Origin of the sequence: Ideonella aquatica, assembly GCF_018069755.1 — a bacterium.
GTDB classification, from domain to species: domain Bacteria; phylum Pseudomonadota; class Gammaproteobacteria; order Burkholderiales; family Burkholderiaceae_C; genus Ideonella; species Ideonella aquatica.
Genome location: NZ_JAGQDE010000002.1, coordinates 1 through 113,446, shown reverse-complemented (window position 1 = coordinate 113,446; position 113,446 = coordinate 1). Strand labels below are relative to the sequence as shown.

94 protein-coding genes and 1 pseudogene (1 of these 95 cut by a window edge) are annotated in these 113,446 nt (G+C 70.5%); 46 read left to right on the top strand and 49 right to left on the bottom strand.

All coding sequences use genetic code 11. The features are described 5' to 3' along the window. Positions 1 to 862 carry the 3' portion of a signal recognition particle protein gene (gene ffh, locus KAK06_RS02670; RefSeq protein ID WP_210800256.1) on the top strand. 527 nt of this gene lie to the left of the window's left edge, so the window shows 862 of its 1,389 coding nt (coding positions 528–1,389); its start codon lies off the left edge, out of view; its stop codon occupies positions 860 to 862. A 333-nt stretch (positions 863 to 1,195) separates the two neighbouring features. Here the strand turns inward: ffh and KAK06_RS02665 are convergent, their stop codons facing one another. Beyond that, the gene (locus KAK06_RS02665; RefSeq protein ID WP_210800255.1) at positions 1,196 to 2,476 is read right to left on the bottom strand and encodes a solute carrier family 23 protein; all 1,281 of its coding nucleotides are present in this window, start codon (positions 2,474 to 2,476) and stop codon (positions 1,196 to 1,198) included. 126 nt (positions 2,477 to 2,602) lie between these two features. Here KAK06_RS02665 and KAK06_RS02660 point away from each other — a divergent pair, with 126 nt between their 5' ends. After that, positions 2,603 to 4,735 carry an ATP-binding protein gene (locus tag KAK06_RS02660; protein WP_210800254.1) on the top strand — a complete coding sequence of 711 codons (2,133 nt, stop codon included), beginning with the start codon at positions 2,603 to 2,605 and terminating at the stop codon, positions 4,733 to 4,735. Here the strand turns inward: KAK06_RS02660 and KAK06_RS02655 are convergent. From KAK06_RS02655 to KAK06_RS02645, 3 genes are read right to left on the bottom strand one after another with little or no spacing between them, the layout of a single operon-like run. Beyond that, positions 4,723 to 6,420 carry an ABC transporter ATP-binding protein gene (locus KAK06_RS02655; RefSeq protein WP_210800253.1) on the bottom strand — a complete coding sequence of 566 codons (1,698 nt, stop codon included), beginning with the start codon at positions 6,418 to 6,420 and terminating at the stop codon, positions 4,723 to 4,725. The two genes, KAK06_RS02660 and KAK06_RS02655, sit on opposite strands and share 13 nt — an antisense overlap. Further along, the gene (locus tag KAK06_RS02650) at positions 6,417 to 7,454 is read right to left on the bottom strand and encodes an ABC transporter permease (RefSeq protein ID WP_210800252.1); all 1,038 of its coding nucleotides are present in this window, start codon (positions 7,452 to 7,454) and stop codon (positions 6,417 to 6,419) included. The genes KAK06_RS02655 and KAK06_RS02650 overlap by 4 nt, the downstream gene beginning before the upstream one ends. Beyond that, positions 7,451 to 8,389 (bottom strand): ABC transporter permease, encoded by a 939-nt coding sequence (locus KAK06_RS02645; protein ID WP_210800251.1) that lies wholly within the window; start codon positions 8,387 to 8,389, stop codon positions 7,451 to 7,453. Before KAK06_RS02645 ends, KAK06_RS02650 begins: the two co-directional genes overlap by 4 nt. Before the next feature lie 115 nt (positions 8,390 to 8,504). On the opposite strand from KAK06_RS02645, the gene KAK06_RS02640 reads away from it, so the two are divergent. From KAK06_RS02640 to KAK06_RS02630, 3 genes are read left to right on the top strand one after another with little or no spacing between them, the layout of a single operon-like run. Then, the gene (locus tag KAK06_RS02640; RefSeq protein ID WP_210800250.1) at positions 8,505 to 10,307 is read left to right on the top strand and encodes an ABC transporter substrate-binding protein; all 1,803 of its coding nucleotides are present in this window, start codon (positions 8,505 to 8,507) and stop codon (positions 10,305 to 10,307) included. Positions 10,308 to 10,310: 3 nt separating this feature from the next. Continuing rightward, positions 10,311 to 12,116, top strand: coding sequence for an ABC transporter substrate-binding protein (locus tag KAK06_RS02635; RefSeq protein ID WP_210800249.1), 1,806 nt, complete (start codon positions 10,311 to 10,313; stop codon positions 12,114 to 12,116). Continuing rightward, complete coding sequence (locus KAK06_RS02630) at positions 12,117 to 13,925, top strand: ABC transporter substrate-binding protein (RefSeq protein ID WP_210800248.1); 1,809 nt, start codon at positions 12,117 to 12,119, stop codon at positions 13,923 to 13,925. Between the two features lie 6 nt (positions 13,926 to 13,931). Here KAK06_RS02630 and KAK06_RS02625 read toward each other — a convergent pair whose 3' ends face one another. Continuing rightward, complete coding sequence (locus KAK06_RS02625; protein WP_210800247.1) at positions 13,932 to 14,834, bottom strand: LysR substrate-binding domain-containing protein; 903 nt, start codon at positions 14,832 to 14,834, stop codon at positions 13,932 to 13,934. 126 nt (positions 14,835 to 14,960) lie between these two features. Here KAK06_RS02625 and KAK06_RS02620 point away from each other — a divergent pair, with 126 nt between their 5' ends. Then, the gene (locus KAK06_RS02620) at positions 14,961 to 16,025 is read left to right on the top strand and encodes a tartrate dehydrogenase (RefSeq protein ID WP_210800246.1); all 1,065 of its coding nucleotides are present in this window, start codon (positions 14,961 to 14,963) and stop codon (positions 16,023 to 16,025) included. Positions 16,026 to 16,193: 168 nt separating this feature from the next. Here the strand turns inward: KAK06_RS02620 and KAK06_RS02615 are convergent, their stop codons facing one another. The 3 genes from KAK06_RS02615 to KAK06_RS02605 all read right to left on the bottom strand — a co-directional run bounded on the left by KAK06_RS02615 (position 16,194) and on the right by KAK06_RS02605 (position 18,038). Further along, a complete protein-coding gene (locus KAK06_RS02615; protein ID WP_210800245.1) occupies positions 16,194 to 16,877 on the bottom strand; it encodes a Bax inhibitor-1/YccA family protein in 684 nt (227 codons plus the stop codon). A 38-nt stretch (positions 16,878 to 16,915) separates the two neighbouring features. Next, positions 16,916 to 17,257, bottom strand: coding sequence for an HPF/RaiA family ribosome-associated protein (locus KAK06_RS02610; RefSeq protein ID WP_210800244.1), 342 nt, complete (start codon positions 17,255 to 17,257; stop codon positions 16,916 to 16,918). Positions 17,258 to 17,360: 103 nt separating this feature from the next. Beyond that, a complete protein-coding gene (locus KAK06_RS02605; protein ID WP_247652611.1) occupies positions 17,361 to 18,038 on the bottom strand; it encodes a hypothetical protein in 678 nt (225 codons plus the stop codon). 142 nt (positions 18,039 to 18,180) lie between these two features. Here KAK06_RS02605 and KAK06_RS02600 point away from each other — a divergent pair, with 142 nt between their 5' ends. Next, positions 18,181 to 18,597 carry a TerB family tellurite resistance protein gene (locus tag KAK06_RS02600; RefSeq protein WP_210800243.1) on the top strand — a complete coding sequence of 139 codons (417 nt, stop codon included), beginning with the start codon at positions 18,181 to 18,183 and terminating at the stop codon, positions 18,595 to 18,597. 13 nt (positions 18,598 to 18,610) lie between these two features. Here KAK06_RS02600 and KAK06_RS02595 read toward each other — a convergent pair whose 3' ends face one another. The 9 genes from KAK06_RS02595 to KAK06_RS02555 all read right to left on the bottom strand — a co-directional run bounded on the left by KAK06_RS02595 (position 18,611) and on the right by KAK06_RS02555 (position 26,954). After that, the gene (locus KAK06_RS02595) at positions 18,611 to 19,495 is read right to left on the bottom strand and encodes a LysR family transcriptional regulator (protein WP_210800242.1); all 885 of its coding nucleotides are present in this window, start codon (positions 19,493 to 19,495) and stop codon (positions 18,611 to 18,613) included. A gap of 69 nt (positions 19,496 to 19,564) precedes the next feature. Continuing rightward, the gene (locus KAK06_RS02590) at positions 19,565 to 20,305 is read right to left on the bottom strand and encodes an amino acid ABC transporter ATP-binding protein (RefSeq protein WP_247652610.1); all 741 of its coding nucleotides are present in this window, start codon (positions 20,303 to 20,305) and stop codon (positions 19,565 to 19,567) included. Beyond that, positions 20,295 to 20,945 (bottom strand): amino acid ABC transporter permease, encoded by a 651-nt coding sequence (locus tag KAK06_RS02585; RefSeq protein WP_210800241.1) that lies wholly within the window; start codon positions 20,943 to 20,945, stop codon positions 20,295 to 20,297. The genes KAK06_RS02590 and KAK06_RS02585 overlap by 11 nt, the downstream gene beginning before the upstream one ends. A gap of 13 nt (positions 20,946 to 20,958) precedes the next feature. Next, positions 20,959 to 21,645, bottom strand: coding sequence for an amino acid ABC transporter permease (locus KAK06_RS02580; protein WP_210800240.1), 687 nt, complete (start codon positions 21,643 to 21,645; stop codon positions 20,959 to 20,961). Between the two features lie 31 nt (positions 21,646 to 21,676). Next, positions 21,677 to 22,462, bottom strand: a complete 786-nt coding sequence (locus tag KAK06_RS02575) for a transporter substrate-binding domain-containing protein (protein WP_210800239.1) — start codon at positions 22,460 to 22,462, stop codon at positions 21,677 to 21,679. 4 nt (positions 22,463 to 22,466) lie between these two features. Further along, positions 22,467 to 23,312, bottom strand: a complete 846-nt coding sequence (locus KAK06_RS02570) for a GntR family transcriptional regulator (RefSeq protein ID WP_210800238.1) — start codon at positions 23,310 to 23,312, stop codon at positions 22,467 to 22,469. A 184-nt stretch (positions 23,313 to 23,496) separates the two neighbouring features. Continuing rightward, a complete protein-coding gene (locus tag KAK06_RS02565; protein WP_210800237.1) occupies positions 23,497 to 25,455 on the bottom strand; it encodes a hypothetical protein in 1,959 nt (652 codons plus the stop codon). Continuing rightward, on the bottom strand, positions 25,452 to 26,162 hold the full coding sequence (locus tag KAK06_RS02560; protein ID WP_210800236.1) for a toll/interleukin-1 receptor domain-containing protein: 711 nt from the start codon (positions 26,160 to 26,162) through the stop codon (positions 25,452 to 25,454). The genes KAK06_RS02565 and KAK06_RS02560 overlap by 4 nt, the downstream gene beginning before the upstream one ends. A gap of 249 nt (positions 26,163 to 26,411) precedes the next feature. Then, complete coding sequence (locus KAK06_RS02555) at positions 26,412 to 26,954, bottom strand: DUF1697 domain-containing protein (RefSeq protein ID WP_210800235.1); 543 nt, start codon at positions 26,952 to 26,954, stop codon at positions 26,412 to 26,414. Between the two features lie 73 nt (positions 26,955 to 27,027). On the opposite strand from KAK06_RS02555, the gene KAK06_RS02550 reads away from it, so the two are divergent. Continuing rightward, positions 27,028 to 29,052 (top strand): acetoacetate--CoA ligase, encoded by a 2,025-nt coding sequence (locus KAK06_RS02550; protein WP_210800234.1) that lies wholly within the window; start codon positions 27,028 to 27,030, stop codon positions 29,050 to 29,052. Here the strand turns inward: KAK06_RS02550 and KAK06_RS02545 are convergent, their stop codons facing one another. The 7 genes from KAK06_RS02545 to KAK06_RS02515 all read right to left on the bottom strand — a co-directional run bounded on the left by KAK06_RS02545 (position 29,053) and on the right by KAK06_RS02515 (position 35,570). Further along, on the bottom strand, positions 29,053 to 29,940 hold the full coding sequence (locus KAK06_RS02545) for a formate dehydrogenase accessory sulfurtransferase FdhD (protein ID WP_210800233.1): 888 nt from the start codon (positions 29,938 to 29,940) through the stop codon (positions 29,053 to 29,055). A 26-nt stretch (positions 29,941 to 29,966) separates the two neighbouring features. Then, positions 29,967 to 30,320: a hypothetical protein gene (locus KAK06_RS02540; protein ID WP_210800232.1), complete on the bottom strand. Its 354-nt coding sequence runs from the start codon at positions 30,318 to 30,320 to the stop codon at positions 29,967 to 29,969. A gap of 19 nt (positions 30,321 to 30,339) precedes the next feature. After that, the gene (locus KAK06_RS02535) at positions 30,340 to 31,425 is read right to left on the bottom strand and encodes a formate dehydrogenase subunit gamma (RefSeq protein ID WP_210800231.1); all 1,086 of its coding nucleotides are present in this window, start codon (positions 31,423 to 31,425) and stop codon (positions 30,340 to 30,342) included. After that, a complete protein-coding gene (locus KAK06_RS02530) occupies positions 31,422 to 31,673 on the bottom strand; it encodes a hypothetical protein (protein WP_210800230.1) in 252 nt (83 codons plus the stop codon). The genes KAK06_RS02535 and KAK06_RS02530 overlap by 4 nt, the downstream gene beginning before the upstream one ends. Position 31,674: 1 nt before the next feature. Next, positions 31,675 to 32,289, bottom strand: coding sequence for a formate dehydrogenase FDH3 subunit beta (fdh3B, locus tag KAK06_RS02525; protein ID WP_210800229.1), 615 nt, complete (start codon positions 32,287 to 32,289; stop codon positions 31,675 to 31,677). Positions 32,290 to 32,310: 21 nt separating this feature from the next. Beyond that, a complete protein-coding gene (locus tag KAK06_RS02520; protein ID WP_210800228.1) occupies positions 32,311 to 35,289 on the bottom strand; it encodes a formate dehydrogenase subunit alpha in 2,979 nt (992 codons plus the stop codon). Positions 35,290 to 35,357: 68 nt separating this feature from the next. Then, a complete protein-coding gene (locus KAK06_RS02515; protein WP_210800227.1) occupies positions 35,358 to 35,570 on the bottom strand; it encodes a formate dehydrogenase in 213 nt (70 codons plus the stop codon). Positions 35,571 to 35,785: 215 nt separating this feature from the next. Between KAK06_RS02515 and KAK06_RS02510 the strand changes: the two genes are divergently transcribed. Continuing rightward, positions 35,786 to 37,174: a sigma-54-dependent transcriptional regulator gene (locus KAK06_RS02510; protein ID WP_310741018.1), complete on the top strand. Its 1,389-nt coding sequence runs from the start codon at positions 35,786 to 35,788 to the stop codon at positions 37,172 to 37,174. A gap of 1 nt (position 37,175) precedes the next feature. Next, positions 37,176 to 39,164: a cache domain-containing protein gene (locus KAK06_RS02505; RefSeq protein WP_210800226.1), complete on the top strand. Its 1,989-nt coding sequence runs from the start codon at positions 37,176 to 37,178 to the stop codon at positions 39,162 to 39,164. On the opposite strand, the gene KAK06_RS02500 is transcribed toward KAK06_RS02505, so the two are convergent. Continuing rightward, positions 39,151 to 39,381, bottom strand: coding sequence for a DUF1653 domain-containing protein (locus KAK06_RS02500; RefSeq protein ID WP_210800225.1), 231 nt, complete (start codon positions 39,379 to 39,381; stop codon positions 39,151 to 39,153). The two genes, KAK06_RS02505 and KAK06_RS02500, sit on opposite strands and share 14 nt — an antisense overlap. Positions 39,382 to 39,493: 112 nt before the next feature. Between KAK06_RS02500 and KAK06_RS02495 the strand changes: the two genes are divergently transcribed. From KAK06_RS02495 to mobA, 6 genes are all read left to right on the top strand, one after another. Continuing rightward, a complete protein-coding gene (locus tag KAK06_RS02495; protein WP_210800224.1) occupies positions 39,494 to 39,853 on the top strand; it encodes a carboxymuconolactone decarboxylase family protein in 360 nt (119 codons plus the stop codon). Between the two features lie 61 nt (positions 39,854 to 39,914). Next, the gene (locus KAK06_RS02490; RefSeq protein ID WP_210800223.1) at positions 39,915 to 40,421 is read left to right on the top strand and encodes a DUF3305 domain-containing protein; all 507 of its coding nucleotides are present in this window, start codon (positions 39,915 to 39,917) and stop codon (positions 40,419 to 40,421) included. Between the two features lie 6 nt (positions 40,422 to 40,427). Beyond that, the gene (locus KAK06_RS02485) at positions 40,428 to 41,021 is read left to right on the top strand and encodes a DUF3306 domain-containing protein (RefSeq protein WP_210800222.1); all 594 of its coding nucleotides are present in this window, start codon (positions 40,428 to 40,430) and stop codon (positions 41,019 to 41,021) included. Beyond that, entirely contained in the window at positions 40,927 to 43,089 is a 2,163-nt protein-coding gene (locus KAK06_RS02480) for a 4Fe-4S dicluster domain-containing protein (protein WP_247652609.1), read from the top strand. The genes KAK06_RS02485 and KAK06_RS02480 overlap by 95 nt, the downstream gene beginning before the upstream one ends. Next, positions 43,086 to 43,715 carry a TorD/DmsD family molecular chaperone gene (locus KAK06_RS02475; RefSeq protein ID WP_210800221.1) on the top strand — a complete coding sequence of 210 codons (630 nt, stop codon included), beginning with the start codon at positions 43,086 to 43,088 and terminating at the stop codon, positions 43,713 to 43,715. Before KAK06_RS02480 ends, KAK06_RS02475 begins: the two co-directional genes overlap by 4 nt. A 4-nt stretch (positions 43,716 to 43,719) precedes the next feature. Further along, positions 43,720 to 44,322 carry a molybdenum cofactor guanylyltransferase MobA gene (mobA, locus tag KAK06_RS02470; protein ID WP_210800220.1) on the top strand — a complete coding sequence of 201 codons (603 nt, stop codon included), beginning with the start codon at positions 43,720 to 43,722 and terminating at the stop codon, positions 44,320 to 44,322. 19 nt (positions 44,323 to 44,341) lie between these two features. Here the strand turns inward: mobA and KAK06_RS02465 are convergent, their stop codons facing one another. Next, positions 44,342 to 44,962, bottom strand: a complete 621-nt coding sequence (locus tag KAK06_RS02465) for a hypothetical protein (protein ID WP_210800219.1) — start codon at positions 44,960 to 44,962, stop codon at positions 44,342 to 44,344. 369 nt (positions 44,963 to 45,331) lie between these two features. On the opposite strand from KAK06_RS02465, the gene KAK06_RS02460 reads away from it, so the two are divergent. Genes KAK06_RS02460 through KAK06_RS02450 form a run of 3 tightly spaced genes read left to right on the top strand, consistent with a single transcriptional unit; the run spans position 45,332 to position 48,861 of the window. Then, the gene (locus tag KAK06_RS02460) at positions 45,332 to 46,450 is read left to right on the top strand and encodes a DNA cytosine methyltransferase (RefSeq protein WP_210800218.1); all 1,119 of its coding nucleotides are present in this window, start codon (positions 45,332 to 45,334) and stop codon (positions 46,448 to 46,450) included. 36 nt (positions 46,451 to 46,486) lie between these two features. Next, positions 46,487 to 47,830: an ATP-binding protein gene (locus tag KAK06_RS02455; protein ID WP_210800217.1), complete on the top strand. Its 1,344-nt coding sequence runs from the start codon at positions 46,487 to 46,489 to the stop codon at positions 47,828 to 47,830. Then, entirely contained in the window at positions 47,827 to 48,861 is a 1,035-nt protein-coding gene (locus KAK06_RS02450) for an O-methyltransferase (RefSeq protein WP_210800216.1), read from the top strand. Before KAK06_RS02455 ends, KAK06_RS02450 begins: the two co-directional genes overlap by 4 nt. 148 nt (positions 48,862 to 49,009) lie before the next feature. Here KAK06_RS02450 and KAK06_RS02445 read toward each other — a convergent pair whose 3' ends face one another. Beyond that, a complete protein-coding gene (locus KAK06_RS02445) occupies positions 49,010 to 49,888 on the bottom strand; it encodes a LysR substrate-binding domain-containing protein (RefSeq protein ID WP_210800215.1) in 879 nt (292 codons plus the stop codon). A gap of 240 nt (positions 49,889 to 50,128) precedes the next feature. Here KAK06_RS02445 and KAK06_RS02440 point away from each other — a divergent pair, with 240 nt between their 5' ends. Then, the gene (locus KAK06_RS02440; protein ID WP_210800214.1) at positions 50,129 to 50,500 is read left to right on the top strand and encodes a Rieske (2Fe-2S) protein; all 372 of its coding nucleotides are present in this window, start codon (positions 50,129 to 50,131) and stop codon (positions 50,498 to 50,500) included. Between the two features lie 198 nt (positions 50,501 to 50,698). On the opposite strand, the gene cadR is transcribed toward KAK06_RS02440, so the two are convergent. Then, positions 50,699 to 51,130 carry a Cd(II)/Pb(II)-responsive transcriptional regulator gene (gene cadR, locus KAK06_RS02435; protein ID WP_210800213.1) on the bottom strand — a complete coding sequence of 144 codons (432 nt, stop codon included), beginning with the start codon at positions 51,128 to 51,130 and terminating at the stop codon, positions 50,699 to 50,701. Positions 51,131 to 51,204: 74 nt separating this feature from the next. On the opposite strand from cadR, the gene KAK06_RS02430 reads away from it, so the two are divergent. The 6 genes from KAK06_RS02430 (at position 51,205) to KAK06_RS02405 (ending at position 56,668) form a co-directional block, all read left to right on the top strand. Then, complete coding sequence (locus KAK06_RS02430) at positions 51,205 to 51,837, top strand: cation efflux transmembrane domain-containing protein (RefSeq protein ID WP_210800212.1); 633 nt, start codon at positions 51,205 to 51,207, stop codon at positions 51,835 to 51,837. A 54-nt stretch (positions 51,838 to 51,891) separates the two neighbouring features. Continuing rightward, positions 51,892 to 52,467, top strand: a complete 576-nt coding sequence (locus KAK06_RS02425) for a TetR/AcrR family transcriptional regulator (RefSeq protein WP_210800211.1) — start codon at positions 51,892 to 51,894, stop codon at positions 52,465 to 52,467. Positions 52,468 to 52,538: 71 nt separating this feature from the next. Continuing rightward, a complete protein-coding gene (locus tag KAK06_RS02420) occupies positions 52,539 to 53,243 on the top strand; it encodes an SDR family oxidoreductase (RefSeq protein WP_210800210.1) in 705 nt (234 codons plus the stop codon). A gap of 2 nt (positions 53,244 to 53,245) precedes the next feature. Then, complete coding sequence (locus tag KAK06_RS02415) at positions 53,246 to 54,652, top strand: MFS transporter (protein WP_310741017.1); 1,407 nt, start codon at positions 53,246 to 53,248, stop codon at positions 54,650 to 54,652. Between the two features lie 240 nt (positions 54,653 to 54,892). After that, positions 54,893 to 55,048, top strand: a complete 156-nt coding sequence (locus tag KAK06_RS02410; protein ID WP_210800209.1) for a hotdog fold domain-containing protein — start codon at positions 54,893 to 54,895, stop codon at positions 55,046 to 55,048. A gap of 132 nt (positions 55,049 to 55,180) precedes the next feature. Then, complete coding sequence (locus tag KAK06_RS02405; RefSeq protein ID WP_210800208.1) at positions 55,181 to 56,668, top strand: hypothetical protein; 1,488 nt, start codon at positions 55,181 to 55,183, stop codon at positions 56,666 to 56,668. A 27-nt stretch (positions 56,669 to 56,695) separates the two neighbouring features. Here the strand turns inward: KAK06_RS02405 and KAK06_RS02400 are convergent, their stop codons facing one another. The 6 genes from KAK06_RS02400 to KAK06_RS02375 form a co-directional block, all read right to left on the bottom strand. Further along, positions 56,696 to 57,934, bottom strand: coding sequence for a hypothetical protein (locus KAK06_RS02400; RefSeq protein WP_210800207.1), 1,239 nt, complete (start codon positions 57,932 to 57,934; stop codon positions 56,696 to 56,698). 103 nt (positions 57,935 to 58,037) lie between these two features. After that, on the bottom strand, positions 58,038 to 58,850 hold the full coding sequence (locus tag KAK06_RS02395) for a mechanosensitive ion channel family protein (protein WP_210800206.1): 813 nt from the start codon (positions 58,848 to 58,850) through the stop codon (positions 58,038 to 58,040). Positions 58,851 to 58,977: 127 nt separating this feature from the next. Beyond that, positions 58,978 to 59,838: an ion transporter gene (locus tag KAK06_RS02390; RefSeq protein ID WP_210800205.1), complete on the bottom strand. Its 861-nt coding sequence runs from the start codon at positions 59,836 to 59,838 to the stop codon at positions 58,978 to 58,980. Between the two features lie 28 nt (positions 59,839 to 59,866). Then, complete coding sequence (locus KAK06_RS02385; protein WP_210800204.1) at positions 59,867 to 61,753, bottom strand: potassium transporter Kup; 1,887 nt, start codon at positions 61,751 to 61,753, stop codon at positions 59,867 to 59,869. Between the two features lie 50 nt (positions 61,754 to 61,803). Beyond that, positions 61,804 to 62,496, bottom strand: a complete 693-nt coding sequence (locus KAK06_RS02380) for a response regulator (protein ID WP_210800203.1) — start codon at positions 62,494 to 62,496, stop codon at positions 61,804 to 61,806. Further along, positions 62,493 to 64,061: a sensor histidine kinase gene (locus KAK06_RS02375; RefSeq protein WP_210800202.1), complete on the bottom strand. Its 1,569-nt coding sequence runs from the start codon at positions 64,059 to 64,061 to the stop codon at positions 62,493 to 62,495. Before KAK06_RS02375 ends, KAK06_RS02380 begins: the two co-directional genes overlap by 4 nt. 64 nt (positions 64,062 to 64,125) lie before the next feature. On the opposite strand from KAK06_RS02375, the gene KAK06_RS02370 reads away from it, so the two are divergent. After that, the gene (locus KAK06_RS02370; RefSeq protein ID WP_210800201.1) at positions 64,126 to 64,626 is read left to right on the top strand and encodes a DUF2478 domain-containing protein; all 501 of its coding nucleotides are present in this window, start codon (positions 64,126 to 64,128) and stop codon (positions 64,624 to 64,626) included. Positions 64,627 to 64,629: 3 nt separating this feature from the next. Here KAK06_RS02370 and KAK06_RS02365 read toward each other — a convergent pair whose 3' ends face one another. The 3 genes from KAK06_RS02365 to KAK06_RS02355 form a co-directional block, all read right to left on the bottom strand. Beyond that, a complete protein-coding gene (locus KAK06_RS02365; RefSeq protein WP_210800200.1) occupies positions 64,630 to 66,369 on the bottom strand; it encodes a methyl-accepting chemotaxis protein in 1,740 nt (579 codons plus the stop codon). 186 nt (positions 66,370 to 66,555) lie between these two features. After that, complete coding sequence (locus tag KAK06_RS02360; RefSeq protein WP_210800199.1) at positions 66,556 to 67,029, bottom strand: cyanophycin metabolism-associated DUF1854 family protein; 474 nt, start codon at positions 67,027 to 67,029, stop codon at positions 66,556 to 66,558. Positions 67,030 to 67,045: 16 nt separating this feature from the next. After that, the gene (locus tag KAK06_RS02355) at positions 67,046 to 69,352 is read right to left on the bottom strand and encodes a cyanophycin metabolism-associated ABC transporter (protein WP_210800198.1); all 2,307 of its coding nucleotides are present in this window, start codon (positions 69,350 to 69,352) and stop codon (positions 67,046 to 67,048) included. A 152-nt stretch (positions 69,353 to 69,504) separates the two neighbouring features. Here KAK06_RS02355 and KAK06_RS02350 point away from each other — a divergent pair, with 152 nt between their 5' ends. Beyond that, positions 69,505 to 71,706 (top strand): cyanophycin synthetase, encoded by a 2,202-nt coding sequence (locus KAK06_RS02350; RefSeq protein ID WP_210800197.1) that lies wholly within the window; start codon positions 69,505 to 69,507, stop codon positions 71,704 to 71,706. Between the two features lie 32 nt (positions 71,707 to 71,738). Continuing rightward, the gene (gene cphA / locus KAK06_RS02345) at positions 71,739 to 74,303 is read left to right on the top strand and encodes a cyanophycin synthetase (protein WP_210800196.1); all 2,565 of its coding nucleotides are present in this window, start codon (positions 71,739 to 71,741) and stop codon (positions 74,301 to 74,303) included. Between the two features lie 73 nt (positions 74,304 to 74,376). Here the strand turns inward: cphA and KAK06_RS02340 are convergent, their stop codons facing one another. Then, a complete protein-coding gene (locus tag KAK06_RS02340; RefSeq protein ID WP_210800195.1) occupies positions 74,377 to 74,883 on the bottom strand; it encodes a hypothetical protein in 507 nt (168 codons plus the stop codon). Positions 74,884 to 75,161: 278 nt separating this feature from the next. Here KAK06_RS02340 and KAK06_RS02335 point away from each other — a divergent pair, with 278 nt between their 5' ends. Further along, positions 75,162 to 76,943 (top strand): CocE/NonD family hydrolase, encoded by a 1,782-nt coding sequence (locus tag KAK06_RS02335; protein WP_210800194.1) that lies wholly within the window; start codon positions 75,162 to 75,164, stop codon positions 76,941 to 76,943. Between the two features lie 83 nt (positions 76,944 to 77,026). On the opposite strand, the gene KAK06_RS02330 is transcribed toward KAK06_RS02335, so the two are convergent. Then, positions 77,027 to 77,524: a hypothetical protein gene (locus KAK06_RS02330; RefSeq protein WP_210800193.1), complete on the bottom strand. Its 498-nt coding sequence runs from the start codon at positions 77,522 to 77,524 to the stop codon at positions 77,027 to 77,029. Between the two features lie 211 nt (positions 77,525 to 77,735). Between KAK06_RS02330 and KAK06_RS02325 the strand changes: the two genes are divergently transcribed. Further along, the gene (locus KAK06_RS02325) at positions 77,736 to 81,692 is read left to right on the top strand and encodes a beta strand repeat-containing protein (protein ID WP_210800192.1); all 3,957 of its coding nucleotides are present in this window, start codon (positions 77,736 to 77,738) and stop codon (positions 81,690 to 81,692) included. Positions 81,693 to 81,705: 13 nt separating this feature from the next. Here the strand turns inward: KAK06_RS02325 and ahpF are convergent, their stop codons facing one another. Together ahpF and ahpC are read right to left on the bottom strand one after the other, a co-directional pair. Further along, a complete protein-coding gene (gene ahpF, locus KAK06_RS02320; protein ID WP_210800191.1) occupies positions 81,706 to 83,274 on the bottom strand; it encodes an alkyl hydroperoxide reductase subunit F in 1,569 nt (522 codons plus the stop codon). 162 nt (positions 83,275 to 83,436) lie between these two features. Continuing rightward, positions 83,437 to 84,012: an alkyl hydroperoxide reductase subunit C gene (ahpC, locus tag KAK06_RS02315; protein WP_210800190.1), complete on the bottom strand. Its 576-nt coding sequence runs from the start codon at positions 84,010 to 84,012 to the stop codon at positions 83,437 to 83,439. 140 nt (positions 84,013 to 84,152) lie between these two features. Between ahpC and KAK06_RS02310 the strand changes: the two genes are divergently transcribed. Further along, positions 84,153 to 84,398 carry a cysteine-rich CWC family protein gene (locus tag KAK06_RS02310; protein ID WP_210800189.1) on the top strand — a complete coding sequence of 82 codons (246 nt, stop codon included), beginning with the start codon at positions 84,153 to 84,155 and terminating at the stop codon, positions 84,396 to 84,398. On the opposite strand, the gene KAK06_RS02305 is transcribed toward KAK06_RS02310, so the two are convergent. From KAK06_RS02305 to KAK06_RS02295, 3 genes are all read right to left on the bottom strand, one after another. Beyond that, positions 84,377 to 86,458: a TolB family protein gene (locus KAK06_RS02305; protein WP_210800188.1), complete on the bottom strand. Its 2,082-nt coding sequence runs from the start codon at positions 86,456 to 86,458 to the stop codon at positions 84,377 to 84,379. The two genes, KAK06_RS02310 and KAK06_RS02305, sit on opposite strands and share 22 nt — an antisense overlap. 115 nt (positions 86,459 to 86,573) lie before the next feature. After that, positions 86,574 to 89,483 (bottom strand): adenosylcobalamin-dependent ribonucleoside-diphosphate reductase, encoded by a 2,910-nt coding sequence (locus KAK06_RS02300; protein ID WP_210800187.1) that lies wholly within the window; start codon positions 89,481 to 89,483, stop codon positions 86,574 to 86,576. 37 nt (positions 89,484 to 89,520) lie between these two features. Further along, complete coding sequence (locus KAK06_RS02295; protein WP_210800186.1) at positions 89,521 to 89,766, bottom strand: hypothetical protein; 246 nt, start codon at positions 89,764 to 89,766, stop codon at positions 89,521 to 89,523. Between KAK06_RS02295 and KAK06_RS02290 the strand changes: the two genes are divergently transcribed. Continuing rightward, positions 89,765 to 91,225: a methyl-accepting chemotaxis protein gene (locus KAK06_RS02290; RefSeq protein ID WP_210800185.1), complete on the top strand. Its 1,461-nt coding sequence runs from the start codon at positions 89,765 to 89,767 to the stop codon at positions 91,223 to 91,225. The genes KAK06_RS02295 and KAK06_RS02290 overlap by 2 nt on opposite strands. A 14-nt stretch (positions 91,226 to 91,239) precedes the next feature. On the opposite strand, the gene KAK06_RS24475 is transcribed toward KAK06_RS02290, so the two are convergent. Further along, on the bottom strand, positions 91,240 to 92,391 hold the full coding sequence (locus KAK06_RS24475) for a GGDEF domain-containing protein (protein WP_210800184.1): 1,152 nt from the start codon (positions 92,389 to 92,391) through the stop codon (positions 91,240 to 91,242). 326 nt (positions 92,392 to 92,717) lie between these two features. Between KAK06_RS24475 and KAK06_RS02280 the strand changes: the two genes are divergently transcribed. The 9 genes from KAK06_RS02280 (at position 92,718) to KAK06_RS02240 (ending at position 102,991) form a co-directional block, all read left to right on the top strand. Beyond that, positions 92,718 to 93,101, top strand: coding sequence for a hypothetical protein (locus tag KAK06_RS02280; protein ID WP_210800183.1), 384 nt, complete (start codon positions 92,718 to 92,720; stop codon positions 93,099 to 93,101). 80 nt (positions 93,102 to 93,181) lie between these two features. Continuing rightward, positions 93,182 to 95,098 (top strand): CHASE domain-containing protein, encoded by a 1,917-nt coding sequence (locus KAK06_RS02275; protein ID WP_210800182.1) that lies wholly within the window; start codon positions 93,182 to 93,184, stop codon positions 95,096 to 95,098. Positions 95,099 to 95,110: 12 nt separating this feature from the next. Continuing rightward, entirely contained in the window at positions 95,111 to 96,880 is a 1,770-nt protein-coding gene (locus KAK06_RS02270; protein ID WP_210800181.1) for an NAD(P)H-dependent oxidoreductase subunit E, read from the top strand. Between the two features lie 8 nt (positions 96,881 to 96,888). Then, positions 96,889 to 97,560, top strand: a complete 672-nt coding sequence (locus tag KAK06_RS02265) for a 2Fe-2S iron-sulfur cluster-binding protein (protein WP_210800180.1) — start codon at positions 96,889 to 96,891, stop codon at positions 97,558 to 97,560. Next, positions 97,557 to 98,096 (top strand): NADH-quinone oxidoreductase subunit B family protein, encoded by a 540-nt coding sequence (locus KAK06_RS02260; protein ID WP_210800179.1) that lies wholly within the window; start codon positions 97,557 to 97,559, stop codon positions 98,094 to 98,096. The genes KAK06_RS02265 and KAK06_RS02260 overlap by 4 nt, the downstream gene beginning before the upstream one ends. Before the next feature lie 22 nt (positions 98,097 to 98,118). Further along, the gene (locus tag KAK06_RS02255; protein ID WP_247652608.1) at positions 98,119 to 99,594 is read left to right on the top strand and encodes a Ni/Fe hydrogenase subunit alpha; all 1,476 of its coding nucleotides are present in this window, start codon (positions 98,119 to 98,121) and stop codon (positions 99,592 to 99,594) included. Further along, positions 99,591 to 100,037, top strand: a complete 447-nt coding sequence (locus KAK06_RS02250) for a hydrogenase maturation protease (RefSeq protein WP_210800177.1) — start codon at positions 99,591 to 99,593, stop codon at positions 100,035 to 100,037. Before KAK06_RS02255 ends, KAK06_RS02250 begins: the two co-directional genes overlap by 4 nt. Positions 100,038 to 100,079: 42 nt before the next feature. Further along, positions 100,080 to 101,780 (top strand): NAD(P)/FAD-dependent oxidoreductase, encoded by a 1,701-nt coding sequence (locus KAK06_RS02245; RefSeq protein WP_210800176.1) that lies wholly within the window; start codon positions 100,080 to 100,082, stop codon positions 101,778 to 101,780. Positions 101,781 to 101,854: 74 nt separating this feature from the next. Beyond that, positions 101,855 to 102,991, top strand: a complete 1,137-nt coding sequence (locus KAK06_RS02240) for a GGDEF domain-containing protein (protein WP_210800175.1) — start codon at positions 101,855 to 101,857, stop codon at positions 102,989 to 102,991. A gap of 8 nt (positions 102,992 to 102,999) precedes the next feature. Here KAK06_RS02240 and KAK06_RS02235 read toward each other — a convergent pair whose 3' ends face one another. After that, positions 103,000 to 103,887 carry a sigma-70 family RNA polymerase sigma factor gene (locus tag KAK06_RS02235; RefSeq protein WP_210800174.1) on the bottom strand — a complete coding sequence of 296 codons (888 nt, stop codon included), beginning with the start codon at positions 103,885 to 103,887 and terminating at the stop codon, positions 103,000 to 103,002. 185 nt (positions 103,888 to 104,072) lie between these two features. Between KAK06_RS02235 and KAK06_RS02230 the strand changes: the two genes are divergently transcribed. After that, the gene (locus tag KAK06_RS02230) at positions 104,073 to 105,260 is read left to right on the top strand and encodes an acetyl-CoA C-acyltransferase family protein (protein ID WP_210800173.1); all 1,188 of its coding nucleotides are present in this window, start codon (positions 104,073 to 104,075) and stop codon (positions 105,258 to 105,260) included. Between the two features lie 233 nt (positions 105,261 to 105,493). Here the strand turns inward: KAK06_RS02230 and KAK06_RS02225 are convergent, their stop codons facing one another. Then, positions 105,494 to 107,323, bottom strand: coding sequence for a GGDEF domain-containing protein (locus KAK06_RS02225; RefSeq protein WP_210800172.1), 1,830 nt, complete (start codon positions 107,321 to 107,323; stop codon positions 105,494 to 105,496). Between the two features lie 2 nt (positions 107,324 to 107,325). After that, positions 107,326 to 108,186 (bottom strand): M14 family zinc carboxypeptidase, encoded by an 861-nt coding sequence (locus tag KAK06_RS02220; protein WP_210800171.1) that lies wholly within the window; start codon positions 108,184 to 108,186, stop codon positions 107,326 to 107,328. Between the two features lie 442 nt (positions 108,187 to 108,628). Here KAK06_RS02220 and KAK06_RS02215 point away from each other — a divergent pair, with 442 nt between their 5' ends. Beyond that, a complete protein-coding gene (locus KAK06_RS02215; RefSeq protein ID WP_210800170.1) occupies positions 108,629 to 110,098 on the top strand; it encodes an AMP nucleosidase in 1,470 nt (489 codons plus the stop codon). Between the two features lies 1 nt (position 110,099). On the opposite strand, the gene KAK06_RS02210 is transcribed toward KAK06_RS02215, so the two are convergent. Next, positions 110,100 to 110,588, bottom strand: coding sequence for a discoidin domain-containing protein (locus KAK06_RS02210; protein ID WP_210800169.1), 489 nt, complete (start codon positions 110,586 to 110,588; stop codon positions 110,100 to 110,102). Between the two features lie 254 nt (positions 110,589 to 110,842). Here KAK06_RS02210 and fusA point away from each other — a divergent pair, with 254 nt between their 5' ends. Next, entirely contained in the window at positions 110,843 to 112,903 is a 2,061-nt protein-coding gene (fusA, locus tag KAK06_RS02205; protein WP_210800168.1) for an elongation factor G, read from the top strand. A gap of 167 nt (positions 112,904 to 113,070) precedes the next feature. Continuing rightward, a pseudogene (locus tag KAK06_RS02200) lies at positions 113,071 to 113,446 on the top strand (energy transducer TonB); the annotation flags it as partial.

Below are 113,446 nucleotides of genomic sequence, written 5' to 3'. Positions count from 1 at the left end.
GGACCACGCCAAGCGCCATTACTTCGACGTGCTGCTGGTCGACACCGCCGGCCGGCTGGCGATCGACGAGGCCCTGATGGCCGAGATCCGCGAGCTGCACGCCACGCTGAACCCGGTGGAAACGCTGTTCGTGGTCGACGCGATGCAGGGCCAGGACGCGGTCAACACCGCCCGCGCCTTCAAGGAGGCGCTGCCGCTGACCGGTGTGGTGCTGACCAAGCTCGATGGCGATTCACGCGGCGGCGCCGCGCTGTCGGTGCGCCAGGTCACCGGCGCGCCGATCAAGTTCGCCGGTGTCTCCGAGAAGATCGACGGCCTGGAGGTCTTCGACGCCGAACGCCACGCCGGCCGCGTGCTGGGCATGGGCGACATCGTCGCGCTGGTCGAAGAGGTGACCAAGGGCGTCGACATCGCCGCCGCCCAGAAGCTGGCCGAGAAGGTCAAGTCTGGCAGTGGCTTCGACCTGAACGACTTCCTGGCCCAGATCAGCCAGATGAAGAAAATGGGCGGCCTGGGCAACCTGATGGACAAGCTGCCCACCCAGATGGCCGCCAAGGCCGGTCAGGCCGACCTGGACCGCGCCGAGCGCGACATGAAGCGCATGGAAGGCATCCTCAACGCGATGACCGCCAAGGAGCGCCGCCAGCCCGCGCTGCTGATGGACGGCAAGTCCAAGGCCAGCCGCAAACGCCGCATCGCCGCCGGTGCCGGCGTGCAGATCCAGGACGTCAACCGCCTGCTCAACCAGTTCGACCAGATGCAGGGGATGATGAAGAAGATGAAGGGCGGCGGTCTGATGAAGATGATGAAGAAGCTCGGCGGCATGAAGGGCATGATGCCGCCGGGGTTCCCGGGCGCCTGACGTGCTCCGACCGTTGCAAGGGGTCTGACTGCAGAGGTTGGCGCACAGCCAAGGACTGAGCGGCCTGGGTCTGTCGTCGCAGACGGTGGCGGTCGGCTGCGCCGACTCCCCTCGGGTGCTCGCCACCCCGGGGTGGTCGCCAAACTCCCTGCGCTCGCCTGCGGCTCGCTGCGGTCAAACAGTGTCGACCAAGTCAGTTCACGAAGCGCGCCTGCGGCGCGCCCCCGGGGCGACTGCACTCCTCGGCGCCCCCGACAGCGCCGCCAGCCCCAGTCCACTCAGCCCTTGGCTGAATCCACCGTCGGCGTGCTGCAGCGGTCAAGGCCTTGGCAGTCAGCCCCGCTTCTTCAGCAGCAGGTGCAGCAGGATCGCGCCGAAGGTGGCGGTACCGATGCCGCCCAGCGCGAAGCCGCCGAACTTCAGCGTGTAGTCGCCGGTGCCCAGCACCAGCGTGACGGCGGCGACGATCAGGTTGGTGTTGTCGCTGAAGTCGACCCTGTTGTCGACCCAGATCTTGGCGCCGGCCACGGCGATCAGGCCGAAGACGACGATCGAGACGCCGCCCATCACCGCCAGCGGGATGGCCTGGATCAGCGCGCCGAACTTGGGGCTGAAGCCCAGCACGATGGCGATCAGCGCGGCCACCACGAACATCGCGGTGGAGTAGATCTTGGTGGCGGCCATCACGCCGATGTTCTCGGCGTAGGTGGTCACGCCGGTGCCGCCGGCGCTGCCCGAGACCATCGTGGCGATGCCGTCGCCCAGGAAGGCGCGGCCCATGTAGCGGTCCAGGTCCTGGCCGGTCATCGCGCTGACGGCCTTCACGTGGCCCAGGTTCTCGGCCACCAGGATGATGGCCACCGGGGCGATCAGCAGCATCGCGTTGGCATCGAACACCGGCGACGCAAAGGCCGGGGCACCAAACCACGCGGCGCTGGCGATGCCGCTGAAGTCCATCGGCTTGCCCAGGCCCAGGCCGTTGGTCAGCAGCGCATAGACCACGCTGGCGATGATCAGGCCCACCAGGATCAGCAGGCGCTGCAGCATGCCGCTGGTGCGCACCGCCACCAGGCCCACGCACAGGAAGGTGATGGCCTGCATCCACTTGTCGAAGTCGGTGGGGGCCATGTTCTTGATCGGCACGCCCGCCAGGTTCAGGCCGATCACGGCCACCACCGCGCCGGTCACCACCGGCGGCATCAGCGACTCGATCCACTTCGTGCCGATCACCTGCACCAGCCCGCCGATCAGCGCGTACACCGCGCCGCAGGCGATGATGCCGCCCAGCGCCACGCCGATGTTGGCGTTGGCGCCCGAGCCGCCGTAGCCGCTGGCGGCGATCACCACGCCGATGAAGGCGAAGCTGGATCCCAGGTAGCTGGGCACCCGGCCGCCCACCACGGCGAAGAAGATCAGCGTGCCGATGCCCGACATCAGGATCGCCACGTTCGGATTGAAGCCCATCAGCAGCGGCGCCAGCACCGTGGCGCCAAACATCGCGATCACGTGCTGCACGCCCATCGCGGCGGTGGCCGGCCAGGGCAGGCGTTCATCGGGGGCCACAACGCGACCGGCTTCGGCCGGGACTTCGCGCCAGGTGGGGATCAGGCTCATCGGGACTCCTCGGGTAGGGATGTTCTATGGGCGCCGCCATCGACCAGGGTAGCGGGAGAGCGGGCGGGCGTAGTGTAGGGGGGCGCTCTTGGTGTCCGCAGGGCAGTATGAGACGATCTTGATCTGATGTCCCCTCGCCCGCCCTCGCCAGGCGCCATCGCGGACCTGGCCGACCCCACCGCGCTGTTCGAGCGGCTGTCGCGTGCGCAGACAGAGCAGTTGGGCGTGCGCGTGATGCGGGCCGTGGTGCTGACGATCGCGCTGGTGGTGGCGATCGGCGCGGTGCTGACGCTGCTGGTCGGCAACCCCTTCGGCCTGGCCGCGCCGCGCCTGGGCATGGGGCTGGTGCTGCTGGGCTTTGCTGGCGTGGCCGAGTGGCTGAACCGTCGTCGGCAAGCGCGCTGGGCCGCCTGGGTACTGGCACTGGGGGCGTCGGTGGCGCTGGAGGGCGCCGGTTTTGCCACCCGCCTGGGCCTGGGCTCGGTGGCGGTGGCGGGCATGGCGCTGCTGATCACACTGATCGGCGCAGTGCTGACCCTGCGCAGCGCGATCGTGCTGGCCTCGATCCACCTGGTCGCGCTGGGCACGATGACCTGGCTGCACGCCCGGGGTCTGTGGCTGCTCGACCTGGGTCCACGCGCCCCCTCGGATGTGCTGCTCTCGCACCTGCTGCTGACCGCCGCCAGTGTGGCTGGCGCGGCGATCGCCTCGCGCCTGGTGGCCGGCACGCTGGGCCGCTCGATCAGCGAGACCCGCCGCCTGGCCGAGCTGCTGCGCATCAGCGCCGACTGGACCTACATGATGGACGCACAGGGTCGGCTGGTGGAGATCTCGTCGAGCTTCCCGCAGCACACCGGCATGCCGGCCGAGGGCTTTCTGCACCTGGGCGAGCCGGGCCGCCCGTGGCTGCGCGATGACGCCGGCGCCCGCCAACTGCGCGCAGCGTTGAAGGCGCAGCAGAGCTTCCGCAATGTGCGTCTGGTGTTCGACCTGCCCGAGGGTGGATGGCTGGCGGTGCAGGGCAATGGCGAGCCCTTGCATGACGAACTGGGCCGCTTCATCGGCTGGTGGGGAGCGTCGCGCAATGTCACGCCGCAGGTCGAAGTGGAGGCCGCCCTGGCCGACGCCCGCCACCGCGCCGAAGCCGCCAATGAGGCCAAGAGCGCCTTCCTGGCCACGATGAGCCACGAGATCCGCACCCCGATCAACGGCGTGCTGGGCCTGGCCCGCCTGATTCGACGCCTGCCGCCCGAGCAAACGGCACGACGCGAGGAGCTGCTGGACCTGCTGTCTGGCGCCGCCACCGAGCTGTCCGACCTGGTGACCGACGTGCTGGACCTGTCGCGCCTGGAGGCCGGCAAGCTCAGCCTGCGGGTCACGACGATCGACCTGCACCGGCTGGCGCAATCGTGCTTTCGTGCGCCCGCGGCGCTGGGCCGGGAGCGTGGCCTGGTCATGCAGCTGCAGATCGACGACGCGGTGCCGCAGCTGGTGCAGGCCGACCCGCTGCGGCTGCGCCAGGTGCTGGACAACCTGCTGGGCAATGCGCTGAAGTTCACGCACGGCGGCGAGGTTCGGCTGCAGCTGTCCCGGCCCACGCCCGATCAACTGCGCCTGGAGGTGTGCGACACCGGCATCGGCATCCCCGCCGAGATGCGGCCGCGGCTGTTTCAGCCCTTTGAGCAGGCCGACGTCTCGCGCCGACGCCGCCACGGCGGCAGCGGCCTGGGTCTGTCGATCTGCGCCGAGCTGGCGCGCCTGATGGGCGGCCGGATCGAGCACCTCGACCGCGAGGGCGGCGGCAGCCGCTTCATCCTCGAGCTGCCGCTGGTGCGACCGGTCGAGGCGCTCAGCGGACTCCCTGAGCCTGAGCAGCGCGAGCCGCTGCTCGGCCTGCGCGTGCTGCTGGTCGAGGACAACGCGGTCAACATGATGGTCGCCTCGGCCCTGCTGGGCGAGCTGGGCGCCACGGTCTGGGAAGCCGCCGACGGCCATCAGGCCCTGGCGCTGGCGCGCGAGCATGCCCAGGCGATCGACGCAGTGCTGATGGACCTGCACATGCCCGGCATGGACGGCTTTGAAACCACCGACGCACTGCGCACCCTGCCCGGCGCACCCCCCTGGCCGGTGCTGGCGCTGTCGGCCAGTGTGCTGTCGGCCGAACGCGAGCGCGCCCGCGCGCACGGCATGGTCGACTTCCTCGTCAAGCCGATCGAGCCCGACGAGCTGGTACGCGCCCTGAGACGCTACGTCGCCTGAGCCTGCCAGCCCTTGGGCACCGCACCGATCAGCCGGCGCGTGTACTCCTCGCGCGGCGCGCGCAGGATCTGCTCGACATGGTCGTGCTCAACCACCCGACCGTCCTTCATCACCATCACCTCGTCGCTGATGAAACGCACCACCGCCAGGTCGTGGCTGATGAAGACATAGGCCAGACCCAGCTCGTCCTGCAGGTCCTTCAGCAGGTTCAGCACCTGGGCCTGCACCGACACGTCCAGCGCGCTGACCGCCTCGTCGAGCACCAGCACCTCGGGCTCCAGCGTGAGGCAGCGCGCGATGGCGATGCGCTGGCGCTGGCCGCCTGAAAACTCATGCGGGTACTTGCCAAAGGCCTCGGCACCCAGGCCCACCTTGCTCAGCAGCGCCAGCGCACGGGCCTGACGCTCAGCGTCGTTGGTGCCCATGCCGTGGATGGCCATCGGCTCGACCAGCGCCTGGCCCACGGTGAAGCGCGGATTCAGCGAGGCGTACGGGTTCTGGAAGACGATCTGGATGCGCCGACGCATCGCCAGGCGCTCGGCGTCGCTCAGCGTCAGCAGGTTGCGGCCGTCGAAGATCACCTCGCCGGCGGTGGGCTCGTGCAGGCGCAGCAGCGTCAGGCCCATCGTCGTCTTGCCCGAGCCGGACTCGCCCACCACCCCCAGCGTGTGGCCGCGGCGCAGCTGGAAGTTGACGTCCTGCACCGCCCTGAACTCGCGCCGGCCGAACAGGCCCTGGCGCAGGTAGAAGCTCTTGGCCAGCGCACTGACCTGCAGCACCACCGGGGCCGCCGGGTCCTTGGCCTGGCCCTGCTGGCGCGGCTGGCGGCCGGCGATGTGGTCGTCGATCACCGGCAGGCGCGCGGCGTTGGCGTCCAGGCTGGGGCGGCAGGCCAGCAGCGCGCGGGTGTAGGCGTCCTGTGGGTCACCGAACAGTTGCCGCGCCGTGCCGCGCTCGCGCACCGTGCCGTGACGCATCACCACCACCTCGTCGGCGATCTCGCCGACCAGTCCCAGGTCGTGGCTGATGAAGAGCATCGCCAGGCCGTGCTGGGCCTTCAGGCGCGCCAGCAGCTCGATGATCTGGCGCTGCACCGTCACGTCCAGCGCGGTGGTGGGCTCGTCGGCGATCAGCAGGCGCGGCTCGCAGGCCAGCGCCATGGCGATCATCACCCGCTGCTGCTGGCCACCCGACAACTCATGCGGATAGGCCGACAGGCGGCGCCGGGGCTCGGGGATGCCCACCTCGGCCAGCAGCTCCTCGGCCCGCGCCAGCGCGGCGCGGCGCGACAGGCCCAGGTGCTGGCGCAAGGGCTCGCAGAGCTGGTCACCGATCGTGAAGACCGGGTTCAGCGAGCTCATCGGGTCCTGGAAGACACAGGCCACCTCGCGGCCGCGCAGCGCGCGCAACCGCGCGGGCGTGGCCTGCAGCAGATCCTCACCCTGCCACAGCACGCGGCCGCTGCACTCGGCGTTGTCGGGCAGCAGGCGCACGATCGACATCGCCGTGACGCTCTTGCCCGAGCCCGACTCGCCCACCAGCGCCACCGTGCGGTGCGCCGGCACATCGAAGCTCACCGTCTGGCCGTCGCGGCCCACGGCGAGCGCGTGGCGCGCCACGCCGCCTTCCTGGCCCATGCGAAAACGCACGGTCAGATCCTGCACACTCAGCAGTGGCGCGCTCATTCCAGTCCCCTCAGCTTCGGGTCCAGCGCATCGCGCCAGGCGTCGGCCATCAGCGAGAAGGCGGTGACGAAGACCGCCATGAAGGCGGTGGCCGCGGCCAGCTGCCACCAGAAGCCCAGGATCAGCTCGCTTTGCGCGTCGGCCAGCATCGTGCCCCAGCTGACCTGGTCCACCGGCACGCCCAGGCCCAGGTAGCTCAGGATCACCTCGCTCTTGATGAAGCCCACCACCAGCAGGCTCATGCGCACCAGCACCACATGGCTGATGTTGGGCAGGATATGGCGGAACATGCGCACCCGGTGGCTGGCGCCAATGGCCTCGGCAGCGCGCACGTACTCGCGGCTGCGGTGCTTCATGAATTCGGCGCGCACCTGGCGGTACAGCCCGGTCCAGCCCACCAGGCCCAGGATCAGCACCACGGTGCCGATGCCGCGCCCGAACACCGCGGCAAAGGCAAAGATCAGCAGGATGTCGGGGATGGCGGTGAAGACGTTGTAGACCCACTCCAGGAAGTCGCCCACCTTGCCGCCGAAGTAGCCCGACAGGGCCCCCAGCAGGGTGCCGATCAAGGTGGCCAGCAGCGCCGCCAGCACGCCCACGAAGACCGAGATCTCGGTGCCCTTGACCGCCTTGGCCAGCACGTCGCGGCCCAGGCGGTCGCCGCCCAGCGGCAGGGTCTCGGCCCGCACGGTCTCGCTGCTGCGGTAGCTCTTGGCGCGCTCGGCCCACTCGGCGTAGCGCGGCGCCAGCGGGTCGATGTCGCTGAGGTCGACATTCGGCCCCTTGGGCTGCTCGACACTGCCCGCCACCTGGGCCGGACGCGGCCCCAGGAAGCTCGGCGGTGCATTGGGCACACCCACTTCGGTCTGCCAGTCGGCGGCCACCAGCCGCAGTGCGGCAGCCGCAATCAGCAGCAGGAAGGCCAGCACCACGATCATCGAGACCAGGCCCACCCGGTCGGCCTTGAAGCGCCGCCAGCCCGCCTGCCAGACGCCCTCGGAGCGGGGCAGCGCACTCAACACGGCGCTGCTCATTTCAGCACCACCCGCGGGTCCACCGCCTTGTAGAGCAGGTCGGTGCCCAGGTTGATCAGCATGGTCAGCATCGCCAGGTAGACGGTGACCGCCTGGATCACCGGGTAGTCGCTGCGGTTGACGGCCAACAGCACCTCGCGGCCCAGGCCGGGAATCGAGAAGAAGACCTCGATCAGGAAGGAGCCCACGAAGATGCCCGGCAGCGCCAGACCCACATTGGTGAGGATGGGGATCATCGCGTTGCGCAGCACATGCCTGAACAGCACGCGGCGCTCGCCCAGGCCCTTGGCGCGGGCGGTGCGCACATAGTCCTGGCCCAGTTCATCCAGGAAGAAACTGCGGTACAGCCGCGTCTGCGGCGCCACGCCCACCATCACCGCCAGCAGCACCGGCAGCGGCGCGTAGCGCAGCAGGTTGGTCAGCGTCGAGTCGCTCCAGCCCTGCACCGGGAACCAGCCCAGCTGGAAGGCAAAGACATACTGGCCGACGATCACGTAGACCAGAAAGGAGATCGACAACGCCACCGTGGTGATCACCATCAGCGCGCGGTCGGTCAGCGAGCCCCGCACATAGGCCACGCCCAGGGCGATGGGCACCGCCAGCAGGGTGTCAATCAGCAGGATCGGGCCCATCACCGTCAGCGTGGCCGGCAGACGGGTGGCAAACAGGTGGGCCACCGACTCCTGCGTGGCCCAGCTGCGGCCCCAGTCGAAGGTGGCGATCTGCTTGAGGAAGATGCCCAGCTGCACCCACCAAGGCTGGTTCAGGCCCAGTTGCTCGCGGATCGCCTCGACCTGCTCAGGCGTGGCGTTCAGCCCGCCCAGGATCTCGGCCGGGTCGCCGCCAAAGAACTTGAACAGCACGAAGACCAGGGTCACCACGCCCAGCAGCGTGGGCACCATCTGCCACAGTCGTCTCAACAGGTAGGCGGCCATGAACTCCTCTTGCGCCAGCCAGGGGATCGCCACAGTGTAGTGGCGCCCAGGCCGACACCAAGGCCATGGCTAACCCGACCGGACGCGGCGCACGGGCATCGGCACAATCAGGCCGATGCGCAGTTTGTCTGTCCTCGCCGTGCTCCTGTGCTGGGCCCTGCTGGCCGGCCCGGCCGCGGCCGCTGAACCACCGCGCGTGCTGCGCTACGCCTTCCCGGTCGCCGAAACCGGCTTTGACCCGGCACAGGTCTCCGACCTGTACTCGCGCACCGTGGTGGCCAACATCTTCGAGTCGCCGCTGACCTACGACCTCCTGGCCCGCCCGGCCCGGCTGAAGCCGCAGACGGCCGAGGCACTGCCGGTGCCCAGCGACAATTACCGCACCTGGACCCTGCGCCTGCGCCCCGGCATTTACTTCGCCGATGACCCGGCCTTCAAGGGCCAGCGGCGCGAGCTGGTGGCCGAGGACTACGTCTACACGGTCAAGCGCCTGTATGACCCGGCGTTGAAGAGCCCGGTGGTCTCGCAGCTTGAGAACGCCCGCCTGCTTGGCCTGTCCGAGCTCAAGCGTGCCGCGATCAAGGACAAGGCGCCCTTCCCCTATGAGCGCGAGGTCGAGGGCGTGCGCGCGCTGGACCGCTACACCCTGCAGTTCCGCCTGGCTGCGCCCGCTCCGCGCTTCGACTACGTGCTGGCCGACAGCGCCATGATTGGCGCGGTGGCGCGCGAGGTGGTCGAGCACTACGGCCCGCAGATCATGGCGCACCCGGTGGGCACCGGGCCGTTCCGCCTGGCAGCCTGGAAGCGCTCGTCGAAGATCGTGCTCGAACGCAACCCCGGCTTTCGTGAGCAACACTACGACGAGCGCCCCGAGCCGGGCGACGCCGAGGGCGAAGCCATCGCCCGCCGCCTGGCCGGCCGGCGCCTGCCGATGCTCGACCGGGTGGAGATCTCGATCGTCGAGGAGTCGCAGCCGCGGCTGCTGGGGTTTCTGAACGCCGAGCACGACTACCTGGACCGGCTGCCGCCCGAACTCTCGCCGATGGCCGTGCCGGGCGGCCAGTTGGCGCCCCACCTGGCGAAGAAGGGCGTGCAGCTGCAGCGCGTGCTGGGCGCCGACATCGGTTTCAGCTATTTCGCGATGGAGAACCCTGTCGTCGGTGGCTATGCGCCCGCCCAGGTGGCCCTGCGCCGGGCCATCGCGCTGGCCTACGACACCCAGGCCGAGAACGTTCAAGCACGCAAAGGCCAGTCCGTGGCCGCCCAGTCCATCGTGCCGCCCCACACCACCGGCTACGACCCACGCTTCAAGAGCGAGATGAGCGACCAGGACCTGGCCCGCGCCCAGGCCCTGCTCGACCTGCACGGCTGGGTCGACCGCAACGGCGATGGCTGGCGCGACCAGCCCGATGGCCAGCCGCTGCTGATCGAGTACGCCACCCAGCCCGACCAGGCCTCGCGCGTGCTCACCGAGATCTGGCAGCGCGCCTTCAATGTGCTGCGCATCCGCGTGCAGTTCAAGCCCGCCAAGTGGCCCGAGAACCTCAAGGCCTCGCGCGCCGGCAAGCTGATGATGTGGGGTGTGGCCTGGAGCGCCACCACGCCGGACGTCAGCTACATGCTGGATCTGCTGTACGGCCCCAGCAAGGGCCAGGCCAACCATGCGCGTTTCAACCTGCCCGAGATGAACGAGCTCTTCGAGCGCCAGGCCGTGCTGCCCGACGGCCCCGAGCGCCTGGCCCTGATCGAGCGCATCAAGCGCCTGGGCGTGGCCTTCATGCCCTACAAGATCAACAACCACCGCCTGCTGACCGACCTGCTGCACCCCTGGGTGGATGGCTACCGGCGCCACCCGTTCATGCGCGAAACCTGGCGCTACATGGACGTCGACCCGGCCCGCCAGGCTGCGGCCCACTGAGCCATGGGCACCCGCCGCGACCTGATCCGTGCCGGCGCCGCATGGGGCCTGCTGCCCGCTCTGGCGCCAGCGCAGCCCCTGACCACCGGTGAGCGCGTGCTGCGCTACGCCTTTCGCACCGCCGAGACCGTCATGGACCCGGTGCGTGTCAATGACCTCTACTCGCGCACCCTGACCGCCCACCTGTTCGAGGGCCTGTACACCTACGACCACCTGGCTCGGCCGGTGAAGTTCCGGCCGCTGACCGCCGCCGCCTTGCCCGAGGTCAGCGACAACCACCGCACCTGGACAATCCGCCTGCGCCCCGGCATCTACTTTGCGGACGACCCGGCCTTCGGCGGCCGGCGGCGCGAGCTGGTGGCCGAGGACTACGTCTACTCGATCAAGCGCTACGCCGACCCGCTGCTCAAGAGCCCCAACTGGGGCTATGTCGACAGCTACCAATTGCTGGGCCTGGCCGCGCAGCGCCAGCGCGCCCAGGGTGGCCGGCCCTTCGACTACGACGCGCCGGTCGAGGGCCTGCGCGCCCTGGACCGCTACACGCTGCAGATCCGCCTGAGCGAGCCGCGGCCGCGCTTCATCGAGTTCCTGGCCGTGGGCGACCTGCTGGGCGCCATGGCGCGCGAGGTGGTCGAGCACTATGGCGAGCGCACGCCCGAGCACCCGGTGGGCACCGGCCCCTTCGTGCTGCAGCAGTGGCGCCGGGCCTCGCGCATCGTGCTGGCGCGCAACCCGCAGTACCGCGAGCGCCTCTATGAGGCCGAACCGGCCGCCGATGACGCCGAAGGCCAGGCCCTGCTGGCGCGCTTCAAGGGACGGCGTCTGCCGATGGTCGACCGGGTGGAAATCTCCATCGTCGAGGAATCACAGCCGCGCTGGCTGGCCTTTCTCAATGGCCAGCACAACTTCATCGAGCAGGTGCCGGCCGACTTCGTCGAGCAGGCCCTGCCCGGCGGCGAGTTGGCGCCCTACCTGGCCCAGCAGGGCGTCAAGGCCTGGCGCAGACTGCGATCCGACGCGTCGATGGTCTTCTTCAACCTCGACGACCCGGTGGTCGGCGGCTACACGCCCGAGCAGGTGGCGCTGCGCCGCGCCATCGGCCTGGGGCTGGACGTGGGTCGCGAGATCCGCGTGGTGCATCGCGGCCAGGCGCGCGTGGCGAACGCGCCGATCGTGCCCAACACAACGTCCTTCGATCCCTCGCTGCAGACCGAGATGGGCCAATACGACCCGGCGCGTGCCCGAGCGCTGCTGGACCTCTACGGCTGGACCGACCGCAACGGCGACGGCTGGCGCGAGCGCCCTGACGGCAGCCCGCTGACCCTGGTCTGGAACATCGAGGACAACCAGCGCGCGCGCCAACTCTCGGAGCTGTGGCTGCGCGACCTGCGCGCGCTGGGCCTGCGCGTCGAGTTCAAGACCGGCAAGTGGCCCGAGCTGCTCAAGGCCGCGCGCGCCGGCGCCTTCCAGATGTGGCACGTCGGCAACCTGGCGGCCGCGCCCGACAGCCAGGGCGCGCTGCAGCGCTACGACGGCAACCAGGTGGGCGGCCAGAACATGGCGCGCTTCCGTCGCCCCGAGTTCGACGCGATCTACAAACGCCTGTCGGCCCTGCCCGACGGACCCGAGCGCGAGACCCTGTTCCGCGAGGCGGTGCGCCTGAGCGTGGCCTGGATGCCCTACAAGGTGCGCTGGCACAGCCTGGTCACCGACCTGGCCCATGCGCCGGTGCACGGCTACCGCCGCCCGCTGTTCTGGCAGGACTGGTGGCACATGGTGGACGTCGAGCCCGAAGCGCCCAAGACCTGAATGACCGCCGACGCGCTGCCCCCCGGACCCAACCGCCGCCAGTGGCTGCAGACCGCCGCCGGTCTGGGCCTGGCCCCGGGCTGGGCGGCCGGCGCCGAGAGCGAGAAGGTGCTGCGCATCGCCTTCGCCACCGCCGAGACCGGCTTCGACCCCACGCAGGTCAACGACATCTACTCGCGCAGCGTCACCGCCCACATCTTCGAGGCGCTGTACGCCTTCGACCACCTGGCCCGGCCCGCACGCATCAAGCCCTTGACCGCCGACGGCATGCCGCAGGTGTCCGACGATTTCCGCAGCTGGACCTTCCGCGTGCGCCCGGGCATCTTCTTCGCCGACGACGCGGCCTTCGGCGGCCGCCGCCGCGAGCTGGTGGCCGAGGACTATGTCTATGCCATCAAGCGCTACGCCGACCCGAAGCTCAAGAGCCCGCTGTGGGGCTACACCGAGAGCTACGGCCTGCTGGGTCTGGCCGAGGCGCGCCAGCGCGCGATCGACGGCAAACGGCCCTTCGACTACGACAGCCCGGTCGAGGGACTGCGCGCGCTGGACCGCTACACGCTGCAGATCCGGCTGCGCGAGCCGCGCCCGCGCTTCCTGGACTTCATCGCCGCCTCTGACCTCTACGGCGCCTTGGCCCGCGAGGTGGTCGAGCACTATGGCGAACAGGTCAGCGAGCACCCGGTGGGCACCGGCCCCTTCCTGCTGGCGCAGTGGCGCCGCGCCTCGCGCATCGTGCTGGTGCGCAACCCGCAGTACCGTGAGCGCGTCTACGACGCCGAGCCCGCTGCCGACGACGCCGAAGGTCAGGCCCTGCTGGCGCGCTTCAAGGGCCGGCGCCTGCCGATGGTCGACCGCGTCGAGATCGACATCGTCGAGGAGGCGCAGCCGCGCTGGCTGGCCTTTCTGAACGGCGAGCACGACCACATCGACCGCGTGCCGCCCGAGTTCATCAGCCAGGCGGTGGTGGGCAACGACCTGGCGCCCCACCTGGTCAAGCGCGGCGTACAGGGGCGGCGCACGCTGCGGGCCGACTACTACGCCAGCTTCTTCAACATGGACGACCCGCTGGTCGGCGGCTACACGCCCGACAAGGTGGCGCTGCGACGGGCCATCTCGCTGGGCATGGACATCGAGCGCGAAATCCGCGTGGTCCACCGCGGCCAGGGCCTGGCCTGCCAGTCGCCCTACTGCCCGCACAGCACCGCCTGGCGGCCCGACTACAAGAGCGAGATGGGCGACTTCGACCCCGCCCGCGCCCAGGCCCTGCTCGACCTGTACGGCTACGTCGACCGCGACGGCGACGGCTGGCGCGAGCAGCCCGACGGCAGCCCGCTGCGCATGGTCTGGTCGATCGAGTCCAACCAGCGCGCGCGGCAGCTCTCGGAGCAGTACCTGCGCGACATGACCCGCCTGGGCCTGCGCCTGGAGTTCAAGGTGGGCAAGTGGCCCGAGCTGGTCAAGGCCGCGCGCGCCGGCCAGTTCCAGGTCTGGCACATCGGCAACCAGGCGGCCACGCCCGACAGCCTGGGCCAGCTCACCCGCTATGACAGCCGGCAGCTCGGCTCGCAGAACTTCGCCCGTTTCAAGCGCCCCGAGATGGACGTGCTGTTCGACCGCCTGGCGCGCCTGCCCGACGGGCCTGAGCGCCTGGCCGGTTTCGCCGAGGCCGCCCGCATCGCCGCGGTGTGGATGCCCTACCGGGTGCGCTTCCACACCATCCAGACCTGGCTGGCGCATGCACCGGTGATCGGCTACCGCCCGCCGCCGTTCTGGCAGGAGTGGTGGCACATGGTGGACGTGGTGCGCTGAACGCCGTCAGCGTGGCCCGGCCAGCCACTGCTGCAGAAACTGCACGGCCACCTGCACCTTCGCCGACTGGGTGGGCCGCTGCGGCGTCACCGCCCAGACCGCGGCCGGCTGCTGCCAGGCCGGCAGCACCAGCTGCAGGCGCCCGGCGGACAGCTCATCGGCCACATCCCAGCGCGAGCGCAGCACCACGCCGCGGCCCTCCAGCGCCCACTGCAACGCCACCTCGCCGTGGTTGGTAGACAGCGGCCCGGTGACCTTGACGCTGGCGGTGGCGCCACCCGGTCCCTGCAGGCGCCACACCCCGAAGGGATGGTCGCGCTCCTTGATCACCAGGCAGTCGTGCTGCGCCAGGTCCTGCGGCGTGCGCGGCTGGCCGGCGCGGGCCAGGTAGGCGGGCGCGGCGCACAGCAGGCGGTGGTTGGGCTGCAGGCGGTGGGCCACCAGGTGCGGCGCGATCTCGTCGCCGATGCGCACGTCCAGGTCAAAGCCCTCGGCGGCCGGGTCGACCAGACGATCAACCACCTCGAAGCGCACCGACAGGCCCGGGTGGCGCTCGACCAGCGCCGACAACGCTGGCGCCACCACGCGCCGCCCAAAGCCCAGGCTGGAGCACACCCGCAGCAGGCCGCGCGGCTCGCGCCGGCTGCTGCCCGCCGCCTGCACCAGCTGGTCCATGGCCTCCAGCACCTCCAGCGCGTGGCGGTAGACCGCCTCGCCCGCCTCGGTCACGGTCACGCGCCGCGTGGTGCGGCTCAGCAGCGGCGTGCCCAGCGCCTGCTCCAGCACACGGATGCGCTTGCTGACATAGGCGGGCGAGGCGCCCAGCTCCTGGGCGGCGGCGCTGAAACTGGCGCGGCGCGCGACCACGGTGAAGACGCGCAGATCGTCCTGAGAAGGCGTGGCAGACATGGCGCTGGGCGAGGGACAGAAGGCCCAGACTATGCACGAACTGTGGACGATCAATCCACGAAACGCGTATTGATCCTGATTCGTGCACGAAGACAATGGCGCCATCCGCTGCCACAGAGAACCCCCATGACCCGCACCCACCGCATCGCCGTGATCCCCGGAGACGGCATTGGCCAGGAAGTGATGCCCGAGGCGCTGCGCACGCTGCACGCCGCTGCCGATCGCTTCGGCTTCGCGCTCGACCTGCTGGAGATCCCCTGGGCCAGCTGCGACTGGTACCAGGCGCACGGCGAGATGATGCCCGCCGACTGGAAGGCGCAGCTGCAGGGCGTGGACGCCATCCTCTTCGGCGCGGTGGGCTGGCCGGCCACGGTGCCTGACCACATCTCGCTGTGGGGCTCGCTGCTGAAGTTCCGCCGTGAGTTCGACCAATACATCAACCTGCGCCCGGCGCGCCTGTTCGACGGCGTGCCCTGCCCGCTCGCGAACCGCCGGCCCGGCGACATCGACATGCTGATCGTGCGCGAGAACACCGAGGGCGAGTACACCAAGCTCGGCGGCATCATGTTCGAGGGCACCGAGCGCGAGATCGTGATCCAGGAATCGGTGTTCAGCCGTGTGGGCAGCGAGCGCGTGCTGCGCTACGCCTTCGAGCAGGCCATGCGCCGGCCGCGTCGCCACCTGACCGTGGCCACCAAGAGCAATGGCATCGCGATCAGCATGCCCTGGTGGGATGCGCTGGCCGACCGCATCGGCGCCGAGTACCCGCAGGTCACGGTGGACAAGCAGCACATCGACATCCTCAGCGCCCGCTTCGTGCTGCAGCCGCAGCGCTTCGATGTGGTGGTGGCCACCAACCTGTTCGGCGACATCCTCTCTGACCTGGGCCCGGCCTGCACCGGCACGATCGGCCTGGCGCCGTCGGCCAACCTGAACCCCGAGCGGCGCTTTCCCAGCCTGTTCGAGCCGGTGCACGGCTCGGCGCCGGACATCTTCGGCCGCAACATCGCCAACCCGATCGCGATGGTCTGGTCGGCGGCGCTGATGCTGGATGTCCTGGGCGAGCGCGCCGCCCATGACGCCATCGTCGGCGCGATCGAGGCGGTGCTGCGCGACGGGCCGCGCACGCCCGACCTGGGCGGCGCGGCCAGCACCACGGCGCTGGGCGAGGCGATCGCCGCAGCGCTGTGAGGCTTACGGCGACGCTGAACAAGTCCCTCGCGGCATGCGCATCCCTGCTTCGGGCGGTCTGCGGCGTTGCACATCCTCGCCATAGCCCCGGCTATGGCTGTGGTGTGCGCCTGGCAGCCCATCCCGAATCAGGGCGCGCCCATCCGCGGCGACTTGTTCAGCGTCGCCTTACTCCTGCGAACCACCGAAGCCGAACAGGCTCAGCAGGCTGGTGAACAGGTTGAACAGCGAGACATACAGGCCCACCGTGGCCATCACATAGTTGGTCTCGCCGCCGTGCACGATGCGGCTGGTCTCGAACAGGATCAAGCCGGCCGACAGCAGCGCCACCATGGCCGACACCGCCAGGCCCAGCGCCGGGATCTGCAGGAACACCGCGGCCAGACCGGCCAGCAGCGCGATCACCATGCCGGCGAACAGGAAGCCGCCCATCGCGCTGAAGTCGCGCTTGCTGCTCAGTGCCCAGGCCGACATGGCCAGGAAGGTGACCCCTGTGGCGCCCAGCGCCAGCATCACCACCTGGGCGCCGCCCGGCAACGACAGCGAACGCGCCAGCAAGGGGCCCAGCGTGTAGCCCATGAAGCCGGTCAGCGCGAACACCGCTGGCAAGGCCCAGCCGCTGTTGCGCAGCTTGTGCACCGCGAACAGCAGGCCGAAGTAGCCCACCAGGGTCAGCAGGATGCCGGGCGCAGGCCATTGGAAGGCCACGCCCAGCCCCGCCACCGCGGCGCTGAACAGCAGCGTCATCGACAGCAGCGCATAGGTGTTGCGCAGCACGCGGCGGCGTTCGGCCGGCAGGCCGGCGGCGCCCGCACCGGCCACGGGCAGGCGGGAGGTGGTGGCGGAACTCATCGAGTCCATGGTGTCGGCTCCTTGGGGGTGGGGGTGGATCACAGCGACAGTTCGGCGGCAGCGCGCGGCAGGCGGCGCGGTGCCGCACCGCGGCTGCGCAGGCGCAGCAGAAAACGGGCGGCGCGGGCCAGGGCCAGGTCCAGCGCAGTGCGCCAGTCCTGGGCGACCGAGGTCACCACGACTGGGCCCTGGCCGTCGGTGCGCAGCTCGATCTGGCAGCGCTTGTCAACGCCGCCGCGCGGCCCGTTCAGGTCCGAGAACTGCACATCGGCACGCGGCACCAGCCAGGCCAGCCGGCGCAGCACGAAGCGCACGCGCCGCTCGGCCAGCTCGCGCAGCGCCTGGGCCTGGGGATGACGGGATCGGAACAGCACTTGCATGGCAGGTCTCCTTGAGATGGACCCAGTCTGAGGCCGGGTCCTTGTCTGAAAAAGAAGCATCAGCGTGAACGAAGCTTCGTTAAAACCGAAGTGAGATGCCGCCTCAGTCCGGCGACCGGGGAGGCTCGTCGCCGTACTGGCGGCGCAGCCGCGCCAGCCCCTGGCGGAAGGCCTCGGCGTCGCCGTGCTCAAAGAAGCGCGGGTAGCGCTCGTGGGCACCGCGGATACGCCGGGCGTGTTTGATCGGGCACCAGTACTGCTCGGTGCGCGCCGCCACCTCGCGGGTGTAGGCGGCCACGCCATTGCCGTAGGAGCAGTAGAAGCAGTTGAACTTCTCGATCGCGTTCAGGTAGGGCAGGTCCTCGCGGTCGAAGACCAGGTAGTCCGAGCGCCGCACCTTGGGGATGCGGTAGACCGGAAAGCAGATCGCCTGGTAGACGGTGACGAACAGGTCCATCAGCAGGAAGGGGATCCAGCCCAGGTAGATCACCGGCGCGGTCAGGATGGCCAGCAGGCTCGAGCGGCGCAGGAAGCGCCACAGCCCCACCTTGTAGCGGCGCTGCTGGGAGGCCCACTCGCCAGCCAGTTGCGCGCGCCGGGCCTGCCAGTCCTCGCGCTGCTGGCGGTATTCCTCTTCGACGTCTTCCTGCAGCGTTCGGATGCGGTCCAGCAGGTCGTCGAGGTGCTTGCTCATGTCGTCGGCTCCCGGTGGTGAACGGTCGGTGGCCGGGCAGATCAGTGCCGGCTGGCGGATTTCAAGCGCCGCCTCCGGGTCAGCCATGATTCGGTTTTCTCTGAATGAATATCTGCAAAACGCTGCTTTGACCGATGGATGTCACCCCCCACATTGCCCTTCATCGCGCTGAGCGTGCTGCGGCCTATTTCGGGCCGCACGCCCACCGCGACCCTTCTGGAGTGACACCATGCGCAGCTACCCCCGCAACAGCCCCGAAGCCGCCGCGCGCATCGTCGCGCTGGTCCTGATCGCCGACGGCCACGTCTGCCGCTCCGAGATCGACACCCTGCAGCGCCTGCAGATCGAGCCCACGCTGGGTCTGGCGCCCGGCCAGTTCGCGCAGGTGGTGCACACGATGTGCGAGGACCTGCTGGCCGGCGCCTACGCCGGCGGCTCGATGATGTGCAGCGTGGATGAGCCGACGCTGGCCTCGCTGCTGGCCGAGGTGGACGATCCGACACTGCAGTCCGCCACGCTGCACCTGGCCGCCGCCGCGGCCGAGGCCGACCAGCACCTGGCCGATGCCGAGGCCATGCTGGTGTCCGCGGCGCGGCGCCAGTGGCGGCTGTCGGAACAGCCGGTGCCGCTGCTGATGGCGGCCTGAGCCGCCGCCGGCCTCAGCGCGCCCGCGCCGCCGTCAGGATCTTCTGCACCAGCGGATGGTGCTGGCCGCGGCGCGAACGGATGGCGTGGATCTCTTCCTTGACGCCGTCGCTGCGCCCCAGCAGGCGCAGGCCGCGCATCAGGCCGATGTCATCGGCGCCCAGTCGGCTGACCGGAAACACGCCCAGGCCCCGGGCGGCGAACACCGCCAGCAGCGCGCTGTCCTCGAACTCGCCCACCACGGTGGGGCGCAGGCCCAGGGTGTCGAACCACAGCTCCAGCGTCAGGCGCAGCGCCGAGTGGCTGGTGGGCAGCAGCACCGGCAGGTCGGCCAGGCACTGCGGGAAGTGCTCGCGCTGGCTGCGCCCCACCCACTGGGCGGGGCCGTACCACTCGACCGGCGCATCCACCAGCAGCTCGCTGCTGAGCCGCAGATTGGGGTTGCGCGGCGCGGCCTGGCCGGCCAGCACCAGATCCAGGTGGTGCAGCGCCAGCTCGCCCAGCAGTTGCTCCACCTCGCCCTCATGGCAGACCAGGCGCAGGCGCGGCGTGTCCAGCACCGGCTCGAGCAGGTCGTGCGCGGCCAGCTTGGACAGGCCGTCCGACAGCCCCACCGCCAGCCGGGCCACCGGGCCGCTGGCGGCTTCGCGCACCTCGTCGGGCAGTTGCTGGCCGAGTTGGAAGATCTCCTCGGCCCGCGCAAAGGCGGCCTGCCCGGCCTCGGTCAGCGCCACACCGCGCCCGGCGGGCTTGAGCAGCTGATGCCCCAGCGACTTTTCCAGCTCGCGCACCTGGGCGCTGATGGTCTGCACCGCCATGTCCAGCCGCGCCGCCGCGCGCGCGAAGCCGCCCTCCTTGGCGACGACCCAGAAGTAGTGCAGGTGGCGGTAGTTGAGCATGCGGGTCCTGTGGCGGAAGAACCAGACGGTCCGAGCTGCCAGACCAGCGGCGCGGCGAAAGGTTCCGGCTCAGTGCAGCGCCGACAGGAACTGCGCCAGTTCGGCCGTCTGCGGCTGGCCGAACAGCTGCTCGGGCGGCCCCACCTCGTGGATGCGGCCGGCGTGCATGAAGACCACGCGGTCGGCCACCTTGCGCGCAAAGTTCATCTCGTGCGTGACCATCAGCAGCGTCATGCCTTCGTCGGCGAGTGACTCCACCACGCGCAGCACCTCGCCCACCAGTTCGGGGTCGAGCGCCGAGGTGATCTCGTCGCACAGCATCACGCTGGGCGCCATCGCCAGTGCGCGGGCGATCGCCACGCGCTGCTGCTGGCCGCCCGAGAGCTGGTCGGGCCAGGCGTCGAACTTCTCGGCCAGGCCCACGCGGGCCAGCAGCGCGCGTGCCTGCTCGGCCGCGGCGGCGGCGTCGGTCTGCTTGACCAGCGTGGGCGCCAGCATCACGTTGCGGCCCACGCTGAGGTGCGGGAAGAGGTTGAAGTTCTGGAAGATCATGCCCACGTGCTGGCGCAGCGCGCGCATGGCCTGCGCATCGCCATGGCGCAGCGGCAGGCCGTCGACCAGCAGACTGCCCTGCTGGAACACCTCCAGCCCGTTGATGCAGCGCAGCAGCGTGCTCTTGCCCGAGCCGCTCTTGCCGATGATGGCGATCACCTCGCCGGGCTGCACCTGCAGGTCGATGCCCTTGAGCACCTCGTGGCTGCCAAAGCTCTTGCGCAGCGCCTCGATGTTCACGATGGGCTCAGTGGGCATGCTTGAAACTCCTCTCCAGACGGCGGCTGGCGGCCGACACCGGCCAGCACAGCGCGAAATACAGCAACGCCACGCAGGCGTAGACGGTGAAGGGGCGGAAGGTGGCGTTGGTGATCATCGTGCCGGCCTTGGTCAGCTCGATGAAGCCGATCACCGAGGCCAGCGCCGTGCCCTTGATCACCTGCACCAGAAAGCCCACCGTGGGCGGCACAGCGATGCGCAGCGCCTGCGGGCCGATGACGTGGCGCATCTTTTCACTGAAGCTCAGCGCCAGGCTGTCGGCCGCCTCCCACTGGCCCTTGGGCACGGCATTGACGCAGCCGCGCCAGATCTCGGTCAGGAAGGCGCTGGTGTAGAGCGTCAGCGCCAGGCTGGCCGCCACCCAGGCCGACACGTTCAGCCCCACCAGCGCCAGCCCGAAATAGGCCAGGAAGAGCTGCATCAGCAGCGGCGTGCCCTGGAACAGCTGCACGTAAGTGGCCACCACGCGCGGCGCGCCCGGCCACTGCGCCAGCCGCGCCAGCAGCAGCGCCAGCGCCACCAGGCCCCCGCCGACGAAGGCCACCAGCGACAGCCCCACGGTCCAGCGGGCCGCCAGCAGCAGGTTGCGAAAGATGTCCCACAAGGAGAAGTCGATCATCGGGGGGGCTCCTTCAGCGCGCGGCGCCATGCCCGGCGGGCAGGCGACCGAAGATCAGCCGCGGGCCCAGCCAGTTCAGCAACTGCCGCACACCCACCGACAGGCCCAGGTAGATGGCGGTGGCCACGATGTAGGCCTCGAAGGCGCGGAAGTTGCGGCTCTGGATCAGGTTGGCGGTGTAGCTCAGCTCCTGCGCCGAGATCTGGCCGCACACCGCCGAGCCCAGCATCACGATGACGATCTGGCTGGTCAGCGCCGGCCACACCCGGCCCAGTGCCGGCGGCAGCACCACGCGGGTGAAGACCTGCCACTCGGTCAGCGCCAGGCTGCGTGCCGCCTCGATCTGGCCGCGAGGCGTGGTGTCGATGCCGGCGCGCACGATCTCGGCCGCATAGGCCCCCAGGTTGATCACCATCGCCAGGATGCTGGCCCATTCCGGGCTGAGCTTGACGCCCAGGCTGGGCAGGCCGAAGAAGATGAAGAACAGCTGGACGATGAAGGGCGTGTTGCGGATCAGCTCCACATAGGCCGACACCAGCAGCGCCCCGGCGCGCGGCCCCTGGCTGCGCACCCAGCCGCAGGCCACGCCCAGGGCCACGCCCAGCACCGCGGCCACCGCGCTCAGGCCCAGCGTGAAGGCGGCGCCGCGCAGCAATGCGGGCCACTGCGACAGCACGGCCATGAAGTCGAGCTGGATCATCGCGTGCGCCCCTTCGCTCGCCGCCAGGCGCTCATTGCGGCAGGTCGCCGGCCGGGCGGCCCAGCCACTTGACGGCCATCTTGTCGAGCTCGCCGCTGGCCTTGGCGGCGGCGATGATCTCGTTGACCTTCAGGCGCAGCTTGTCCTCGCCCTTGGACACACCGATGAAGTTGGGCGAGTCCTTCAGCACGAACTTGAACTCGGTGGCCAGCTGCGGGTGGCGGGCGATCAGCGTGCCAGCCACCGACGCGCCGGTGGCAATCACCTGCACCTGGCCCGAGACGAAGGCCGACACCGTGGTGTTGTTGTCCTCGAAGCGCTTGATGTCGGCGCTGGCCGGGGCGATCTTGGTCAGCTCCATGTCCTCGATCGCGCCGCGGGTGACGGCCACGGTCTTGCCGGCCAGGTCGGCCGCGCCCTTGATGCTGACGCTCTTGGCCGCAAACACCGCCTGGAAGAAGGGCGAGTAGGCGATGGTGAAGTCGATCACCGCGGCGCGCTCGGGGTTCTTGCCCAGCGTGCTGATCACCAGGTCGGCCTTGCGCGTCTGCAGGTAGGGAATGCGGTTGGCGCTGGTCACCGGCACCAGCTCCACCTTGACGCCCAGTTTGGCACCGATCAGATTGGCCATGTCGATGTCCAGGCCCTGCGGCTTCAGGTCGGTGCCGACCATGCCGTAGGGCGGGAAATCGGTGGGCACGGCGATGTTGATCTGCTTGCGCGCGACGATGTCGTCCAGCGCATCGGCGCGCGCGCTCAGCGGCAGGGCGGCCACCAGGGCGGCAGCGAAGGCGATCAGGGTGTGGCGGCGTTGCATGGTGTCAGGACTCCGGACGAGGTGGGACGGGGGGAACAAGATCGGTGAACAGCGCGCGGCGGCGCCGCGGGCGCGCCGGCGGCGGCGGTGTATCGGGCTGCAGGGCCAGCGCGGTGCGCAGTGGCGCCAGCGGGTCGTCGGTGGCAGCGTCCTGGCCCAGGTGGCGGGCCACGCTGCCGATGTGGGCGCGCAGCAGCGCGATCGCGCCCGGCAGGTCGCCCGCCTCCAGCGCTGCCACGATCTGCGCATGCTCGGCGCAGCTCTCGCTGGCGGCATGGGTGCTCTGGTACAGCGTGGCGATCAGCGTGGTGCGGGCGGTCAGGTCCTTGACGATGTCGGCCAGCAGGCCATTGCCGGCGCACTCGGCCAGGCAGACATGGAAGTCGCCCAGCAGCCAGCTGCGCTCGCCGGGGTCGCCGGCGCGGATGGCCGAGCGCTCGCGCGCCACGTGGTCCTTCAACTGGCGCAGCGCGGGCTTGGGCAGCGGGCCTTCCAGGCCATGCAGCAGGCCGGTCTCCAGCGCCAGCCGGGCGCCGAAGGCCTCGCGCGCCTCGTCCAGGCTGGGCTGCACGACGAACCAGCCGCGCCGCGCATTGACCTCGACCATGCCGCGCGCCGACAGCCGCGCCATGGCCTCGCGCACCAGCGTGCGGCTGCAGCCGAACAGGTCGGCCAGCGCCTGCTCGCCCAAGCGTTGGCCGGGCGCCAGGCGGCCGGCCAGGATGGCGTCGACGATGCGGTCGGCGATGGCGTCGGGGCGGCTGGCCTCGGCGCTGACGGGCTGGGGCGCCGGCGTCCCGGCCGTGCTGCGGGCCGGCCGGCGCGCTTCAGTGCCCTGTCGCGGTGCCATCGTGGGGTTCCTGGTGCATGGATCGGTGCGACGGCGAAAAAGACGCTGGTGTTTGGTGCATGCGAGTGCTGTTCACATAGCTTGTATGCAAGCGTGGTGCCAAGTGGGCCCTCCGACCATCGGGGTTGATGCGGGGCGGGCCTGGCCGGGCAGGCCGGGCACGATCGACAGATCGCTCCGACCCTCAGGGGCGAGACTTGGCGTTCGCCGGGGCGATGGCCGAGGCGACGATGCGGCCCGGCGCGCTGAACCAGCGCACCATCGTCATGCCCACGGTCAGCGGCAGGTTGGGCTTCCATTCGGCCTGGTGCTCCGGAAAGGCGTCGACCAGGCCCTTCTTGTAGCTGGCGACCAGGTCGGCAATGTCGGCCTCGTCGTAGGGCGACAGATCGGCCAGCAGCAGCGCCGTGTTCGGCCCGGACTCGTCGATGCGGGAGGGCAGGGTCAGCAGGAACGGCCCGGGCGAGCTGGCCAGCCGGGCGGCCATGGCCTTGCTGAGCACCCCGCCCTGGGCGCGCCGCATCAGCGCCAGTCCCAGGTCGTCGACGTAGTCGATCAGCATCTGTTCCGGCGCCGCGCGCTCCTGCGCGCGCGTGGGAACGCAGAACACGTTGACGGTCTTGCGTTCGGCCAGCGGCACGCCGCTGGCGCCTTCGGTGTTCTTGCGCAGCGCGACCAGCAGCTGTCGGAAGCGTTTCGCCACCTCGTCGTTGCGCTTGGCATCGAAGCCCGAGACCAGCACATAGGTGTAGGCGCCGAAGTTTGGCGGCTCGTCGCCGATCGACTGGAACACCGCCAGCGCATGGCTGCGCACGTCGGGCGCCGGGGCCGGCGCCGGCGCCGGGTAGGCCATCGCCGGGGCCGGTGGCGCTGCGCCCGCGGCACGGGGCGGCGGCATGCCCGCCTGGGCGGCGGCCAGCCGCCAGGCCTGCTGCGCCTCGCGCTCGGCCTGGTCTGCCGCCTCCAGCACGGGCGCCAGCGCGTCCTGGGTGCGGCGGCTGTCGGCCAGCACCTCGGCCCCGGCGGGCTCGACCCAGGGCTGCGCCCGTTGCAGCACCGTCTTCAGCGTGGCGGCCTCGGCGTGCTCGGCCGCCAGCAGGCCGCCCAGGCGGGCTTGGACCTGGGCCTGATCGGCACGCAGGCTGGTCCAGGCCGCGCGGGTGCGGGTCAGGCGCTGGGACAGCTCGGCCAGGTCGGCCCGGAACGACGGGCAGCGGCCACGCGGGCAGCCGCTGGCGGGCGTGCGGGCGAGCAGGGCCAGCATGGCGTAGGCATCGGTCTGCGTCGCCAGCGTGCCCTGGAGCCTGACGCGCTCTGAAGCCAGCTGACGCAGGCGATCCAGCACCGACGCATCGGCTGTCGCGGCGGGTGGCGGCCCAGGCGGCAGGGCCTCGGCCAGGCGGCGCAGCGCGGCATCGCCGGACCGCTCGGGCCGGACCAGCGGCGGCAGTGGCATGTCGGGTTGGACAGGCAGGGCCGCCACGGCGTCCAGCCGGACCGCGGTGTCAGCGCCCGCGTCGATCAGCGCGCTGGCCAGCGCCGCCAGGGCGTCGAGCCGCCGGCGCTGGGTCTCTGCCGTCCCCTGCGCCCGCCACACCTGGCTGCGGCAGCTGGACAGCCGGGTCTGGAGGCCGGCCAGCGCCTGGCGCAGATCCCGCTCAGCGGCCCGGCGCGCCTGCGTCGCCTGCTCGGCGCCCGACAGTGCCGGACGCAGCCGGGCGCCGCTGGCGTGCACCACCGCGTCGGCCGCGGCATCCGCCTTCGCCCGGGCGACGTCGGCGGCCTGCAACGCAGCCTCGAGCGACTCAACCGACGCACCCGCCTCGCCCAGACAATCCTGGGCGTCCTGCAGCGCACGGGCCAGCGCCACGTCGGCCTCCTGGGCGTCCTGCCACTGCGCGCCCACCTGGCGGGCGAGGTCGGCCTGTCGCTGCGCGGCGTCGTCCGCCCGGCGGACGGTGGCGCGCTGCTCACGGGCGCGCTGCCAGCGTTCACGCGCGGCCTGCTCGGCCATCCGCGCCGGCGACAGCGCTATCGGTGCATCCGGCGCATCCGGCTCGGCCGCGGCCACCGGCACCGCCACGCCCAGCAGCACCGCCAGGGCCGCGGCGCCCATCATCGCGGCCACCACCGGGCGCGTCATGACGCCTGCCCAGCCGCTGACGCGGCGGCTTGTCGCCTCGCAGCCAGCCAGCCCCACAGCCCGTAGACCATCGCCGCCGCCACCAGACCGCACAGGCCGGCTGCGGTCCAGGGCGCGGCGTCGTCGCCTTCCATGCGCAGCGGCATCACGCGGCGCAGGAACTGCGACACCCCCACCGCCACCGCCATGCCGCCGGCGCCGGACACCGCCAGGCGTGTGGCCAGCCGCTGCACGCGCTGCGGTGGAAACAGCGGCGGACCGCGACGAGGACGCACCGGCAGTGGCGGGCCACCCATCGCGGCCTGCACCGCCGGCGAGGCGGCGACGCCGGCCAGCAGGCGCTGCGCCGCGTCGGCGTCCTCGGTCCCCACCAGGTCAATGTAGGCCAGCGGCCCGAGCAGGCCCTTGGGCACGCAGTCGACCACGCGCACCGGGATCAGCCGTCCGGCGGCATTGGTGGTGTCACCGGCCAGCGCGCTGGACCACTCGGCCTCGCAGTGCTTGGAGTCCTGGTAGGCCGGCGACAGCAGGGCCACCGTGGCCGGCGCGTCCAGGATGGCCTGGTTCATCGCGGTGACGAAATTGCCACCGCTGCGGAAGTCGCGGTGCTGGTAGCGCACCGAGTACCCGGCCGCCTCCAGCTGCCACACCACCCACTGCGCCCAGTGCAGGTCGCTTTGGGTGTAGCTGACGAACAGGGGTTTCATGGGCGGATGGTCGTGGGGCGGCGGCGATCGATCTTCGCCCAGGTGGCGGCGGCTGTCGACCACCGCCGTGGCCCTGTGGCGCCACTGTGGCGCTCGGGCATCGGCCAGCGGCTCCATGTCGGTTGTCACCGTTCAGGCGTCGGGCCAGGTCCTGCATCGCGCCGATGCGGCCCGGGCGCGGCGCGGCGGATGCGACCTGGCCGGCACGATCGTCAGTCTGCCGGACAGGGGCGTTGCCCGCGTTCCCGCTCAGCGATCGCTGCGCTGCGCCAGCGCCAGCAGCTTACCCACCGTGGCCCAGTTGCGCGTGGTCACGGCCTGGCCCGCGCGGCCCAGCAGCGCCTCGGCGGCACGGCTGTCCAGCAGGCCGCCGGCGCAGTGCAGATAGGCGGCCTGCGTGCCGATGTGCCAGGCCTCGTCCGGCGCGACCAGCGGGTCAACCGCGTGCAGCGCGGCCAGGTCGGCCTGGTCGGCGGTGAACACCACCACCAGGCGCGCGGGATCGGGCGGCTCGGGCCAGGGCATGCCGGCGGCGATGGCAAGGCCGTCGGCCAGCGTCTTCACCACCACCGGCACGTCGAAACCGAGCCGCTGCCGAAGCGCCGCGGCGATCCGCGGCGCCAGCGTGGCCGGCCTGGCGCGGGGCCAGTCGGCCACCGCGTTGCCACTGTTGAGCAGCGTGGCCACCCGCTCGCCACCCAGTTCGCCCAGCAGCGTTCGCAGCTCGGCCATCGGCACCCGCTTGACGGGGCCGACATTCACGCCGCGCAGCAGCACCAGGCAGGTGGTCATCGCGCGAGTGTCGCACCGGCGACGCGTGCTCGCCCCAATGGCGCCGCGCTGGCCACGGCCCTAGCCTGAGGGGATGACGAGCGCCCAACTCACCCGCTTCCAGCACTGGCTGCAGACCACGCGCGGCCTGGCGTTTCCCAGCTACGACGCGCTGTGGCAGTGGTCGGTCGACGACCTGCCCGGCTTCTGGCAGGCGATCTGGACCTACTTCGACCTCCAGTCGCCGACACCGCACACCGCGGTGCTGGCCGATGCGCGCATGCCCGGTGCGCGCTGGTTTCCGGGGGCGCAGGTCAACTACGCGCAGCAGGTGCTGCGCCACACCGACAGCGCGCACGCAGCAGGCCATCCGGCCATCGTCTGGACCGACGAGGCGGGTCTGGCCGCCGGTCAGGTGCACGCGCTGAGCTGGCCCGAGCTGCGCCGGCAGGTGGGCGCGCTGGCCGCGTCGCTGACGCATCTGGGCGTCGGGCCCGGCGACCGGGTCGTGGCCTTCCTGCCCAACCGGCCCGAGACCGCCGTCGCCTTTCTGGCCTGCGCCAGCATCGGCGCGATCTGGTCGGTCTGCTCGCCCGACATGGGCCCGGTGGCGGTGCTCGACCGCTTCCGCCAGATCGAGCCGGCGGTGCTGATCGCCACCGACGGCTACACCTTCGGTGGCGTCGCCCATGACCGCCGCGCTGTGGTGGCCGAGCTGGTGGCGGCGCTGCCGACGCTGCAGCACGTCGTGCAGATCCCGCTGCAGGGCCAGTCGTTGGACCTGCCCACAACCAGCACCGCGGCGCTGCACGACTGGGTAATGCTGATTGCTGGCAACGAGACGCTCGCACCCGCCTGGCTGCCCTTCGACCATCCGCTGTGGGTGGTGTATTCCAGCGGCACCACCGGCCTGCCCAAGCCGATCGTGCACGGCCATGGCGGCATCGTGCTGGAGGCGCTGAAGCTGGGCGTGCTGCACAACGACATCGGCCCCAGCGCCGAGACCGGTGACCGCTTCCACTGGTACAGCTCGACCGGCTGGATCATGTGGAACTGCCAGGTGGCCGGCCTGCTGGGCGGCACGACTGTCTGCCTGTTCGACGGCTCGCCCGGTGGGCCGCACGGCGCGCCGGACTGGTCCACGCTGTGGCGCTTCGCGGCGCTGGCCCGCTGCAGCTTCTTCGGCGCTGGCGCGGCCTTCTACGCCAGCTGCGCCAAGGCGGGCGCGCAGCCGCAGCAGCAAGCCGATCTGTCGGCGCTGCGCGCGGTGGGCTCGACCGGCTCACCGCTGTCGGAAGACGGCTACCGCTGGATCTGGCAGGCGCTGCCGCAGGTGGATGGACGCGACATCTGGATCGCCTGCATCAGCGGCGGCACTGACTTTGCCGGCGCCTTCATCGCCGGCGCGCCCACGCTGCCCGTGACCGCCGGCGAGATGCAGTGCCGCTGCCTGGGCGCGCGCGTGGAGGCCTGGAGCGAGCCTGGCCCCGATGGCCGCGGCCGTGCGCTGATCGACGAGGTGGGCGAGCTGGTCTGCACCGCACCGATGCCCTCGATGCCGCTGCAGCTGTGGAACGATACCGACGGCCAGCGCCTGCACGACAGCTACTTCGACATGTACCCCGGCGTCTGGCGCCACGGCGACTGGATCCGGCTGGTGCCGCACGCCGATGCAGGGGCCACCGGCGCCATCATCTACGGCCGCAGCGACGCCACCATCAACCGCCACGGCGTGCGCATGGGCACGGCCGAGCTGTACCGCGCGGTGGAAGCCCTGCCCGAGGTGCTCGACAGCCTGGTGGTCGACCTCGAGTACCTGGGCCGCGAGTCCTTCATGCCGCTGTTCGTGGTGCTGCGCGAGGGCGCGGTGCTGGACGACGCCTTGCAGGCCCGCCTGAAGGCCACGATCCGCGAGGCGCTGTCGCCGCGCCATGTGCCCAACGTGGTGCTGCAGGTGCCGGCCATCCCGCGCACGCTGTCGGGCAAGAAGATGGAGCTGCCGGTCAAGAAGCTGCTGCTGGGCGCCGATCCGGCCAAGGTGATGAACCGCGACGCGATGGCGAATGCCGCCGCGGTGGACTGGTTCGTCGACTACGCCGCGCGGCGCAGCGCAGGCTGATCAGCCGCCCGCCACCACCCGCACCGACGCGGGCTCAGGGAGGGGCTCCGAATCAAAGCGCTCGGCGCCGCAGTAGCACAGGAAGTGCTTGTTGGCGGCGCGGCCGAAGAGGGTCATGCCCAGGCGCGTGGCCAGCTCGTGGCCCATGTGGGTGACGCCGTTGCGCGAGACGACGATGGGCACGCCCATGTGCGCGGCCTTCATCACCATCTCGCTGGTCAGGCGGCCGGTGGTGTAGAACACCTTGTCGGCGCCGTCCACGCCATGCAGCCACATCCAGCCGGCGATGGTGTCGATCGCGTTGTGGCGGCCCACGTCTTCCACGAAACACAGCAACTCGGTGCCGCGGAACAGCGCGCAGCCGTGCACCGAGCCCGCCTTGCGGTGGATGCTGTCCTGCTGGCGGATGACCTCCAGCAGGCCCGCCAGCGTGCCCTGGCGGATGCGGGCCAGCTCGGGCCCGGGCAGGCGCAGCGCGCCCACCTGGTCCATCAGATCGCCGAACACTGTGCCCTGGCCGCAGCCGGTGGTCACCACGCGGCGCGCGGTGCGCTGCTCGATGTCGGCGATGCCTTCGCGGGTGCGCACCGCGGCGGCGCCCACGTCCCAGTCCACGGTGATCGACTCCACCGCCGCCAGGTCGGGCACCAGGCGCTGGTTGCGCAGGTAGCCCAGCACCAGCATCTCGGGCGAGGCGCCCAGCGTCATCAGCGTGACGATCTCGCGCTTGTCGACGAACACCGTCAGCGGCCGCTCGGCCGGGATGTGGATGCGTCGACGCGCGCCGTACTCGTCAAGGATCTCGATCTCGCGCAGCATCGGCGCGCGCGCATCCGTCATGCGCGGCGTCAGGGCCGGGTCGGCGATCGGGCGGACGGACGGAGGCATGACCGTCAATGGTCGCGAAGCGGCGATCAGCCCTTCTTCGCCGGGGCCGATGCCGGCGCGGGCGCGGCCACCGCGGTGGACGCAGCCCCCGAGGCCGGTGCGGGCGGCGTGTAGACGAAGGGGCCGGGGTCGGCGCAGGCGGGCGTCTCGACCACGGTGCCGGCGTCCTTGCCGTTCTTCTTGGCCGCGGCGCGGTAGCCGGCGGCGACCTTGTCCTGCGACTGGCACAGCTTGTAGGCGTCGACCTTGCCGGTCCAGGCGGTCTTGGCGGCCGCCTCGGCGGCCTTGGCCTTGGCCTCGTCGCTGGGCGGCGGCAGCTTGGCGAAGGCGGTGGTGGCCAGCGCCAGCGCGGCCAGGGCAGTCAGGGTGTGGGTCTTCATGAAATGGGTCTCCTGCCGCTCAGGACTGGGTGCGCGGGGCGCCGGGAAGGGGTTGGGCCGAGCGCTGGGCCGGGATCTTGCCGGCCTTGACGTCGTCGTACCAGAGCTCGTGGTGCTCCTTGGCCCAGCCTTCGTCCACGTAGCCGGTCTTCATCGCACCCAGTGCGCCCTTGACGCCCAGCGTGCCCATGTAGATGTGGCCGGCGATCAGCGCCATCATGCCGATGGCCGCCACCGCATGGATCATGTGCGCGATCTGCATCTCGCTGCGCACCTCGCCAAAGCCGGGCACCAGCTTGTCGAGCACCAGGCCCGAGGCCACCACCACCAGGCCGGGGATGGTCACGCCCCACCAGAACATGCCCTTCTCGCCGGCATTGAAGCGGTGCGAGGGCACTTCCTTGTCGCCCAGCATGCCGCCCAGGCGCGACAGCCAGACGAAATCGGCCGCGTTGGCGATGTTGTCCTTGATGAAGGTGACGATGACGATCACCAGCGACACCGCGAACAGCGGGCCGACGAAGTTGTGCAGCGTCTTGAGCAGCCAGGTCAGGTAGCCGAACAGCGCCGAGCCGATCACCGGCATCAGCACGAACTTGCCGAAGGCCATGGTCAGGCCGGAGATCGCCAGCACCACGAAGGCGCCGGCATTGGTCCAGTGCGCGGCCCGCTCCAGCGGCGTGAAGCGCTCGATCTTGCGGCCGGTGTCGGGCACATGGCCGCCCAGCGTGCCCTTGCGCCAGTAGAAGATGCCGATGGCCAGCGCGACGATCAGCAGCAGCGAACCGCCGTAGGGGATGATCCAGCGGTTGCGCACCTCGCGCCAGGCCTCGCCGGCGTTGCCCTGGGCGACGATGTAGTCGGCCTGCGGCTGGATCAGCACGCCCTTCTCGGCGCCGGGCAGCGTGCTCAGGCCGCCCTGCTCCTTGACGGCGCGCCACATCGGCGCGTTGTTGCCGGGCTGCACCTGGGCGCGGCGGGCATTGCTGTCGTCGGGCAGCGGCGTGGCGGCCGCGGCCGGCGCCGAGGCCGCCGGGGCCTGCGCCTGGGCGGCACCGGCCGCCAGCAGCGCACCCAGCAGCAGGGCTCGAAGCAGCGCGGTCATGGCGTCTTGGGCGCTGCCGGCGAGCGCGTGTACTCGTTCTGACCCTGCTGGGCGCGGGCGCGGAGCTGGTTGTTCCAGCCGGTCTCGTCGCCCTGGGTCCAGCCCGCGGCGGCGTAGCCGTTGTCGGTGCCGGTGGCGGCCTTGGTGTCGGCCTTCTTGCGCGGGCCTTCACCGGTCTGCGGGCGTTCGCCGCAGGCCGAGACCAGCAGGGCCAGCGCGCTCAGCGCGATCAGGCGGGTGGCGCGCATCTCAGGCTCCTTCCTTCTTGGCCGGCTGACCCGGTTGGCCGTAGGCGGTGGTCCAGCCCCAGACCTCGGCGCCCTTGCCACGCACCAGCACGCGCTGGCGGAAGATGTCGGCCACCACGTCGCCGTCGCCGGCGAGCAGGGCCTTGGTCGAGCACATCTCGGCGCAGGCCGGCAGCTTGCCTTCGGCCAGGCGGTTGCGGCCGTACTTCTCGAACTCGGCCTGGCTGCCGTTGTCCTCGGGGCCACCGGCGCAGAAGGTGCACTTGTCCATCTTGCCGCGCAGGCCGAAGGTGCCGTTGCTGGGGAACTGCGGCGCGCCGAAGGGGCAGGCGTAGCTGCAGTAGCCGCAGCCGATGCAGGTGTCCTTGTCGTGCAGCACCACACCCTCGTCGGTGCGGTAGAAGCAGTCGACCGGGCAGACGGCCATGCAGGGCGCGTCGGAGCAGTGCATGCACGCCACCGAGATCGTGCGCTCGCCGGGCACGCCGTCATTGAGCGTGACCACGCGGCGGCGGTTGACGCCCCAGGGGATATCGTGTTCCGCCTTGCAGGCGGTTGCGCACCCGTTGCACTCGATGCAACGCTCGGTGTCGCAGATGAACTTCATGCGGGCCATGGTGTGCCTTTCCGTGTGTTCTTAGGCGACGCGCTCGACCTGGCAGACCGTGGTCTTGGTCTCTTGCATCATCGTCACGCTGTCGTAGCCATAGGTGGTGGCGGTGTTGATCGCCTCGCCGCGGATCACCGGCATCGCGCCCTCGGGGTAGTACGGCGCCATGTCGACACCGCCCCAGCGGCCGGAGAAGTGGAAGGGCAGCCAGACGGTCTCGGCGTCCACCCGCTCGGTCACCAGCGCCCGCACCTTCAGGCCGGGGAAGTTGGCCACCGCGGCCATCGGCGGGGTCTTGATCCAGACCAGGTCGCCGTTGCGGATGCCGCGGTCGTTGGCCGCCTTCGGGTTGATCTCGACGAACATCTCCTGCTGCAGCTCGGCCAGCCAGGGGTTGGAGCGGGTTTCCTCGCCGCCGCCCTCGTACTCGACCAGGCGGCCGCTGGACATGATCAGCGGGAACTGCTTGCCGATGTCCTTGTTCTTCTCCTGCACCGTCTTGTAGAGGGTGGGCAGGCGCCAGAAGGCCTTCTTGTCGTCGTGCGTGGGGTACTTCGCGACCAGGTCGGGCCGGGTGCTGTACAGCGGCTCGCGGTGCTTGGGCACCGGGTCGGGGAAGTTCCAGACCACGGCGCGTGCCTTGGCGTTGCCGAAGGGATGGCAGCCGTGGTTCTTCATGGCCACGCGGATGATGCCGCCCGACGAATCGGTCTTCCAGTTCTTGCCCTCGGCGGCCTTCTGCTCGGCCTCGGAGAGCTCGCCCCACCAGCCCAGCTTCTTCAGCAGCACGTGGTCGAACTCGGGGTAGCCGGTGGTCAGGTCGCAGCCCACGCTGTGCGAGCCGTCACCGGCCAGCAGCGAGGTGCCCTCCCGCTCGACACCGAAGTTGGCGCGGAAGTTGCCGCCGCCGTCCATCACGTGCTTGGAGGTGTCGTACAGGTTGGGCGAGCCCGGGTGCTTCAGCTCGGGCGTGCCGTAGCAGGGCCAGGGCAGACCGAAGTAGTCGCCGTCCAGGCTGTAGCCGCTTTCCTTGTCGACACCGCCCTTGGCCTTGAGGGTCTTGACGTCGAACACATGCATGTTGCGCATGTGGGCCTTCAGGCGCTCGGGCGACTGGCCGGTGTAGCCAATCGTCCAGACGCACTTGTTGATCTCGCGCAGGATGGACTCGGTCTCGGGCTCCTTGCCGCCCTTGCCGTCGACCATCTTGTAGTTCTTGACCAGCTCGGCCCCGAAGCCCAGCTTCTCGGCCAGCTGGTACATGATCATGTGGTCGGTGCGCGACTCCCACAGCGGATCGATGACCTTCTCGCGCCACTGGATCGAGCGGTTCGACGCGGTGCAGGAACCGCTGGTCTCGAACTGCGTGGTGGTGGGCAGCAGGTAGACCTCGCGCTTGGGGTTGAGGTCCTCGGGCACGCCGGGCATGGCCGCCATCGCCGCGGTGGCGCTGGGGAAGGGATCGACCACGACCAGCAGGTCGAGCTTGTCCATCGCCTTCTTCATCTCCAGGCCACGGGTCTGCGAGTTGGGTGCATGGCCCCAGAAGAACAGGCCGCGCAGGTTGCTGTCCTGGTCGATCAGCTCGTTCTTCTCGAGCACGCCGTCCACCCAGCGCGAGACCGTCATGCCCGACTTGGTCATCATCGCCGGCGAGGCGTACTGCTTCTTGATCCACTCGAAGTCGACGTTCCAGGCCTTGGCGAAGTGCTTCCAGGAGCCTTCGGCCAGACCGTAGTAGCCGGGCAGCGAGTCGGGGTTGGGGCCGACGTCGGTGGCGCCCTGCACGTTGTCGTGGCCGCGGAAGATGTTGGTGCCGCCGCCGCTCTTGCCCACGTTGCCCAGCACCAACTGCAGCAGGCACGAGGCGCGCACGATCGCGTTGCCGATGGTGTGCTGGGTCTGGCCCATGCACCAGACGATGGTGCTGGGGCGGTTCTCGGCCATGGTCTTGGCCACCTGGTAGCAGGTGGCTTCATCGACACCGCAGGCCTCCTGGACCTTGTCGGGGGTCCAGACCTTCAGCGCTTCTTCCTTGACCTTGTCCATGCCCCAGACACGGTCCTCGATGTACTTCTTGTCTTCCCAGCCGTTCTTGAAGATGTGGTGCATCACCCCGAACAGGAAGGGGATGTCCGAGCCCGAGCGGATGCGCACGAACTGGTCGGAGCGGGCGGCCGTGCGGGTGTAGCGCGGATCGACGACGATGACCTTGCAGCCGTTCTCCTTGGCATGCAGCAGGTGCAGCATCGACACCGGGTGCGCCTCGGCGGCGTTGCTGCCGATGTAGAGCGCCGCCTTGGCGTTCTGCATGTCGTTGTAGGAGTTGGTCATCGCACCGTAACCCCACGTGTTGGCCACGCCGGCCACGGTGGTGGAGTGGCAGATGCGCGCCTGGTGGTCACAGTTGTTGGTGCCCCAGAAGCTGACCCACTTGCGCAGCAGGTAGGCCTGCTCGTTGTTGTGCTTGGACGAGCCCACGACGAAGATCGAGTCCGGGCCGCTGGCCTGGCGCAGCTCCTTCATCTTCTTGGCGATGCCGTCCAGCGCCTCGTCCCAGCTGATGCGCTTGTACTTGCCGTCGACCAGCTTCATCGGGTACTTCAGGCGGTACTCGCCGTGGCCGTGCTCGCGCAGCGCGGCGCCCTTGGCGCAGTGCGCGCCCAGGTTGATCGGCGAGTCGAACACCGGCTCCTGGCGCACCCAGACGCCGTTCTCCACCACAGCGTCGACCGCGCAGCCCACCGAGCAGTGGCCGCAGACGGTGCGCTTGACCTCGATTTTCTTGGCGCCGTCAGCGGCGGCGGCGCCGGCCGCCTCGGCGCGCTGCACCAGGGTCAGCTGGCTGGCTGCCAGGCCGGCGCCCACGCCCAGGCCCGAGCGGCGCAGGAAGGCGCGGCGGTCCATCGTGGGAATGGCGCGGGAGATGCCCCGGGCCAGGCTGGACACCAGCGACGACGCAGAGGCGGTCGTGCCGGCGGATTCGGATCTGCGGGTGAGCAGCATGTCGTGTCCTTGAACGCGATGGAACCCGCGCCGCGCCGGCCAGGCCGGGCGCGCAGGCAAAAAGGGCCTCAGACCCGGGTGGTCTGGTAGTAACGGCGCACGTGCTCGCTGAGGCGGTAACCCTCGCCCTCAGGCTCGGCCGGCTTGGCGGCCACCGGGGTGGCTGCCGGCTGGGCCAGCGGCAGCGCCGCGGCGGCGGCGGCCAGCGCACCGGCGGTGCCGGCACCTGCAAACAGCGTCCGGCGCGACACCGCAGCCGGTTTGGTCTTGTCCTTGTCCATGAAAGTCCCTTCGACGCTTGGCGCTATGCACACAGTTGCATGGGTGTACCACATGAGAACTCAGTGCTAACCCTTTGACCATCCGCAGCAGCCCGGATGTGATCAGCCATTTTGGCGCCCGGTCTGCGACAACTTGTCGCACCCGGGCCGTGCCACCCACGGTGTACCTCAACCCGGCGCCGCGCCCGGCCCACCGCTCCTAGAATGCGCGCGCCGTGACCCTGACCACACCGATTTCGCCCGAGGAGCGTTGGCCGCTCGCCACCGTCCTGGTGGTCGATGACGAGCCGGGCATGCGCAGTTTCCTGCAAAAGACGCTGGCGCCCCGGGTGGGCCAGGTGCTGGTGGCCGCCAACGCCGACGAGGCGGACGAGCTCACCCGCCGCCACCGCATCGACCTGGTGGTGCTGGACATCGCCATGCCCGGCCGCGACGGCATCACCTGGCTCAAGAGCCTGCGCGCCGAAGGCCACGGCTGCGAGGCGGTGCTGATCACCGCCTTCGCCGACCTGGACACGGCGATCGAGGCGCTGCGCGCCGGCGCCAGCGACTTCATCCTCAAGCCCTTCCGGGTCACCCAGATCCTCAACGCGCTGCGCCAGGGCCTGGAGCGGGCCGAGCTGCGGCGGCAGAACTTCGTGCTGCGGCGCAGCCTGTCGCAGCGCACGCCGGCCGCCGGCGGCCTGGTGGGGCAGTCGCTGGCGATCCGCGGGCTGCAGGCCGCCATCCAGCGCGTGGCCGGCGTGGACAGCACGGTGCTGCTGACCGGCGAATCCGGCACCGGCAAGGAGCTGGCCGCACTGGCGCTGCACCGCCACAGCCCGCGCGCCGCCGGGCCCTTCGTGCCGGTCAACTGCGCCACGCTGTCGGCCGAGCTGATCGAGAGCGAGCTCTTCGGCCACGCCTGGCGCAGCAGCGACGGCACGCGCCAGCTGCACGACGGCCTGTTCGTCTACGCCCAGGGCGGCACGCTGTTCCTGGACGAGGTGGGCGAGCTGCCGATGGCGCTGCAGGCCACGCTGCTGCGCGCGCTGGAGGAGCGCCGCATCCGCCCGGTGGGCAGCGAGCAGGAGGTGCCGGTGGATGTGCGCATCATCGCCGCCACCCACCGCCCGCTGGCGCGCGAGGTCGAGGCCGGGCGCTTCCGCCCCGACCTGTACTACCGGCTGCAGGTGGTGGAGATCAACCTGCCGCCGCTGCGCAAGCACAAGGAAGACATCCCGGCGCTGGTGGAGCACTTCATCAACACGCTGGCGCCGCAGCTGGGCCTGCCGCCGATCGAGGTCAGCCCCGACGAGCTGGCCTTCCTGGCGCAGTACGACTGGCCCGGCAATGTGCGCGAGCTGCGCAACCTGATCGAGCGCTCGCTGATCCTGGGCGCGCTCAACGTGTCGGCGCTGTACCAGGGCCTGGCGCGCGCAGAGGCCCGCACGCCCGCGCCGCCGGCCCCGGTGGCTCCGCTGACCACCGACCTGCAGACGCTGGAGAAGAACCACATCCTGGCCGTGCTGGCCTCGGTGGGGGGCGACAAGACCCGCGCCGCGCAGTCGCTGGGCATCTCGCGGCGCACGCTGGAGCGCCGCGTCGCCGAGTGGGGCGGATGAGGTGAGGACCGCGCTGCAGGCCTGGCCGGTGCGGCGCAAGCTGCTGGCGCTGGTGCTGCTGCCGCTGTGGGCGGTGCTGCCGCTGCTGGGCGTGGCACTGCTGGTCTGGGGTAACGAGGCGCTGGATCGGCTGCTGGTGGCCAAGGTGCGCTCCGACCTGGCGGTGGCCGACGGCTACTTCGAGCGCATGCTGGCCGAGGTGGGCGCCAGCACCAATGCCTTGGCCGAGTCGCGCGTGCTGGCCGAGGGCCTGGCGCGGCGCGACGACACCGCGCTGGTGCAGCTGCTGGGCCAGCTGCAGCGGCGCGAGCGCCTGGACCTGCTGGTCTGGCGCGACGCCCACGGCCGCAGCCCGCAGCCCGGCGCCGACACCCTGCCGCGCCTGCCCCCGCCCGCCGCCGGTCGCCCGCGCGCCAGCGTCGAGCGCCTGGCGCCCGAGGCCCAGGCCGCCCTGCCCGCCGCGCTGCGCGAGCGCATCCCGGTGCCCCTGCTGCCCACGCAGAACGCCGCGCCCACCGACCGCCGCACCGAAGACCGCGCGCTGATGGCCATGGCCGTGGCCGAGGTGCGCGCCGCCGACGGCCGGCTGCTGGGCCAGCTGCAATCGGGCGTGCTGCTCAACCGCAACCTGGCCTTCATCGACCAGCTCAATGAAGTGGTCTACCCCGCCGGCTCGCTGCCCTGGGGCAGCCAGGGCACGGCCACGCTGTTCCTGGACGATGTGCGCATCAGCACCAATGTGCGGCTGTTCGGCGGCGAGGCGCACGAGCGGGCCATTGGCACCCGCGTGTCGGGCTCGGTGCGCGAGCGCGTGCTGGGCCAGGGAGAGACCTGGCTGGACCGCGCCTTCGTCGTCAGCGACTGGTATGTCTCGGGCTACCGGCCGCTGATCGACCACGCCGGCCAGCGCGTGGGCATGCTCTACGTGGGCTTTCTGGAGCGCCCCTTCGGCTGGCTGAAGTACGCCGCGCTGGCGATGATCGGCTCGATCTGCTTTGGCGTGATGATCCCCGCCGGCCTGCTGGCCTGGCGCTGGGCACGCGGCGTGGTGGCGCCGCTGGAGCGCATGAGCGCCACCATGCAGCGCCAGGAGGGGGGCGACAGCGCCGCGCGCGTGGGCCCGGTGGCGCGCACCGATGAGATCGGCCAGCTCGCCGCCCACTTCGACCACCTGCTCGACACCCTGGCCGGCCAGACCCAGGCGCTGCAGCGCTGGAACGCCGAACTGGACGCCAAGGTGGCCGAGCGCGGCCGCGAGCTGGAAGCCGCGCAGGCCCAGCTGCTGCGCGCCGAGAAGCTGGCCGCGGTGGGCCAGCTCACCGCCAGCATCGCCCACGAGGTGAACAACCCGATCGCGGTGATCCAGGGCAACCTCGACCTGATGCGCGAGCTGCTGGGCCCGGCCGCCGCGCCGGTGCGCGAGGAGCTGGCGCTGATCGACAGCCAGATCGAGCGCATGCGCCTAATCGTCACCCAGCTGCTGCAGTTCGCCCGCCCGGGCGAGTACGCCGGCTATGTGGAGAAACTTGATCCGCGGCGCGTGCTGGATGACTGCCTGGTGCTGGTGGCCCACCTGCTGGCGCGCCAGCACATCCGCATCGAGCGCGAGGACCGCGCCACCGGCCTGGCCGCGATCAACCGCCAGGAGCTGCAGCAGGTGCTGGTCAACCTGCTGGTCAATGCGGTGCAGGCCATGCCCGAGGGCGGCACGCTGACGCTGCGCACCGACGACTGGCCCGAGGGCCCCGGCGTGGTGATCAGCGTGGCCGACACCGGCGAGGGCCTGCCGCCGGACATGCTCACGCGCCTGTTCCAGCCCTTCGTCACCCGCAAGCCCGACGGCACCGGCCTGGGCCTGTGGATCAGCCGCAGCCTGGTGGAACGCTACGGCGGCGAGCTGCGTGCCGCCAACGTGCCCGGCCCCAGTGCCGAACTGAGCGGCGGCGCCGAGTTCAGCGTCTGGCTGCGCAGCGCACTCACAGAGGACTGAACCGAGGCTGGGTCACGCCGTCCACCGTGATGTCTTCGAAGAACATCGCGTGCGGCCGCACCCACCAGCCGGTGGCGTTGTACAGCGGGCGGTAGACCACCAGCGGCTGCAGTGTCTCGGAGTGGCGGGCCACGCCGATCACCTCGTACTCGCCGCCCTTGTAGTGGCGGTAGCGGCCCAGCGGGGTGGCGGGCAGCGGGGGCAGGTCGTCGTCCATGGCGGGTGGGGGGTCGCAAAGCCGCGCATCGTACGCGGACTCTGCGCCGGCGCAACATACCCGTCACCGTATTTGATAAGCTCCGGGTTATCCCTGAAATTCGCCTCACACCATGTCCGCCATCCCCGACTACCACCAGCTCACCGCCGCCGTCTCCGCCAACCTGCAACCGCTGCGCAAGGACGTGGCGCCGGTGATGAAGGCCTTCTCCGAACTGGGCAAGGCCGCGCTCACCCCCGGCGCGCTGGACGAGAAGACCAAGGAGCTGATCGCGCTGGGCATCTCGGTGGCGGCGCGCTGTGACGACTGCATCGGCTTTCATGTGCGCACCCTGGCCCGCCTGGGCGCCAGCACCGCCGAGATCGAGGAAACCCTGGGCGTGGCCATCTACATGGGCGGCGGCCCGTCGGCCATGTACGCGGCCCATGTGATGGCCGCCTGGCAACAGTTCAGCGCGCCCGCCACCACCTGATTCCCCAGGGCTTTCCCGCGGCGACAGTTTGTCGGGGCCCGGGCGGCTAGACTGCCCCGCCATGCCAGACACCCCGCCGCCCGAGATCGCCCGCACGCTGACGCTGCGCGTTGCGGTGACGATGCGCCGCGAGCGCGCGCCCAACGCCTGGGAAGACTGGCGCCACACGCCGCACGACGTGGCCTTGGATGACGGCACGCTGGGCCACACCCCGCGCACGCTGCGCGACGACGGCCGCGAGCGGCTGACCTTGCACCCCGGCCTGCCGCTGCTGCTGCACGCCGACGAGGGCGAGGGCTACCACCTCAACCTCAGCAGCGGCGCGCCGGTGTGGTTCGTCATGTGGCGCGGCGCCGAGGACGACCCGTCCGAGGCCGCACCCGAATTCGTCACGCTGTCCTACAACGAGGCCGGCCGCCTGCTCGACGCGCAGGAGCGCGTGGACAACGTGCCGCTGCCCGCCGAGCTGGTGCAGATGCTGCAGGCCTTCACCAGCGCGCACTACCGCCCCGAGCCCAAGCAGCGCCGCCGCCCGGCGTCGTTCCAGCGCCCGGGCGACCGGCGCTGAGCCGCCATGGCCGACACCGACGACGGCTTCCTGTCGCGCTGGTCGCGCCGCAAGGCGCTGGCCCGCGAGGGCGTGGCGCTGCCCGAGCCGCCTCCCCCCGTACCGCCGCTGCCCGCCCCGGCACCCCTGGTGCCAGTGGTCGAAGCGCCCCCGCTGGCCGAGCCGCCCGCCGCGCCACCCCCACCCCCGCCGCCCACACTGGACGACGTGGCCACCCTCACCCCCGAGGCCGACTTCAGCCGCTTCGTCGCCCCCGAGGTCACGCCCGAAGTGCGCAACGCCGCGCTGAAAAAACTCTTCGCCGACCCGCACTACAACGTGATGGACGGCCTGGACATCTACATCGACGACTACGGTCGCCCCGACCCGCTGCCCGCCGGCATGCTGCGCCAGATGGTGCAGTCGGCCGCGCTGGGCCTGTTCGCCGACGAGCCGGCCGCCGCGCCGCCGCCCGCCGCCCCCTCCCTGACCGCGCCGGCGCCCGCCCCCGCCGCGCCCCCCGACCATGAAGACCCTGATCTGCGACTGCAACCGGACGATGCCGCTGGACGCCCCGGCCCTGAGCCGGGCGCTGCAGACGAGCCCGAGCGCCCGCGCTGACGGCCTGGAGACCCTGCACCACACGCTGTGCCGCCGCGAGGCGGCCGCCTTCCAGCGCGCCGCGCGCGACGAGGGCGAGACCCTCATCGTGGCCTGCACGCAGGAGCAGCGCCTGTTCGCAGAACTGGCCGACGCCACCGAAGGCGCGCCCTCGCCCGCCGAGCGGCCGATCCGCTTCGTCAACCTGCGCGAGCGCGGCGGCTGGTCGAAGGACGCTGGCCAGGCCACGCCCAAGCTGGCCGCGCTGCTGGCGCTGGCCCAGCTGCCCGACCCGGCGCCGGTGCCGCAGGTCAGCTACCGCAGCGCCGGCCGCACGCTGGTGATCGGCCCGGCCGAGGCCGCGGTGGCCGCCGCGGAAGTGCTGGCCGCCACGCTGGACGTGACCGTGCTGGTCAGCGCGCCCGGCGCGCTGCCGCAACACCGCGCCTTTGCCACCCACGCCGGCCGCCTGACGCGCCTGAGCGGCTGGCTGGGCGCCTTCCACGCCGAGTGGGTGCAGGACAACCCGATCGACCTGGAGCTGTGCACCCGCTGCAACGCCTGCATCGCCGCCTGCCCCGAGGGCGCGATCGATTTCTCGTACCAGGTGGACCTGTCGCGCTGCACCAGCCACCGCGACTGCGTGCGCGCCTGCGAGGCCGCCGGTGCGATCGACTTCCAGCGCGACCCGCTCGCCATGGCCGAGCGCTTCGACCTGGTGCTGGACCTGCGCGCCACGCCCGCCTTCAGCCAGCACCAGCCGCCGCAGGGCTACTGGCACGCCGGCACCGATGAGCGCCGCCTGGCCAGCGCGCTGCGCGAGCTGCCCGCGATGGTGGGCACCTTCGACAAGCCCACCTTCTTTCGCTACCAGCAGCGCCTGTGCGCCCACACCCGCAACGAGCGCACCGGCTGCAGCGCCTGCATCGATGTGTGCTCCACCTCGGCCATCCGCAGTGATGCGTCGCTGAAGGGCAAGGCGCCGGGGCAGACCGGCGGCATCATCGTCGAGCCGCACCTGTGCGCCGGCTGTGGCGCCTGCACCACCGTCTGCCCCAGCGGCGCGCTGAGCTTCCAGACCCCCGGCCCGGCCGACCAGGGCCAGCGCCTGCGCACCCTGCTGGGCACCTACGCCAGCGCCGGCGGCCGCGACGCCGCGCTGCTGCTGCACAGCGAAGGCGCCGGCGCCCGCTGGCTGGACGAGCTGGGCCGCGCCGCCCGCGTGGACCCGCAGATCCACGGCCTGCCCGCGCGTGTGCTGCCGCTGCCGCTGTGGCACAGCGCCAGCACCGGCGTGGACCTGTGGCTGTCGGCCATCGCCCACGGCGCCAGCCAGGTCTGGGTGCTGCTGACCGACGAGGAAGCGCCCGAGTACCGCACCGCGCTGCAGGAACAGATGGACGTGGCCCAGGCCGTGCTGAACGGCCTGGGCTACACCGGCACCCACCTGCGCCTGCTGCAGGTGCGTGACGCCCGCGACCTGGCCGCGCTGGACAGCGCGCTGCAGGCCCCGCCCGCGCAGACCGTGCGCGAGCGCGCCCGCTTCGGCCTGATGGCCGACAAGCGCACCACGCTGGACGCCGCGCTGGACCACCTGCTGGCCCAGGCCCCCGCCGCCGTGCCCGAGGCCATCGCCCTGCCCGCCGCCGGCAGCCCCTGGGGCACGCTGGCCGTGGACAACCAGCGCTGCACGCTGTGCCTGGCCTGCGTGGGCGCCTGCCCGTCGGGCGCGCTGAAGGACAACCCCGACGCGCCGCAGCTGCGCTTCACCGAATCGGCCTGCGTGCAATGCGGCCTGTGCGCCGGCACCTGCCCCGAACAGGCCATCACGCTGCAGCCGCGCCTGTGGCTGGCCGACGCCGGCCGCGCCCGCCGCCAGCCGCGCGTGCTCAACCAGGCCCAGCCCTTCGCCTGCGTGCGCTGCGGCAAGCCCTTCGGCACGCTGCAGGCGATTGAGGCCATGATCACCCGCCTGGGCGCCCACCCGGCCTTCCAGGGCGCCGCCGCCGAGCGCCTGAAAATGTGCAGCGACTGCCGCGTCATCGACCTGCACAGCCACCCGAACGAACAACGGATCACCGACCGATGAGCCCCACCGACCAGCCGATCGCCATTGCCGGCAGCCCCGACGCCGAAGAGGTGGCGCGCGCCGAGCTCTACGGCCTGCTGGCCCGCCTGTGGCTGGCCCCGCCCGATGAGGCCCTGCTGCGCGAATTTGCCGTGGCGGTGACCGAGGCGCCGCAGGAAGGCGGCTTCCTGGAGACCCCCTGGCAGGACCTGGTGGGCGCGCTGCGCGGCGTGAACGTGGCGCAGGCCACCGAGGCCTTTGACGCGCTGTTCGGCGGCGTGGGCAAGCCCGAGGTCTTCGTCTACGGCAGCTTCTACCAGGCCGGCTTCCTGAACGAGACCCCGCTGGTGCGCCTGCGCGAGGACCTGGCCCGCCTGGGCCTGGCCCGCACCACCGACACCACCGAGACCGAGGACCACATCGCCTACGGCTTCGAGGTGATGCGCTACCTGATCGGCGGCGACGACGCCGCGGTGTGCAACCTCGAGCAGCAGCGCCGCTTCTTCCGCAGCCACCTGCAGCCCTGGGTGGCGCAGCTGTGCGACACCGTGCAGGCTCACCCCAGCGCCGGCTGGCTGGCCGCGCTGGCCGGCATGACCCGCGCCTTCATCGAGGTCGAGACCCAGGCCTTCGACATGGTGGAGTGAAGACATGAGCACCATTGCCCCCGAGGACATCACCGGCCTGATCCTGGCCGGCGGCCGCGGCAGCCGCATGGGCGGCGTCGACAAGGGCCTGCAGAACCACCGCGGCCTGCCGCTGGCCATGCACGCGCTGCTGCGCCTGCAGCCGCAGGTGGGCGCGGTGCTGATCAACGCCAACCGCAACCTGTCGGCCTATGAATCCATGGGCGCCGAGGTCTGGCCCGACGCCGTGCCCGACTACCCCGGCCCGCTGGCCGGCTTCTTGGCCGGCCTGGAGCACTGCGACACGCCCTGGCTGCTGACCGTGCCCTGCGACACGCCCCATTTCCCCACCGACCTGGCCGCCCGCCTGGCCCAGGCCGCCCACGCCGCCGACGCCGAGGTGGCCATGGCCGCCACCCGCGACCCCGACGGCGCGCTGCAGCGCCAACCCGTCTTCTGCCTGCTGCGCGCCAGCCTGCTGGAAAGCCTGGTGCAGTTCATCCAGAGCGGCCAGCGCAAGATCGACCGCTGGACCGACCAGCACCGGCATGTGGAGGTGGTGTTCGAGGACGCCGCGGCGTTTGACAACGCCAACACGCCGGAAGAGCTGCGGCGGCTGCAGGGCTGACCCACCGCCGGCCGCGCGCTCAGCCCCGCCGGCCCAGGTCCTCCAGGTTCCTGGACCGCTCGCGATCCAGCTCATCCGCCAGCGCATCCCAGCTGCCGCGGTGCAGCGCGCCCTTCAGCACACTGCCCCCCAGCGCCCAGCACAGCGCCCACACCGCCAGCAGCACGCCCCACGAGATCAGCGTGCCCAGCGGCCGGTAATCACCGCCCTGCCAGGCCAGCTCACCCCGCCGCCACAGCCACACGCCCAGCATCACCGGCGCTGCCAGCAGCACGCCCGCCAGCGCCTTGCCCCAGGCCGGATACAGCTTGCCCAGCGGCGCCAGCACCGTGGGCAGCATGACCGCCAGGAACAGGAAGAAGCCCTCGGCCGGCATCACGAACCACAGCACCAGCAGCAGCACCGCGGCACCGGCCGCGACCATCAGCAGCTCGTTGCGCGGTGAGCGGCTGCGGCCCGCCTGGGCGGCCACCGCGGCAGACTGGCGGGCCTGATTGCGCCGCTGCAGTTCCGCCTGCGCCACCTCGCGCGCCTGCGGCAGCAGGTCGGGGTCGCTCAGGCGGCGTTGCAGCTGGGCGGTGGAGGCTTGGCGGTAGAGGGTTTCGAGTTGGGTTTGGCGGGGGTCGGTGGGTGGGGACATGGGGAGGCGCTAGCATCAGTAAGGGATGCGGAGCTGAGATGGATAAGGAGCGGCGCGAGGCTCATAGGTGCTGGTCAAAGGACTGCTTGAGACTAGGTGCGTCACTTGACGATGGGCTTGCGGCCAGCGCAGATTCCGCCGGTGTGGCACCGTCGTAGGTCAACACTGCGGCCATAGCGCCAACGCGCAGAGTCGAATGCAATCGCGTAAGACTGGGACGGTCTTCGTAGCTTCATCAGGCCGCCCTTGAACTGGGAAGTTTCGGCTGGTTGAGTGAGCCCAAGCGATCTAACCTGCACTTGAAGGTTCACGCCCGATCAACAATGCTTGCCTTGTGCGCTATCGTTAAGAGCCGCTGAGGACTGCCAGATGCCCCACCAGAAAAAGAAGATCATCGACCTTTTCGCCGGAGTGGGAGGCCTGAGTCTTGGCGCTGCTCGTGCCGGCTTCGACGTTGCTGCGGCTGTTGAGTTCGATACGCGAGCATCAGCGCAGCATGCGGTGAATTTCCCGAATTCCAGGCACCTTGTCGAAGATGTTGCGACGCTATCGGGCGAACGACTGCTGGAGCTTTCCGGGCTGAAGTCAAACGAACTTTGCGGCCTTATCGGTGGTCCGCCATGTCAAGGCTTCAGTGAAATTGGCCTAAAGGGCACCGAGGATCCGCGCAATGAACTCCTTGTTCATTTCTTCCGGCATGTAGCTGAGTTGCGCCCTGCCTTCTTCCTGGCAGAGAACGTACCTGGCGTCACTCACGAGCGAAACAAACCAATTCTGGACAGAGCCTTAGCGCAAGTCCCTAACGATTACCTCATGCTGGCACCCATGACTGTGAAAGCGAGCGACTACGGCGCGCCAACGATTAGAACCCGCGTGTTCTTCTTTGGCTATGACCCAAATCGTGTCAGCGCACTCGACGTGGCAGCGTTCGCACCGAAGTTCGTTGAAGATGTGAGGGTGTCGAGGGCCTTAAGTGGCCTACCCATCATCAGATCTGACTGGCAGCGAGAGGATCAGAGTTGGCGTGCTGTGGGCGAGCTTGATGATGCTCCCTATGAGCATCGCATTGCCAACCACATTCCGGAAGGCGTCGGCGACCCCTATGCACTGGCTGTGCATAAGAACCAATTTATCGTCTCAGGTTTCCTCGGCACGGCGCACTCGCCCGAGACGAAGAAGCGCTTCAGAGTCCTTCAGCCTGGGACTTCGGATGCGATTTCGAAGTGCTATCGCTTGCACATGGACGGCTATTGCCCCACTCTGAGGGCCGGTACAGGGCCAGAGAGAGGAAGCTACCAAGCGATTCGCCCAGTTCATCCATCGTCGCCGCGCGTCATAGCTCCCAGGGAAGCGGCGCGCCTGCAGGGTTTCCCAGATTGGTTTCAATTCCATCCAACAAAATGGCATGCCTTCAGGCAGATCGGAAATAGTGTAAGCCCGATCGTTTCCGAGGCACTCTTATCGGTGATACACAAGGCAGTATCGTAAGATTCATTTCAAAGCCATATCACACAGGGAAATAGCATGACTACAGACGACACGAACGCTGGGCAGGCAGCCCCGGCAAAGAAAATTCATACTGACCCGACGAAAGACTTTTTCGTCACAATGATCACCAGAGATATTCAGCTCCGGGACTGTATATTCGATTTGCTGGATAACTCAATTGACGGCGCACGTCGCAAGCCTTCGGACGATGACACAAAGCCCTTTATTGGCTATGAAATCCGCCTTGCATTTGACGAAAACTACTTCAGAATTGAGGATAACACAGGAGGAATCAGACTATCGGACGCGATTGACTATGCTTTCCATTTCGGCCGGCGCGCTGACAGTCCTGAGGTTCCCGGCGGCATTGGCCTTTACGGCATAGGCATGAAACGGGCAATATTCAAGATCGGCCGAATTTGCTCAGTGACAAGTCACGCTGATGACGCTTCTTTCCGAGTTAACATCAATGTCGAAGAGTGGAAGGCACAAGACGCCTGGGATTTCGACTACGAAGACATCGAAAAATCTGAAACACACGGAACGCAAATACAGATCACAGCGGTGAATGACGGCGTCAAAGAAATGCTTGGCGACCCCGTTTTCAGAAACGAACTGATGAAGGCCATTGCGAGAGATTATGCCTTCTTCATCCAGCAAGGCCTAAAAATCAGCGTTGGCGACGATATCGTCCCGTCGTACACATACCAATTGCGGCAGTCGGAGGATTTAATGCCGTCGGTCGATCAATACGAAGACAACGGCGTTCACGTTCGCATCCTTGCTGGGCTTGTGGATGAACTTCCGGACGACATTCCCGATGAACTGAAGCCAGGGAAGGTTGACCGCTATGGTTGGTTTGTCATCTGCAATGATAGGGTCGTGCTAGCGGCGGACAAGACTGAAGCGACTATTTGGGGCGATGACAAATTCAATCTGTGGCACCCGCAGTATAACGGTTTTGCAGGTTTCGTCTTTTACAACGCCGATGATCAACGTAGGTTGCCCTGGACGACCACCAAGCGCGAACTCGACCCTGCAAGCCCTCTTTACCGCAGAACCATCACACGCATGAAGGCGGTCACCCAGGTATTCACCGATTACACCAATCGACGCAAGGCAGACATTGAAACCGCTAAGGCGGCAGAGACACCTCGTGCACAGGTGGATATATCTCAATTGAAAATTGCTCAGGCCTTTAAACTTCCAACTATCGCTGCCGCGGCGGCCCCTCGTCCCGCCACCATCAGTATTCAATACTCGCGCGACAAGCGTGAAGTGGAAGAAATAAAGCGTCACCTTGGCAATATCGGAATGTCTGCGCGAGACGTAGGAATCAAGACTTTCGAGTACTTCCGAGAGGTGGAGCTTGGCAAATGAGCGGCACACCTTCATTCGAAAGATTCGACTACCTTCTCCGCACCAACAAGCACATTGAAAGGAAACTTGTCTTTGATGTTCTTGATTCGGCGGCACAGAAGATCGGTTTCGGCGACCACTGGTACCTTGGTTTCGGATCGATGTGGTTCGGTGACTTCAGGCTGGCGCACAGGCGCCTGGGCATCGACAGCATGGTGTCTGTTGAGTACAGCGACTATGCAAGCCGTGCGGAGTTCAATCGCCCTTTCGCTGGGGTCACAGTGGAACCCGGAGACTGCAATGTCGTCATGGCCAATATGGCCGTTGAGAGGTGGAGCAAGCCTGTCATTGCATGGCTTGACTACGATGGCCACCTGAATGATGAGGTGGTCAAGGATATCGATATCATCCTCTCAAGGGCGCAACCGAATTCCGTCGTGCTCATCACGGTAAACGGGGCGCGGGGGACCTATCGGGTTCGTAAGCCGGATGGAAAAATTGAGAAACAAGAAACCTCCGTTGGCGTTGTGGCAGGGTTTCTTGGTGACGGAAGCATCCCTACCCGCTTCGAGCCCCAGCCTACAGGAAAGGGGACGTTCAGAGATATCCCTGAAGCTGTTTTCCCCGAGTTTTTAAGCGAGGCAATAGCCTCCTACATGGAACACCAAGTCGTTACCGGGGCGCGCGAGTCGAATGGCAAACGGATCAAATTTATTCCTCTATATAGGCTGCATCATCGCGACGGCGCCGACATGGTGACTGTTGGCGGGGCCTTGGTGACTGACGACACCGAAGCAATCTGGCTGGACAGTTTGGCGCGGCAGCCTTTGCTTTATGGTGAGACAGGGCAGACGTCCTACTGTCGTTTGGATTTAGTGCCTGTTACCGTGAAGGAGAAGATCGCCCTGGACGGTTGCTTGCCAGATATCGGCGACGGCACTGAGTTCCTTGCCGCGGCTAGGGCCTGTGGAATAGCTCTGGCGGACGCGGAATTGACTAAGTATCGGAAGTTCTATCGGCACTTTCCGGTCTTCGTGGAAACTACTATGTAACGATAGGCTCGGACCCGCCTAGCCGTGATAGACAGCAGCAAGCGGGAGCAAGGTCAGAACACTGCCTTCATACTGCCGTATGCAGTTCGGTGTCTAGCGCCCAAGGAGACTGGAAGGTTTATCGAGTAAATCCCAGACTAGAGCACATCTACGCCACCCCCCCCTCCCCATCCATCCTCCACACCGCCCTCCTGAACGCATCCCTCAACCACACCAAGCCCGGATCCTGCGTCTTGTACTTGTGCCACTGCATCGCCTGCTGCATGCCCTCGATGGGCAGCGGGGGTTGGCGGATGGCCAGGGGCCAGGTGGTGGCGAAGCAGTGGGCCAGGCGGGCGTGCACGGTGGCGACCAGGTCGGTGCCGCAGACCAGGGCGGGCATGGCGGCAAAACCGTAGGACATGACGGCCACGCGGCGGGTGACGCCGTAGCGTTTGACGAACCACGATTCGAACGAGTCGCCGGTGCCGCCGGGGGGCTGCATGATGATGTGGCCGGCGGCCAGGTAGCGCTCGAAGGTGAACTCGCCCTGGGCCAGCGGGCTGTGGGCCCACAGCAGGCAGACGAAGCGCTCCTCCACCAGCCCTTCCTCGGGGTGGTCGGGTGACATGAAGCCGCGGGGGATGACCAGCAGGTCGGCCTCGCCGCGCTCCAGGGTGCGCTGCGGGTTCATCACCTGCGGCAGGAACTCGAAGCGCACGCTGCAGCGTTCCTGCGCGCACAGCGCCAGCAGGTGCAGCGCGATCACCATCTGGGTGTAGTCGGACAGGCAGATGCGGAACAGCCGGTCCGACGCGGTGGGGTCGAAGCGCGGGCGGCTGGCGATGGTGCTGTCGATGCGCACCAGCACGTCGCGCACGGCGTCGTGCAGCGCCTCGGCGCGCGGTGTGGGCTCCATCTTGCGGCCCACCTGCACCAGCAGCTCGTCCTCGAAGTCATCGCGCAGCCGCGACAGCGCGCTGCTCAGCGCCGATGACGTACAGGAACAGCCCTCGATGCTTGGATGGCGTTGATACGTCGCTTCCATCGCTGTTCTTTTCGAGAGGGTCGCGGCTGCCTCAGCTGTCGCTGACCCGCTGTCCCACAAGGATTCAAGACACGGAACGGCCCTGGGCCCGGTGATGGGCGAACTCGCGCCTGCACACACCACAGCGCGCCAGTTGGCAGCCGCGCCACGCCGTGCTGGGTGCCGACAGATTGCGGGCCTGGCTGCCGGGTGACTGCCGCCAGCGGGCGCCGAGACTGGACACATCGGAGAATGGCGTCCATGTCTGAGACCCCGTACGAAGCCGGGCCGCTGTGGCTGTGCCAAGCGGACGAGCTGGACGAGATCGCCGAAGGCCGCGCACGCGGCTTCGACCCGCGGCAGATCGGGCAGGACTCGGTCTTCGTGGTGCGCCACGCCGGCCGGCTGCACGCCTGGCGCAACGCCTGCCCGCACATCGACGGCGCCCCGATGGCCTGGCGCAAGGACGCGTACACCAATGCGGCCGGCACGCACATCGTCTGCTCGGCGCACGGCGCGCAGTTCGAGCCGGCCACCGGGCACTGCGTGCGGGGGCCGTGTCTGGGGCAATCGCTGACGGCGATCGAGATGGACATCCGCAGCGACGGCAGCGTCTGGCTGCGCACGCACTGACGCACCACCAGGACGGGACACGACAGCCGTGAACAAGGCACGGGTGATGGGCCTGGGTTTCTCCGGCATGGCAGCCGCCATCCAGTTGCAGCGCGCCGGCATGGTGGTGGACCGGGTGGCCCTGCCGGTCTGGGTGGGCACGCCGATCGGCGGCCGAGCCGGTGCGCCAGGCCACCGTGCTGGCCTGACGCAGCACGTTCAGCCTGTGCTGGCCGGATGGCAGGCGCAGGGCTGCTGCTCGGCCGCCGCGGCAAAGGCCTGCAGGATCGCGCAGGGGTGCGAGGCATCGCCGTCGCAGCTGCGCCGCAGGTCCACCAGCTGACGCTCCAGCGCGCGCAGCGCCTGCATGCGCTGGCGCACCAGCGCGATGTGGCCGTCGAGCAGCTCGTTGACCTGGGCGCAGGAGGATTCGGGCTCGGCCGCGTAGCGCAGCAGCTGGCGCACCTCCTGCAGCGGGATGTCCAGCGTGCGCAGGTGGCGCACGAAGTTCAGCTGGGTCAGGTGGCGCTCGGCATAGCGGCGGTAGCCCGAGGCCTCGCGCGGCGGCGCCTCGAGCAGGCCCTCGCGTTCGTAGAAACGCACCGTCTGCACATCGCAGCCGGCGCGGGTGGCGAGTTCACCGATCTTCATGGCCGAGGCCCTTGACTCTATAGTGGCTACAGGGTTTTCAATGCTCGCACAGCCACAGCACACCCTGCAACGCCATGTCCGCCCACTGCTGCCACGACGCCGCCTGCGCCTCTCCCGCCACCGACCCGCGCTGGCGCCGCGCACTGTGGACCGCGATGCTGCTCAACGCCGCGATGTTCGTCATCGAGCTGGGCGCCTCCTGGTCCTCGGGCTCGGTGTCGCTGCTGGCCGATTCGATCGACTTCTTCGGCGACGCCGGCAACTACGCGATCAGCCTGGCGGTGCTGGGCCTGGGTGCCGTCGCCCGCTCGCGCGCGGCGCTGTTCAAGGCGGCCTGCATGGGCCTGTTCGGCGTGGGCGTGCTGACCCGCGCCGCCTGGATGCTGGGCAGCGGCGCCGTGCCCGAGCCCGCCACCATGGGCGCCGTGGGCCTGCTGGCCCTGGCCGTGAACGCTGGTGTGGCTGTGATGCTCTATCGCTTCCGCAGCGGCGACGCCAACATGCGCTCGGTCTGGCTGTGCTCGCGCAATGACGCGCTGGGCAACCTGGCCGTGATGCTGGCGGCGCTGGGCGTGCTGGGCACCGGCACCGCCTGGCCCGACCTGGTGGTGGCGGGCGTGATGGGCGGCCTGGCCTTGAGCGGGGCGTGGAGCGTGGGGCGGCAGGCGCAGGCCGAACTGCAGGGGCGACCGACGCCGGCGCACTGAGCCCATCGGCCGCTCTTGACGGAACCGCATGATGGACGTAATATGACGGCCATCATGTCCATGTCCGCCAGCCGCAAGGAACTCACCCACGACCGCATCCTGGATGTCGCCTCCCGCGCCATCCGGCGCGCGGGCTACGACGGCGTCGGGCTGGCCACCATCATGAAAGAGGCCGGCCTGACGCACGGCGGCTTCTATGCCCATTTCGCCTCCCGCGACGCCTTGCTGGCCGAGGCCACGCAGCGCGCCGGCCGCGACACCGGCGCCGTGCTCGCCGAACGGCTGCGCCAGGCGCAGGCCGCTGGCGTGAGCGCGTTCTCGGCCCTGGTGAACACCTACCTGGGCGATGCCCAGCTCGAGAACATCGAGTGCGGCTGCATCGTCGCCGCCCTGGCGGCCGAAGTCCCGCGCCAGGCGGACGAAGTGGCCAGTGCCGCCCGCGCCCGCGTGCTGGGCCTGGTCGATCTGGTGCGCCGCTGCCTGCCAGCCGGTGTCGACCCGGCGCAGGCCCAGGTGGTGGCCGCCACCATGGTGGGCGCCTTGCAGCTGGCCCGCACGCTGCAAGGCCAGGCGGGCAAGGCCTGGCTGGCCACTGTGCGGGACAGCCTGATCCAGCAGTACGACGCCTGACACGTCGGCAGGAAGCCGCCGGCCCTGCTTGCACGCCGGCGAATATGATGACCATCATCTTAAGGAAAGCCATGAAACTCGACAACGCCACCGTCCTCATCACCGGCGCCAACCGCGGCATCGGGCTGGCCTTTGCCCAGGCCGCCTTGGCGCGTGGCGCGCGCAAGGTCTACGCCGGCGCGCGCGATCCGGCCAGCGTCACCCTGCCCGGGGTCACGCCGCTGCGGCTGGACGTGAACGCGCCGGGCGACATCGCCGCCGCCGTGGCCCAGGCCGGCGATGTGAACCTGGTCATCAACAACGCCGGCATCGCGCAGTTCGGTGGCTTCCTCGACAGCGATGCCGAGACCCGCCTGCGCCAGCAGCTGGAGACCAATGTCTTCGGGGTGCTGCGCGTGAGCCAGGCCTTCGCGCCGGTGCTGGCGGCCAACGGTGGCGGGGCCTTGCTGAACGTGGCCTCCATCGCCAGCTGGATCTCGAGCCCGGCGCTGGCCAGCTACGCGGCCACGAAATCGGCGGTGTGGAGCCTGAGCAATGGCCTGCGCCATGAGTTGCGGGGCCAGAAGACCCAGGTGCTGACGCTGCACATGGCCTTTGTCGACACTGGCATGACGCAGGGCATCGACGCGCCCAAATCGACGCCGGAGCAGATCGTCGCCCGGGCCCTGGACGCGCTGGAAGCCGGTGCCGAGGAGGTGCTGGCCGACGAGCTGACCCAGCAGGTCAAGCTCGGCCTGTCGGCCCATCCGGGCGTGTACCTGCAGGCGCGGGAGTGAGCGTGGGCGCCGCCGTCGACACGCCTCGCACCCACGCCAGGACGACCGCATCGCCGTGGCCCGTGTTCTGGGTTGCCAGCCTCGCCACCTTCCTGGTGTCGCTCGACACGACGATGCTGTTCGCGGCCTTCGATCCGCTGCGGCACGCCTTCGCCGACGCCACTGCGGCCGAGCTGTCGTGGGTGCTGAACGCCTACACGGTGGTCTACGCGACGATGCTGATTCCCGCGGGCGGCCTGGCCGACACGCATGGCCGCAAGCGCGTCTTCCTGATCGGCGTGGCGCTTTTCCTGGCCGCTTCGGCCGCCTGCGGCCTGGCCGGCAGCGTGGGCTGGTTGATCGCGGCCCGGGCACTGCAGGCGGTGGGGGCGGCGCTGCTGACGCCGGCCTCGCTGTCCATCGTGCTGGCGGCCTTTCCGCAGAGCCGGCGCGCGGTGGTGGTGAGCCTGTGGGGCGCCGTCGGCGGGCTGGCCGCCGCGGTGGGGCCGAGTGCGGGGAGTGTCGTGATCGACCACTTCGGCTGGCCTTGGGCGTTCTACATCAACCTGCCGCTGGGGGGCCTGGCGCTGTGGCGGGGTGCGGCGATGCTGCACGAATCGGAAAGCTCCGGCGCGCAGCGGCGCGTGGATGGCGTGGGCATGGCGCTGCTGATGCTGTCGGTGGGCGCGGTCACCCTGGCCATCGTCGAATCCAGCGCGCCGCAGTGGTCCCGCACGGAACTCCTGGCCCTGGCGGCCACCGGGGGCCTGGCCGCCGGCGCCTTCGTGGCCTGGGCCCGCCACGCCCGCGCGCCGCTGGTGGACCTGACGCTGTTTCAGCACCGCACCTACCGCTATGTGAACCTCGCGACGCTGGTCTTCGGCACGGCGTTCTCGATGATGTTCCTGACCTTTTTCTTCTTCATGATGAACGTCTGGCAGCTCAGCCTGCCGCAGGCCGGGCTGGCGGTCACGCCCGGACCGCTGCTGGTGATGCCCACCGCCATCCTCACCGGCCGACTGGCCACGCGGCTGGGCCATCGCCGCTTCCTGGTCGGCGGCTCGCTGCTGTACGCCTGCAGCAGCCTGTGGTTCATGCTGGTGCCGGGCACCGAGCCGCACTACCTGTCGCACTGGCTGCCGGGGCTGGTGATGAGCGGCATCGCCGTCGGGCTGGTGTTGCCGTCGCTGTCGGCCGCGGCGGTGAACCGCCTGCCGGCGGCGCACTACGCGGTGGGCAGCGCGGTCAACCAGGCCACGCGGCAGATCGGCTCGGTGCTGGGCGTGGCGCTGACCGTGGCCCTGCTCGGCCACGGGGCGCTGCAACGCGCCGACTTCAATACCGTGTATCTGGTGCACGGCGCACTGGCGCTGCTCACGGGCCTGCTGTGCCTGCCCGTGGACACCAGGCCGCGGGCAGCGCAGCCGTGATCACCCTGTCCCACCCGCGCTGGAGGCTGACATGACCGACGAGACGCCAACGCAGGCATGAGCGCGGCGGCGGACGGGTCGGACTGGCCCCGCCGCAGCAGCTCCCGGGCAGGACCGGCCTGCAGCTCATGACCGCGCTGCTGGACGGCGAGCTGCTCCGTCCGTACATGGCGGATTCCTTCGACTGCGAACTGGTCGAGGTGGGCGACGGGGTCGGTGCATGGCGGCTGGCATGCGACCTTGCTGCACTTGGCGCTGGGGTGCGTCGGCACTGCGCTGCAGGTCGGCGGCCAGGTGGGAACGTCGGTAGCGCGCATCGTCGGCCCCGACGGCAAGCTCTACGCCCGCGCCACCACCACCTGCGCCATCTTCGAGTCGACCCCGGTGGCGCCTTGACCCGGCTGCGGACACGCCGCGCCGGGTGCACCGGCATCGCCGGCGAGGGTGCTTGACGCGCGGACCGTTCGCGCCCAGAGTCGGCCATCGGCCCCACTGCAAGTCCCCCCGCGCCGATCCACAGGAGCGCGCATGGCCCAGGGCACGGACTTCTCTCTGATGTACTTCGTGCTGGGCATCCCCGCGCTGGTGGGCCTGGCTGCGGTGTTGACGCGGCGCCTGGTGGTGCGGCGGGTGCGCCAGCTGATGATGGCCTCGTCGGGCCTGAGCGCCGCTGCGGCGCCGGCCGCGCCCGATGTGGCCCCGGCGCCGCCACCCGAGCCGCCTGAGCCACCTGGATGGCGACTCGTCGATGCCCACAGCACGCCGTCTGACGCCATCGCCACGCGCGAGCTGCTGACCGCCCGCGCCCGGGCGGACTTCAGCGCCGCATTCAGGCACGAGTTGGCCATTGCCGCGGCCTATGTGCTGTTCCCGCTGGCGGTGTACAACTGGCCGGGCGAGGGCCCACCCGATGTGTCGGTGCTGGCCTTCATCGTCAGCCTGGTGGCGATGCTGTCGCTGCCCTTCCTGGCCGTGGTGCGCTACGCGGGTTTTCGCAGCCAGTTCCGCGCCCATGTGCCGGGCCTGGCCGGTGTGCTGCGGCCCTTTGCCACCCACGGGCTGGCGATCGCCCAACCGCCCTGGCGGGCGCCGATCTGGGGCCTGTTCCTGGTACTGGCCGGGGTGCTGGTGGTCTCGGCCCTGCAGCAGGACAGCCCTGCGTGGCGCACCGCCCTGGGCTATGGGCTGGCGATGGCCGCCCATGTCGCCCTGGTCTGGCGGCTGATGGCGCGGGCGCGGCGCACCCCGAACGCGAAGCTGCTGGTGCTGCGGGTCTTCGGCATCGATGAGGCGGCGTTGTTCACCTTCGAAGGGCTGCTGCAGTACTGGCGCCACTTCGGGACCTTCTTCACCGTCGTCGACCCCAGCTTCATCCACAGCCAGCACCGGCAGGGCAGCGGAATGTTCCTGGCGGTCATCGGGTCGGCGGCGGCCACCCTCATGATCGCGGCCAATGCCCCGCAGCCTGCGCTGTGGTGCTGGCTCATGCTGGCGGCAGTGGTGGTGGCCGCGGCGGTGCACCTGCGCTGGCGCCTGCAACAGGTCGAGCGCCAGTTCCTGCGCAGCCCGGCCGATGTGACGGCACGCCTGCAGCACCTGGAGGTCTGGCCGCGCCAGCTGGACCTGAGCTTTCGCAGCCTGCCGATGATGTGCCACGACGACGTCTGGAAGACGGCGGTGAGCCAGGCCGCCCAGGTCAGCTCGGCCGTGCTGATGGATCTGCGCGGCTACTCGGCCGATCGCCAGGGCTGCCGCTACGAGGTGGCCTTTCTGCTGGACACGGTGCCGCTGGCGCAGATCGTCTTCCTGGCGGATCCGCCGGATGTCGAACGCATCCAGGCGCTGATCCTGGAGTGCTGGCGCACGCTGGGTGCGGCGTCGCCCAACCGCGCGGCCGCGGCGCCGCCGGTCACGGTCTACCTGGCCTCGGCCCAGGATGACCGGGACATCCAGGGCATCCTCGACCAGTTGCTGCTTTCCTCGCAGGAGAACGCCCCGCGCCCGGCCGCGGCGTAGGCCGGGGCGCGTGACGGCGCCTGCCGCTCAGCGCCCGAAGATGCCCTTGAGCAGGTCCTTGGCATTGGGCAGCTTGTTGCCCTCCTCCTGCGGCGCCGGCGCCGGCTCGGCGGGCATGCCGCGCGTGGGCATGCCGCCTTCCATGCCCAGCATCGCGGTGCTCTGGCTCTTCACGCGCAGCTTGACGGCCCATTGCGGCTCCCAGGCCTGCTTGGGGTCGGTGGGGCGTGGCGGGTGGGCCAGGTTCAGTTCGCTGCCATAGGCGATGGCACGCAGCATGCCGCCCTCGCCCGTGAACACGCCCTTGGGCACGGTGCACTGGCTGGTGCTGGGCGACAGCAGCACCTTCTCCTTGAGCCAGCGGTCCACGGCGGCGTTGGTCTGGTAGTCGAACAGGCCGAAGCCGGTCTCGGGCACCTCGGCGCTGGTCCACAGCACCATCTCGTTCTTGCCACGCCCGCCCATGGCGGCCAGGAACTGGGCGCGGGCGGTGGGCGGCGGGGTCCAGGTCAGGGCCCAGGCGCCATCGGCGTTGCGCTGGGCCAGCTCGATGGCCGGCATCAGGTCCTGCTGGGCGCCCACCTGGAACCTGAAGGCCTCGGGTACGCCCTGGCCGCTGAAGGCGTGCTCGCCCACCAGGCTGGCCTGCGGCGGCACCATGCGGCTGTCGGCGGGGCTGGGCCAGACCGGACGGCCGGTGGCCTGGTGGGTGCCGCGCTGGGTGGCGCTGCGTACCTGGAAGAACTTCGCCAGGTCGGCCGGCGTGGCGGTGGCCATGTCCAGCACCTTGGGCTGGCCGGCGCGCACGGTGTCGCCGCAGCCCCAGTAGAGGTAGATCTTGCCCTCGGGCTTCTCGTAGCGGGGCTCCTCGGCGCGCTCCTCGCCGGACTCGGGCGGCAGCGTGCCCTTGGTCTCGCGCGGGGCCTGCAGCTTCAGCGCCGGGCTCAGGAAGCCGGCGGGCACGGCCTGCTGGGCGTCCTGCAACTGTGGGTTGGCGCGCGTCATCAGCGTCACGTCCACCCAGCGCCCGGCCTGGCCGACCTGGGTGTTACCGAAGCTGTTCTTGCCACCGGCGCCGCCAAACAGGCCGCCCAGCATGGCCATCGGGTTGCCACCGCCGGCCCCGCCCAGGCCCCCCATGCCGCCGTAGGTGGCCACATCGATCCAGGCCTGGGACTGCGGCGGCTTGACCACCTGCTGCGCCAGGGCCTGGCCGGCCACCGCGGCAGCGGCCAGGGCGATCAGGGACGGAAGGACAACGCGCATCATCAACTCCTGCGTGTGGACAACGCCTCCACGCTAGGACGAGTGCGGGCAGCGCGCCATCCCTCGCTTGCGCCGGCTTGCGCCAGCACAAGGCCCGTCGCACTCAGGCGTTGACGATGCGGGTGATCTGCGAGGGCGTAGGCGCTGGCCAGCCGGCCTGCTGGGCGGTGCGCACGATGGCCTCGTTGGTGTCGAAGTAGACCTGCCAGTAGTCGGCATTGGCGCAGTAGGGGCGCACCGCGATCACGCAGCCGTTGAGGTTCATGTCCAGCAGCGAGACCTCGGGCGGCATCTCGGCCGACACGTTGGGGATGGCGGCCACCGCGGCCTTGAGGCGGGCGATGGCGTCCAGCGGGTCCACGCCCACTGCCAGCTGCGCGGTGCGCTCCACGCGGCGCAGCGGCAGCGCGCTGAAGTTCTGCATGGTGTCGCCAAAGATCTTGCCATTGCCCACCAGGGTCATCACGTTGTCCGGGGTGACGATGGTGGTGGCGAACAGGCCCAGCTCGCGCACCGTGCCCACCACGCCGCCCACGCTGACGAAGTCGCCCACCTTGAAGGGCCGCAGCACCAGCATGAAGGCGCCGGCCGCGAAGTTGCCCAGCATGCCGCTCCAGGCCGCGCCAATGGCCACGCCGGCACCGGCCAGCAGGGCCGCGAACGAGGTGGTCTGGATGCCGAAGTAGCCCAGGATGCCCAGCACCAGGGCGATGTTCAATGCCACGGCGGCGATGTTGCCCAGGTACTTGGTGAGCGTGGGGTCGACATGGTTGCGGCCCATGGTCGCCTGGATCATGCCGACCACGCGGCCGATCAGCCAGCGGCCGATGATCCAGAAGGCCAGCGAGGCCAGCACCTTGATCGCCAGTTCGGCGACGGTGGTGCTGAGGAATTGGTGAAGGCTGCTGAAGTCCATGCGGGGCTCCTTGGAAGAAGGCCCGCATCGTCGGCCCTGCATGGCGTCATGGCGATGACGGTCGGTGGCACCGCGCCACCTTATCATGCCGCTGTGGCGCGCGCGCCGCAGCGCGGCGCCACAGTGCTCAGCGCTGGTAGGGCGGCAGCGTGGCGCCGCAGTCGCGGCAGAAGCGCGCGCTGGCCAGGTGGCCCTCGCTGAGGCACTCGGGACAGGTGCGGGTGGTGGGCTCCAGGCGCTGGGCGGTGAACTCGGCGCTGACGATGCCGGTGGGCACCGCCAGCGTGCCCCAGCCCAGCAGCATCATCATCGACGCGATCAGGCGGCCCAGGTCGGTCTTGGGCGTGATGTCGCCGAAGCCCACGGTGGTCATGGTGGTGATGGCCCAGTACACGCCCACCGGCACGCTGGTGAAGCCGTTGCCCGGGCCCTCCACCACGTACATCAGCGTGCCCATCACCAGCACCACCATCAGCACGAAGGACAGGAACACCAGGATCTTGCGCCGCGACAGCCACAGCGCCCGGCCCAGCGCGCCGTACTCGGCCACGTAGGCGCCCAGCTTGAAGATCCGGAACACCCGCAGCAGGCGCAGCACGCGCACATCCAGCAGCGCATGCAGCCCCGGAAAGAAGAAGGCCAGGTAGGTGGGCAGCACCGCCAGCAGATCGATGATGCCAAAGGCGCTGCGCGCGTACACCCACGGGTGGCGCACGCAGGCCAGGCGGGCGATGTACTCCAGCGTGAAGATGACCGTGAAGCCCCACTCCAGCACCGTGAACAGGCTGGCGTGGCGGTTGTGGATGGACTCGACGCTGTCGAGCACCACCACCGCCACGCTGACCAGGATCAGGCCGATCAGCGCGATGTCGAAGGCACGGCCGGCGCGGGTCTCGGCCTCGAAGATGATGGTGTACAGGCGCAGGCGCCAGCCGGTGTCGGGGCGGCCGGGCTCGCGCGCGGGGGGCGCGGGGGTATGGGCGGGCATCCCGCCAGCATAGCGCCCGCCCCGGCCATCAGATCTGCACCCGGGTACCCAGCTCCACCACCGCGTTGTCCGGCAGCCGGAAGTAGCTGGCGGCGCTGCCGGCGTTGCGGCTCATCCAGGCAAAGAGCGTCTCGCGCCAGCGGGCCATGCCGTCGCCGTCGGTGGGCATCACCGTCTCGCGGCTGAGGAAGAAGCTGGTCTCGAACGGTGACAGGCTCAATCCCGGGGCGGCGCAGGCCTGCAGCGCCTGCGGGATGTCCGGCGTCTCCATGAAGCCATAGTGCAAGCCCACGCGCCAGAAGCCGGGCGCCAGCGGCTCCACCTGGGCGCGCTGCGCGGCGGGCCAGTGCGGCTGCTCGGCGAAGTGCACGGTGAGGATCAGGTTGTCGCGGTGCAGCACCTGGTTGTGCTTGAGGTTGTGCAGCAGGGCCTGGGGCACGGTGTGCGGGTCGGCCACCGCGTAGACTGCGGCGCGCTCGGCGCGGGCCAGCGTGTGGGGGTCGAGCTGGCGCAGGAAGTCGGCCAGCACCAGGCCGTCGGCGCGGATGGCGGCCAGCATCTGCGTGCGGCCGCGCGCCCAGGTGCTCATCAGCAGGAACAGGCCGGCGCCCAGCACCAGCGGGAACCAGCCGCCGTCGAACAGCTTGATCGCGCAGCCGGCCACCAGCAGCGCGTCCACCGCCAGGAAGAAGGCCGTGGCGCCCCAGGCCAGCGGCGCCGGCAGGCGCCAGGCGTGGCGCACCACGAAAAAGGTCAGCACGGTGGTGATCATCATCGTCAGCGTCACCGCGATGCCGTAGGCCGAGGCCAGCGCCGAGCTGCTGCCAAACATCAGCACCGCCATCACCACGCCCAGCAGCAGCGCCACGTTCACCGCCGGCAGGTAGATCTGCCCGGCGGCATCGGCCGAGGTGTGCCGCACCTGCATGCGCGGCAGATAGCCCAGCTGGATGGCCTGGCGCGTCACCGAGTAGGCGCCCGAGATCACCGCCTGCGAGGCGATGATCGCGGCCAGCGTGGCCAGCACCAGCGCGGGCACCAGCAGGGGCTCGGGGAAGAGGCGGTAGAAGGGGTTCTGCAAGGCTGCGGGATCGCGCATCAGCAGCGCCCCCTGGCCCAGGTAGTTGAGCGCCAGCGACGGCAGCACCAGGCCGCTCCAGGCCAGGCGGATCGGCCGCGCGCCGAAGTGGCCCATGTCGGCGTACAGCGCCTCGGCGCCGGTCAGCGCCAGCACGATGGCGCCCACCGCCAGCAGCAGGCCGGGGCCGCGCTCCAGCAGGAAGTGCCAGGCATGCAGCGGGTTCAGCGCCGCCAGGATGCCGGGCTCGGCCAGGATCTGCCACACCCCGGTGGCGGCCAGCGTCACAAACCACAGCACGATCACCGGCCCGAAGGCGCGGCCGACCACCGCCGTGCCGAAGCGCTGCACCGCGAACAGGCCCACCAGCACCGCCAGCGAGGCCGGCACCACCCAGGCGTGCAGCGAGGGCGCCAGCACCTCCAGCCCCTCCATCGCGCCCAGCACCGAGATGGCCGGCGTGATCACGCTGTCGCCATAGAACAGCGTGGCGCCGGCCAGACCCAGCGCCAGCAGGGCGGCACGCCAGGCCGGCCGATCAGCCACCGACTGCGCGGCCAGTGCGGCCAGCGCCATCACGCCGCCTTCGCCGCGGTTGTCGGCGCGCAGCACCAGCACCACGTACTTCAGGGTGACCACCAGCATCAGGGCCCAGACGATGGTGGAGACCGCGCCGATCAGGTGCGGGCGGTCCAGCGGCACGCCGGCCGGTCCGAAGATCTCCTTGACGGTGTAGAGCGGGCTGGTGCCGATGTCGCCGTAGACGACGCCGATCGCGGCCAGCGTGAGCGCGGCCAGCGGGCCGGTGGGGCGGTGGGTGGGGGGTTCCGGGTTCATGGCCCCGATGCTGCGCAGGCCGGCATCAGGAACGCATAAGTCCCGGCCGTTCAGGGCACCAGGCGGTAGCCCACGCCGGGCTCGGTCAGCAGCCGACGCGGCTCGCCCGGGCGCTCTTCCAGCTTGGCCCGCAACTGGCCCATGTACAGGCGCAGGTAGTGGGTGTGCTCGACGAACTCGGCGCCCCAGACATCGGCCAGCAACTGGCGGTGCGTGACCACCTGGCCGGCGCTGCGCACCAGGCGCGCCAGCAGCGCGAACTCGGTGGGCGTGAGATGCACCTCGCACCAGGCCTGGTCGCGCCACAGGCACACGCGGTGGGCTTGCAGATCGATCTGCCAGCCGTCGTGCTCGTAGTGGGTGATGGCTGGCGCAGCCGCCTGGCCGCGGTGGCGCCAGGCCACGCGCATGCGCGCCAGCAGCTCGCCCAGCGCGAAGGGCTTGACCAGGTAATCGTCGGCGCCGCCGTCGAGCAGGGCGATCTTGCCGGCCTCGTCGTGGCGCGCCGAGATGACGATGACCGCGAAGCCGTGGCGTCTGCGCAGTTCGGCCAGCAGCGTGGCGCCGTCGCCATCGGGCAGGCCCAGGTCGAGCAGCAGCAGGTCGGGCGGGCCGTCGTGCGTGAGCAGCGCACGCGCCTCGGCGGCGCTGGCGGCGTGGCGCACGCGGTGGCCTTCCACCTGCAGGGCCTCGCGCAGCGTGGCGCCCAGCGCGGCGTCGTCCTCGACCAGCAGCACCTTCATGACGCGGCCTCGGGCCAGGCGGGCGGCTCACCCAGTGGCAGCCGGCACTCGAAGGCGCTGCCGCCATGCGCGCGGCGGCGCAGTGTCATCTGGCCGCCGTGGGCCTGGGCGATGGCGCGACAGACGGCCAGGCCGACCCCGGCGCCTTGCGGTGCGCCGTCGGCTGCCGGGCCGCGGCGCCAGGGCTCGAACAGGCGCTCGCGCCAGGCCGGCGGCACGCCGGGGCCACGGTCGCGCACGGCCAGCACCAGTTGCTCGCCCTGGCGGCGCGCCAGCAGCTCGACCGGACTGTCGGGCGGGCTGTAGGCCAGCGCGTTGTCGACCAGGTTGTCCAGCAGCTGGGCCAGCAGCACCGCGTCGCAGCGCAGCAGCGGCAAGCCGGGCTCCAGCCGGGCCTGCAGGCGCGAGGCGCTGCCGCGGGCGCGCGGCTGGCCCTCGGCCTCGCGTTGGCGGGCGCGTTGCAGCGCGGCGCCAATGATCTCCTCGGGCGACTCCCAGTCGGTGCGCAGCTGCAGCCCGGGCGCATCCAGGCGCGCCAGTTGCAGCGTGTTGTCGGTCATCCGAGCCAATTGGGTGGCCTGGTCACGGATCGTGTGCAAGAGCGCCTCGCGCTGCGACGGGGCCAGCTGCGGCGCCTGGTCGAGCAGCGAATCGGCCGCGCCGCGGATGGTGGCCAGCGGTGTGCGGTAGTCGTGGGAGATGGCCGCCAGCAGCGCGTTGCGGGCCTGCTGGTCGCGCGTTTCGTCGCGGGCACGCTGGTCGGCGGCACGGGCATGGGCGCGCTCCAGCGCCTGCCCCAGCTGATCGCACAAGGCCTGGGCCTGCAGCCGCGCGGCGTCATCCACCCGCTGCACCGCCGGCCCGCGCAGCAGCGCCGCACCGCTCACCACCGCGCGGCCGCGCAGCGGCAGCACCCACTGGCCCAGCGACTGGTGGCGGCCGGTGCCGGGGCCGATGGCCTCGCGCTGGCGCAGGCCATGGGCCAGCGCGGCAGCGGCCTCGGCGTCGGCCTCGCCCAGCCGGCACAGCCGCGCATCATCGGCGCCCCAGGCCTCGCCGAGTGGCGGCGGCGATGCGCGCCACAGCCACAGTGTGGCCGGCCCGCCGCCCAGCGCGTCGAGCTGCTGCTGCAGGCGGCCGGCCAGGGTCAGCGGATCGTCGGTGTCGCGCGCGGCCTCGGCCCATTCGCGCAGGGTCTGCGAGCGGCGCGCCCAGTCCTCGGCACGGCCGGCCTGGCGGCGCGCGGCGGCGCTGAGCGCCGCCACCACCCAGGTCACCACCCACAGGCCGGCCAGCAGCCAGAGGTCATCGGTCGAACCCACACTGAAGCTGCCGCGCGGCGGCACGAAGAGCCAGTTGAAGGCCGCCACCGAAGCCGCCGCAGCGGCCAGCGAGGCCGGCAGGCTCCACCAGGGCGAGGCCAGCGCGGCACCGGCCACCAGCCACAGCGACAGCGGCGCGCGCTCCAGCCGCCCATCGGCCAGCACCAGCGCCAGCCAGGCCAGCGCCCACACCAGCGCGCCGACGAGCCGGCGCAGGGCAGGCGGCGTGTCGGTCGGGTTCATGGGCGGCAGCATGGCGGCGGTCGCATCAGGAAAGCATATGCGCCAGCGGTCTATCATCCACCGGATGAAGATCGCCGCGTTGCGCCACGATGGCGCGCTCGACATGGATGCCCTGCTGGCCGACGCCGCCGAGCGCGCCCAGGCCGCCGGCCTGCGGGTGCGCGGCCTGGTGATGACCTGGCCCGACGGCTCGGCCGTGTGTGGCGCGATGGTGCTGAAGGACGTGCAGACCGGCGAGTCCTTCCTGGTCTCGCAGGACCTGGGCCCGGGCGCCACCGGCTGCCGCGTCGACACCCAGGGCTTCGCGCGTGCCAGCGTGGTGCTGCGCCGCGCGCTGGACGAACAGCCGCCGCCCGACCTGGTGGTGATCAATCGCTTTGGTGGCCTGGAGGCCGAGGGCGAGGGCCTGGCCGACGAGCTGATGGCCCTGGTGGCTGCCGGCGTGCCGGTGCTGACCGCCGTGGCCGACAAGCATGCCGAGGCCTGGGCCCGCTTCAGCGGCGACTGGCCGCTGATGGACCCCCAGGACCTGCCCGGCTGGCTCGCGGCCTTGCCGGGCGCCTGAGGATCAGAACGTCGCCCAGTCGCCGTCGTCGGCGTTGGCGGTCGCGGCCGCCACGGGCGCTGGCGCGGCCGGTCGCGGCGCGGCCTTCGGCGTGGCGCTGGTCACCGGTGCGGGCGCGGGTGTGTGTGCCGATGCGGATGCGGGGGCGCGCGGGACCGGTGCGGGTGGCGGCGCCACCGCCCCGATGCGGAAGCCCGCCACCACGCCGCTCAGGCGACCGGCCTGCTCGCGCAGGCTCTCGGCCGCGGCAGCGCTCTGCTCCACCAGCGCGGCGTTCTGCTGCGTCATCTGGTCGAGCTCGGTGACCGAGCGGTTGACGTCGCTGATGCCCTGGCTCTGCTCGGCGGCGGCCGAGCTGATCTCGCCGACCACGTCGGTGACGCGCTGCACCGAGGCGACGATCTCGTCCATCGTGCGACCGGCGTCGCCCACCAGGCGGGCGCCGGACTCGACCTTCTCGACCGAGGTGCCGATCAGGCTCTTGATCTCCTTGGCCGCCGAGGCCGAGCGCTGCGCCAGGCTGCGCACCTCGCCGGCCACCACCGCGAAGCCGCGGCCCTGCTCGCCGGCCCGCGCGGCTTCCACCGCGGCGTTCAGCGCCAGGATGTTGGTCTGGAAGGCGATGCCATCGATGACGCCGATGATGTCGGCGATGCGCTGGCTGGACTGGTTGATCTCGCCCATCGTCGAGACCACCTGTGACACCACCTCGCCACCGCGGCGGGCGGCCTCGGCGGCCGAGGTGGCCAGCTGATTGGCGGTGTGCGCCGAGTCGGCGCTCTGGCGCACGGTGGCGGTGAGCTGCTCCATCGCCGAGGCGGTTTTCTCCAGGTTGGAGGCGGTCTGCTCGGTGCGCTGGCTGAGATCGGCGTTGCCGCTGGCGATCTCGCCCGAGGCGGTGCCGATCGAGTCGGTGGCCTTGCGGACCTGGCCCACCATCTGGCGCAGGCCGGCGAGCATCTGCGCCAGGCCGTCAAAAAGGCTGCCGGCCGGAGCGGCAGGAATCGGAACGTCCAGGCGGCCCTGGGCCACCTCGGCGACGATGGCACGGGCCTGGGCCGGGTCACCGCCCAGCGTCAGGCGCACGCTGCGCGCCAGCGTCCAGGCCAGCGCCACCAGCAGCGAGGTGGTCAGCAGCACCGCGACGACGCCGCGGATCACCGTGCTGCGCACTTCGGCATACACGTCGTCCATGTAGAGGCCGGAGCCCACCATCCAGTCCCAGCCGGCCACCTTGACCACGTACTGCAGCTTGGCCACTGGCACATCGGTGCCGGGCCGCGGGAACCAGGTGTCGACAAAGGCACGGCCGTCGGGGCTCTGGCGGATGCCCTGCTGCAGCATGGCGATGATGTCGCCGCCGCGGCCGTCCTTGACCTTGCCCAGCATGTTCTGGCCGATCCACTCGGGCTTGATCGGGTGCATCACGCCGGTGCCGTCGAGCGCCCAGATGTAGAAGTAATCGCTCTTGCCGTCGGCGCCGCCGTAGCGGGCACGGCGCACGGCCTCGGTGGCGGCAGCCTGGGCCTGGGCCTGCGACAGTGTGCCGGCCGCGGCCTGGTCCTGGTAGGACTGCACCAGGCTGGCCAGCGACTGCACCGCGGTCACCAGCTGGGCCCGGCGGCCTTGATCGATGTGGCGGGCGTCGAGCCAGACAGCCACGCTGGCGGTACCGAGCACGGCCACCAGGGCCACCGCGAGCAGCAGGCGGACCTTGTGTTGGAAAGAGAGGTTGGCGAGCATCGGCCCATGTCTCCGGCAGCCTGGTCGTGCCGCCGGGGCGGCCCATCACGGCCGTGCCGGCGCTGCATCCGCCACGGCCGCAGCCTGCCGACCCGCTTGGCGGCAGACTTGCAAGGAAGTCACTGTGCTACCAGCCGGGGTATGACAAAGGCCGCAATAGACCGGCCATGGGCGGCTATTTGCCGCTCAGAGGAAGCGCTCGAGCAGCTTCTTGGAGTGCCTGTCCAGGCCCAGCAGGTCGGGCACCTCGAACACCACGCCGTGGCCGCTGGTGATCAGCAGCCGGCCGCGCTCGGGCAGGCGGCGGATGTCTTCTTCCACCTTCAGCACCAGCGTGGCCGGGCCGCGGTCGGTCTCGACGGTCCAGGTGCTGGGCGTGGAGAAGGTGGACACGGCGACGATGCGCTGGATGCGCGGCACGAACTCGCGCGCGGCCAGCTCGTCCTCGATCAACTGGCGCGGTGCCGCGGGCAGGGCCGAGAGGCGCTCGATCCAGACCAGCTCATGGCCGGCGGGGCCGACCAGCGACACCCCCTCGTCGGGTGCGGCGATCGGGAAGGCGCGCACCGGCAGCACGCCGATGTGCTCGCTGCCGTCGGCCAGCGTGCAGACCAGGCGGCCCAGCGGGTTGCGGGTGAGGGTGAAGGCGGGGGTGCTCATGCTCGCTACGCGTCGATCACGCGCCGGTGTGGGCCGAAGGCTGCGGCTGGCGGGCCAGCAGCACGGCGTCGTGGTCGGAGCCCTCGTCGTCCTCGGCCTCGGCCTTGCGGGCCTGGGCTTCGTAGAGGCGCCAGTAGTGGCCCTGGCGTGCCATCAGCTCGTCGTGCGGGCCGACTTCGACGATCTCGCCGCGGTCCATCACCACCAGCCGGTCGGCCTTGCGCAGCGTGGACAGGCGGTGGGCGATGGCGATCGTGGTGCGGCCCTGGACCAGGTTGTCCAGCGCCTTCTGGATTTCCTTTTCGGTCTCGGTGTCGACGGCCGAGGTGGCCTCGTCAAGGATCAGGAACTTCGGGTCGATCAGCAGCGCGCGGGCGATGCTGATGCGCTGGCGCTCGCCACCGGACAGGCCCTGGCCGCGCTCGCCCACCAGCGAGTCGTAGCCCTGCGGCAGGCGCAGGATGAAGTCGTGCGCATGGGCGGCGCGGGCGGCGGCAACGATCTGCTCGCGGCTGGCATCCGGTCGGCCATAGGCGATGTTCTCGGCCACGGTGCCGAAGAACAGGAAGGGCTCCTGCAGCACCAGGCCGATGTGGCTGCGGAAATCGGCCACGGCGATGCGCCGCAGGTCGATGCCGTCCACCTTGATCGAGCCGTCGGTCACGTCATAGAAGCGGCAGATCAGGTTGACCAGCGTGCTCTTGCCCGAGCCGCTGTGGCCGACCAGGCCGATCATCTCGCCGGGCCGGATCTCCAGGTTCAGGCCGCGGATCACCGAGCGGTTGCCGTAGCGGAAGGAGATGTTCTCCATCGTCACGCCGCCGCTGAGGCCGCCCGGCGGCAGCTTCGCCGGATCGGCCGGGTCGGGCACGTTGGAGACGTGGTCCAGGATGTCGAAGATGCGCTTGGCGCCGGCCGCCGCCTTTTGCGTCACCGAGACGATGCGGCTCATCGAATCGAGCCGGCCGTAGAAGCGGCCGATGTAGGCCAGGAAGGCACTGAGCACGCCCACCGTGATCTGGCCCTGGCTGACCTGCCAGATGCCGAAGCCCCAGACCACCAGCAGGCCGATGTCGGTCAGCAGCGCCACGGTGGGCGTGAACAGACTCCAGACCTTGTTGAGCCGGTCATTGACCTGCAGGTTGGCCTGGTTGGCGGCGCGAAAGCGGTTGGCCTCGCGGCGCTCGGCGGCAAAGGCCTTGACCACGCGGATGCCAGGGATGGTGTCGGCCAGCACGTTGGTGACGTCGCCCCAGGCGCGGTCGATCTTCTCGAAGCCGGTGCGCAGGCGGTCGCGCACGGTGTGGATCATCCAGGCGATGAAGGGCAGCGGCACCAGCGTGACCAGGGCCAGCCAGGGGTTGACCGAGAACAGGATCACCGAGGTCATGCCCAGCATCAGCACGTCGGTGGCGAAATCCAGCGCGTGCAGCGACAGGAAGACCGAGATGCGGTCGGTCTCGCTGCCGATGCGGGCCATCAGGTCGCCGGTGCGCTTGGCGCCGAAGTAGTCCAGCGACAGGCCCAGCAGGTGTTCAAAGGCCGTGGTGCGCAGGTCGGCGGCGATGCGCTCGGAGACCAGCGCCAGGATCCAGGTGCGCGCCCAGCCCAGGCCCCAGGCCATCAGGCCCGAGCCCAGCAGGCCGGCCAGCAGCCACATCACGTAAGTGGGATCGATCTTCTGGCCGTTCTGGAACGGGATCAGCACCTCGTCCATCAGCGGAATGGTCAGGTAGGGCGGCACCATGTGCGCGGCGGTGGAGGCCAGCGTCAGCAGGAAACCGGCCAGCAACTGGCCGCGGTAGGGGCGGGCGAAGCGCCACAGGCGCAGCAGCACCCAGGTGCTGGGCGGGGTGTTGAGTTCGCGGGTGCAGATCGGGCACTCGTCGGAGTCGTCGGGCAGGGTGTTGCGGCAGGAGGGGCAGCGGGTGGGGTCGTCGCCCTCGGGGGCGTGGCCATGGGCGCGCGCCTCCTGCAGCTGCTCAAAGCGCTTGACCAGGCGCAGCGCCTGCACATTGGCGCCCAGCGTGAAGCGCCAGCGCCGCTGCAGCACCTCGCCCTGCACCAGCTCCAGCGTGCCGACGCCAGCGTGGTCGGCATGGCGCAAGGTTTGGCCGTCGGCCAGCGGGATGGCCTGCCAGGGGCCGTCGCCGCTGCGGCTGAGCAGCTGGCGCTCGGTCAGCAGCAGCCAGCCGCCGGCAAAGTGCAGGTCCTCGTCCAGGTCAACCGCGAGCTGGGCCAGCACGTTCTCCCGCTCATCGAGCGGCGCCCCCAGGGGCACGGTCGGTCGGGGGGTGTGGGCGTCGGAATGGGCGTGGGGCATCGGGGCTGGCGGGCGGGAAGACCGCCTCTGGCGCTGATTTTCCGCGATTTGCGACACCCGGGCCCGCCCGGACACCACGCCCGCCGCCTCGGTTCACAATCGGGGCGAGGCCCCGACGGGCCCGCCCCCCACCCGCATCCACCCACCATCCCATGACAGCGCGCCCCCGAGAGATCCAGCTCCAACGCATCACCTACCTGCGCGGCCCCAACATCTGGACCTACCGCTCCGTGCTGGAGGTCTGGCTGGACCTGGGCGAGCTGGAAGACTGGCCGTCGAACAAGCTGCCCGGCTTCAACGCCCGCCTGCTGGCCCTGCTGCCGGCGCTGGCCGAGCACCACTGCGGCGTGGGTGAGCGCGGCGGCTTCCTGCAGCGCCTGGACGAGGGCACCTGGGCCGGCCACATCCTCGAGCACTGCGTGATCGAGCTGCTCAACCTGGCCGGCATGCCCACCGGCTTCGGGCAGACGCGCAGCACCCGACAGACGGGCGTCTACCGCATGGTGTTCCGGGCCCGCGACGAGCAGGTGGCGCGGGTGGCGCTGGCCCAGGGCCATGCGCTGCTGCATGCCGCCATCCGCGACGAGGCCTTCGATGTGGACGCCGCCGTCACCGCGGTGCGTGACGCGATCGACGACTCCTTCCTGGGCCCCTCCACCGCCTGCATCGTCTCGGCCGCCACCGACCGCCGCATCCCGCACATCCGCCTGAACGACGGCAACCTGGTGCAGCTGGGCTACGGCGCCCGCCAGCGCCGCATCTGGACCGCCGAGACCGACCTGACCTGCGCGATTGCCGAGAACATCGCCAGCGACAAGGACCTGACCAAGACCCTGCTCAAGGCCTGCGGCGTGCCGGTGCCCGAGGGCGTGGCGGTGTCCAGCGCCGACGAGGCCTGGGAGGCCGCGCAGGACATGGACGCGCCGGTGGTGGTCAAACCCAGCGACGGCAACCATGGCCGCGGCGTGACGCTGGACCTGACGCAGGAGGCCGATGTGCGCGCCGCCTTCGAGCTGGCCGACAAGCACGGCTCCGAGGTGCTGGTGGAGCGCTACATCCGCGGCAACGAGCACCGGCTGCTGGTGGTGGGCGGCGAGGTGGTGGCGGTGGCCCGCGGCGAGAGCGCCTGGATCACCGGCGACGGCCGCAGCACCGTGACCGAGCTGATCGACAGCCAGATCAACTCCGACCCGCGCCGCGGCACCACCGAGGCCCATCCGCTGAACCGCCTGGACATCAGCGAGGACGAGGTCATCGGCCTGGACCTGCAGCGCCAGGGCCTGCGCAGCGATTCGGTGGTGCCGGCCGGCAAGCGCGTGCTGGTGCAGCGCAATGGCAATGTGGCGATCGACTGCACCGACGAGATCCACCCTGACGTGGCGCACCAGGTGTCGCTGGCGGTGCGCGCGGTGGGGCTGGACATCGCCGGCGTCGACCTGGTCTGCGAGGACATCTCGCAGCCGCTGGAGCCGCAGGGCGGCGCGATCGTCGAGGTCAATGCCGGCCCCGGCCTGCTGATGCACCTCAAGCCCGCGGTGGGCCAGCCCCGCCCGGTGGGCCAGGCCATCGTCGACCACCTGTTCCCGCCCGAGGACGACACCGCCCATCCGGGCCGCATCCCGATCGTCGGCGTCGCCGGCAGCCGACACGGCGCACTGATCGCCCGCGCGGTGGCCTGGCTGATCCACCTGACCGGCACGCCCACCGCGCTGGCCTGCCGCGACGGCCTGTTCCTCGGCAGCCGCCGCATCGAGCGCGCCGGCAAGCAGTTCTGGGAGGCCAGCCACCGCCTGCTGATGAACCGCGAGGCGCGCGCCGCGGTGTTCGAGAACGACGCCGGCCTGATCTTCGGCGACGGCCTGCCCTATGACCGCTGCCAGGTCGGCGTGGTCACCGACACCGAGGGCTGGCCGGCCCTGGCCCACCACGACGTGTTCGACGCCGACGCGATGTTCAAGGTGCTGCGCACCCAGATCGACGTGGTGCTGGCCGACGGCGTGGGCGTGCTCAATGCCGCCGACCCGCGCATCGCCGGCATGGCCGAGCTGTGCGACGGCGAGGTGCTGATGTACGCCGTGGACGGCCCCGACGGCCTGCCCGCCGCGCTGAGCGAGCACCTGGCCGGGGGCGGCCGCGCGGCGGTGCTGCAGGCCGGCCGCGTGACGCTGCGCTCGCCCCAGGGCGACCTGAACGGCCCCGACCTGCACGGCGTGCTGGGTCGCAAGGGCCGCGGCGGCGACGCCGGCCTGGCCGAGGCCCTGCTGGCCGCCGTGGCCGCCGCCTGGGGCTATGGCATCACCCCCGAACTGATCGCCGCCGGCCTCGAGACCTTCGAGCTCAACGCCGCCGCCTGACCCCACACGACCCGCCCCCAAGAAGTCGAACCATGGACATCTCCCGCATCCGGGCCCTGCGCGGCCCGAACCTCTGGAGCCGCCACACCGCCGTCGAGGCCATCGTCGCCTGCACGCCCGACGAGCGCGCGCTGACCACGCTGCCGGGCTTCGAGGACCGCCTGCGCGCCCTCTTCCCCGGCCTGGGCGGCCTGCGTCGCCAGCCCGCCCAGGTCACGCTGGCCCATGTGCTGGAAGCCGCCACGCTGGCGCTGCAGTCGCAGGCTGGCTGCCCGGTGACCTTCAGCCGCACCACCGCCACCGTCGAGGACGGCATCTACCAGGTGGTGGTCGAGTACACCGAGGAAGACGTGGGCCGCCGCGCGCTGGCCGCCGCCGAGGCCCTGATCCAGGCCGCGCTGGCGCCCGATGGCGCTTTTGATGCCACCGCCACCATCGCCGCGCTGCGCGAGCTGGACGAGGACGTCCGCCTGGGCCCGTCCACCGGCTCGATCGTCAACGCCGGCCTGGCCCGCGGCATCCCCCACCGCCGCCTGACCCAGGGCAGCCTGGTGCAGTTCGGCTGGGGCAGCAAGCAGCGCCGCATCTGGGCCGCCGAGGTCGACTCCACCAGCGCGGTCAGCGAATCCATCGCGCAGGACAAGGACCTGACCAAGACCCTGCTGCGCGCTGCCGGCGTGCCGGTGCCGCTGGGGCGCCCGGTCGACTCGGTCGACGAGGCCTGGGAGGTGGCGCAGGAGATCGGCCTGCCAGTGGTGGTCAAGCCGCAGGACGGCAACCAGGGCAAGGGCGTGACCGTCAACATCGTCAGCCGCGAGCATCTGGCGCTGGCCTACCGCGTGGCCGAGGAGATCGGCCAACCGATGGTCGAGAAGTTCCTGCCCGGCAGCGACTACCGCCTGCTGGTGGTGGGCCACAAGCTGGTGGCCGCCGCGCGGCGCGACCCGCCGCTGGTGATCGGCGACGGCGAGCACACGGTGCGCCAGCTGGTCGAGCAGGTCAATGCCGATCCGCGCCGCGGCGACGGCCACGCCACCTCGCTGACCAAGATCCGCTTTGATGACATCGCGGTGGCGCGCCTGGAGATCCAGGGCCTGACGCCCGAATCGGTGCCGGCCAAGGGCCAGCGCGTGATCCTGCGCAACAACGCCAACCTGTCCACCGGCGGCACCGCCACCGATGTGACCGACGACGTCCACCCCGAGGTGGCGGCGCGCGCGGTGGCGGCGGCGCAGATGATCGGCCTGGACATCTGCGGCGTCGACGTGGTGTGCGAGAGCGTGATCCGCCCGCTGGAAGAGCAAAGCGGCGGCATCGTCGAGGTGAACGCCGCGCCGGGCCTGCGCATGCACCTGTCGCCCTCCTTCGGCAAGGGCCGCGCGGTGGGCGAGGCGATCATCAACCACCTCTACCCGCCCGGCGAGGACGGCCGCATCCCGGTGGTGGCCGTCACCGGCACCAACGGCAAGACGACCACCGCGCGCCTGATCACCCACCTGTTCGCCGCCAGCGGCCTGCGCGTGGGCATGACCAACACCGACGGCGTGCATGTCAACGGCCGCCAGATCGACTCGGGCGACTGCTCGGGCCCGAAGAGCGCGCGCAACGTGCTGATGCACCCCGATGTGGATGCCGCGGTGTTCGAGACCGCGCGCGGCGGCGTGCTGCGCGAGGGCCTGGGCTTCGACCGCTGCCAGGTGGCGGTGGTCACCAACATCGGCGCCGGCGACCACCTGGGCCTGAACTACATCACCACGGTGGAAGACCTGGCGGTGCTCAAGCGGGTGATCGTGCAGAACGTGGCGCCCAGCGGCTTTGCGGTGCTCAACGCCACCGACCCGCACTGCGTGGCGATGGCACCCGAGTGCCCGGGCGGCGTCATCTACTTCTCGGCCGACCGCCATCACCCGGTGCTGGCCACCCACCGCGCGCAGGGCCAACGCTGTGTCTACATCGACGACGGCCACCTCGTGGCCGCCGAGGGCAGCGCGCGCGAGGCGATTGCGCTGCGCGACATTCCGCTGACCCGCCACGGCACGATCGGCTTCCAGGTCGAGAACGCGATGGCCGCCACCGCCGCTGCCTGGGGCGCCGGCCTGCACTGGGACGCGATCCGCGCCGGGCTGTCCAGCTTCGTCAACGACCTGGACGGCGCGCCGGGCCGCTTCAATGTGATGGACTTCAAGGGCGCCACGCTGATTGCCGACTACGGCCACAACCCGGATGCGATGCGCGCGCTGGTCGCGGCGGTGGAGGCCATGCCGGCGCAGCGCCGCAGCGTGGTGATCAGTGGGGCGGGCGATCGCCGCGACGAGGACATCCGCGAGCAGACCCAGATCCTGGGCGCCGCCTTCGACGAGGTCATCCTGTACCAGGACGCCTGCCAGCGCGGCCGCGAGGACGGCGAGGTGCTGGGCCTGCTGCGCCAGGGCCTGCAGGGCGCGGCGCGCACCACGCGGGTCGACGAGATCCGGGGTGAATTCGTCGCCATCGACACCGCGCTGGCGCGGCTCCAACCAGGCGATCTGTGCCTGGTGCTGGTGGATCAGGTCGAGGAGGCGCTGGCCCACCTGGCCCGGCGCTGCGCCGAGGCCTGATGCCGGGCTGAGACGAACGCGGCGCCCGCAGGCGCCGCAGGGATGGAGCGGGGCCTCAGGGGCCCCGCGCCGATCACTTCTTCAGCAGCTTGACTTCGGTGTTGAAGTTGTACAGCTGGCTGGCCACGCCGGTGTAGACGTGCGTGGTCACGGTGTGGGTGCCGGTGGTCACCGACACGCCACCGCGGTGGTTGAAGCTGGTGAAGCCGGTGGTCGAGGTGCGGGTCAGGAACGGGCAGTTGTCGGTGCTGACGCCATCAACGCGGATGCACAGCGCCGTCGAGGCCTCGGTGGCCGTGGGCGAGACCTGCGCTTCGGCATCCACCAGCACATAGCAGCCACCGGTGGCGGTGCAATTGACGGTCAGCGTGCTGCCGTACTGGGTGATCGTGGCCGCCGGGATCGCGGTGCCGCCGGCGCTGCCCACTTCGTGGTTCACCTTCAGCAGCTTCATCGGCGTGGTGAAGGCCTCAGGCTGGGCCTTGGCCTTCTCGACGCCCGCACCGGCCAGAGCCAGCGAGGACAAGGACAGCAGCGCGGTGGCAGCCAGGGCGGTGATCGTGGTCTTCGAACGCAGCATGGGGTACTCCTGTGAATGGGTAGGTGCAGGCACTGCGGCCTTGTCTGCCGAACGGTGCGGGTGGGCCGCTGAACCTGCAGGGGTCAGTGTCGACCTCGACGGCGGCATCAACAAGGCCACAGACAGGGGGAGTGCGGCCTGCGCAGGGGTGCGCGCCGGCCTCAAGCTAGGGGGATCGATGGATCAACTCGCCGGTCACGAGCATGCGGCGGTGCTTGCCCTCTCGCCGGGCCTGGGTCCGGCTGATACCCTCGAACGCTCAGTGAGGAGAGCCCTTGATGTTGATCTGTTCGTCCTGGCGCCAGACGCGCCTGAAGTCTGTCTGTCTGGCCGCTGCCGTGGCCGTGCCGATGCTGGCGCAGGCCACCGACCGCCCCTGGGTGCAGGGCCAGCGCACCGTGCCCTTCTTCGCCAATGCGATCAAGGAAACGGTGCTGGTCGACACCGGTTTTGATCGCGACAAGGACGGTGTGGTCGACACCATCCGGGTCGAGGTCACCCGTCCCGACACCGCGCCCGGCGTGCGCCTGCCCTTGGTCATCCACGCCTCGCCGTACTACTTCAAGAACAACCGGGCCGCCTGGGAGCCCGCCTACTTCTCCACCCGCGGCTATGCGGTCGCCACCGTGGCCTTGCCCGGCACGGACTTTTCCACCGGCTGCGACGACGTCGGCGGTGACTACGAAGTCCTGGGCACCAAGGCCGTGATCGACTGGGCCAACGGCCGCGCCGTGGGGCGCTACCTGGACGGCAGCACCGCCGACGCCACGCTGTGGACCAATGGCCAATCCGGCATGATCGGCGTGAGCTGGGACGGCACCATCGCCAATGCGGTGGCTGCCACCGGCGTCGAGGGGCTGAAGACCATCGTCCCGGTGGCGGCCATCTCCAGCTGGTACGACTACACCCGCAGCCACGGCATTCCGTACTACACCGAGCACGTGCAGTTCCTGCATGAGTACGTCAGCAATTTCGACCACCCCAGCTGCAGTGCGCTGACACCCAAGCTGCAAACCAGGTCGGACGACACCAGCGGCAGCTACAACAAGTGGTGGGCCGCGCGCGACTACCGGCTGGATGCCTCCAAGATCACCGCCAGCGTCTTCGTGGTGCACGGCCTGACCGACGAGAACGTCAAGACCGGCCAGTTCGGCCTGTGGTGGGATGAACTGGCGCGCCATGGCGTGGCGCGTCGCCTGTTCCTGCACCAGGGCCAGCATGTCGAGCCCTACTACTCCTACGGCAGCAGCTACACCACGCCGCTGCTGGCCTGGTTCGACCACTACCTGCAGGGCCTGGACAACGGCATTCCCACCGCACCGCAGGCCATCATCCAGCGCGAGAACGGCAGCTGGTCGACCGACGCCACCTGGCCGCCCGAAGGCACGACCATGCAGACGCTCAAGCTGAGCTCCCCGCTGGCGCGCCTGGCCCCGGCGCTGAGCACGGCGTCAGCCACGTCGGGCACGGCGCAGCGCTACCTCAGTTTCACGCAGGCCGCGGCCTATTCGAGCGACAGCATCGTCGGCAACCCGACGCAGGTGCGTGGCGACCGGCTGGTGTTCCTGTCCAGTGCGCTGGGCGCCCCGCTGCGCCTGGCCGGCACCACCACCGTCACGCTGCGCGTCAAGGTCGACAAGCCCGTGGCCGGCCTGCAGGCCCGTGTGGTCGACTACAACGGCAGCTCGGCCTATGTGGTCACGCGCACCATGGCCGATGTGGGCCACTACAAGTCGCTGTCGGTCAAGAAGGACCTGGTGCCGGGCGAGTGGTACACCCTCAGCTGGACCCTCAACACCGACGACCGCATCTTTGCGACCGGCCACAACCTGGGCATTGTGTTCAGTGCCGAGCAGCCCAACCCGCTGATCGGCTACCAGCCGGTGACGGTGACGGTGGACACCAAGAAGTCCTCGGTGACGATGCCGCTGCTGGGCAGCCTGAGCGATCTGTCCGCGGCCAAGGCAGTCAAGCCGATCACAACCACCACGATCGAATCGCCGCGGCGCCAGCTCAGTCGCGACGAGTTCATCCGCGAGTTCATCGAGGGCAGCCGCTGAGCGATCAGATCGGCTGACACAGACACGGCGCCCCGCGGGGCGCCGTGTGCTTTCAGGCTGCGTGAATCACGCCATCGGGCAGGTCACCGGTAGAGCTTGATCTCGGTGTTGTAGCGGTGCAGCGTGGTGGCTCTCGAGGCATACACCGCAACGCTCACCGTGTGGGTGCCAGTGGTCAGCGGGAAGCCGGTCTGGTAGTTCATCACGGTGTAACTGGTGGTCGACACCGGGGTGTTGTAGGGCCCGTCGAACACCACGCCGTCCACCAAGACCTGGATGGCCGACGGGTTGACACTGGCCCCGCCAGCCACTTGCACATTGGTATGGACGATGACGAAGCAGCCCGCGGTCACGGTGCAGTTGATGGTATGGGTGCTGCCATAGGGACTGGAACCCGCAGGCAGCGCAGAACCGAAGCCGTTGCCCGCCTCAAAGTAGGTCTTTTGCAGCTTCAGTGCCGCACTGAAGGCTTGGGGTTGTGCGCCCTGGCTGGTGCTGGCGGCATCGGCGCCGGCCTGCACGGACTGACTCAGCAGGACGGCCGCAGCGGCGGCGATCAGGGACAGCGTGGACTGGAACATCGTCGGTACTCCTTGGGGTCGGTGTGGGGGCACTGCGCCGCGCCGCGCGTCGCCCCAGTGCCGCTGACAGTCTGGGTCCAGGCCAGGCCAGCGGCAAGACCCCGGACGAGGGGGACTGCCCGCCGCTGAAGGCCGTGCGTGGTTTGAACTAGGGGGGGCTGAGCCGCGCCATCACGGCGCACTGCGTATCCCGTCACAAGGAGTTCCCACCATGCGCAGCATCCGCTTCCCCTGGCTGACCGACGACGTCGGCCTCTTCGGCGCCAACCCACTGGGCCCGCTGGACAACGTCGTCGGCACCGAAGACGACGACTTCCTGGGCGACACAGCGGGCAACGATGTGGTCTGGGGCCTGGGCGGCAACGACACCCTGCTGTCCAGCCAGGGCTACGACGTGCTGCTGGGCGGCAGCGGTGACGACGAATACATGACCACCACGGCCAGCAGCGTGCTGATCCAGGATGAGTCAGGCGACGACCTGGCGGGCCTGGCGCTGGCCAACTCCGACACCGGCTATACCCGGCTGGTGGTCCGTGACGGCGCCGGTGACGCGATCGCCGATCTGAGCTGGCAGTCGGATCGCGCCACGATCGAGGCCGCCAATGCCGCCGGTGCGCGCTTCGAGTTCATCCGCTGGACCAGCGGCGCCTGGACGCTCCAGCACGCGGTGGAGGGCGTGGAGCACTTTCAGATCACCGGCAGTGACACCCAGGACCTGCTGCTGGCGCGCGGCAGCAAGGGCTATGCCTTTGATGGCCGCGGCGGCTTCGACAGCTTCTATGCCGACTGGTCCAGTGCCAGCACCGACATCACCTGGGTCAACACACCGAGCCTGACGCAGACCGTCCATGGCATCCAGATCGCTGGCGTCGAGCGCCTGATCCTGCGCACCGGCAGCGGCAACGACACGATCGACAACCGCGGCAATGGCTCGTCCACCGATGACCTGGTCACCGGCGCTGGCCACGACTGGGTGGCCGTCGACCAGGGCACGGTCGACACCGGCAGCGGCGACGACACCATCACCCAGGCCTGGGGCAGCGTCGATGGCGGCGCCGACAGCGACACGCTGCACATGGGCGGCATCTACAACTCCGACACCGGCGTCACCCGGCTGCTGGCCTATGACGCCAGCCACACCCTGGTCGGCGACCTGTCCTACACCAGCAGCCGCGCCGACATCGAGACCGCGCTGGCCAGCGCCACCCAGTTCGACTTCAGCAGTTGGTGGAGCGGCGGCTGGCGTACCCAGCTGCACACCGCCAACATCGAGCACTGGACGATCAGCGGCAGCCAGACCGCCGATCTGATCGTGGCCCGCGGCAACGGTGACAGTTACGCCGGCAACGGCGGCTTCGACAGCTTCTATGCCGACTGGTCCGGCGCCAGCAGCGACATCAGCTGGGTCAACACCCCCGCCAGCACCCAGACCATCAACGGCATCAGCGTCTCGGGCTTCGAGCGCCTGATCCTGCGCACCGGCAGCGGCGACGACACGATCGACAACCGCGGCAATGGCTCCGGCACCGACGACCTGGTCACCGGCGCCGGCAACGACTGGGTGGCGCTGGACCAGGGCACGGTGGACACCGGCAGCGGCGACGACACCATCTCCCAGGCCTGGGGCAGCGTCGATGGCGGCGCCGACAGCGACACGCTGCACATGGGCGGCATCTACAACTCCGACACCGGCGTCACCCGGCTGCTGGCCTATGACGCCAGCCACACCCTGGTCGGCGACCTGTCCTACACCAGCAGCCGCGCCGACATCGAGACCGCGCTGGCCAGCGCCACCCAGTTCGACTTCAGCAGTTGGTGGAGCGGCGGCTGGCGTACCCAGCTGCACACCGCCAACATCGAGCACTGGACGATCAGCGGCAGCCAGACCGCCGATCTGATCGTGGCCCGCGGCAACGGTGACAGCTACGCCGGCAACGGCGGCTTCGACAGCTTCTATGCCGACTGGTCCAGCGCCAGCAGCGACATCACCTGGGTCAACACCCCCGCCAGCACCCAGACGGTCAACGGCATCAGCGTGGCCGGCTTCGAGCGCCTGATCCTGCGCACCGGCAGCGGCAACGACACGATCGATAACCGCGGCAATGGCTCGTCCACCGATGACCTGGTCACTGGCGCCGGCCACGACTGGGTGGCCGTCGACCAGGGCACGGTCGACACCGGCAGCGGCGACGACACCATCACCCAGGCCTGGGGCAGCGTCGATGGCGGCGCCGACAGCGACACGCTGCACATGGGCGGCATCTACAACTCCGACACCGGCGTCACCCGGCTGCTGGCCTATGACGCCAGCCACACCCTGGTCGGCGACCTGTCCTACACCAGCAGCCGCGCCGACATCGAGACCGCGCTGGCCAGCGCCACCCAGTTCGACTTCAGCAGTTGGTGGAGCGGCGGCTGGCGTACCCAGCTGCACACCGCCAACATCGAGCACTGGACGATCAGCGGCAGCCAGACCGCCGATCTGATCGTGGCCCGCGGCAACGGTGACAGCTACGCCGGCAACGGCGGCTTCGACAGCTTCTATGCCGACTGGTCCAGCGCCAGCACCGACATCACCTGGGTCAACACCCCCGCCAGCACCCAGACGGTCAATGGCATCAGCGTCTCGGGCTTCGAGCGCCTGATCCTGCGCACAGGCAGCGGCAACGACACGATCGACAACCGCGGCAATGGCTCGTCCACCGATGACCTGGTCACTGGCGCCGGCCACGACTGGGTGGCCGTCGACCAGGGCACGGTCGACACCGGCAGCGGCGACGACACCATCACCCAGGCCTGGGGCAGCGTCGATGGCGGCGCCGACAGCGACACGCTGACGATCGCCAGCCTCTACAACTCGGACACCGGCTACACCCGCTTGCTCGCCTACGACGCCAGCGGCACGCTGCTGGGCGACCTGAACCACACCAGCAGCCGTGCCACGATCGCCACGGCGCTGGCCAGCGCCACCCAGTTCGACTTCGTCAGCTGGTGGAGCAGCAGCTGGCGCACCCAACTGCATGCCGCCAACATCGAGCAGTGGAGCATCACCGGCAGCGCCACCAATGACCTGATCGTGGCGCGCGGCGAGAGCGGCGACTACCTTGGCGGCGGCGGCGTGGACACCTTCTATGCCGACTGGTCGGCCAGCAGCAGCGCGATCACGCTGGGCAGCGTGGGCGCCCTCACCGATGTTCACTGGGACGGCTTCGAACGCAGCCTGATCACGGGCAGCGCCTGGGGCGACCAGCTCGACCTGGCGGCCAACACCGGCAGCGACGATGTGCTGGCCGGCCAGGGCAACGACACGATCAGCGGCATCGGTGCGGGCGACACGGTGGCAGGCGGCACAGGCGACGACGTCTACCGGGTGACGGACAGTTCGGCCGTGCTGGTCGAGCTGGCCGGCGCTGGCCACGACGAAGTCTGGAGCAGCGTCAGCTTCGCGCTGGGCCTGAACCTGGAAACGCTGCGCCTGTTGGGCAGTGATGCCATCGACGGCATCGGCAATGCCCGCGACAACCTGATGATCGGCAACATCGGCGACAACCTGCTGCGGGGCCGGGTCGGCAATGACCTGCTGCTGGGCGAGGCCGGGAGTGATGTGCTGCAAGGCGGCGTCGGCGCCGACACCCTGCGCGGCGGCGCCGACAACGACCGCCTGATCGGCGGGGCGGGCGTCGACCGGTTCGTGCTGGAGGCCGACGCGACGGCCAACGGCCTGGACAAGCTGCTGGATGTGCAGGCCGGCCTCGGTGGCGACGTGGTGGACCTGAGCGCCTTCTTCGGCCCGGCCGGCGCCACCGCGCTGGATGGCAACCCCGGCGGCGGCACCAGCCTGGACGCGCTGACGCTGCCCCTGACGCTCAGCGGCCAGCACCTGTTCGCCGTGGCCGGCGATTTCGGCAGCGATGGCCCCAGCGCCAAGGAACTGGCCACGCTGTTGCAGGGCACGCGGGTCGATGACGGCAGCCACCAGGCGATCCTGGTGCAGGACCTGCTGAGCGGTCAGGGCCACCTGTTCTTTGTCGAGGAGCGGGCCGACGACGGCAACACCCGACTGCAGGCGCCCGAACTGCACGAGGTGGCGCTGCTGACGCTGGACGCCGGCCTGCCCAGCACCGCACTGTGGGCCGAGAACTTCCGGCTCACCGCCAGCGGCGGTTGAGCGCGACGAAGCATCAGGCCGCGGCCGGCGTGCGGATCAGGTGGTCGAAGGCCGACAGCGCGGCCTTCGCGCCCTCGCCGGTGGCGATGATGATCTGCTTGTAGGGCACGGTCGTCGCGTCACCGGCGGCGAAGATGCCGGGCACGCTGGTGTGGCCCTTGGCATCAATGACGATCTCGCCGAAGCGGCTGAGCTCGATCGTGCCCTTGAGGAACTCGGTGTTGGGCACCAGGCCGATCTGTACGAAGACGCCGGCCAGCGCGGGGGCGTGTTCCTCGCCGGTGACGCGGTCCTTCCAGGTCAGGCCGGTCATCTTCTGGCCGTCGCCGGTGACCTCGGTGGTCTGGGCGTTGAGGTGCACGGTCACGTTGGGCAGCGAGCGCAGCTTGTCGACCAGCACCTGGTCGGCCTTGAGCTGGTCAGCAAACTCCAGCACGGTGACGCTGCGCACGATCCCGGCCAGGTCGATCGCGGCCTCGATGCCCGAGTTGCCGCCGCCGATCACCGCCACGTCCTTGCCCTTGAACAGCGGGCCGTCGCAGTGCGGGCAGTAGGCCACGCCCTTGGTGCGGTACTCGGCCTCGCCGGGCACGTTCATGTTGCGCCAACGTGCGCCGGTGGCCAGGATGATGCTGCGGCCCTTGAGCGTGGCGCCGTTGTCCAGCGTCACCGTGGCGTAGCCGCCGGGCTGCGGGGCCGGCTCAATGTGCGCCACGCGCTGCAGCGTCATCACGTCCACACCGTACTGGCGCACATGGGCCTCCAGCGCGGCCGCGAACTTCGGGCCGTCGGTCTCCTGCACCGAGATAAAGTTCTCGATCGCCAGCGTGTCCATGGTCTGGCCGCCGAAGCGCTCGGCGACGATGCCGGTGCGGATGCCCTTGCGCGCCGCATACACCGCCGCCGCGGCGCCGGCCGGACCGCCGCCGATGATCAGCACCTCGTAGGGCGCCTTCTCGCTGAGCTTGGCGGCCTCGCGCTTCGCGGCACCGGTGTCGATCTTGGCCAGGATCTCGGCCACCTCCATGCGGCCGTTGCCAAAAGGCTGGTCGTTGAGGAAGACGCTGGGCACGGCCATGATCTGGCGCTGCTCGACCTCGGCCTGGAACAGGCCGCCGTCGATCGCCACGGCGCGGATGCGCGGGTTGAACACCGCCATCAGGTTCATCGCCTGCACCACGTCCGGGCAGTTGTGGCAGGTCAGGCTCATGAAGGTGTCGAAGGCGAAGTCGCCGTCGATCGCGCGGATCTGCTCCAGCAGCTCGGGCTCGACCTTGGGCGGGTGGCCGCCGGCCCACAGCAGCGCCAGCACCAGCGAGGTGAACTCGTGGCCCATCGGCACGGCGGCGAAATGCACGCCCATGTCGTGGCCGACGCGGGTGATCTGGAAGCTGGGGCGGCGCGCGAACTGGCCGTCGAAGCGGGCGCTGATCTTGGCCGGCGCGATGGCGGCGATCTCGGTGATCAGCTCGCGGATCTGCTGCGCGCCTTCGGAGTCATCGAGGCTGGCGATCAGCTCGATCGGCTGGCTGATGCGCTCGAAGTAGGCGGCGAGTTGGCCGGTGGTGGTGGTGTCCAGCATGGTGGCGCTCCTTGGGCGTTGTCAGGGTGAGGTCGTCCGGACCCCGTTGACAACCTCCACCCGGGCGTCCCGCCGGGAGGCTGTCAACGGGGCCTGATCCGGGGATCGGGCCGGGGGGAAAGAGCGGGCCGCTGGCCCGCTCCATCAGGGTGCATCAGCGCGTCAGATCTTGCCGACCAGGTCCAGCGACGGGGCCAGGGTCTTGGCGCCTTCCTTCCACTTGGCCGGGCAGACCTGGCCGGGGTTGGCCGCCGTGTACTGGGCAGCCTTGAGCTTGCGCAGGGTTTCCGACACGTCGCGGGCGATCTCGTTGGAATGCACTTCCATGGTCTTGATCACGCCGTCCGGGTTGACGATGAACGTGCCGCGCAGCGCCAGGCCTTCCTCGGCGATGTGCACGCCGAAGGCGTTGGTCAGCGCGTGGGTGGGGTCGCCCACCAGCGGGAACTTGGCCTTGCCGACGGCCGGCGAGGTCTCGTGCCACACCTTGTGCGAGAAGTGGGTGTCGGTGGTGACGATGTAAACCTCGGCGCCGGCGGCCTGGAAGGCGGCGTAGTTGTCGGCAGCGTCCTCGATCTCGGTCGGGCAGTTGAAGGTGAAGGCGGCCGGCATGAAGATCAGGACCGACCACTTGCCCTTCAGGCTCTCATCGGAGACGGTGATGAACTCGCCCTTGCCGGCGCGGTTGACGAAAGCCTGGGTCTTGAACGGCTGGACGGTGGTGTTGATCAGCGACATGGTGTTCCTTGGGGTTTGGGGATGTGCAGTGCTTGCTGCGACGGAACGAATCTTAGTTGCGCCGCAGCATTCTGTGGATTGATTGATCGAATCTGCACCATAGGCGTCCCCTATTGGCCCGCGCGTGCCACACTGGGGCCATGCCGACCCCTGTCGACCCCCTGCTGTCCATTGACCGCTGCCCGCGCTGTGGCGGCGCGTTCCACTGCGGCGCCAAGGACACAGCCCCGTGCGCCTGCACGGGGCTGACTCTGACGCCGGAGCTGCTGGCGGGCCTGCGGGCCCGCTGGAGCCGCTGCCTGTGCCTGGCGTGCCTGAGCGCGTTGGCCGCCGGAGCGCCACTTGCCCCCGGCGACGGGCCCGGTCAGGGCGTCTCGCGCACGTAGAGGTCCGGCGAGGTGCCCGTGTCGCGCGGGTCCAGGTTGCTGCCGTTCGAGACGAACACCACCACCCCCGGACTCAGCCGCGCCATCGCCGGCTCCATCGACGAGCTGTTGGCCACGACGCCGCTGTCGTTCTGCGAGACCAGGCTGAGCTGGCCGGTCTGGCGATCCCGCCGATAGACCTGCTGGTGCATGCCCACGCCGGGGATCAGGTTGTTGGCGTAGGAATCGAACACCAGGTGCCGACCGTCATGGCTGGTGGCCGACAGGAGGCTCATGCCATTGCTGCCCACGCCGTCGGCATTGATCGACTCGATGGCCACGGCGCCCGTGATCAGGTCGCGGCTGAACAGCGCCCAGCTGCTGAAGGGCACCGAGGTCAGGCTGCGGTCCCAGGAGGCGAAGAACACCGTGCGGCCGTCGCCCGCCAGCACCGGCACATCGGCCTGGGTGCCCACGCGGACGGTGCTGCCGGTGCCGCGGTCATGCACGAACACGTCCTGCAGGCCGTTGTCGTCGCCATCGACCAGGTCGCTGGCATAGCTGGTGAAGGCGATCTTCTGGCCATCGGCGCTGATGCTGGGCGGGCGGGTCATGTAGAGCGGAACGCCCTGGCTTTGCGCCCCGCCGCTGCGCACCGAGATGCGTTGCGTCAGGCCGCTCTGGCGGTCGAAGGCAAACACATCAGGCGCGCCGTTGGTGTCGCCGCTCACCAGGTTGCTGGCCTCGGAGACAAAGGTGATCCAGCGGCCATCGGCGCTGATGTTGGGCGTGCGGCTGTGGCCATTGCCGCCGGGCGTGACCAAGGTGGTCGTGCCGGTGCGCAGGTCGCGCACGAAGATGTCGGACTTGCCATTGGTGTCGCCAGCCACCAGGTCGGAGGCGCCCGACTCGAACACCACGCTGCGGCCGTCGCCGCTGATGGCACCCCACATCGACAGGCCGTTGCCGGCGACCCCGGCCGGGTTGGCCGAGATCAGCGTGAACAGGTTCTGCATCTGGTCGTACAGGTAGACGTCATAGGCGTTGTTGGCGTCGCCCGAGACCATCGCTGCCGGCGTGGTGAAGACGACATGGCGTCCCTTGGCGCTGACCGAGGCCCCGTTGCCGCCGCTGGCGCGCAGGATCACCCGGGTGGCGTTGTCCTGCGCCAGCACGCTGCGGCTCAGGCCGGTCCGGCCGGGCGAGCCATCGGCTTCGACGGCGCGCATCGCATAGTGGTAGGTGGTGCCCGTCACCACCGTCTCGTCCAGCCAGCCGGGCGACTTGCCCACGGCCGTCAGCACCCCACCCAGGCTGGCGCACTGTCCGACGTCGGTCACCGGGACCAGGGCGCGGCAGATCTCGTAGCCGGCAGCCTTGTTGACGGCCGGCCAGGTCAGCAGCACACGCCGAGCCCCGGCGGTGACCTGCGGCGACACCGCAGGCAACTGGGGGAACAGCCACAGGGACAGCAGGTCGGTGCTGGTGGCGCCCAGATCGTCGGTGGCCACCACCTGGTAGACCACCTCCTTGCCCTGGGAGATGCCCGGCACGGTGTAGCTCAGGCAGGCCTGGTCATCCGTCATCGTGACCTTCTTCAGCGCCGGCCCCTTGATCTGGGTCCACTGGCGCGAGACGATGTTGCCGTCGTAGTCCAGACCACCTGCGCAGGTCTGCACGATGGCGTGCTTGTAGACGGTGCGTGTGGCGCCCAGGGTCTGCACGGGGGGCTGGTTGGAGGCACTGGCCCGGACCGTGATCACCACCTCGTCGCTGTGCGTGGTGCCGCTGCCATCGACCGCCTGGAAGCGGAAATGCAGGTCGGTGTCGACCGCCACGCTGGGCGTGTAAAAGGTCGGGTTGGGAACCGTGGTGCTCGACAGCGTGACCGAGGGACCCGACAGCTGGGTCCACTGGTAGCCGGTCATCGGCAGGTTGTGCAGGTTCAGCGCGCTGCCGGTCAGGCGCACGGTGGTGCCGATATTGACCTGCTGGTCGATACCAGCGTCGAGCGGCACGGCCTGGACGGCCGCGGGCAGGGCCAGCGCCAGGGCAACGGAGCGGACAAGGGCAGTGGACATGGGCGGTACTTCAAGGTGGGTGACTGGAGCGGGCAGCGCGCGCCGCTCCTTCAACCACTCACGCAGCACCACACCGCCGGGCGGCTCATGCCGCCGACCCCTCAAACTGGGGGTGTCAGCCGCACTGCCCCACGTAACCGCAGGCGGTGCAGAAGTCGCAGCCGTCCTTGTGGATCATCGTGGCGTTGCCGCACTCGGGGCAGGGCTTGCCGGCCATCGGGGCGACGGTGACGGCGCCATCGGCCTTGGGGCGCGGGGCCTCGAGTATGCCCATCTCGCGCAGCGGGAAGCCCTGCTCATCCAGCACGCCCAGCATCGCATAGCGGTGGATCACCAGGCGGGCGATGTAGGCCACGGTGGACGGCCAGGTCTGCTGGCGCTTTTCGCCAGGCACCGGGGCCATGAAGTGGCCCAGCGGCTCACCCACGTTGAGCAGCTTGCGCAGCTTCATGCCGATCCAGGCCGGGTCGATCACCCGCATGTCGAGTGACAGCAGGCGCGCCAGGCCGTCGTAGGCCTTGGGGTAGTTGCCCGAGAAGCCCACGGCGCAAGGCCGGGTGACGTAGCCGGTGGCCGAGTCGGTGGCCGCCAGCGCCACCTCCTTGAGGGTCATCGTGAACGATTCCTGGGTGCCCGGGTTCTCGATGTCAACCGCCCAGGCCAGCGTGCCGGCCGAGCTGGTGCGCGGCTCCTCGCGGCTGAACATGGCGTCGAGCACCGGCGTGGGGCCGCCCTCTTCCAGCGCACCCAGCTGCTCGCAGCGCCAGCGGATCACGCTGCCGGTGGCCGCCACCACGCCAGGGAACAGGCGCTTCTCGCCATGCGGCGGGAAGGCCATCTCGAAGCTGCGCTCCTCGGCCACGGTGGCCAGCGCATCGAGCTTGAGCTTGAGCCAGGCCGGGTCGTTGACACGCATGTCCATCGACAGCGTCTTGGCCAACGCACCCAGGCCGCGCGGCTGCTCGGCGCCGTTGACCCAGACCTCGAAGGGCAGGTTCTTGCCGAACAGGCCGCCGTCCGGGCCCTCGGCCGGCAGCTCACCCACGAACAGCGCGAAGTCGCCGTGCGGGTGCTGGATCATGTAGCTCCAGGCCGGGTTGCCGCCGCGCATCTCGGGGCGGCCGGGCCAGCGCAGCGAGGTCAGCACCGGCTTGGGCAGCTTCTCCAGCTTCAGGCGCTGGTTGGCGTGGTCGGCCACCAGCGGCGCCGGCTGGGCGGTGGTGGCGGGCTCGACGCTCAGCACCGAGCCCAGGATGGCATTGGGCCGGTAGGTGGCCAGGCCCTTGAGGCCGCTCTTCCAGGCGGTGAGGTAGAGGTCCTGGAAGTCGGCGTAGGGGTAGTCGGCCGGCACGTTGACGGTCTTGGAGATCGCCGTGTCGATGCACGGCGCCACCGCGGCCACCATCAGCGCATGGGCCTCGGCGCTCATCTCCAGCGCGGTGACGAAGGCCTCCGTCAGCGGCGCGTTGTCGCCCTTGAGGTGGCGGTACAGGCGCCAGGCGTGGTCCTCGACCGCGTACTCCTTGAAGCTGCCGTCGGGCATGCGCTTCTTGCGGTTGTAGGTCCAGCTGAACGCGGGCTCGATGCCATTGCTGGCGTTGTCGGCAAAGGCCAGGCTGATCGTGCCGGTGGGCGCGATGGAGAGCAGGTGCGAGTTGCGCAGGCCGTGCTCGCGGATGCGCTCCTTGACCGCCGCGGGCAGGCGGCTGGCGAAACTGGCGCCGCTGAGGTACATGTCGGCGTTGAACAGCGGGAAGGCGCCGCGCTCCTGGGCCATGTCGACGCTGGCGTTGTAGGCGCCATCGCGCATCACCTCGGAGATGTGGCGCGCCATCTCGCGCGCGGCCGGCGTGTCGTAGCGCAGGCCCAGCATCACCAGCGCGTCGCCCAGGCCGGTGAAGCCCAGGCCGACGCGGCGCTTGTTGGCGGCCTCTTCGCGCTGGCGCTCCAGCGGCCAGACGGTGACGTCCAGCACGTTGTCCAGCATGCGCGTGGCCACCTTGACCACGTCGGTGAAGGCGGCGTCGTCGAAGCTGGCGTCGGCCTCAAACGGGTTGCGCACATAGTGCGTCAGGTCGATCGAGCCCAGGCAGCAGCAGCCATACGGCGGCAGCGGCTGCTCGGCGCAGGGGTTGGTGGCGGCGATCGTCTCGCAGTAGGACAGGTTGTTGTCCAGGTTGATGCGGTCCAGGAACAGCACGCCGGGCTCGGCGTGGTCGTAGGTGGAGCGCATCACCTGGTCCCACAGCGTGCTGGCCGCCACCTTGCGGTAGACCCACATCCCATCGGCTCGCTGGTAGGCGCCAGCGGCCTTCTGCTTGTCGCCGGGCTCGGCGCGGTGCACCAGTTCCACATCAGCGCCGGCCTGCACCGCCTGCATGAAGGCGTCGGTCACGCCGATCGAGATGTTGAAGTTGCGCAGGTCACCTTCATCCTTGGCGTGGATGAAGTCCTCGATGTCGGGGTGGTCGCAGCGCAGCACGCCCATTTGCGCGCCGCGGCGGGCGCCGGCCGATTCCACCGTCTCGCAGGAGCGGTCGAAGACGCGCATGTAGCTGACCGGGCCCGAGGCACTGGACTGGGTGGAGCCGACCCAGGCGCCCTTGGGGCGGATGCGCGAAAAGTCGTAGCCCACGCCACCGCCGCGGCGCATCGTCTCGGCGGCCTCGGTCAGCGCGGTGTAGATGCCGGGGAAGCCGTCATCGACCGAGGCGATCGAGTCGCCCACCGGCTGCACGAAACAGTTGATCAGCGTGGCGGTCAGGTCGGTGCCGGCGGCCGAGTTGATGCGTCCGGCCGGCACGAAGCCGCGGCGCTGGGCCTCGAAGAACCGGGCCTCCCAGTGGGCGCGGTGCTCGGGGGCCTCAACGGCCGCCAACGCACGCGCGACGCGCGAACGCACTTCGTCGACCGTGCGCTCGTCGCCTTTGGCGTATTTCTCGACCAGCACCTCTTCGCTGATCGGTTGGGCGGGCAGGCTGTCGAGCAGCGAGGGCTGGCGGGGGGCGGTGCGGGTTCGGCTCATGGACGCAGGGTTGCGGTGGTCGCAAGACTGGAGAAATTCACAGCCCTGCATCATCCTCGAAATTGCCGGCGATGCAATCGGGGCGGTAACGATCGAAGGGCCATCCCGGCGCCGGCTTGACACGCCGCAAACGGCGGCGGCGGAGCAGGTCGGGATTGACCCGGATGATCCACCGATCACCCACTGGCTGGGCAACGCACAGTCCGACAGGCGCGCACCCCCGCCATGGGTATCGATGTTTGTGTTTACTCACTTTCATCAATGACCAATCCTTGCCTGCCATGACTGCTCCTCACGCCTTTGCCCTGTGCCTGTCGGCGGCCTTCACGTTGCTGGCCTGGGCCCATTTCAGCGTCTGGCGCGCGATGCGCCAGGGCTGCTGGGCCACTTTTGCCGCCACCTGCCTGCTGGGGGCGCTGTACTTCGGCATGGACCACCAGATGCCCGTGGTCGGCGACCGCCCGAACCTGGCCGGCACGGTGGCCGGCTTCGTGTTGATGGTGCTGGGCTGGCTGTCGGTGGGGTCTTACCTGGGCCTGGGCCGCCGTCCGCTGACCCGACTGGCGATGCTGCTGGGCGTGCACGGCGCGCTGGTGGTGGCGGGTGTGGCCGGCGGCTGGGTCAACCGGCTGGGCTTGTTTGCCAACTACGCGCTGATGGCCTGGCTGGTGCTGGGGGCCTCGTGGCGGGTGGGCGACGGTGCGCACCGGCACTCGCGCGGCGTCGTCGCCAGCGCGGCCCTGCTTTATCCGGCGGTAGTGGGGGCGGCGCTGCTGGGCTGGCTGGAGCCCTTGAACCTGCGATATGTGATGTCACTGCCGATGGTCATCGTCGGCACGGCCATGCTGGTCGAGGGCACGCTGATGGCCCAGCGCCTGGCACACGCCGCGGTGGAAGAAACGCGCGCCGCACAGGACCGGCTGCACTCCGTGGTGCAGGCGCTGGCCGAGGGCTCGGGCCGCGTGGCCAGCACCGGCCAGACGATGTCCGAGGGCGCCCAGATGCTGGCCATACGCACCGACGAGCAGACCAGCCACATCCGCGAGACCGCCGAGGCGGTGCGCGGCGTGGTGACCCAGGTGCAGCTGACCAGTGCCCATGTCAGCGCGGTGGACGCCACCTGCCAGGCGCTGGAGCAGCAGGCGCGCCAGGGCAGCCAGGATGTGCAGGAGACGGTGGGCTCGATCGAGCGCATCGACCAGCGCACCCGCGAGATGGACGAGGCCATCGTGCTGATCGAGGCGATCGCCTTCCAGACCAATCTGTTGTCGCTCAACGCCGCCATCGAAGCGGCACGCGCCGGCCCTGCCGGGCGCGGCTTCGCGGTGGTGGCTGCCGAGGTGCGCACGCTGTCCACCCGCACCCGGGACGCCGCGGCCCAGGTGCGCGCGCTGATCGAGCGGGCGCGCGGGCAGTCGGGCGACGGCGTGCAGCGTGTGCTGCACGTGCGCGACACGCTGCAGCGCATGACCCAGTCGGTGCAGGATGTGGCAGCGCGCATGCGCGAGGTCTCGGAAGACGCGCACCAGCAGCGCGAGGCGCTGGACGGCGTGCTGGGCCACCTCGACGCACTGACCACGCTGACCGACGCCAACGCCAGCATGGTGGCGCAGAGCGTGATGGCCTCGGACGACATGAACGCCAACGCGCGGCAGCTGACCGATGTGGTGGCGCGCGCCCAGGGCCGGGTGCCGATCACCCCGCCAAGCGTGGCAGCGGAGGAGGCCGTCGACTTCTTCTGATCGTCCCCAGGGCCTCAGTCGGCCATGACCACCCGGTCGCGGCCTTCGGCCTTGGCGCGGTACATCGCCTGGTCGGCGCGGTCGATCAGGGCCTGCGTCGAGGCCTCGCCTGGCCGCGCCTGGGCCACGCCGATGCTCACCGTCAGCGGCTCGCCCAGGGTCTGCAACGCGGCCTGGCGCAGACCCTCGCGCAGGCGGTCGCAGGCCTGCTGCGCGACAGCCAGGCTGCTGCCCGGCATCGACAGCAGGAACTCCTCGCCGCCCCACCGACCCAGGGTTTCGCCCACCCGGATGTGCGACTGCAGGTGCCGGGCCACGAAGACCAGGACCTCGTCGCCACGTGCATGGCCGTGGCGGTCGTTGATCGACTTGAAGTGGTCGACATCGATCAGCGCCAGCGACAGACCGCTCATCTGGCGCTGGTGGCGCGCCCAGTCGACCGCCAAACCGTCCTCGGTGGCGCGGCGGTTGGGCAGGCCGGTCAGGTGGTCCTGGCGGGCACTGGCGCGCCACTGGCTGATCAGGCGGCCCAGCAGCAGGAACAGGTAGCCGAAATTGAACACCGCCGAGGCCACCAGCGAAGCCAGCACCTGCGGCACGCGCGCCGCCTGCTGCACCTGGCCCAGCGCCGGGGCGCCCAACACCAGATGCATCACGCCGCTGGCCAGGCCGGTCAGGCCCGTCAGCGCGCTGGGCAGCAGCACCGCCAGCGCGGCCAGCGTGCCGGCACGCCGGCGCAGCGGCCGCCACAGCAGGACCACGCTGGACAACAGCAGCACGCCCAGCCCGAAGGCATAGGGGGTTTCCTGCCAGCGCCGCCGCAGCGCGAGGTCATCGACCCACACCGCACTCAGCACGATCGGCAGCAGCGTCAGCGCGGTCAGCGGCAGCAGCCAGCGGTCCAACAGGGGCCGGCCGCGGATGAACAGGTCGATGCCGCGCGTGGCGGCCACGAAGCCCAGCACGGACAGCACCAGGCTGGCCATCGGCGGACGCAGGCCCTGGGCCATCGGTTCGGCGGCCAGCCAGGCCGAGGCCGCCTGCAGCAGCGCGTAGGCGGCCCAGTGCGACAGCGCCGCGCGCTCCTCGGCCAGGTAGACCGCGGCCAGCGCCCAGCCCAGCCCGTAGAGCGCCAACTGCAGTCCGGCAATCGCTTCGATCGGCACGCGGCCCCTCCCATCGCCGACGGGCCGCGGAGGCCGCCCGACACCGGCGCATCGATCCCTTATCGACCGCTGCGGCCGGGGGCTTGAGCCCAGACCTGCTCCGGCCGCTCGGCCAGTCACCGACTCTGATGCCCGACAAATTCAAGCTGCACGCAGCCCTGGTCCACCAGGGAGCCGCTGCGGCGCGCTGGGCAAGCGCTCGTCTGACCTGGGCAGCGACGCCGGGTCTTGATGGGCATCAAGCGCCGGGTCGCGCCGCGACCACGCCTGGCTTGACAGTCCTCAAACATGCGCGTGGAATGCCGGCTTTGCTGCCGTCGCCGACCATGTCCAGCCGCACCATCCCGATCGCCGCCGCCTGTGAGCCGGGGGCTGAACCCAGCCGCTGCCAGGCCTGCGGCGGCGGCGAGATCGCGCCGCCCTGCGGCGCCGCGGTGCGCGGCCTGCCCTGCGCGGCGCCGCGCCTGGAAGGCCCGAGCGACCTGGTGCAGCGGGTGATGGGCGAGCTCACCGAAGCCCTGGACCGCGAAAGCCGCGGCTGCGTGGCCGCGCGCGATTTCGTCCACCTGCTGCGCGTGCAGGACGGTGAGGCCGAACTGCGCCTGGGCGTGCACCCCGACCACGCCGGCCTCCAGCTGATGGACACCGCCTTCCAGACCTTGCGCCGCCTGTTGCCCGACACCGACATCTACGTTCAGCAACTGGCCTGAAGGGCCACCGCCGCTGGCCGTAAGATCGGGACCCGCCCTGTCGCCCGACAGTGGCCAGCCGCACTGGGAGCCAACGGGTGTTGTCCGCGCGCTTCGCTGAATCGGTTCACGGCCGCGTCACGGCCTGGGTGGTGCTCGCCGTCTCGGTGCTGATGACACTGCTGGCCTGGCGCGCCGCCGAGCGCTACCAAGCCGACGATGCCCGCGGCCGTTTCGAGGCGGCGGTGGATGCCACGCAGCTGCGCATCGTCGAGCGCCTGCGCAACTACGAGCTGGTGCTGCGCACCGGCGCCGGCCTGTTCGCCGCCAGCCATGAGGTCACCGGCAACGAGTGGCGCGCCTTCATTGGCCGCATCGACCTGCAGCGCAGCTACCCCGGCTTGCAGGGCCTGGGCTATGCCCAGCTGACCGCGCCGCCGCAACCGCAGGCCGCCGAAGGCCGCAGCGCGATCGTCTACCTCGAACCGCCCGACTGGCGCAACCAGCGCGCGCTGGGCTACGACATGCTGTCCGAGCCGGTGCGTCAAAGCGCCATGGCGCGTGCCCGCGATGAAGGCGGCGCCGCGCTCAGCGGCCGCGTCACGCTGCTGCAGGAGACCGGCGAGGATGTGCAACACGGCACGCTGATGTACTGGCCGGTCTACCGCAGCGGCGCGCCGCTGGACAGCGTGGCCGCCCGCCGGGCGGCGCTGCAGGGTTGGGTCTACGCGCCCTTTCGCATGCGCGACCTGATGGACGGCATCCTGCCCGCGCAGGGCCAGCAGGTGGCCTTCACGCTGTACGACGGTGACCGCGCCGATCCCGCGCACCGGCTGGTCGGCAGCGGCACGGCCCAGCCCGACACGCGCTACCGGGCACAGCGCCAGATGCTGATCGCCGGTGCGGTGTGGACCGTCGATTTCTCGGCCACGCCGGCCTTCGAGGACGCCGCGCACAGCGTGCAACCGGCCCTGATCGGCCTGGGCGGGCTGCTGGCTGATCTGCTGCTGTTCGGCGCGCTGCATGCGCTGGCCCGCAACGGCCGCCTGCTGGCCGAGCGCAACCTGGAGCTGCAGCGCAGCCGCGAGGCGCTGTCGCGCGAGCAGGCGGCACTGCGCGAGCGCGAGCGGCGCTACCGCGGCGTGGTCGAGTCCACCCGCGAAGGCTTTCTGATGGCCGACCAGCAGGGCCGCATCACCGAGGTCAACGACGCCTACCTGTCCCTCAGCGGCTTCCCGCGCGAGGCCCTGATCGGCCAGCCGATCGGCAGCGTCGACGCCCAGCTCGACACCGCCGCGCTGAAGGACATCACCCGCCGCGTGCAGCTGCATGGCCATCTGCGCTTCGAGACCCTGCACCGCCGCGCCGAGGGGCCGCCCTGGCCCGTCGAGGTCTCGCTGAGCCTGCAGGCCGAAGACGGCGCGGTCTTTGCCTTCGTGCACGACCTGGCCGAGCTCAAGCGCCTGGAGGCCGAACGCCAGCAGGCCACCGAGCAGATCCGGCGCATGGCCTTTCACGATGCCCTGACGCAGCTGCCCAACCGCCGCCTGCTGCTCGACCGTCTCAGCCAGGCGCTGTCGGCCGCGCGCCGCACGCAGCACCACGGCGCGCTGCTGTTCATCGACCTGGACCACTTCAAGGCGCTGAACGACGCGCACGGCCACGCGGCGGGCGACCAGGTACTGGTGCAGTGCGCCCAGCGCCTGCAGGCCTGCACCCGCGCCGAGGACACGGTGGCGCGCTTGGGCGGCGACGAGTTCGTGCTGATGATGGCCAGCGGCCTGCCCGAGGACCCGACCGACGCGCTGACCCAGGTGCGGGTGGTGGCCGACAAACTGCTGGCCACGCTGGATCTGCCCTACGACGTGGCGGGTACGCAGCACCATTGCTCGCCCAGCATCGGTGCCACGTTGTTCCGCGACCAGTCCGACGCCGAAGAGGTCTTGCGGCAGGCCGACGACGCGATGTACCGTGCCAAGCGTGAAGGCCGCCGTGCGCTGCGCTTCGCCGCTCTCTGAACACCCGCCCGCATGAGCACTTCCATCACCGACCTGTTGCTGCGCCACGGCCACCGGCGCGATCGCCTGGTGCAGCTGCTGCACGAGGCGCAGGCGCTGCAGGGCTGGCTGCCGCGCCCGGCGCTGGCCGAGCTGGCCGCCGGCCTGGGCCTGAGCCCGGCGGTGGTCGAGGGCGTGGCCGGCTTCTACCGCTACTTCCACCTGCAGCCGGTGGGCCGCTACCACCTGCTGTTCTCGGACAACGTCACCGACCGCCACGCCGGCAGCCGCGCACTGGCCGCCGATCTGTGCCGCCGCCTGTGGCTGGAGCCCGGCCGCACCAGCGAGGACGGCCTGGCCCGCGTGGGCTTCACCTCCTGCACCGGCCTGGGTGACCAGGGCCCAGCCCTGCTGCTGAACCAGCAGCAGGTGATCACCCGGCTTGATGGCGGCCGTGTGGCCGAGATCGCCGAGCTGGTGCGCGCCCAGGTGCCAGTGGCCGACTGGCCCACTGACTGGTTCACCGTGGAGCCCGGCGTGCGCCGCCCTGGCGTGCTGCTGAACGCACCGGCGTCGCAGGGCGAGGCCATCGCCGCCACCCGCGCGCGCGGCAACGCCGCCGCGCTGGACGAGCTGCAGGCCAGCGGCCTGCGTGGCCGCGGTGGAGCCGGCTACCCCACGCACGCCAAGTGGCGCGCCTGCCTGGCCGCGCCGCTGACCGCCGAGCAGACGCGGGTGGTGGTGTGCAATGCCGACGAGGGCGAGCCCGGCACCTTCAAGGACCGCGCGCTGCTGATGCTGCAGCCCGATGCGGTGATCGAGGGCATGGGCGTGGCGGCCGAGGTGTTGGGCGCGCGCCGGGGCTTCATCTACCTGCGCGCCGAGTACCGCTTCCTGCTGGAGGGCCTGCAGGCGGTGCTGGCCGAGCGCCGCGCCGCCGGCCTGCTGGGGCCGCACTTCGACATCGAGATCCACCTGGGCGCCGGCGCCTATGTCTGTGGCGAAGAAAGCGCGCTTATCGAGTCGCTCGAGGGCAAGCGCGGCACGCCGCGCATCCGCCCGCCCTTCCCGGTGGAGCGCGGCTACCTGGGCCAGCCCACCGTGGTCAACAACGTCGAGACCTTCGCTGCCGTGGCCTGGATCGCCCGCCATGGCGCGGCCGCCTGGGCGGCGATGGGCACGCCCGAGAGCCGCGGCAGCAAGCTGCATTCGGTCAGCGGCGACGTGTCGCGGCCAGGCGTCTACGAACTGCCCTTCGGCACGCCGCTGGCCGAGCTGCTGCGCGAGGCGGGTGCCCACGACGTGCAGGCGGTGCAACTGGGCGGCCCCTCGGGCCTGTTGCTGGCGCCGCCCGACTTTGAGCGCCGCCTGGGCTTCGAAGACCTGCCCACCGCCGGTGCGCTGATGGTCTTCAACCGCAGCCGCGACCTGCTGGAGGTGGTGCGCGGCTTCGCGCAGTTCTTCGCCCACGAGAGCTGCGGCTTCTGCACGCCCTGCCGCGTGGGCACCGAGCTGGTCGTGCGGCGCCTGGACAAGCTGCATGCCGGCCACGGCTCGCCCTTCGACGAGGCTGAGCTGCGCGACCTGGAGGCGCTGATGCACGGCACCACCCACTGCGGCCTGGGCGCCAGCGCCACCAACCCGCTGCGTGACCTGCTGCAGCGCTTCCCCGAGGCGCTGTGCAGCCGCTCGCCGCACGCCCACTTCGTGCCCGGCTTCGACCTCGACGCCGAGCTGGCATCGGCGCGCGCCGCCACCGGCCGCGACGACACCCACGCCCACCTGGACCAGGTTCCCCGATGAGTGCCCCGATGAGCACCACCTTCGACCTCGACGGCCAGCCGGTGCCTTTCCAGCCCGGCGACACCGTGATCGCCGCGGCCACCCGCGCCGGCCACACGATCCCGCACCTGTGCTGGGACCCGCGCCTGGGCCCCAGCGGCGCCTGCCGGTTGTGCACCGTGGAGGTCAACGGCCGACCCGCCGCCGCCTGCACCACCCGGGCGCTGGCCGGCCTGCGCGTGGCCTGCCAGACCGAGCCGCTGCAGCAGCGCCGCCGTCAGCTGTTGCAGATGATGTTCGTCGAGGGCAACCACTTCTGCCCCTCCTGCGAGAAAAGCGGCGGCTGCGCGCTGCAGAGCGCCGCCTACGCCGCCGGCATGACCGGCCCGCAGTGGGAGGAGTTTTACCCGCAGCGCGCGGTGGACGCCAGCCACCCCGCACTGTGGCTGGACACCAACCGCTGCATCCTGTGCAAGCTGTGCGTGCGCGCCAGCACCGAGCTCGACGGCAAGGGCGTGTTCGCCATCGGCGGCCATGGGATCCACACCCACCTGATCGTCCACTCGCCCAGCGGCCGGCTCGCCGACAGCGCCATCGCCGCCACCGATGAGGCTGCGCAGATCTGCCCGGTCGGCGCGATCCTGCCCAAGCGGCGCGGCTTTGCGGTGCCGATCGGCGAGCGGCCGCAAGACACGCCATGAGCCGCCCCCGCATCGCCACCGTCTCGCTGGCCGGCTGCTTCGGCTGCCACATGTCGCTGCTGGACATCGACGAGCGGCTCTTTGCGCTGGCCGAGCTGGTCGAATTCGACCGCAGCCCGCTGACCGACCTGAAGGAAGTGGGCCCGTGCGACATCGGCCTGATCGAGGGTGGCCTGTGCAACGCCGAGAACGTCGAGGTGCTGCGCGACTTCCGCCGCCAGTGCCGGGTGCTGGTCGCCGTGGGTGCCTGCGCGATCAACGGTGGCCTGCCGGCGCAGCGCAACGGCCGCGACATCGGCCGCCTGATGGCCGAGGTCTACCACGCCCGCCCCGGCCTGGCCGAGGGCAGCGGCATCCCCAATGACCCCGAACTGCCGCTGCCGCTGGCGCGCGTGCACCCGATCCACGAGGTGGTGCACATCGACCACTTCCTGCCCGGCTGTCCGCCCAGCGCCGACGCGATCTGGGCCTGCCTCACCGCGCTGCTGGACGGCCGCGATCCCGCCCTGCCCCGCCCGCTGATCCGCTATGACTGACGCCCTGCCTGAACCTCTACCTATGGGCCTGCGCCGCGTCGCCATTGACCCCGTCTCCCGCGTCGAGGGCCACGGCAAGGTCACGCTGCTGCTGGACGATGCGAACCACGTGCGCCAGGCGCGCCTGCACATCGTCGAGTTCCGCGGCTTTGAGGCCTTCATCGTCGGCCGCCCCTACTGGGAGGTGCCGGTGATGGTGCAGCGCCTGTGCGGCATCTGCCCGGTGTCGCACCACCTGGCGGCCAGCAAGGCGCTGGACGTGGCGCTGGGCCTGCAGGCGCCGCCCGCCGCGCAGGCGCTGCGCCGGCTGATGCACCACGCACAGATCATGCAGTCGCATGCGCTGCACTTCTTCCACTTGTCCTCGCCCGACCTGCTGCTGGGCTTTGACAGCGAGGTGGCGCGGCGCAACATCGTCGGCATCGCCCAGGCCCACCCGGACGTTGCCCGCCAGGGCGTGCTGTTGCGCGCCTTCGGACAGGAGCTGATCCGCCTGACCAGCGGCAAGAAGGTGCACGGCACCGGCTCGATTCCCGGCGGCGTCAACCGCCACCTGACGGTGGATGAGGTGGCGCAGGCCCGCGCCCAGGTGCCGCAGATGCTGGCCTGGTGCGAGCAGGCGGTGGACCTGGCCGAGCAGCTGTGGGCCGCCAACCGACCGCTGCACGAGGGCTTTGGCGCGTTTCGCTCGTCCTTCATGGGCCTGGTGACGCCCGATGGCACGCTGGACCTGTACGACGGTGCGCTGCGGGTGCGCAGTGCGGACGGCGCCCGGCTGCTCGATGACGTCAGCGTGCAGCACTACCTGGACCACATCGAGGAAGCCACCGAGCCCTGGAGCTACATGAAGTTCCCGTACCTGAAGGCACTGGGCCGCGCGGCCGGCAGCTACCGGGTGGGGCCGCTGGCGCGGCTGCAGGTGGCCGAACGCCTGTCGACGCCGCGCGCCGAGGCGCGCCGCCAGGCCTTCCTGGCCGAGGCCCGGGACGGCGGCGTGTTCGGCTCGCTGGCCTACCACCGGGCGCGCCTGATCGAGATGCTGCATGCGATGGAGCTGATCGCCGACGGCCTGGACGACCCGGCGCTGCTGGGCGGCGAGCTGGCGCAGCCGATGCCGCGCCCGCGGCCCGGCCAGCGGCGCGAGGGTGTGGGCGTGATCGAGGCGCCGCGCGGCACGCTGATCCACCACTACGTGCTGGGCGACGACGACCTGGTGCAGTGGTGCAACCTGATCGTCAGCACCACCCACAACAACGCGGCGATGAACGAGGCGATCCGCCAGGTGGCCGACCAGTACTTTGACGGCCGCGCACTGAGCGAAGGCCTGCTCAACCACGTCGAGGTCGCCGTGCGCGCCTACGACCCCTGCCTGAGCTGCGCCACCCACGCGCTGGGCCAGATGCCGCTGCAGCTCGATCTGGTCGACGACGACGGCGCGCTGCGCCAGCGCCTGGTGCGCGACAGCGACGGCCACATCACCGACGCCACGCCCGCGTGAGACCGCCGCTGCTGATCGGCATCGGCAACCCGGCCCGGGGCGATGATGGCCTGGGCCCGGCGCTGGTCGAGGCGCTGCAGGCCGAACCCGGGCTGGAGGCGATCGCCGTCTTCCAGCTGCAGGTCGAGGATGCGCTGCTGCTGGCCGACCGGCCGGCGGTGCTGTTCGTCGATGCCGCCCGGCCCGGCCATGCCGGCGACGGCGTGCTGCTGCGGCCGATCAGCGCGCAGCCGGACCGCGCCCCGATCAGCCACGCACTGCGGCCCGAGGCGCTGCTGGCGGTGGCCCGCGACGTGCTGGGCCAAGCGCCGCCGCCGTCTGCGCTGCTGGCCGTGCAAGGCGAGCAGTTCGGCCTGGGCGAGGGCCTGGGTGAAACGACCCGAGGCCGGCTACCGCAGGCACTGGCCCTGGCTCGCCACTGGCTGGCCAAGGCTGTGGCCTAATCTCGTCCCTGCCCTGCGGCCCAACTTGCCGCCAGCACCGCCATGATCCGCATCACCGAACTGCGCCTGCCGCTGAACCACGCCGAGGACGCGCTGCGCCCGGCCATCGTCGCCCGTCTAGGCATCACCGACGATGCCCTGCTGGGCGTCGAGGTCTTCCGCCGCGGCTACGACGCCCGGCGCAAGAGCGACATCCAGCTGGTCTACACGCTGGACTGCACGCTGGCCGACGAGGCAGCGGTGCTCACACGCCTGCAGGGCGACCACCACATCCGGGCCACGCCCGACACCCGCTACCGCTTCGTCGGCCACGCGCCGGCCGACTTCTACACCGCCGGGGAGCGGCCGCGCCCGCTGGTGATCGGCTTCGGCCCCTGCGGCATCCTGGCCGCGCTGATCCTGGCCCAGATGGGCCTGCGGCCAATCGTGCTGGAGCGCGGCAAGTCGGTGCGCCAGCGCACCCAGGACACCTGGGGCCTGTGGCGGCGCAGCGAGCTCAACCCGCAATCGAACGTGCAGTTCGGCGAAGGCGGCGCCGGCACCTTCTCGGACGGCAAGCTCTGGAGCCAGATTTCCGACCCGCGCCACCTGACGCGCAAGGTGCTGACCGAGTTCGTCAAGGCCGGCGCGCCCGAGGAAATCCTGTACGTCAGCAAGCCGCACATCGGCACCTTCCGCCTGGTCAGCATGGTCGAGAAGATCCGCGCCGAGATCGAATCGCTCGGCGGTGAGATCCGTTTCGAGCAGCAGGTGACCGACCTGCTGATCGAGACCGGCGCCGACGGCCAGCGCCATGTGCGTGGCGTCACGTTGGCCAGTGGCGAGCAGTTGCGCGCCGACCACGTCATCCTGGCGCTGGGCCACAGCGCGCGCGACACCTTCGCGATGCTGCACGAGCGCGGCGTGCAGATGGAGGCCAAGCCCTTCTCGATCGGCTACCGCATCGAGCACCCGCAGGGGGTGATCGACCGCGCCCGCTTCGGCACCAGTGCCGGCCACCCGCTGCTGGGCGCGGCCGACTACAAGCTGGTGCACCACGCAAAGAACGGCCGATCGGTCTACAGCTTCTGCATGTGCCCGGGCGGCACCGTGGTGGCGGCCACCTCCGAGCCGGAGCGTGTGGTCACCAACGGCATGAGCCAGTATTCGCGCAACGAGCGCAACGCCAATGCCGGCATCGTGGTGGGCATCTCGCCCGAGGACTACCGGCGCGACCCCGGCGGCAGCGGCCCGGTGCATCCCCTGGACGGCATGGCCTTCCAGCGCGTCTGGGAGTCGCGCGCCTATGAGCTGGGCGGCGGGCGCTACATCGCCCCGGGCCAGTTGGTGGGCGACTTCATCAAGCGCCAGCGCGGCCCGGCCGCGGGCTTCGGCACGGTGATGCCCTCGTACAAGCCGGGCGTGCACCTGACCGACCTCAGCGAGAAGGGACGCGAAAGCCTGCCCTCCTACGCACTGGACGCCATCCGCGAGGCCCTGCCCGCCTTCGAGCGCCAGATCAAGGGCTTCAGCATGGCCGATGCGGTGCTCACCGGCGTCGAGACCCGCACCTCCTCGCCACTGCGCATCAACCGCGGCCGCGACTACCAGAGCCTGAACACCCGCGGCCTGTACCCAGCCGGCGAGGGCGCCGGCTATGCCGGCGGCATCATGAGCGCCGGGGTGGACGGCATCGAGGTGGCCGAGGCACTGGGGGCGGCGATGCTGGGCCTGCCGGCACCGGGCGTGAAGACGTCGTCTTGACGCCAGCGCTGGCGAGCGCGACGATTACCGTTTTGCCGGCGCTGCCTGCGGCGCCCATCATCGCCCGTCTCCCGGTGCCCTCCCTGCCCCCGTCCATGCTGCCGCACCAGCCCGGCAGCGGCCCCAACGCCGAGTTGCGCATGCTGCGCAACCTGCTGATGGCTGGCTGTGTCGCGGTGCTGGTCAACGCGCTGCTGGAGCTCTCCCACGGGCGCCTCTCGCCCTGGGACCGCTGGGCCTATCCGCTGATCACCGTCGTGTTCGCCTGTGGCGCCGCCTTGCTGCACTGGCGGCCGCGCTGGGAGCGGCTGGTGCGCCGGGTCACGGTGGTCACGCTCAACGTTTATCTGGGCGCCGCGCTGTACCTGGTGCTGCTGGCCCAGCAGGGTCCGCCGGACCTGTACCAGCTGGTCAGCAACCTCTACTGGCTGCCGCTGACCTACGGCTGTGCCTTCATCTTTCTCAGCCGGCGCGACGCACTGATCGTCTCGGCCTGCATGTACGTCACGCTGTTCGGCGGCATCTTCTGGCTGCTGCAGCACGGGGTGATCGATCCGGGGCCGGTGCCGCTGGGGGTGATCCTGTCCAACGTGGCGATCGCCCAGTTGATCTACGTGGTGCTGCTGCTGGCCATCTCCAACCTGCGCCTGGACTACCTGCGCACCCGCGAGCGCGCCGAGTGGATGCAGCAGATCGCCGCCTCCGACCCGCTGACCGGCCTGGCCAACCGGCGCGCCCTGAACGAGCGCCTGGTGGGCTCGATGGCGCTGCTGGAACGCCATGGCCAGCCGTTGTCGCTGCTGATGCTCGACATCGACGATTTCAAGCAGATCAACGACGAGCACGGCCACGCCAGCGGCGACGCGGTCCTGGTGGAGCTGGCGGGCCTGATGTCCGAGCAGTTGCGGGTCTCTGACCAGTTGGGCCGCTGGGGCGGCGAGGAGTTTCTGGTGCTGGCCGCCAGCACGCCGCTGGAGGCCGCGCTGGAGCTGGCCGAGCGCATCCGCAGCGCCACGCAGGCCTACCGCTTCAGCCACGGCCGGCCGGTCACGGTGAGCATTGGCGTGGCGCAGGCGGTGTCAGGCGAACGGCCGGAACAGCTGGTGGCTCGGGCCGATGTGGCCCTGTACGAAGCCAAGCGGCTGGGTCGCAACCAGGTGCGCCTGCACCGCATGGACGCGCAGCCCGGGCCGCACGCCGACACGCGTTGACGCTTGGTTCAGGTCTGGAGCTGCCGGTGCGGGTGCGCCAGCACCTGCTCGACCATCTCGCCCCAGGCGCCCTGCGGGCTGCGGCGCAGTTCTTCCTCGCGCTGGCGCATCATCTCGATGAAGGCGTCGGAGGACTTGTCGGGATGGGGCGCCGCCACGCGGTCGGTGGCGCGGCGCTCGCCGCCCTGCACATGGGCCACCGCGCGGCGCACCACAGCGTGGTAGATCTGCGAAACGCGCGAGGGCGTCACCTTCAGCGACTGGGCCACCTCGACCGGCGTGAGGCCGACGCCCAGGTAGGCGTCGATCACCATGCGCTCGCGCTCGGGCAGCTCGGCAAAGAATTTCTCCAGGCGGCGCAGCACGATGCCGGTGTCCACGCGGGCTTCCACCTCCTCGCGCGGCGTGGCGGGGTGGAAGTGGCGCTGGCCCTCGTCGTCGGTCTCGTCCACCTGCACCTGGTGGCGGCCATGCTGGTCGGCCTGCAGCAGCGAGCCGATCTCGTCGGCGTCGATGCCGGTGCTGCGGGCCAGCTCGCCCAGGCTGGGCTCGCGGCCGCTGTCCTGGCGCAGGCGCTCGCGGGCGATCTGGATGACCTTGATCTTGCGGCGCTCGCCGCGGGTGAGGAAGTCCATCTGGCGCAGCTCGTCGAGCATCGCGCCCTTGACCCGCATGCGCGCATAGCGCACAAAGGCCTCCTGGGCCTCGGCGGTGTCGCGGTCGCCGTCCCACTCGAAGCTCACCGCGGCCTGCGCCACGGCGATCAGACCGACCTGGATCAGATCGGCCCGCTCGACATTGGCGGGCAGGTGGCGCACCAGCGCCTGGGCCTGCTTGCGGACCCAGCTCTGGTTGCGGGCGATGAGGACTGACGGCACGCCGTCCATGGAAATCATGCGACGATCTTAGGAAGCCGGCCGCCCGGCCATGGGTTTTGAAGGCCCGGTTTTGGGCCCGATTTCTGCGCCTGGATGGCCGCCGCCCGGCTTGACAGCCCCGGCAGGCGCTGTCAGGCCGCTGCAATCCGGCGGTCGCACACTGGCCGCGTACCCCCTGACAACCTGAACCCGAGGAGACTTCCATGACCGCATCCCGTGACGTTTTCGTCGTCGGTGCCGCCCGCACCGCCATTGGCACCTATGGTGGTGCGCTGAAGGACGTGGCGCTGGCCGACATCGCCACGCTGGCCGTCAAGACCGCCGTCGAGCGCTCGGGCGCTGGCGCCGAGAACATCGGCCACCTGGCCATGGGCACGGTGGTGGTCACCGAGCCGCGCGACGCCTACCTCAGCCGTGTCGCGGCGGTGAACGCCGGCATCCCCAAGGAAACGCCCGCCTTCAACGTCAACCGCCTGTGCGGCTCGGGCCTGCAGGCCATCGTCTCGGCCTCGCAGGCCATCCTGCTGGGCGACTGCGAGATCGCGGTGGGCGCTGGCGCCGAAAACATGAGCCGCGGCGCCTACCTGCTGCCGCAGGGCCGCTGGGGCGCCCGCATGGGCGACACCGCGATGATCGACATGGTGGTGGGCGCGCTGCACGACCCCTTCCACAAGATCCACATGGGCATCACCGCCGAGAACGTGGCCGAGCAGTTCGGCATCACCCGTGACCAGATGGACGCGCTGGCCGCCGAAAGCCACCGCCGCGCCGCCGCCGCCATCGCCGCCGGCTACTTCAAGGAGCAGATCGTCCCGGTGGTCACCGCCAGCAAGAAGGGCGACATCGTCTTCGACACCGACGAGCATGTGAAGGCCTCCACCACGGTGGAATCGCTGTCCAAGATGCGCCCGGCCTTCAAGAAGGACGGCCATGTCACCGCCGGCAACGCCTCGGGCATCAACGACGGCGCCGGCGCCGTGGTGCTGGCCAGCGGCGAGGCGGTGCAGGCCCGCGGCCTGAAGCCCCTGGCCCGCCTGGTGGCCTACGCCCACGCCGGCGTCGAGCCCACCATCATGGGCATCGGCCCGGTGCCGGCCACCCGCCTGGCACTGAAGAAGGCCGGCCTGACGGTGGCCGACCTGGACGTCATCGAATCCAACGAAGCCTTCGCCGCCCAGGCCTGCGCGGTGGTCAAGGAACTGGGCCTGGATCCGGCCAAGGTCAACCCCAATGGCTCGGGCATCTCGCTGGGCCACCCGATCGGCGCCACCGGCGCGATCATCACCACCAAGGCCCTGTACGAACTGCAACGCGTCGGCGGCCGCTACGCGCTGGTGACGATGTGCATCGGCGGCGGCCAGGGCATCGCCGCGATCTTCGAGCGGGTGTGATGGGGCACCCGGCGCCGGGAGTACCCGGCGCCACCCGCCGAGCGGGTGGGCCGGGCGGCTTGGGGCGGCCCGGCGCTCGCCCGGCCACTCCGCCGCAACGATCTTCGTCCCTCTGACCAGAGCCTCCCTCTCGGAGGGAGGCTGGAGGGAGCGGACCCTCATGCTGGAGCCCCTTCGTGGAGGGGGCTGGGGGAGCCCAACTAATCGGCCGCAGGCCGGAACCGGGTGTGCGGCTAGCCGCACACCCGGTTCCGGCCTTCGCGCTTGGCGCGGTAGAGCTCGCGATCGGCCGCCTGCACCAGGTCCTCGGCCACCGGGTCGGCGGCATCCCCGGCCACGCCGATGCTCACCGTGACCCGGTTCAGCGTCGGGTGCAGGCCTTCCACGTCCATGGCGGCCACCAGCCGACGCAGCTTCTCGCAGACGCCCCGGGCCGCGGCCAGCGGGGTCTCGACCAGCACCACCAGGAACTCCTCGCCACCGTAGCGGCCGACCAGATCACCCTGGCGGCAGGTTTGCAGCAGCAGGCGGCCGATGCGGCGCAGCACCTCGTCGCCCACATGGTGCGAACAGCGGTCATTGATCGACTTGAAGTGGTCCAGGTCGATCATCGCCACCGCCAGCGGATGGCCGTGGCGGCGCGCGCGTTCGCGCTCGCGCATCAGCATGCTGTCGAGCCAGCGGCGGTTGGCCACGCCGGTCAGGCCGTCCTCGCGCGCCAGTTGGCGCAGCAGCTCGGCCTGGTGGCGCAGCGCCCGCACCAGCTCATCCTTGTGGCGGTCGCTGGCGCGGGCGATGTCCAGCGCCTCGGCCAGCGCGTCGCCGCGGCGACGCTGGTGCTCGGCGTCGCGGTGCACCACCTTGAGCTCGCTGCCGGACAGCAGGGTGCGCAGGCGGCGCTGCACGGCCTGGCCCTGCACCCGTTGCAGGCAGTCATGGAAGGCCTGGTGGTGGCGCAGCGCGGGCTCGAATTCGCGCTGCTGCTCGTGCCAGCGCGACAAGGCGCGGTGCACCCGGCCAGCCAGGTGGTCGGCCTGCAGGCGCTCGGCACCGGCCAGGGCCTGCAGCAGCAACGGTCGCGCGTCGCTGCTGTCGCCCTGGCGGCCGCGCAGCTCGCCCAGGCTCAGCAGCACCTCGGCCTCGGCCAGTGGCTGGCCGCCACGGCGCGCTGCCGCCAGGGCCTCGTGCAGCAGCCACTCCGCGCGCTGCGGCTGGGCCAGACCCTGGTGCGCCTGGCCCAGCGCGTGCAGCGCGGACGCCAAGTCATCAATGCGGCCGCTGCGGTGCGCCACCGCCAGCGCGCGCTCAAGGTGCGACAAAGCCTCCTCGGGGTGTCCGGTGCGGGCCAGCAGCCGGCCCAGGCCGGTGCGGGCCGAGGCCTCCAGCGCGGGATCGGGCCATTGCTCCAGCACCGCCAGCGCACGCAGGTGGAATTCGGTGGCGCGGCCGGTCTCGCCCAGCTCGGCCAGCACGGTGCCGATGCTGGCCAGCGCATGCGCGGTGGCGCGCTCGTCGTTCAGGTCCTCGGCCAGCTCCAGGCTGGCGAACAGGCAGGCCAGCGCGTCGGCGAACTGCGCGGTGTCGCGCAGCAGCAGGCCGATGTTGTTGAGCACGCCGGCCTCGCCAATGCGGTCGCCCAGGTCGCGCCGCACCGCCAGGCTGCGGTGATACAGCGGCAGCGCCTGGGCATGGGCGCCGCAGGTGGCGTGCAGGTTGCCCAGCGAGTTGGCTGCCTCGGCCTCGCCGTGGCGGTCCTCCAGGCCGACGAACAGCTCCATCGCCTGGCCCAGCCGCTCGTGCGCCGCCTGCTGGTGTTGCTGGCGTGTACCACCGGCCGGCGCCACCGCCAGCGCGCTCAGGCACTGGCCGGCGCGCAGCAGGGCACGCGCCAGATCGCCCTGAGAATCGAGCGCCCGCGCCAGCACCTCGGCCTGCTCGCACAGCGCCAGCGCCTCGGCGGGGAAGCGACTGCGCAGGCTGCCGGCGCGGGCCAGGTGCTGGGCCAGTTGGGTGCGCGCGTCCGTCGGCAGCGGGGGCGGGGGGGCCGAGGACAGGTCGTTCATGCTCAGCGGGCCGGCCGGTCCAGGGGCTGGCTCTGGGCCATCTGCTCGCGACGGCGGTCGATCCAGCCGCGCAGGTCGGTCCACATCGCCGCCATCTCGTTGCCGGACACCTGGCGCGCGTTGCGCAGCTCCAAGGTGACCACCGGCACCCGGCGCACCACACCGCCGTAGTTGCCCAGCGAGCCGGGGTAGATGCCCACCTGGTCCAGGTGCAGGCTGCCCAGCTTCTCGGGCGGCGGCGGCGGGCCGTCGAAATCGAGCACGCCGTAGGGCGCATGCACCGAGACGATCAGGTGCGGCTTGAACTGGTCGACCTGGGCCTGGACCCAGCGCGTCTCAGGCTCGGACATGGCGCTCGGGCCTGGAAAGCGGCGCGGGTCCTTGCCGGTGCGGCTGGCCCAGTAGGCCTGGGCGGCACGCTCCCACTCGGGCGTGGGGAAGTTGCGGTTGAGGTCCACGCCGCGCGCATTGACGCGGGTGGACGGCTTGCGCATCAGTCCGTCGGGGTTGACCAGCGGCACCATGCGCCAGTGGATGCCCGGGTCGGCGGCCTTGACGGCGCGGTCCAGCCAGTCGAACACGACATTGACGCTGGCCATCTCATCGCCATGGATGCCGCCCAGCACCAGCACGCGCAGCCGCGGCGCCGCCGCCGGCCGGACGTCGCGGAACCACAGCGGCACGCCGCGCACCGAGCGGCCGTCGCCTGGCATCAGGGCCGCCTGCTGGCAGCGCGCGGCTGTCAGATCAACCAGGTAGCCGGCGACCTGGCGGCACCAGGCAGCGGCGTCGGGGGGGCGCGGTGGCTCGTTGCGCGGCGCCGCGCTGGCGGCCGAGGCAGCGGCGGCCAGCACCGGCACCATCCCCTTGGCCGCCGCGCTTGCCGACGGGGCCGGGGCCGGGGCCGGCCGCGGCGCAGCTTGAGCGGCGGGTTGGGGGGCCGGTGCCGGCGCGGGCTTGGGCGCAGGTTTGGGCGCAGGTTTGGGCGCGGGCTTGGGCGCGGGCTTCGGGGCAGGCTTGGGCGCGGGCTTGGGCGCAGGCTTCGGGGCGGGCTTGGGCGCAGGCTTGGGCGCAGGTTTGGGCGCGGATGCCGGTCCCGGCGCCGACGCCACAGACGGGCCGGGCGCCGGCATCGCCGGCAGGGCGCCAGCGCCGCAAGCCAGGGCCAGCACCAGGCAGCCGCGGCGGATTCGTTGGCGGGTCGCGAGATTCATCTCCCGCGAGTGTAGGCGGCGCCCGTGTCTGCCCGCGCGCCCGGTTTGCCGAAGATCACGGCTTGTCACCATGGCGGTCCACAATCGGTGCATGACGGAAGCCCCCTTCTCCCCCCGCCAGTCCTTCGATGACGCCGAGGCGGCCCTGGCCTGCGTGCAGGCGTTGTACCAGGCCCAGGTGGGCCACCTGCGCCAGCAGTTGCAGGCCTATGTGCAGGGCCAGGTGCCGGCGCGCCGGGTGCGCGCGCTCTACCCCAGCGTGCGCGTGCATACCCACACGGTGGCGCGCGCCGACACCCGGCTGAGCTTCGGCTTCGTCGCCGGCCCGGGCGTGTTCGAGACCACGCTGACCCGCCCCGACCTGTTCGCCGACTACTACCGCGAGCAGTTCCGCCTGCTGCTGCGCAACCACGGCGTGTCGCTCGAGGTGGGCCTGGGCCACCAGCCGATCCCGGTGCATTTCTGCCTGGCCGAGGCCGAGCATGTGGAGGGATCCCTCAGCGCCGAGCAGCGCATGCGCCTGCGCGACCACTTCGACCTGCCCGACCTGGCCGCCATGGACGACGGCATCGCCAACGGCACCTACGAGCCCGGCCCGCGCGAGCCGCAGCCGCTGGCGCTGTTCACCGCGCCGCGGGTGGACTACTCGCTGCACCGGCTGCGCCACTACACCGGCACCGCGCCCGAGCACTTCCAGAACTTTGTGCTGTTCACCAACTACCAGTTCTACATCGACGAGTTCATCCGCCTGGGCCACACGCTGATGCAGGACCCGGCCAGCCCCTACGAGGCCTTCGTCGAACCCGGCAACGTGCTGACGCCGCGCACTGGCAGCGCGCGCAGCGCCAGCGGCACGCCGCCGCCGCGCCTGCCACAGATGCCGGCCTACCACCTGGTGCGCCCGGGCAGCGGCGGCATCACCATGGTCAACATCGGCGTGGGTCCGGCCAACGCCAAGAACATCACCGACCACATCGCGGTGCTGCGCCCGCATGCCTGGATCATGCTGGGCCACTGCGCCGGCCTGCGCAACACCCAGCAACTGGGCGACTACGTGCTGGCCCACGGCTATGTGCGCGAGGACCATGTGCTGGATGAGGAGCTGCCGCTGTGGGTGCCGATCCCGCCGCTGGCCGAGGTGCAGCTGGCGCTGGAGCAGGCGGTGGCCGAGGTCACCCAGCTCGCCGGCTATGAGCTCAAGAAGATCATGCGCACCGGCACCGTGGCCAGCACCGACAACCGCAACTGGGAGCTGCTGCCGCACCCGGGTCCCGAGCGCCGCTTCAGCCAGAGCCGGGCGATCGCGCTGGACATGGAGAGCGCCACCATCGCCGCCAACGGCTTTCGCTTCCGGGTGCCCTACGGCACGCTGCTGTGCGTCAGCGACAAGCCGCTGCACGGCGAGATCAAGCTGCCCGGCATGGCCAACCACTTCTACCGCGAGCGGGTGGACCAGCACCTGCGCATCGGTATCCGCGCGCTGGAGCTGCTGCGCGAGGCCGGCGCCAGCCAGCTGCACAGCCGCAAGCTGCGCAGCTTTGCCGAGGTGGCGTTCCAGTAGGTCAGGGTGCGGTGTGCACCAGCAGCTCGCCCATGGAATACAAACCGTCGCCGTTGCGGGCGCTGATCCTGAAGTAGCGCACCGGCCCCGGCTGGAAGCCCAGGCCCTTGACGCGGTCCGGGTCGCCCTTGACGGTGGAGATCGTGTCCATGCCAAAGCCGATCTCGCCATCGGCGGCGCGGATGTTCAGCACGCGGGTCCAGGTCTGGCCGTCGACCGAGGCCATCACCTTGTAGTCATCGTTGTTGTCCACCGAGATCGTCAGGCCAGTCATGTCGACCACCTCGCCCAGGTCGATCTTCACCTTGGCGGCCGCGTCGGTCCACCAGGCGGTGTTGGTGGTCCAGTCCTGGCCCTGCACGGGCCAGTCGCCGTCGTAGGCGAACGAGCAGCCGGTGACCTGCGCGCTGCAGCTGACCGTGGCGGCCGCTGCCGGCAGGGACAGGCACAGACCGGCGGCCAAGCCGACGAAGGTGGACAACCTACGCATGACAGTTCCTTGGGGTGGTGAGGGGATGGCGTATTGTGGAAACCGCCGCGGGGTCGGCCCATCCCACACCCTGCTGTCCGGATTCGCAGCGCCAGGCCGTTTTCCGGCGCCGATGCCTGATCTGCCTCAAGGGTCAGGCGACAGTGCTTGCGACCCGCGGGCCGCAGGCGTAGGCTGATCCGCACGAAAGATCCACGGCCCGCCCCTTCCGCGGCGCCCTCGCGCCCCGGCGGGCCCGGACGAGGAGATGCCCCATGTCAAGCGCATCCTCGGCGGCCGCCCTGGCCGCCATGCACGCCATCCGCACGCTGGCCCTGGTGGGCCCCGCCACCGCCGGCAAGACCAGCCTGGCCGAGGCCCTGCTGGTTCAGGCCGGCGCCATCGGAGCCCCCGGCTCGCTGGAGCGGGGGACCACGGTCTCTGACCACGATCCGATAGAAAAACGCCTGCAGCACTCGCTGGCCAGCAGCGTGATGCACCTGCAGCACCTGGACACCCGCATTCACCTGATCGACACCCCCGGGGCGGCCGAGCTGGCTGGTCAGGCCCTGCCGGCGCTGGAGGCGGTGGAGACCGCCGCGGTGGTGATCAACGCCGCCGCCGGCATCGAGGCCGGCGCGATCCGCATGATGGAGCACGCTGCGCGGCGCCATCTGGACCGGCTGATCATCGTCAACAAGATCGACGCCCCCGGGGTGGATCTTCAGGCCCTGCTGGCGCAGATCCAGGCCACCTTCGGCAAGGAGTGCCTGCCGCTGAACCTGCCCTCGGCCGGCGCGCTGCGGGTGGTCGACTGCTTCTACAACAAGACCGGCTCGGCCGATTTCTCCAGCGTGGAGGCGGCCCACCGCGCGCTGGTGGAGCAGGTGGTGGAGGTCGATGGCGACTTCGTCGAGCGCTACCTGAACGACGGCGATGTGGACGCCAGCGAGCTGCACGCGCCACTGGAAGAGGCGCTGCGCCAGGGCCACCTGATCCCGGTGTGCTTTGTCTCGGCGCGCAGCGGCGCCGGCGTGAAGGAGCTGCTGGATGTGATCGTGCGCCTGCTGCCCGATCCCACCGAGGGCAACCCGCCCGATTTCCTCAAGGGCGAGGGCGCCGAGGCCCAGCCGATGCACGCCACGCCCGATCCGGCGGCCCATGTGCTGGCCCATGTCTTCAAGATCACCAACGACCCCTTCGTCGGCAAGATGGGCCTGCTGCGCGTGCACCAGGGCACGATCACGCGCGACAGCCAGCTGTACGTGGGTGATGGCCGCAAGCCGTTCAAGGTGGGCCACCTGTTCCGCCTGCAGGGCAAGGAGCACCAGGATGTGGACCGCGCGCTGCCTGGCGACATCGTCGCCATCGCCAAGGTGGATGCGCTGCACTATGACGCCGTGCTGCACGACGCTGCCGAGGACGACCACATCCACCTCGCGCCGCTGGCTTTCCCGCTGCCGGTGCATGGCCTGGCGATCGAGCCCAAACGCCATGGTGACGAACAACGGCTGTGGGAAATCCTGCAGAAGCTGATCGACGAGGACCCCTGCTTGCGCATCGAGCAGCATGCCGGCACCCACGAGACCGTGGTCTACGGCCTGGGCGAGCTGCACCTGAAGCTGCTGCTCGAGCGCATGAAGGAGGTCTACCGCTTCGAGGTCGACACCCACCCGCCCAAGGTGGCCTACCGCGAGACCATCGGCGGCCGTGCCGAGGCGCAGTACCGCCACAAAAAGCAGACCGGCGGTGCGGGCCAGTTCGGCGAGGTGCACCTGCGCGTGGCGCCGCTGGGCCGCGGCGAGGGCTTGCGCTTCATCGACGCGGTCAAGGGCGGCACCATCCCGACCAACTTCATGCCGGCGGTGGAAAAGGGCGTGCGTGAGGCGTTGGACGGTGGCGTGCTGGCCGGCTACCCGGTGGTCGACATCGAGGTCACGGTCTACGACGGCAAGCACCACAGCGTCGACTCCAAGGAGATCGCCTTCGTCACCGCGGCGCGCAAGGCGACGATCGCCGCCATCCTGGAGGCGCAGCCGGTGCTGCTGGAGCCGATCGTCAATGTCGAGATCAGCGCCCCCGGCCACGCCACCGGCGACATCACCGGCGACTTGTCGTCGCGCCGTGGCCAGGTGGCCGGCACCGACGGCGGCGTGGGCCAGATGATGGTGGTGCGCGCCCAGGCCCCGCTGGCCGAGCTGACCGGCTACCAGACCCGCCTGAACGCGCTGACCGCCGGCCAGGGCCACTACACGCTGGCCTTCAGCCACTACGAGCCGGTGCCGCCGGCGCAACAGGCCAAGCTGGCGGCCAGCTTCAAGCGCGCCGAAGACTGAGCTAGCGCTCACACACTCTACGAGCGCGGTGCTTGAACACGGCCGCCCGGCTTCCCGGGGCGGCCGTGTTCTTTGTGGCGGGTCCGCATGAGGCAACGTAAATTGCATTGCGAATCATTCGCATTTGCGATACGATGTGATCCAACGTCGATCCCACCGTGCCCGCCATGTCCACCGCCCTGCCGCAACCCTCCCCCGCCGCCACCGAGCTGGGCGAGCTGCTGCGCCGCGCCCAGGGCTCGGCGGGCCTGCCGCCGGCTGGACAGCGCGCGCTGGTGGTGGGCGTGCTGGCGGCCCACGGCGCGCTGGCCTGGGGCCTGTGGCAGCTGGACGATGTGCGCCAGGCGGTGCAGGCCGCGCTGCCGCTGCAGGTGCACTGGCTCGCGCCGCCCGCGCCCACGCCGGTGCCGCCGCCCCCGCCGACGCCCGCCACGCCCCGGCCGCTGCAGCGGCCTGCCCCGGTGATCGCCGCCACGCCGACCCCCGCCCCCACCCCGCCAACCGCCGCCACCGTTGCCCCGGAACCGGTGGCCGCCGAGCCCG

Bases quoted from the DNA above. Each gene is read 5' to 3' on its own strand.
- KAK06_RS02665 (WP_210800255.1), bottom strand. From the start codon at position 2,476: ATGAGCCTGATCCCCACCTGGCGCGAAGTCCCGGCCGAAGCCGGTCGC.
- KAK06_RS02660 (WP_210800254.1), top strand. From the start codon at position 2,603: ATGTCCCCTCGCCCGCCCTCGCCAGGCGCCATCGCGGACCTGGCCGAC.
- KAK06_RS02655 (WP_210800253.1), bottom strand. From the start codon at position 6,420: ATGAGCGCGCCACTGCTGAGTGTGCAGGATCTGACCGTGCGTTTTCGC.
- KAK06_RS02650 (WP_210800252.1), bottom strand. From the start codon at position 7,454: ATGAGCAGCGCCGTGTTGAGTGCGCTGCCCCGCTCCGAGGGCGTCTGG.
- KAK06_RS02645 (WP_210800251.1), bottom strand. From the start codon at position 8,389: ATGGCCGCCTACCTGTTGAGACGACTGTGGCAGATGGTGCCCACGCTG.
- KAK06_RS02640 (WP_210800250.1), top strand. From the start codon at position 8,505: ATGCGCAGTTTGTCTGTCCTCGCCGTGCTCCTGTGCTGGGCCCTGCTG.
- KAK06_RS02635 (WP_210800249.1), top strand. From the start codon at position 10,311: ATGGGCACCCGCCGCGACCTGATCCGTGCCGGCGCCGCATGGGGCCTG.
- KAK06_RS02630 (WP_210800248.1), top strand. From the start codon at position 12,117: ATGACCGCCGACGCGCTGCCCCCCGGACCCAACCGCCGCCAGTGGCTG.
- KAK06_RS02625 (WP_210800247.1), bottom strand. From the start codon at position 14,834: ATGTCTGCCACGCCTTCTCAGGACGATCTGCGCGTCTTCACCGTGGTC.
- KAK06_RS02620 (WP_210800246.1), top strand. From the start codon at position 14,961: ATGACCCGCACCCACCGCATCGCCGTGATCCCCGGAGACGGCATTGGC.
- KAK06_RS02615 (WP_210800245.1), bottom strand. From the start codon at position 16,877: ATGAGTTCCGCCACCACCTCCCGCCTGCCCGTGGCCGGTGCGGGCGCC.
- KAK06_RS02610 (WP_210800244.1), bottom strand. From the start codon at position 17,257: ATGCAAGTGCTGTTCCGATCCCGTCATCCCCAGGCCCAGGCGCTGCGC.
- KAK06_RS02605 (WP_247652611.1), bottom strand. From the start codon at position 18,038: ATGGCTGACCCGGAGGCGGCGCTTGAAATCCGCCAGCCGGCACTGATC.
- KAK06_RS02600 (WP_210800243.1), top strand. From the start codon at position 18,181: ATGCGCAGCTACCCCCGCAACAGCCCCGAAGCCGCCGCGCGCATCGTC.
- KAK06_RS02595 (WP_210800242.1), bottom strand. From the start codon at position 19,495: ATGCTCAACTACCGCCACCTGCACTACTTCTGGGTCGTCGCCAAGGAG.
- KAK06_RS02590 (WP_247652610.1), bottom strand. From the start codon at position 20,305: ATGCCCACTGAGCCCATCGTGAACATCGAGGCGCTGCGCAAGAGCTTT.
- KAK06_RS02585 (WP_210800241.1), bottom strand. From the start codon at position 20,945: ATGATCGACTTCTCCTTGTGGGACATCTTTCGCAACCTGCTGCTGGCG.
- KAK06_RS02580 (WP_210800240.1), bottom strand. From the start codon at position 21,645: ATGATCCAGCTCGACTTCATGGCCGTGCTGTCGCAGTGGCCCGCATTG.
- KAK06_RS02575 (WP_210800239.1), bottom strand. From the start codon at position 22,462: ATGCAACGCCGCCACACCCTGATCGCCTTCGCTGCCGCCCTGGTGGCC.
- KAK06_RS02570 (WP_210800238.1), bottom strand. From the start codon at position 23,312: ATGGCACCGCGACAGGGCACTGAAGCGCGCCGGCCGGCCCGCAGCACG.
- KAK06_RS02565 (WP_210800237.1), bottom strand. From the start codon at position 25,455: ATGACGCGCCCGGTGGTGGCCGCGATGATGGGCGCCGCGGCCCTGGCG.
- KAK06_RS02560 (WP_210800236.1), bottom strand. From the start codon at position 26,162: ATGAAACCCCTGTTCGTCAGCTACACCCAAAGCGACCTGCACTGGGCG.
- KAK06_RS02555 (WP_210800235.1), bottom strand. From the start codon at position 26,954: ATGACCACCTGCCTGGTGCTGCTGCGCGGCGTGAATGTCGGCCCCGTC.
- KAK06_RS02550 (WP_210800234.1), top strand. From the start codon at position 27,028: ATGACGAGCGCCCAACTCACCCGCTTCCAGCACTGGCTGCAGACCACG.
- KAK06_RS02545 (WP_210800233.1), bottom strand. From the start codon at position 29,940: ATGCCTCCGTCCGTCCGCCCGATCGCCGACCCGGCCCTGACGCCGCGC.
- KAK06_RS02540 (WP_210800232.1), bottom strand. From the start codon at position 30,320: ATGAAGACCCACACCCTGACTGCCCTGGCCGCGCTGGCGCTGGCCACC.
- KAK06_RS02535 (WP_210800231.1), bottom strand. From the start codon at position 31,425: ATGACCGCGCTGCTTCGAGCCCTGCTGCTGGGTGCGCTGCTGGCGGCC.
- KAK06_RS02530 (WP_210800230.1), bottom strand. From the start codon at position 31,673: ATGCGCGCCACCCGCCTGATCGCGCTGAGCGCGCTGGCCCTGCTGGTC.
- fdh3B (WP_210800229.1), bottom strand. From the start codon at position 32,289: ATGGCCCGCATGAAGTTCATCTGCGACACCGAGCGTTGCATCGAGTGC.
- KAK06_RS02520 (WP_210800228.1), bottom strand. From the start codon at position 35,289: ATGCTGCTCACCCGCAGATCCGAATCCGCCGGCACGACCGCCTCTGCG.
- KAK06_RS02515 (WP_210800227.1), bottom strand. From the start codon at position 35,570: ATGGACAAGGACAAGACCAAACCGGCTGCGGTGTCGCGCCGGACGCTG.
- KAK06_RS02500 (WP_210800225.1), bottom strand. From the start codon at position 39,381: ATGGACGACGACCTGCCCCCGCTGCCCGCCACCCCGCTGGGCCGCTAC.
- KAK06_RS02495 (WP_210800224.1), top strand. From the start codon at position 39,494: ATGTCCGCCATCCCCGACTACCACCAGCTCACCGCCGCCGTCTCCGCC.
- KAK06_RS02490 (WP_210800223.1), top strand. From the start codon at position 39,915: ATGCCAGACACCCCGCCGCCCGAGATCGCCCGCACGCTGACGCTGCGC.
- KAK06_RS02485 (WP_210800222.1), top strand. From the start codon at position 40,428: ATGGCCGACACCGACGACGGCTTCCTGTCGCGCTGGTCGCGCCGCAAG.
- KAK06_RS02480 (WP_247652609.1), top strand. From the start codon at position 40,927: ATGAAGACCCTGATCTGCGACTGCAACCGGACGATGCCGCTGGACGCC.
- KAK06_RS02475 (WP_210800221.1), top strand. From the start codon at position 43,086: ATGAGCCCCACCGACCAGCCGATCGCCATTGCCGGCAGCCCCGACGCC.
- mobA (WP_210800220.1), top strand. From the start codon at position 43,720: ATGAGCACCATTGCCCCCGAGGACATCACCGGCCTGATCCTGGCCGGC.
- KAK06_RS02465 (WP_210800219.1), bottom strand. From the start codon at position 44,962: ATGTCCCCACCCACCGACCCCCGCCAAACCCAACTCGAAACCCTCTAC.
- KAK06_RS02460 (WP_210800218.1), top strand. From the start codon at position 45,332: ATGCCCCACCAGAAAAAGAAGATCATCGACCTTTTCGCCGGAGTGGGA.
- KAK06_RS02455 (WP_210800217.1), top strand. From the start codon at position 46,487: ATGACTACAGACGACACGAACGCTGGGCAGGCAGCCCCGGCAAAGAAA.
- KAK06_RS02450 (WP_210800216.1), top strand. From the start codon at position 47,827: ATGAGCGGCACACCTTCATTCGAAAGATTCGACTACCTTCTCCGCACC.
- KAK06_RS02445 (WP_210800215.1), bottom strand. From the start codon at position 49,888: ATGGAAGCGACGTATCAACGCCATCCAAGCATCGAGGGCTGTTCCTGT.
- KAK06_RS02440 (WP_210800214.1), top strand. From the start codon at position 50,129: ATGTCTGAGACCCCGTACGAAGCCGGGCCGCTGTGGCTGTGCCAAGCG.
- cadR (WP_210800213.1), bottom strand. From the start codon at position 51,130: ATGAAGATCGGTGAACTCGCCACCCGCGCCGGCTGCGATGTGCAGACG.
- KAK06_RS02430 (WP_210800212.1), top strand. From the start codon at position 51,205: ATGTCCGCCCACTGCTGCCACGACGCCGCCTGCGCCTCTCCCGCCACC.
- KAK06_RS02425 (WP_210800211.1), top strand. From the start codon at position 51,892: ATGTCCATGTCCGCCAGCCGCAAGGAACTCACCCACGACCGCATCCTG.
- KAK06_RS02420 (WP_210800210.1), top strand. From the start codon at position 52,539: ATGAAACTCGACAACGCCACCGTCCTCATCACCGGCGCCAACCGCGGC.
- KAK06_RS02405 (WP_210800208.1), top strand. From the start codon at position 55,181: ATGGCCCAGGGCACGGACTTCTCTCTGATGTACTTCGTGCTGGGCATC.
- KAK06_RS02400 (WP_210800207.1), bottom strand. From the start codon at position 57,934: ATGCGCGTTGTCCTTCCGTCCCTGATCGCCCTGGCCGCTGCCGCGGTG.
- KAK06_RS02395 (WP_210800206.1), bottom strand. From the start codon at position 58,850: ATGGACTTCAGCAGCCTTCACCAATTCCTCAGCACCACCGTCGCCGAA.
- KAK06_RS02390 (WP_210800205.1), bottom strand. From the start codon at position 59,838: ATGCCCGCCCATACCCCCGCGCCCCCCGCGCGCGAGCCCGGCCGCCCC.
- KAK06_RS02385 (WP_210800204.1), bottom strand. From the start codon at position 61,753: ATGAACCCGGAACCCCCCACCCACCGCCCCACCGGCCCGCTGGCCGCG.
- KAK06_RS02380 (WP_210800203.1), bottom strand. From the start codon at position 62,496: ATGAAGGTGCTGCTGGTCGAGGACGACGCCGCGCTGGGCGCCACGCTG.
- KAK06_RS02375 (WP_210800202.1), bottom strand. From the start codon at position 64,061: ATGAACCCGACCGACACGCCGCCTGCCCTGCGCCGGCTCGTCGGCGCG.
- KAK06_RS02370 (WP_210800201.1), top strand. From the start codon at position 64,126: ATGAAGATCGCCGCGTTGCGCCACGATGGCGCGCTCGACATGGATGCC.
- KAK06_RS02365 (WP_210800200.1), bottom strand. From the start codon at position 66,369: ATGCTCGCCAACCTCTCTTTCCAACACAAGGTCCGCCTGCTGCTCGCG.
- KAK06_RS02360 (WP_210800199.1), bottom strand. From the start codon at position 67,029: ATGAGCACCCCCGCCTTCACCCTCACCCGCAACCCGCTGGGCCGCCTG.
- KAK06_RS02355 (WP_210800198.1), bottom strand. From the start codon at position 69,352: ATGCCCCACGCCCATTCCGACGCCCACACCCCCCGACCGACCGTGCCC.
- KAK06_RS02350 (WP_210800197.1), top strand. From the start codon at position 69,505: ATGACAGCGCGCCCCCGAGAGATCCAGCTCCAACGCATCACCTACCTG.
- cphA (WP_210800196.1), top strand. From the start codon at position 71,739: ATGGACATCTCCCGCATCCGGGCCCTGCGCGGCCCGAACCTCTGGAGC.
- KAK06_RS02340 (WP_210800195.1), bottom strand. From the start codon at position 74,883: ATGCTGCGTTCGAAGACCACGATCACCGCCCTGGCTGCCACCGCGCTG.
- KAK06_RS02335 (WP_210800194.1), top strand. From the start codon at position 75,162: ATGTTGATCTGTTCGTCCTGGCGCCAGACGCGCCTGAAGTCTGTCTGT.
- KAK06_RS02330 (WP_210800193.1), bottom strand. From the start codon at position 77,524: ATGTTCCAGTCCACGCTGTCCCTGATCGCCGCCGCTGCGGCCGTCCTG.
- KAK06_RS02325 (WP_210800192.1), top strand. From the start codon at position 77,736: ATGCGCAGCATCCGCTTCCCCTGGCTGACCGACGACGTCGGCCTCTTC.
- ahpF (WP_210800191.1), bottom strand. From the start codon at position 83,274: ATGCTGGACACCACCACCACCGGCCAACTCGCCGCCTACTTCGAGCGC.
- ahpC (WP_210800190.1), bottom strand. From the start codon at position 84,012: ATGTCGCTGATCAACACCACCGTCCAGCCGTTCAAGACCCAGGCTTTC.
- KAK06_RS02310 (WP_210800189.1), top strand. From the start codon at position 84,153: ATGCCGACCCCTGTCGACCCCCTGCTGTCCATTGACCGCTGCCCGCGC.
- KAK06_RS02305 (WP_210800188.1), bottom strand. From the start codon at position 86,458: ATGTCCACTGCCCTTGTCCGCTCCGTTGCCCTGGCGCTGGCCCTGCCC.
- KAK06_RS02300 (WP_210800187.1), bottom strand. From the start codon at position 89,483: ATGAGCCGAACCCGCACCGCCCCCCGCCAGCCCTCGCTGCTCGACAGC.
- KAK06_RS02290 (WP_210800185.1), top strand. From the start codon at position 89,765: ATGACTGCTCCTCACGCCTTTGCCCTGTGCCTGTCGGCGGCCTTCACG.
- KAK06_RS02295 (WP_210800186.1), bottom strand. From the start codon at position 89,766: ATGGCAGGCAAGGATTGGTCATTGATGAAAGTGAGTAAACACAAACAT.
- KAK06_RS02280 (WP_210800183.1), top strand. From the start codon at position 92,718: ATGTCCAGCCGCACCATCCCGATCGCCGCCGCCTGTGAGCCGGGGGCT.
- KAK06_RS02270 (WP_210800181.1), top strand. From the start codon at position 95,111: ATGAGCACTTCCATCACCGACCTGTTGCTGCGCCACGGCCACCGGCGC.
- KAK06_RS02265 (WP_210800180.1), top strand. From the start codon at position 96,889: ATGAGCACCACCTTCGACCTCGACGGCCAGCCGGTGCCTTTCCAGCCC.
- KAK06_RS02260 (WP_210800179.1), top strand. From the start codon at position 97,557: ATGAGCCGCCCCCGCATCGCCACCGTCTCGCTGGCCGGCTGCTTCGGC.
- KAK06_RS02255 (WP_247652608.1), top strand. From the start codon at position 98,119: ATGGGCCTGCGCCGCGTCGCCATTGACCCCGTCTCCCGCGTCGAGGGC.
- KAK06_RS02245 (WP_210800176.1), top strand. From the start codon at position 100,080: ATGATCCGCATCACCGAACTGCGCCTGCCGCTGAACCACGCCGAGGAC.
- KAK06_RS02235 (WP_210800174.1), bottom strand. From the start codon at position 103,887: ATGATTTCCATGGACGGCGTGCCGTCAGTCCTCATCGCCCGCAACCAG.
- KAK06_RS02230 (WP_210800173.1), top strand. From the start codon at position 104,073: ATGACCGCATCCCGTGACGTTTTCGTCGTCGGTGCCGCCCGCACCGCC.
- KAK06_RS02225 (WP_210800172.1), bottom strand. From the start codon at position 107,323: ATGAACGACCTGTCCTCGGCCCCCCCGCCCCCGCTGCCGACGGACGCG.
- KAK06_RS02220 (WP_210800171.1), bottom strand. From the start codon at position 108,186: ATGGTGCCGGTGCTGGCCGCCGCTGCCTCGGCCGCCAGCGCGGCGCCG.
- KAK06_RS02215 (WP_210800170.1), top strand. From the start codon at position 108,629: ATGACGGAAGCCCCCTTCTCCCCCCGCCAGTCCTTCGATGACGCCGAG.
- KAK06_RS02210 (WP_210800169.1), bottom strand. From the start codon at position 110,588: ATGCGTAGGTTGTCCACCTTCGTCGGCTTGGCCGCCGGTCTGTGCCTG.
- fusA (WP_210800168.1), top strand. From the start codon at position 110,843: ATGTCAAGCGCATCCTCGGCGGCCGCCCTGGCCGCCATGCACGCCATC.